The organism is Pseudonocardia nantongensis (genome assembly GCF_046546495.1).
Taxonomy (GTDB): domain Bacteria; phylum Actinomycetota; class Actinomycetes; order Mycobacteriales; family Pseudonocardiaceae; genus Pseudonocardia; species Pseudonocardia nantongensis.
Window position 1 is genome coordinate 167593 of the sequence record NZ_JBKGXT010000002.1, and the last position, 113638, is coordinate 281230.

Annotated in this window: 103 protein-coding genes, 3 tRNA genes, 1 other RNA gene and 3 pseudogenes (2 of these 110 running past the window's edge); 69 read left to right on the forward strand and 41 right to left on the reverse strand. The window is 74.2% G+C overall.

Annotated features, from left to right (window positions below; genetic code table 11):
• Positions 1 to 652, reverse strand: partial view of a DEAD/DEAH box helicase gene (locus ACLFMI_RS02770; protein ID WP_410946104.1) — the 5' end (the start) only. Its footprint begins 1175 nt before the window's first position; only the first 652 of its 1827 coding nucleotides appear in the window; the start codon lies at positions 650 to 652; its stop codon lies off the left edge, out of view.
• A 291-nt stretch (positions 653 to 943) separates the two neighbouring features.
• Between ACLFMI_RS02770 and ACLFMI_RS02775 the strand changes: the two genes are divergently transcribed.
• The gene (locus ACLFMI_RS02775) at positions 944 to 1606 is read left to right on the forward strand and encodes a ferritin-like fold-containing protein (protein WP_410946105.1); all 663 of its coding nucleotides are present in this window, start codon (positions 944 to 946) and stop codon (positions 1604 to 1606) included.
• Positions 1607 to 1693: 87 nt separating this feature from the next.
• Positions 1694 to 1924 carry a DUF3107 domain-containing protein gene (locus tag ACLFMI_RS02780; protein ID WP_410946106.1) on the forward strand — a complete coding sequence of 77 codons (231 nt, stop codon included), beginning with the start codon at positions 1694 to 1696 and terminating at the stop codon, positions 1922 to 1924.
• A 542-nt stretch (positions 1925 to 2466) separates the two neighbouring features.
• Here ACLFMI_RS02780 and ACLFMI_RS02785 read toward each other — a convergent pair.
• Positions 2467 to 2787: a DUF4873 domain-containing protein gene (locus ACLFMI_RS02785; protein ID WP_410946107.1), complete on the reverse strand. Its 321-nt coding sequence runs from the start codon at positions 2785 to 2787 to the stop codon at positions 2467 to 2469.
• Positions 2784 to 3506 (reverse strand): TetR family transcriptional regulator, encoded by a 723-nt coding sequence (locus ACLFMI_RS02790; protein ID WP_410946108.1) that lies wholly within the window; start codon positions 3504 to 3506, stop codon positions 2784 to 2786. The genes ACLFMI_RS02785 and ACLFMI_RS02790 overlap by 4 nt, the downstream gene beginning before the upstream one ends.
• 122 nt (positions 3507 to 3628) lie before the next feature.
• On the opposite strand from ACLFMI_RS02790, the gene ACLFMI_RS02795 reads away from it, so the two are divergent.
• Together ACLFMI_RS02795 and ACLFMI_RS02800 are read left to right on the forward strand one after the other, a co-directional pair.
• Positions 3629 to 4549 (forward strand): AurF N-oxygenase family protein, encoded by a 921-nt coding sequence (locus ACLFMI_RS02795; protein ID WP_410946109.1) that lies wholly within the window; start codon positions 3629 to 3631, stop codon positions 4547 to 4549.
• A gap of 12 nt (positions 4550 to 4561) precedes the next feature.
• Positions 4562 to 5464, forward strand: coding sequence for an alpha/beta fold hydrolase (locus ACLFMI_RS02800; protein WP_410946110.1), 903 nt, complete (start codon positions 4562 to 4564; stop codon positions 5462 to 5464).
• Here ACLFMI_RS02800 and ACLFMI_RS02805 read toward each other — a convergent pair whose 3' ends face one another.
• The 3 genes from ACLFMI_RS02805 to ACLFMI_RS02815 form a co-directional block, all read right to left on the reverse strand.
• Positions 5465 to 6094 (reverse strand): TetR/AcrR family transcriptional regulator, encoded by a 630-nt coding sequence (locus ACLFMI_RS02805; RefSeq protein WP_410946111.1) that lies wholly within the window; start codon positions 6092 to 6094, stop codon positions 5465 to 5467. It abuts the gene before it with no gap.
• A gap of 120 nt (positions 6095 to 6214) precedes the next feature.
• Complete coding sequence (locus tag ACLFMI_RS02810; protein ID WP_410946112.1) at positions 6215 to 8206, reverse strand: P-type ATPase; 1992 nt, start codon at positions 8204 to 8206, stop codon at positions 6215 to 6217.
• A gap of 6 nt (positions 8207 to 8212) precedes the next feature.
• Positions 8213 to 9136: a glycoside hydrolase family protein gene (locus tag ACLFMI_RS02815; protein ID WP_410946113.1), complete on the reverse strand. Its 924-nt coding sequence runs from the start codon at positions 9134 to 9136 to the stop codon at positions 8213 to 8215.
• Between the two features lie 239 nt (positions 9137 to 9375).
• Here ACLFMI_RS02815 and ACLFMI_RS02820 point away from each other — a divergent pair, with 239 nt between their 5' ends.
• The 13 genes and pseudogenes from ACLFMI_RS02820 (at position 9376) to ACLFMI_RS02880 (ending at position 26574) form a co-directional block, all read left to right on the forward strand.
• Positions 9376 to 10359 (forward strand): alpha/beta fold hydrolase, encoded by a 984-nt coding sequence (locus ACLFMI_RS02820; protein ID WP_410946114.1) that lies wholly within the window; start codon positions 9376 to 9378, stop codon positions 10357 to 10359.
• A gap of 70 nt (positions 10360 to 10429) precedes the next feature.
• Entirely contained in the window at positions 10430 to 11602 is a 1173-nt protein-coding gene (gene moeZ, locus ACLFMI_RS02825) for an adenylyltransferase/sulfurtransferase MoeZ (protein WP_410946115.1), read from the forward strand.
• Between the two features lie 263 nt (positions 11603 to 11865).
• A complete protein-coding gene (locus ACLFMI_RS02830) occupies positions 11866 to 14592 on the forward strand; it encodes a hypothetical protein (protein WP_410946116.1) in 2727 nt (908 codons plus the stop codon).
• Positions 14593 to 14726: 134 nt separating this feature from the next.
• The gene (locus ACLFMI_RS02835) at positions 14727 to 15554 is read left to right on the forward strand and encodes a TIGR02569 family protein (protein ID WP_410946117.1); all 828 of its coding nucleotides are present in this window, start codon (positions 14727 to 14729) and stop codon (positions 15552 to 15554) included.
• A gap of 413 nt (positions 15555 to 15967) precedes the next feature.
• Positions 15968 to 17341 carry a nitrate/nitrite transporter gene (locus ACLFMI_RS02840; protein WP_410946118.1) on the forward strand — a complete coding sequence of 458 codons (1374 nt, stop codon included), beginning with the start codon at positions 15968 to 15970 and terminating at the stop codon, positions 17339 to 17341.
• Positions 17341 to 18664 (forward strand): annotated as a pseudogene (locus ACLFMI_RS02845) (molybdopterin oxidoreductase family protein). The gene ACLFMI_RS02840 and the pseudogene ACLFMI_RS02845 overlap by 1 nt, the downstream one beginning before the upstream one ends.
• Positions 18665 to 18668: 4 nt before the next feature.
• Positions 18669 to 19067 carry a hypothetical protein gene (locus tag ACLFMI_RS02850; RefSeq protein ID WP_410946119.1) on the forward strand — a complete coding sequence of 133 codons (399 nt, stop codon included), beginning with the start codon at positions 18669 to 18671 and terminating at the stop codon, positions 19065 to 19067.
• A gap of 224 nt (positions 19068 to 19291) precedes the next feature.
• Positions 19292 to 20794, forward strand: a complete 1503-nt coding sequence (locus ACLFMI_RS02855) for an FAD-dependent oxidoreductase (RefSeq protein ID WP_410946120.1) — start codon at positions 19292 to 19294, stop codon at positions 20792 to 20794.
• Positions 20791 to 23346, forward strand: coding sequence for a nitrite reductase large subunit NirB (gene nirB, locus ACLFMI_RS02860; RefSeq protein ID WP_410946121.1), 2556 nt, complete (start codon positions 20791 to 20793; stop codon positions 23344 to 23346). Before ACLFMI_RS02855 ends, nirB begins: the two co-directional genes overlap by 4 nt.
• A complete protein-coding gene (gene nirD, locus ACLFMI_RS02865) occupies positions 23343 to 23750 on the forward strand; it encodes a nitrite reductase small subunit NirD (RefSeq protein WP_410946122.1) in 408 nt (135 codons plus the stop codon). Before nirB ends, nirD begins: the two co-directional genes overlap by 4 nt.
• Positions 23751 to 23868: 118 nt before the next feature.
• On the forward strand, positions 23869 to 25071 hold the full coding sequence (locus ACLFMI_RS02870; RefSeq protein ID WP_410946299.1) for a uroporphyrinogen-III synthase: 1203 nt from the start codon (positions 23869 to 23871) through the stop codon (positions 25069 to 25071).
• A complete protein-coding gene (locus ACLFMI_RS02875; protein WP_410946123.1) occupies positions 25068 to 25769 on the forward strand; it encodes a sirohydrochlorin chelatase in 702 nt (233 codons plus the stop codon). Before ACLFMI_RS02870 ends, ACLFMI_RS02875 begins: the two co-directional genes overlap by 4 nt.
• 37 nt (positions 25770 to 25806) lie before the next feature.
• Positions 25807 to 26574 (forward strand): putative protein N(5)-glutamine methyltransferase, encoded by a 768-nt coding sequence (locus ACLFMI_RS02880; RefSeq protein WP_410946124.1) that lies wholly within the window; start codon positions 25807 to 25809, stop codon positions 26572 to 26574.
• A gap of 118 nt (positions 26575 to 26692) precedes the next feature.
• Here ACLFMI_RS02880 and ACLFMI_RS02885 read toward each other — a convergent pair whose 3' ends face one another.
• Positions 26693 to 26974: an MGMT family protein gene (locus tag ACLFMI_RS02885; RefSeq protein WP_410946125.1), complete on the reverse strand. Its 282-nt coding sequence runs from the start codon at positions 26972 to 26974 to the stop codon at positions 26693 to 26695.
• A 45-nt stretch (positions 26975 to 27019) separates the two neighbouring features.
• Here ACLFMI_RS02885 and ACLFMI_RS02890 point away from each other — a divergent pair, with 45 nt between their 5' ends.
• Positions 27020 to 30622, forward strand: coding sequence for an ATP-dependent helicase (locus ACLFMI_RS02890; protein ID WP_410946126.1), 3603 nt, complete (start codon positions 27020 to 27022; stop codon positions 30620 to 30622).
• Positions 30623 to 30816: 194 nt separating this feature from the next.
• Here the strand turns inward: ACLFMI_RS02890 and ACLFMI_RS02895 are convergent, their stop codons facing one another.
• Complete coding sequence (locus tag ACLFMI_RS02895; RefSeq protein WP_410946300.1) at positions 30817 to 31656, reverse strand: LLM class F420-dependent oxidoreductase; 840 nt, start codon at positions 31654 to 31656, stop codon at positions 30817 to 30819.
• 102 nt (positions 31657 to 31758) lie between these two features.
• On the opposite strand from ACLFMI_RS02895, the gene serS reads away from it, so the two are divergent.
• The 3 genes from serS (at position 31759) to ACLFMI_RS02910 (ending at position 37739) form a co-directional block, all read left to right on the forward strand.
• Positions 31759 to 33009 carry a serine--tRNA ligase gene (serS, locus tag ACLFMI_RS02900; RefSeq protein WP_410946127.1) on the forward strand — a complete coding sequence of 417 codons (1251 nt, stop codon included), beginning with the start codon at positions 31759 to 31761 and terminating at the stop codon, positions 33007 to 33009.
• Positions 33010 to 33321: 312 nt separating this feature from the next.
• Positions 33322 to 34305: a glycoside hydrolase family 16 protein gene (locus tag ACLFMI_RS02905; protein ID WP_410946128.1), complete on the forward strand. Its 984-nt coding sequence runs from the start codon at positions 33322 to 33324 to the stop codon at positions 34303 to 34305.
• Between the two features lie 32 nt (positions 34306 to 34337).
• Positions 34338 to 37739 (forward strand): ATP-dependent helicase, encoded by a 3402-nt coding sequence (locus ACLFMI_RS02910; RefSeq protein WP_410946129.1) that lies wholly within the window; start codon positions 34338 to 34340, stop codon positions 37737 to 37739.
• 163 nt (positions 37740 to 37902) lie between these two features.
• On the opposite strand, the gene ACLFMI_RS02915 is transcribed toward ACLFMI_RS02910, so the two are convergent.
• From ACLFMI_RS02915 to ACLFMI_RS02940, 6 genes are all read right to left on the reverse strand, one after another.
• Positions 37903 to 39546, reverse strand: coding sequence for a solute symporter family protein (locus ACLFMI_RS02915; protein ID WP_410946130.1), 1644 nt, complete (start codon positions 39544 to 39546; stop codon positions 37903 to 37905).
• The gene (locus tag ACLFMI_RS02920; RefSeq protein ID WP_410946131.1) at positions 39543 to 39896 is read right to left on the reverse strand and encodes a DUF485 domain-containing protein; all 354 of its coding nucleotides are present in this window, start codon (positions 39894 to 39896) and stop codon (positions 39543 to 39545) included. Before ACLFMI_RS02920 ends, ACLFMI_RS02915 begins: the two co-directional genes overlap by 4 nt.
• 181 nt (positions 39897 to 40077) lie before the next feature.
• The gene (locus tag ACLFMI_RS02925; protein ID WP_410946301.1) at positions 40078 to 41712 is read right to left on the reverse strand and encodes a sodium/solute symporter; all 1635 of its coding nucleotides are present in this window, start codon (positions 41710 to 41712) and stop codon (positions 40078 to 40080) included.
• A gap of 35 nt (positions 41713 to 41747) precedes the next feature.
• Positions 41748 to 42161, reverse strand: a complete 414-nt coding sequence (locus ACLFMI_RS02930) for a hypothetical protein (RefSeq protein ID WP_410946132.1) — start codon at positions 42159 to 42161, stop codon at positions 41748 to 41750.
• Complete coding sequence (locus ACLFMI_RS02935; RefSeq protein WP_410946133.1) at positions 42158 to 43081, reverse strand: LytR/AlgR family response regulator transcription factor; 924 nt, start codon at positions 43079 to 43081, stop codon at positions 42158 to 42160. Before ACLFMI_RS02935 ends, ACLFMI_RS02930 begins: the two co-directional genes overlap by 4 nt.
• Positions 43078 to 44211 carry a sensor histidine kinase gene (locus ACLFMI_RS02940; protein ID WP_410946134.1) on the reverse strand — a complete coding sequence of 378 codons (1134 nt, stop codon included), beginning with the start codon at positions 44209 to 44211 and terminating at the stop codon, positions 43078 to 43080. Before ACLFMI_RS02940 ends, ACLFMI_RS02935 begins: the two co-directional genes overlap by 4 nt.
• A gap of 169 nt (positions 44212 to 44380) precedes the next feature.
• Between ACLFMI_RS02940 and ACLFMI_RS02945 the strand changes: the two genes are divergently transcribed.
• From ACLFMI_RS02945 to nudC, 10 genes are all read left to right on the forward strand, one after another.
• A complete protein-coding gene (locus tag ACLFMI_RS02945; RefSeq protein WP_410946302.1) occupies positions 44381 to 45379 on the forward strand; it encodes a potassium channel family protein in 999 nt (332 codons plus the stop codon).
• Between the two features lie 59 nt (positions 45380 to 45438).
• Positions 45439 to 46164, forward strand: coding sequence for a transketolase (locus ACLFMI_RS02950; RefSeq protein WP_410946135.1), 726 nt, complete (start codon positions 45439 to 45441; stop codon positions 46162 to 46164).
• On the forward strand, positions 46164 to 47084 hold the full coding sequence (locus ACLFMI_RS02955; protein ID WP_410946136.1) for a transketolase family protein: 921 nt from the start codon (positions 46164 to 46166) through the stop codon (positions 47082 to 47084). Before ACLFMI_RS02950 ends, ACLFMI_RS02955 begins: the two co-directional genes overlap by 1 nt.
• Positions 47085 to 47094: 10 nt before the next feature.
• Positions 47095 to 47958 carry an exodeoxyribonuclease III gene (locus tag ACLFMI_RS02960; RefSeq protein ID WP_410946137.1) on the forward strand — a complete coding sequence of 288 codons (864 nt, stop codon included), beginning with the start codon at positions 47095 to 47097 and terminating at the stop codon, positions 47956 to 47958.
• A gap of 102 nt (positions 47959 to 48060) precedes the next feature.
• Positions 48061 to 48990, forward strand: coding sequence for a DUF4142 domain-containing protein (locus tag ACLFMI_RS02965; protein WP_410946138.1), 930 nt, complete (start codon positions 48061 to 48063; stop codon positions 48988 to 48990).
• Positions 48987 to 49844, forward strand: a complete 858-nt coding sequence (locus ACLFMI_RS02970) for a class F sortase (protein WP_410946139.1) — start codon at positions 48987 to 48989, stop codon at positions 49842 to 49844. Before ACLFMI_RS02965 ends, ACLFMI_RS02970 begins: the two co-directional genes overlap by 4 nt.
• Before the next feature lie 55 nt (positions 49845 to 49899).
• A complete protein-coding gene (locus ACLFMI_RS02975; RefSeq protein WP_410946303.1) occupies positions 49900 to 51159 on the forward strand; it encodes an aldehyde dehydrogenase family protein in 1260 nt (419 codons plus the stop codon).
• 45 nt (positions 51160 to 51204) lie between these two features.
• Positions 51205 to 52533, forward strand: coding sequence for a M16 family metallopeptidase (locus tag ACLFMI_RS02980; protein WP_410946304.1), 1329 nt, complete (start codon positions 51205 to 51207; stop codon positions 52531 to 52533).
• Positions 52530 to 53939, forward strand: coding sequence for a M16 family metallopeptidase (locus tag ACLFMI_RS02985; RefSeq protein ID WP_410946140.1), 1410 nt, complete (start codon positions 52530 to 52532; stop codon positions 53937 to 53939). The genes ACLFMI_RS02980 and ACLFMI_RS02985 overlap by 4 nt, the downstream gene beginning before the upstream one ends.
• On the forward strand, positions 53936 to 54955 hold the full coding sequence (nudC, locus tag ACLFMI_RS02990; RefSeq protein ID WP_410946141.1) for an NAD(+) diphosphatase: 1020 nt from the start codon (positions 53936 to 53938) through the stop codon (positions 54953 to 54955). The genes ACLFMI_RS02985 and nudC overlap by 4 nt, the downstream gene beginning before the upstream one ends.
• Positions 54956 to 54967: 12 nt before the next feature.
• Here the strand turns inward: nudC and ACLFMI_RS02995 are convergent, their stop codons facing one another.
• Positions 54968 to 55207 carry a mycoredoxin gene (locus ACLFMI_RS02995; RefSeq protein ID WP_410946142.1) on the reverse strand — a complete coding sequence of 80 codons (240 nt, stop codon included), beginning with the start codon at positions 55205 to 55207 and terminating at the stop codon, positions 54968 to 54970.
• Positions 55208 to 55407: 200 nt separating this feature from the next.
• Between ACLFMI_RS02995 and ACLFMI_RS03000 the strand changes: the two genes are divergently transcribed.
• From ACLFMI_RS03000 to ACLFMI_RS03015, 4 genes are all read left to right on the forward strand, one after another.
• Positions 55408 to 57486 (forward strand): ATP-dependent DNA helicase UvrD2, encoded by a 2079-nt coding sequence (locus ACLFMI_RS03000; protein ID WP_410946143.1) that lies wholly within the window; start codon positions 55408 to 55410, stop codon positions 57484 to 57486.
• A 209-nt stretch (positions 57487 to 57695) separates the two neighbouring features.
• The gene (locus ACLFMI_RS03005) at positions 57696 to 57980 is read left to right on the forward strand and encodes a hypothetical protein (RefSeq protein WP_410946144.1); all 285 of its coding nucleotides are present in this window, start codon (positions 57696 to 57698) and stop codon (positions 57978 to 57980) included.
• A gap of 140 nt (positions 57981 to 58120) precedes the next feature.
• Complete coding sequence (locus tag ACLFMI_RS03010; RefSeq protein ID WP_410946145.1) at positions 58121 to 58486, forward strand: WhiB family transcriptional regulator; 366 nt, start codon at positions 58121 to 58123, stop codon at positions 58484 to 58486.
• Positions 58487 to 58533: 47 nt separating this feature from the next.
• Positions 58534 to 58791: a hypothetical protein gene (locus ACLFMI_RS03015; RefSeq protein WP_410946146.1), complete on the forward strand. Its 258-nt coding sequence runs from the start codon at positions 58534 to 58536 to the stop codon at positions 58789 to 58791.
• A 149-nt stretch (positions 58792 to 58940) separates the two neighbouring features.
• Here the strand turns inward: ACLFMI_RS03015 and ACLFMI_RS03020 are convergent, their stop codons facing one another.
• Both ACLFMI_RS03020 and ACLFMI_RS03025 read right to left on the reverse strand, forming a co-directional pair.
• On the reverse strand, positions 58941 to 60269 hold the full coding sequence (locus ACLFMI_RS03020) for an ABC1 kinase family protein (protein WP_410946147.1): 1329 nt from the start codon (positions 60267 to 60269) through the stop codon (positions 58941 to 58943).
• Positions 60270 to 60288: 19 nt separating this feature from the next.
• Complete coding sequence (locus ACLFMI_RS03025; protein WP_410946148.1) at positions 60289 to 61272, reverse strand: hypothetical protein; 984 nt, start codon at positions 61270 to 61272, stop codon at positions 60289 to 60291.
• A 142-nt stretch (positions 61273 to 61414) separates the two neighbouring features.
• Between ACLFMI_RS03025 and ACLFMI_RS03030 the strand changes: the two genes are divergently transcribed.
• Positions 61415 to 62077: a M48 metallopeptidase family protein gene (locus ACLFMI_RS03030; RefSeq protein ID WP_410946149.1), complete on the forward strand. Its 663-nt coding sequence runs from the start codon at positions 61415 to 61417 to the stop codon at positions 62075 to 62077.
• Positions 62078 to 62155: 78 nt separating this feature from the next.
• On the opposite strand, the gene ACLFMI_RS03035 is transcribed toward ACLFMI_RS03030, so the two are convergent.
• Together ACLFMI_RS03035 and ACLFMI_RS03040 are read right to left on the reverse strand one after the other, a co-directional pair.
• A complete protein-coding gene (locus ACLFMI_RS03035) occupies positions 62156 to 63847 on the reverse strand; it encodes a zinc-dependent metalloprotease (RefSeq protein ID WP_410946150.1) in 1692 nt (563 codons plus the stop codon).
• A gap of 85 nt (positions 63848 to 63932) precedes the next feature.
• The gene (locus tag ACLFMI_RS03040) at positions 63933 to 64961 is read right to left on the reverse strand and encodes a YlbL family protein (protein ID WP_410946151.1); all 1029 of its coding nucleotides are present in this window, start codon (positions 64959 to 64961) and stop codon (positions 63933 to 63935) included.
• Positions 64962 to 65187: 226 nt separating this feature from the next.
• Between ACLFMI_RS03040 and ACLFMI_RS03045 the strand changes: the two genes are divergently transcribed.
• The 3 genes from ACLFMI_RS03045 (at position 65188) to ACLFMI_RS03055 (ending at position 68490) form a co-directional block, all read left to right on the forward strand.
• A complete protein-coding gene (locus ACLFMI_RS03045) occupies positions 65188 to 68085 on the forward strand; it encodes a UPF0182 family protein (RefSeq protein ID WP_410946152.1) in 2898 nt (965 codons plus the stop codon).
• Between the two features lie 103 nt (positions 68086 to 68188).
• Positions 68189 to 68265, forward strand: a tRNA-Met gene (locus ACLFMI_RS03050).
• A 148-nt stretch (positions 68266 to 68413) separates the two neighbouring features.
• Positions 68414 to 68490, forward strand: a tRNA-Met gene (locus ACLFMI_RS03055).
• A 68-nt stretch (positions 68491 to 68558) separates the two neighbouring features.
• Here ACLFMI_RS03055 and ACLFMI_RS03060 read toward each other — a convergent pair.
• Entirely contained in the window at positions 68559 to 69161 is a 603-nt protein-coding gene (locus ACLFMI_RS03060) for a class I SAM-dependent methyltransferase (protein ID WP_410946153.1), read from the reverse strand.
• A 33-nt stretch (positions 69162 to 69194) separates the two neighbouring features.
• On the opposite strand from ACLFMI_RS03060, the gene ACLFMI_RS03065 reads away from it, so the two are divergent.
• The gene (locus ACLFMI_RS03065; protein ID WP_410946154.1) at positions 69195 to 69410 is read left to right on the forward strand and encodes an RNA-binding S4 domain-containing protein; all 216 of its coding nucleotides are present in this window, start codon (positions 69195 to 69197) and stop codon (positions 69408 to 69410) included.
• A 199-nt stretch (positions 69411 to 69609) separates the two neighbouring features.
• Here ACLFMI_RS03065 and ACLFMI_RS03070 read toward each other — a convergent pair whose 3' ends face one another.
• Together ACLFMI_RS03070 and ACLFMI_RS03075 are read right to left on the reverse strand one after the other, a co-directional pair.
• The gene (locus ACLFMI_RS03070) at positions 69610 to 71664 is read right to left on the reverse strand and encodes an acyltransferase family protein (protein ID WP_410946155.1); all 2055 of its coding nucleotides are present in this window, start codon (positions 71662 to 71664) and stop codon (positions 69610 to 69612) included.
• Between the two features lie 150 nt (positions 71665 to 71814).
• Entirely contained in the window at positions 71815 to 72654 is an 840-nt protein-coding gene (locus tag ACLFMI_RS03075; RefSeq protein ID WP_410946156.1) for a transglycosylase SLT domain-containing protein, read from the reverse strand.
• Between the two features lie 464 nt (positions 72655 to 73118).
• On the opposite strand from ACLFMI_RS03075, the gene soxR reads away from it, so the two are divergent.
• On the forward strand, positions 73119 to 73589 hold the full coding sequence (gene soxR, locus ACLFMI_RS03080) for a redox-sensitive transcriptional activator SoxR (RefSeq protein ID WP_410946157.1): 471 nt from the start codon (positions 73119 to 73121) through the stop codon (positions 73587 to 73589).
• 51 nt (positions 73590 to 73640) lie between these two features.
• Positions 73641 to 74399, forward strand: coding sequence for a tyrosine-protein phosphatase (locus ACLFMI_RS03085; RefSeq protein ID WP_410946158.1), 759 nt, complete (start codon positions 73641 to 73643; stop codon positions 74397 to 74399).
• Between the two features lie 116 nt (positions 74400 to 74515).
• Here the strand turns inward: ACLFMI_RS03085 and ACLFMI_RS03090 are convergent, their stop codons facing one another.
• Entirely contained in the window at positions 74516 to 74908 is a 393-nt protein-coding gene (locus ACLFMI_RS03090; RefSeq protein WP_410946159.1) for a hypothetical protein, read from the reverse strand.
• Positions 74905 to 75159, reverse strand: a complete 255-nt coding sequence (locus tag ACLFMI_RS03095) for a hypothetical protein (protein WP_410946160.1) — start codon at positions 75157 to 75159, stop codon at positions 74905 to 74907. The genes ACLFMI_RS03090 and ACLFMI_RS03095 overlap by 4 nt, the downstream gene beginning before the upstream one ends.
• A 144-nt stretch (positions 75160 to 75303) precedes the next feature.
• On the opposite strand from ACLFMI_RS03095, the gene ACLFMI_RS03100 reads away from it, so the two are divergent.
• From ACLFMI_RS03100 to ACLFMI_RS03120, 5 genes are all read left to right on the forward strand, one after another.
• Positions 75304 to 76476: an acyl-CoA dehydrogenase family protein gene (locus ACLFMI_RS03100; RefSeq protein ID WP_410946161.1), complete on the forward strand. Its 1173-nt coding sequence runs from the start codon at positions 75304 to 75306 to the stop codon at positions 76474 to 76476.
• A gap of 22 nt (positions 76477 to 76498) precedes the next feature.
• Positions 76499 to 77521, forward strand: coding sequence for an acyl-CoA dehydrogenase family protein (locus ACLFMI_RS03105; RefSeq protein ID WP_410946162.1), 1023 nt, complete (start codon positions 76499 to 76501; stop codon positions 77519 to 77521).
• 111 nt (positions 77522 to 77632) lie between these two features.
• On the forward strand, positions 77633 to 78142 hold the full coding sequence (locus ACLFMI_RS03110; protein ID WP_410946163.1) for a PadR family transcriptional regulator: 510 nt from the start codon (positions 77633 to 77635) through the stop codon (positions 78140 to 78142).
• 47 nt (positions 78143 to 78189) lie between these two features.
• Positions 78190 to 79299, forward strand: a complete 1110-nt coding sequence (gene prfB, locus ACLFMI_RS03115) for a peptide chain release factor 2 (RefSeq protein WP_410946164.1) — start codon at positions 78190 to 78192, stop codon at positions 79297 to 79299.
• Positions 79296 to 80036 (forward strand): LolA-like protein, encoded by a 741-nt coding sequence (locus ACLFMI_RS03120; RefSeq protein WP_410946165.1) that lies wholly within the window; start codon positions 79296 to 79298, stop codon positions 80034 to 80036. Before prfB ends, ACLFMI_RS03120 begins: the two co-directional genes overlap by 4 nt.
• Before the next feature lie 21 nt (positions 80037 to 80057).
• On the opposite strand, the gene ACLFMI_RS03125 is transcribed toward ACLFMI_RS03120, so the two are convergent.
• On the reverse strand, positions 80058 to 81296 hold the full coding sequence (locus ACLFMI_RS03125; RefSeq protein ID WP_410946166.1) for a multidrug effflux MFS transporter: 1239 nt from the start codon (positions 81294 to 81296) through the stop codon (positions 80058 to 80060).
• A gap of 67 nt (positions 81297 to 81363) precedes the next feature.
• On the opposite strand from ACLFMI_RS03125, the gene ACLFMI_RS03130 reads away from it, so the two are divergent.
• The 8 genes from ACLFMI_RS03130 (at position 81364) to ACLFMI_RS03165 (ending at position 87198) form a co-directional block, all read left to right on the forward strand.
• Complete coding sequence (locus tag ACLFMI_RS03130; RefSeq protein WP_410946167.1) at positions 81364 to 81876, forward strand: MarR family winged helix-turn-helix transcriptional regulator; 513 nt, start codon at positions 81364 to 81366, stop codon at positions 81874 to 81876.
• 52 nt (positions 81877 to 81928) lie between these two features.
• The gene (ftsE, locus tag ACLFMI_RS03135; protein WP_410946168.1) at positions 81929 to 82618 is read left to right on the forward strand and encodes a cell division ATP-binding protein FtsE; all 690 of its coding nucleotides are present in this window, start codon (positions 81929 to 81931) and stop codon (positions 82616 to 82618) included.
• Complete coding sequence (gene ftsX, locus ACLFMI_RS03140; RefSeq protein ID WP_410946169.1) at positions 82619 to 83521, forward strand: permease-like cell division protein FtsX; 903 nt, start codon at positions 82619 to 82621, stop codon at positions 83519 to 83521. It begins immediately after the preceding gene.
• Positions 83522 to 83566: 45 nt separating this feature from the next.
• Positions 83567 to 84052: an SsrA-binding protein SmpB gene (smpB, locus tag ACLFMI_RS03145; RefSeq protein WP_410946170.1), complete on the forward strand. Its 486-nt coding sequence runs from the start codon at positions 83567 to 83569 to the stop codon at positions 84050 to 84052.
• A gap of 14 nt (positions 84053 to 84066) precedes the next feature.
• The gene (locus ACLFMI_RS03150) at positions 84067 to 84993 is read left to right on the forward strand and encodes an amidohydrolase family protein (RefSeq protein ID WP_410946171.1); all 927 of its coding nucleotides are present in this window, start codon (positions 84067 to 84069) and stop codon (positions 84991 to 84993) included.
• Positions 84994 to 85129: 136 nt separating this feature from the next.
• Positions 85130 to 86404, forward strand: a complete 1275-nt coding sequence (locus tag ACLFMI_RS03155; RefSeq protein WP_410946172.1) for a saccharopine dehydrogenase family protein — start codon at positions 85130 to 85132, stop codon at positions 86402 to 86404.
• Positions 86405 to 86518: 114 nt separating this feature from the next.
• Positions 86519 to 86910, forward strand: a transfer-messenger RNA (tmRNA) gene (gene ssrA / locus ACLFMI_RS03160).
• Positions 86911 to 87006: 96 nt separating this feature from the next.
• Complete coding sequence (locus ACLFMI_RS03165) at positions 87007 to 87198, forward strand: ferredoxin (protein WP_410946173.1); 192 nt, start codon at positions 87007 to 87009, stop codon at positions 87196 to 87198.
• Between the two features lie 6 nt (positions 87199 to 87204).
• Here ACLFMI_RS03165 and ACLFMI_RS03170 read toward each other — a convergent pair whose 3' ends face one another.
• Positions 87205 to 87933 (reverse strand): VIT1/CCC1 transporter family protein, encoded by a 729-nt coding sequence (locus ACLFMI_RS03170; RefSeq protein ID WP_410946174.1) that lies wholly within the window; start codon positions 87931 to 87933, stop codon positions 87205 to 87207.
• An 89-nt stretch (positions 87934 to 88022) separates the two neighbouring features.
• Between ACLFMI_RS03170 and ACLFMI_RS03175 the strand changes: the two genes are divergently transcribed.
• Together ACLFMI_RS03175 and ACLFMI_RS03180 are read left to right on the forward strand one after the other, a co-directional pair.
• A complete protein-coding gene (locus ACLFMI_RS03175) occupies positions 88023 to 88562 on the forward strand; it encodes a MauE/DoxX family redox-associated membrane protein (protein WP_410946175.1) in 540 nt (179 codons plus the stop codon).
• Positions 88562 to 89299 (forward strand): DsbA family protein, encoded by a 738-nt coding sequence (locus tag ACLFMI_RS03180; RefSeq protein ID WP_410946176.1) that lies wholly within the window; start codon positions 88562 to 88564, stop codon positions 89297 to 89299. The genes ACLFMI_RS03175 and ACLFMI_RS03180 overlap by 1 nt, the downstream gene beginning before the upstream one ends.
• Positions 89300 to 89301: 2 nt before the next feature.
• Here ACLFMI_RS03180 and yczE read toward each other — a convergent pair whose 3' ends face one another.
• Positions 89302 to 89892, reverse strand: coding sequence for a membrane protein YczE (gene yczE, locus ACLFMI_RS03185; protein WP_410946305.1), 591 nt, complete (start codon positions 89890 to 89892; stop codon positions 89302 to 89304).
• Between the two features lie 98 nt (positions 89893 to 89990).
• Here yczE and yczR point away from each other — a divergent pair, with 98 nt between their 5' ends.
• Entirely contained in the window at positions 89991 to 91451 is a 1461-nt protein-coding gene (gene yczR / locus ACLFMI_RS03190; RefSeq protein ID WP_410946177.1) for a MocR-like transcription factor YczR, read from the forward strand.
• A 72-nt stretch (positions 91452 to 91523) separates the two neighbouring features.
• On the opposite strand, the gene ACLFMI_RS03195 is transcribed toward yczR, so the two are convergent.
• Both ACLFMI_RS03195 and ACLFMI_RS03200 read right to left on the reverse strand, forming a co-directional pair.
• Complete coding sequence (locus tag ACLFMI_RS03195; RefSeq protein WP_410946178.1) at positions 91524 to 92990, reverse strand: GntT/GntP/DsdX family permease; 1467 nt, start codon at positions 92988 to 92990, stop codon at positions 91524 to 91526.
• Positions 92987 to 93511 (reverse strand): gluconokinase, encoded by a 525-nt coding sequence (locus ACLFMI_RS03200; protein ID WP_410946179.1) that lies wholly within the window; start codon positions 93509 to 93511, stop codon positions 92987 to 92989. The genes ACLFMI_RS03195 and ACLFMI_RS03200 overlap by 4 nt, the downstream gene beginning before the upstream one ends.
• Before the next feature lie 161 nt (positions 93512 to 93672).
• Here ACLFMI_RS03200 and ACLFMI_RS03205 point away from each other — a divergent pair, with 161 nt between their 5' ends.
• Entirely contained in the window at positions 93673 to 94395 is a 723-nt protein-coding gene (locus tag ACLFMI_RS03205) for a FadR/GntR family transcriptional regulator (protein ID WP_410946180.1), read from the forward strand.
• Between the two features lie 54 nt (positions 94396 to 94449).
• Complete coding sequence (locus ACLFMI_RS03210; protein WP_410946181.1) at positions 94450 to 95283, forward strand: TrmB family transcriptional regulator; 834 nt, start codon at positions 94450 to 94452, stop codon at positions 95281 to 95283.
• Here ACLFMI_RS03210 and ACLFMI_RS03215 read toward each other — a convergent pair.
• Positions 95280 to 97280, reverse strand: coding sequence for a S9 family peptidase (locus ACLFMI_RS03215; protein WP_410946182.1), 2001 nt, complete (start codon positions 97278 to 97280; stop codon positions 95280 to 95282). The two genes, ACLFMI_RS03210 and ACLFMI_RS03215, sit on opposite strands and share 4 nt — an antisense overlap.
• An 87-nt stretch (positions 97281 to 97367) precedes the next feature.
• On the opposite strand from ACLFMI_RS03215, the gene ACLFMI_RS03220 reads away from it, so the two are divergent.
• The 3 genes and pseudogenes from ACLFMI_RS03220 to ACLFMI_RS03230 all read left to right on the forward strand — a co-directional run bounded on the left by ACLFMI_RS03220 (position 97368) and on the right by ACLFMI_RS03230 (position 98210).
• Positions 97368 to 97440: transfer RNA gene (locus ACLFMI_RS03220), tRNA-Ala, on the forward strand.
• 195 nt (positions 97441 to 97635) lie between these two features.
• A pseudogene (locus ACLFMI_RS03225) lies at positions 97636 to 97902 on the forward strand (DUF6247 family protein); the annotation flags it as partial.
• A 44-nt stretch (positions 97903 to 97946) separates the two neighbouring features.
• Positions 97947 to 98210, forward strand: coding sequence for a hypothetical protein (locus ACLFMI_RS03230; RefSeq protein ID WP_410946183.1), 264 nt, complete (start codon positions 97947 to 97949; stop codon positions 98208 to 98210).
• Here the strand turns inward: ACLFMI_RS03230 and ACLFMI_RS03235 are convergent.
• Together ACLFMI_RS03235 and ACLFMI_RS03240 are read right to left on the reverse strand one after the other, a co-directional pair.
• Positions 98185 to 99204 (reverse strand): 2Fe-2S iron-sulfur cluster-binding protein, encoded by a 1020-nt coding sequence (locus ACLFMI_RS03235; protein ID WP_410946184.1) that lies wholly within the window; start codon positions 99202 to 99204, stop codon positions 98185 to 98187. The two genes, ACLFMI_RS03230 and ACLFMI_RS03235, sit on opposite strands and share 26 nt — an antisense overlap.
• 1 nt (position 99205) lies before the next feature.
• The gene (locus ACLFMI_RS03240; RefSeq protein WP_410946185.1) at positions 99206 to 100441 is read right to left on the reverse strand and encodes a cytochrome P450; all 1236 of its coding nucleotides are present in this window, start codon (positions 100439 to 100441) and stop codon (positions 99206 to 99208) included.
• 188 nt (positions 100442 to 100629) lie between these two features.
• Here ACLFMI_RS03240 and ACLFMI_RS03245 point away from each other — a divergent pair, with 188 nt between their 5' ends.
• From ACLFMI_RS03245 to ACLFMI_RS03255, 3 genes are all read left to right on the forward strand, one after another.
• Positions 100630 to 101514 (forward strand): helix-turn-helix transcriptional regulator, encoded by an 885-nt coding sequence (locus ACLFMI_RS03245; protein WP_410946306.1) that lies wholly within the window; start codon positions 100630 to 100632, stop codon positions 101512 to 101514.
• A gap of 504 nt (positions 101515 to 102018) precedes the next feature.
• Positions 102019 to 102552 (forward strand): helix-turn-helix domain-containing protein, encoded by a 534-nt coding sequence (locus ACLFMI_RS03250; protein ID WP_410946186.1) that lies wholly within the window; start codon positions 102019 to 102021, stop codon positions 102550 to 102552.
• A 322-nt stretch (positions 102553 to 102874) separates the two neighbouring features.
• Complete coding sequence (locus ACLFMI_RS03255) at positions 102875 to 103129, forward strand: hypothetical protein (RefSeq protein WP_410946187.1); 255 nt, start codon at positions 102875 to 102877, stop codon at positions 103127 to 103129.
• 222 nt (positions 103130 to 103351) lie between these two features.
• Here ACLFMI_RS03255 and ACLFMI_RS03260 read toward each other — a convergent pair whose 3' ends face one another.
• Together ACLFMI_RS03260 and ACLFMI_RS03265 are read right to left on the reverse strand one after the other, a co-directional pair.
• A complete protein-coding gene (locus tag ACLFMI_RS03260; RefSeq protein WP_410946188.1) occupies positions 103352 to 104035 on the reverse strand; it encodes a hypothetical protein in 684 nt (227 codons plus the stop codon).
• A 126-nt stretch (positions 104036 to 104161) separates the two neighbouring features.
• Positions 104162 to 104713, reverse strand: coding sequence for a hypothetical protein (locus ACLFMI_RS03265; protein WP_410946189.1), 552 nt, complete (start codon positions 104711 to 104713; stop codon positions 104162 to 104164).
• A gap of 102 nt (positions 104714 to 104815) precedes the next feature.
• Between ACLFMI_RS03265 and ACLFMI_RS03270 the strand changes: the two genes are divergently transcribed.
• Positions 104816 to 105460, forward strand: a complete 645-nt coding sequence (locus ACLFMI_RS03270; protein ID WP_410946190.1) for a TetR/AcrR family transcriptional regulator — start codon at positions 104816 to 104818, stop codon at positions 105458 to 105460.
• Between the two features lie 3 nt (positions 105461 to 105463).
• Here ACLFMI_RS03270 and ACLFMI_RS03275 read toward each other — a convergent pair whose 3' ends face one another.
• From ACLFMI_RS03275 to ACLFMI_RS03290, 4 genes and pseudogenes are all read right to left on the reverse strand, one after another.
• Positions 105464 to 105979: an AMP-binding enzyme gene (locus ACLFMI_RS03275; RefSeq protein WP_410946191.1), complete on the reverse strand. Its 516-nt coding sequence runs from the start codon at positions 105977 to 105979 to the stop codon at positions 105464 to 105466.
• A gap of 95 nt (positions 105980 to 106074) precedes the next feature.
• Positions 106075 to 106584, reverse strand: a pseudogene (locus ACLFMI_RS03280) (AMP-binding protein); the annotation flags it as partial.
• A 41-nt stretch (positions 106585 to 106625) separates the two neighbouring features.
• Complete coding sequence (locus tag ACLFMI_RS03285; RefSeq protein WP_410946192.1) at positions 106626 to 107450, reverse strand: RCC1 domain-containing protein; 825 nt, start codon at positions 107448 to 107450, stop codon at positions 106626 to 106628.
• A 156-nt stretch (positions 107451 to 107606) separates the two neighbouring features.
• On the reverse strand, positions 107607 to 108716 hold the full coding sequence (locus ACLFMI_RS03290; RefSeq protein WP_410946193.1) for an adenosylcobinamide amidohydrolase: 1110 nt from the start codon (positions 108714 to 108716) through the stop codon (positions 107607 to 107609).
• On the opposite strand from ACLFMI_RS03290, the gene glnT reads away from it, so the two are divergent.
• Positions 108649 to 110046: a type III glutamate--ammonia ligase gene (glnT, locus tag ACLFMI_RS03295; RefSeq protein WP_410946194.1), complete on the forward strand. Its 1398-nt coding sequence runs from the start codon at positions 108649 to 108651 to the stop codon at positions 110044 to 110046. The two genes, ACLFMI_RS03290 and glnT, sit on opposite strands and share 68 nt — an antisense overlap.
• 34 nt (positions 110047 to 110080) lie before the next feature.
• Entirely contained in the window at positions 110081 to 111235 is a 1155-nt protein-coding gene (locus ACLFMI_RS03300) for an ammonium transporter family protein (protein WP_410946195.1), read from the forward strand.
• Between the two features lie 54 nt (positions 111236 to 111289).
• Here ACLFMI_RS03300 and ACLFMI_RS03305 read toward each other — a convergent pair whose 3' ends face one another.
• The 3 genes in view from ACLFMI_RS03305 to ACLFMI_RS03315 are tightly spaced (each overlapping or abutting the next) and all read right to left on the reverse strand, a layout consistent with a single transcriptional unit that may run on beyond the window.
• On the reverse strand, positions 111290 to 112618 hold the full coding sequence (locus tag ACLFMI_RS03305; protein WP_410946196.1) for an FMN-binding glutamate synthase family protein: 1329 nt from the start codon (positions 112616 to 112618) through the stop codon (positions 111290 to 111292).
• Positions 112618 to 113373, reverse strand: a complete 756-nt coding sequence (locus ACLFMI_RS03310; RefSeq protein ID WP_410946197.1) for a GltB/FmdC/FwdC-like GXGXG domain-containing protein — start codon at positions 113371 to 113373, stop codon at positions 112618 to 112620. Before ACLFMI_RS03310 ends, ACLFMI_RS03305 begins: the two co-directional genes overlap by 1 nt.
• Positions 113361 to 113638, reverse strand: the 3' portion of a protein-coding gene (locus ACLFMI_RS03315; RefSeq protein WP_410946198.1) for a class II glutamine amidotransferase domain-containing protein. Its footprint extends 631 nt past the window's final position; the window shows 278 of its 909 coding nt (coding positions 632–909); its start codon lies beyond the right edge, outside the window; it ends in the stop codon at positions 113361 to 113363. Before ACLFMI_RS03315 ends, ACLFMI_RS03310 begins: the two co-directional genes overlap by 13 nt.

Sequence of the window (113638 nt, forward strand, 5' to 3'; positions counted from 1 at the left end):
GGCCGAGCACCAGGTGCCGCTGCTCGGCGAGGTCGAGCAGCCGGCCCGGGGTGCCGACGATGATGTCGACGCCCTTGCGCAGGGCCTCGAGCTGGGGTTCGTAGGCGCGGCCGCCGTAGATCGCCACGACGCGCACGTCGAGGTTCTTGCCGGCCGCGGCGATGTCCCGGGCGACCTGCACGCACAGCTCGCGGGTGGGTACCACGACCAGGGCCTGCGGGACGTCCTTGGTGCGGTCGGCCGCCTCGCCCTCGGCGGTGGCGGCCGGCTGCTCGCCGGGCGGGGTCAGCCGCTGCAGCATCGGCACGCCGAAGCCGAGCGTCTTGCCCATCCCGGTGCGGGCCTGACCGATGGTGTCCTCGCCGTCCAGCGCCAGGGGAAGCGTGAGCTCCTGGATGGCGAACGTGCGGACGATGTCGTTCTCCGCGAGCGCGGAGACGATCTCGGGGCGGACACCGAGCTCGGCGAAGGTCGGGGGGAGCTTCTCGTCCTCGGCCGGGAGGGGGGAACCGGACGGTGCGTCCGCGGCGGTGATGCCGGTCGCCTCGAATCCGGGATCGGCCTCGGGGGTCTCTGTGTTCTCGTTCGGAACGGACAGGGGGATCGCCTCTCTCCGCGCACAGGAGCCGGGGGCGGGCTCGTCGACCGGCACCGGGTCCGTAGTCCGGACCCGGGCGGGAGAGCCGCCGAGGCGCTGCGCGCACCAAGTCGGGTGCGGGTCCCGGTGAGATGTGGCCGGCCGCGGCGATGGGGGTGTCGCGGCCCGCCCGCCCCGTTGCCCGGATCCCGCGCGGTGGGCGCGTCCGCCTTCACTCCGGCGACGCGCTGACCGCATGGTACCTGGAACCGGTCTCGGGCACGATCCGCGACCGCCCGCGCGCCGCGGTGAGATGCCTCGCGTCGGGCGGGACGCGGGCCCCGTCCATCCGGATAGGGTGGCGGTATGACGACCGACGCCGGCCCCGCGGCCCCCGCTCCGGTGACGGTCGAGCTGCTCGGGGTGCTCGCCTACGGGGAGCTCTCGGCGTTCGACCGGCTCGCCGAGGACGCCCGCGCCGCTCCCACGCTGGCCGGTCGCGCGCAGCTGACGACGATGGCCGCCGCCGAGATCGGGCACCTGCGGCTGATCGAGGACCACCTCGCCGGGTCCGGCGTGGCGGTGGCCGACGCGATGGCCCCGTTCGTCTCGCTGATCGACAGCTATCACGCCTCCACCGCCCCGCGGAGCTGGCTGGAGTCGCTGGTCAAGGCCTACCTCGGGGACGGCCTGGGCGCCGACTTCTACCGCGAGGTGGCCGGCTGGGTGGACCCGGCGACCGGTGACCTGGTGCGCCGGGTGCTGGCCGACACCGGGCACAGCGCGTTCGCCGAGCGGGAGGTCCGCGCGGCCTGCGAGGCGAACCCGCAGCAGCGCGACCGGCTGGCGCTGTGGGGGCGCCGGCTGCTGGGCGAGGCGATCACGCACGCCCAGCGGGTGGTCGCCGAGCGCGACGGCCTGGCCGAGTTCATCGTCCGCGGGTCCGGTGACGCGGGCGGCATCAGCGGGCTCATCAAGACCGTGCAGAGCGCGCACGGCAGGCGGATGAGCCGGCTCGGCCTCTCCTGACCGGCCGCCGACGCCTCGGCCCGGTCTGGACTAGCCTGGCGCCTGCAACACGGCAGTACGCAGGCTTACGGATCGGGAGGTCCACCGGTGAAGGTCAAGATCGGCATCGCGGAGACCCCGCGGGAGCTCGTGGTGTCCAGCGACCGCACGCCGGACGAGGTGGCCCAGCTGGTCAGCGGGGCGATGAAGTCCGACGACGGGCTGCTCGACCTCACCGACGACCAGGGCAACCGCTTCGTCGTCCCGGTCGCGCGCATCTCCTACGTGGAGATCGGCCCGGCGGAGGAGCGCAAGGTCGGGTTCGGCCTGGGCGGCTGAACCGCCACTCGCGTGCCGACGGGTCCGGCTCCCATCGAGGGGCCGGGCCCGTCGTCGTTCGCGGGGTGTCGCGGGGCTGCCGCCCCGCTTGCCGGGCCAGGCCACCCAGGCACTTGGGCGATCAACCTCGGCAGGGGGCTCGGTCCGCATCGGCCCCCGCCGAGCGGGTCGGGTGCCCCGATACGTGCCCCGGCGGCTGTCTCATTCTGAGATGGCTCGTGTGTTGCCCGGACCTCACAGCCGCGATGCACTGGCTCCGCATCCGGCCACTCGATGGTCGACACAACCGGATTCTCGACGAGGGTGGTGGTGGCCGATCTGCCGCACTCGCGAGAAGGCACCGCTGCCACGGTGAAGGCCATCAACGATGCCGGTGGCCCCGCGACCGGGGTGGATGTCGACGTGACGGACGAGAAGTCCGTGGCGTCCGCGGTCGCCACGGCCGTCGAGGTCGGTGGTCATCTGGAGTCTTCGTGGCCAACGCCGGCATCGCCCAGGTCGAGGAGCTGCTCTCCTACGACGCGGCCGACTTTCAGAGGGTTCTAGTCGGTCTCCGGGGGCGGTGGGCCGTCCAGCGGGAACGGCGGGGCGCCCACCCCGGCGAGCCGGAACCGGTCCCACGGGTCGGGCTCGGACAACGTCCCGGTTGCCGCGTGCCCGGGCGTGCGCACCTCGGCCGTGCCGCCACGGGCACCGAGCAGCTCGGTCAGCCGGTGGTTCGTCCGGACCCGGCCGGACCAGCGCAGCCGTCCGTCGAACGGCTCGGTGCGGGCGTCCAGCAGCACTTCGACGGCCAGCTCCTCGCCGGCCACCACCAGGGTCGCGGGCCCCCGGTAGCCCTCGTCGTGCTCGTCCGCGCTCACGGCCGGGGCTCCGGGGCGTCGGTGCCGGTGGCGGCGGCCCCTGCGGGGGTGTGCGGGTCCGGGACCAGCCGCAGGATGTCCGCGTTCGCGGTCGGCGCGTCGATCCCGGCGACGCCAGCGATCCCGCCCCAGATCAGCGCGGACAGGTAGTTGGTGAGCGCCTCCCGGCTCATCGTGCGGCGGTCCAGCCACCACTCGCCGGCCGACTGCACCATCCCGATCAGGCCCTGCGCCCAGGGCTCGGCGCCGCCGGAGTCGCGGCCCTCGGCCCGGAGCCGCTCACCGATCATCGTCGCGAGCAGCGCCCCGATCCGGCCGCGCACATCCTCGACGATCTCCGCGCCGGGCGCCGGCTCGGCCGGGTTGGCCACTACGAACCGGTAGAGCTGCGGCTCGTCCTCGATGCCGTGCAGGAACGCGTCGATCACCGCCGCGACGTGCTCGATCGGCTCGGCTTCGACGGCCAGCACCGGGTAGATCCGCTCCATCAGCATCTCGGCTGCCGCCTCACCGACCGCGCGCTGCAGGTCGGCCCGGTCGGCGAAATGCCGGTAGAGCACCGGCTTGGTGATCCCGGCGGACGCGGCGATCTGCGCGACCGACACCCCGGGGCCGTGCGCGCGGATCGCCTCGATCGCCGCCTCGACCATCTCGGTCCGGCGTTCGGCCCGGCGGCGCTCGCGCGCGTCCGGCTTGACATCCCTCGGGTCCTGGGGCATGTTACCAGTGGTAACTGTTACTGGCGGTAACGGCAAGTGGAAGTGGCGTTCTCCGCCCGTTTCCGACCCGGACCCGTTCGCCTCCTCCGACCGACGACGACCCGAGAGGAACGCGTGACCCGATGAGTGCTCCCACCGCCCGTCGCACCGGCAGCAAGACGAAGGTCGCCGACCGCGAGGACACCGCGGCCCGGTTGCTGCGCAGCTCGGTCGACAAGTCCTACGACCCGTCGATCGACATCGACTGGGACGCCCCGCTCGTCGAGGGCAAGTACGGGATCGTCCCGGAGCGCGTCTCGCTCTACGGGACCGAGCTGTGGGACGGGCTCACCGAGGAGCAGCGGGTCACGCTGTCCGTACACGAGTTCTGCAGTGTCGCCCGGATCGGTCTGTGGTTCGAGATGATCCTCATGCAGATGCTGCTGCGCTACGCCTACGACCGCGATCCGCGCAAGGCGCACATCCAGTACGCGCTGGTGGAGATCGCCGACGAGTGCCGACACTCGATGATGTTCGCCAAGGCCACCGAGCGCTACGGCGTGCCGGACTACGCGCCCGGCCGGCTCACCCACGAGCAGGGCCGGCTGATGAAGACCATCGGCACCGGCCCGGCGATGTTCGCCGGCACCCTCTACGTCGAGGAGATCCTCGACCAGCTGCAGCGCGAGGGGATGCGCGACGAGCGCGTCCAGCCGCTCTCCCGCATGATCAACAAGATCCACGTGACCGAGGAGGCCCGGCACGTGCGCTACGCGCGGGAGGAGCTGCAGCGGATCATGCCGAGGACCAACCGCGCCGAGCGGGCGTGGGCGCGCTACCTGACCGCGCGGATCGCCTTCGTCGTCGCCCGGAACCTGATCAACCCCGAGGTCTACCGCAGCGTCGGGATCGAGCCGAAGGTCGGCCGCGCGGCGGCGCTGGCCAACCCGCACCATCACGAGATGCTGCGCTGGTCGGCCCGCAAGCTGGTGCCGTTCCTCCGCGAGCAGGGCGTCGTCGGGGGGCCGACCGAGGCCCTCTGGAAGCGCGCCCACCTGATCTGAAGGATGGAGTCCATGAGCCGACGGGTCGTCACCCGCGACGGGACCGGGCTGTACGTCCGCGAGTCCGGTCCGCCGACTGCCGGGGTGACCGTGCTGCTGGCACACGGCTGGACCCTGGACGAGCGGTGCTGGGCGCCGGTCGCGGACGTGCTCGGTGCCGGTCCGGGCCGGTTGATGCGGGTGGTCCGCTACGACCACCGCGCCCACGGGCGTTCGGACGACACCCCGGACGCGGACAAGACCCTGGAGAACCTCGCCGACGACATGGCCGAGGTGATCGAGCAGGTCTGCCCGTCCGGCCCGCTGGTGATCGCCGGGCACTCGATGGGCGGGATGACGACGATGGCGCTGGCCGAGCGGCACCCCGAGCTGGTCGCGTCCCGGCTGGCCGGGGTGGCGCTGGTCGCGACGGCCAGCGGCGGGCTCGGCGGGGCCGCGACGCTGGGCATGAGCGGGCGTCCGGCCCGGGCGTTCCTGGTCGGCAAGGACAAGGTGACGGCGAGCCCGTACTGGACCGGGCGGCGATCCGTCACCCGGCATCCGGCCCTGCTCGGGCCGGGGATGCGGGCGTTGCTGCTCGGCCGCAGGCCGGACGCGCTCGCGGTCCGCGCGACCTGCGAGACGATCGGCGACTGCCGCCCGACGACGATCTCCGGCTTCACCCCGACGCTCACCTCGCACGAGCGGGACGCGGCGCTCGCCACGTTCGCCGACCTGCCGGTGGAGGTGCTGGTCGGGACGCGGGACCGGCTGACCCCGCCGCGCTACACCCGCCGGATCCGGGAGCACCTGCCGGACGCCCGGATGACGGTCTTCCCGGACGCCGGGCACATGCTCCCGGTGGAGCGGGTGACCGGGGTGGCCGCCCGCATCGCGTCGCTGGCGCACCGGGCGACGGCGGCCCCGGCGGCGTAGCTACGGCTGCTCGCCGGCCCCCTGCTTCGGGAAGCCGGCGATGCCGCGCCAGGCGAGCGAGGACAGCAGCAGGACCGCCTCGTCCCGGGGTACCTGCTGGTCGGAGTCCAGCCAGAACTGCGCGCCGACCTGGCTGAGGCCGACCAGGCCGACAGCCAGCAGCCGGGCCCGCTCGTGGGTCAGCCCGGCGTCGGTGGTGACGGCGCCGGCGATCGCGTCGATGCACCGGTCCAGCGCGCTCTCGACGACCGCCGCGGCCTCCGGGTCGCCGCGCAGGTCGGACTCGAAGACCAGCCGGTAGGCGCGGCCCTCACCGGCCACGAAGTCGAAGTAGGCGGCGACCGCGGCCTCGACGCGCTCCTTGTTGTCGTCGGTGCGGTCGATCGCTCCGGAGACCCGCTCTACGAGCTCCTCGGCGTAGGTCGTCAGCAGCGCCTGGTACAGCTCCAGCTTCCCGGGGAAGTGCTGGTAGAGCACCGGCTTGCTGACACCGGCCCGCTCGGCGATGTCGTCCATCGCGGCCGCGTGGTAGCCCTGGTCGGCGAACACGTCCCGGGCCGCCAGTAGTAGCTGCGCGCGGCGCGCGCCGCGGGAGAGGCGAGCGCCCCGTGGCGTGGCGGTTCCAGTCATCGCCTACCTTTCACCGGATGTGGGGTCACCCTACCCATAAGTAACCCCGGTTGCCGAGGGATCCGGGGATGCGCCGGACGGGGGATCGGCCTCGCCGTCCGCGGTCCCGTCCGGACGACGTCACCGGCGCGGACCGTGCCCGTCGAGCTCGAGCCGGCAGACCGTACGGGACGGTCGTGCACGGGTCTGCACGGGCGGTCGCACCCGCCACTGTACGACCGCGAGGACGGCGCCGGTCGCCACCAGGGGGACCGCGGCGGCCGCGGGCGCGGGCAGCCCGGCCGCGGCCGCGGCCACCCCGGTCCCGGCGGCGACCAGCGCGGCGCGCAGCCCGGCCGCGGCGGCCCGGCGGGCCCGCCGGGCCAGCGTGAGCGCGGTGGCGACCTCGGCGGGGCCGCCGTGGACGGCGAACCCGCCGGTCCCGTCCTCGAAGGCGGGCCGGCCGTGGACCACCGAGCCCTGGACCACCGAGCCCTGGACCACCGAGCCCTGGACGGCCGGGCCCGGGGCGGCGGTGCTCCCGTCCGGAGGCTCCAGCGCGATCGCCAGGTCCGCACCGGCCAGCGCCCCCGGGTCGTACCGCGGGTCGGCTGCGACGGCCACCGTCCGGCCCCGGACCTGCAGCCCGGCGACGGCCGCCGCCCGGCCCGCCGCGTCCAGACCGGGACGGATCGCGTCCGGATCGGACGGGTCCAGATCCGCGGCCGAACCCAGGGCGCGGGCGGCGGCGTCGTCGTCCGGGGTGAGCAGAGCCGGCTCGGTACCGGCGGCCCGCAGCGCGCCGATCCCGGTCGCCGCCGTGCGGTGCGGGGACCGGCGCACCGCCAGCACCGCCCGGGCCGTCCCGTCCCAGGCGACCGCGACCACCGCGCAGCCCTCCGCCTCGGCCCGCTCGCGGGCCCGGGACACCTCCGGCGGCAGCCCGATGCCGTGCTCGAGCAACCAGGCGGGGGATCCCAGCAGCACGGCGTGCGCGACGACCGTGCCCGCCGCCGGGACCAGCTCCGCGACCAGGCCGGAGACCCCGTGGCCGGGACGCTCGTCCGGTTCGGCGACGTCCGGTGGGCTGCCCCCGGCGTCCCGCAGCGCCGCGTCCAGCGCGCGGGCGACCGGCCCCAGGTCCGATCCGTCCGCGGCGCCCCGGGCCACCGACGCGGCCAGCCGCAGCACCTGCTCCGGGTCGGTGCCCTCGGCCGGGTGCACGGTGAGTGGAGCGGCACCGCCACCGCCACCGGTGAGGACGTCCGGGCCCGCCAGCGCCACCGTGTCCACCCGGTCCACGGTCGCCGGGCCATCCTCCGGAACGGTCCAGCCGACCGGGTCCCACCAGCCGGGCCCTTCCCGGCCGCCGGGCGCCGTGTGGTTGTCGCCCGCCACCGGCAGCGGGAACCCGGCCGCCCCACTGCCCGCCGGCATCGGCATCGGCAACCGGATCGTCTCCCGGCCTGCCCGCCGGGCCGCGCGCACCGCGGCCGGCACGGCCGCCAGCAGCGCGCAGGGGCTCGCCGCCAGTAGCACGGCGATCCCGGCCGGCACCGCCACCGCGGGCGGCTGCCCGATCCCGGTCCGGAAGCCCGCGACGGCCACCGCGACCAGCAGCGCGACCGGACCGAGCCGGCTGCACCAGCGGTCCGCGGCGACCTGCAGTCCGGCGGTGTTCCCGGCGGTGCTCCCGGCTGGGCCCTCGACGCGGCGCGCCGCCGTCCCGACGACGGTCAGTACCGCCGCGACCCCCGGCAGCAGCGCGCCGCCGGTCGGCACGGTGCTCGCTCCGGGCCCCGGGACGGGCGGCGACACCGCTCCCGGGACGGCGGCCGACACCGCGGCCGGCACGGCCACCGAGACCGACCAGGCCAGTGCGGCGAGCGTCCCGGCGGAGGTCAGGAGGTCCGCGGTGAGCATCCCGGCGCCGGCCGCCCGCGCGGCTGCCCGGTGCCCGGCCCACCCGAGGACCAGCACCACCGCCCCCGCCGGCAGTACCGCCAGCAGCGGCACCACCGGCAGCAGCGACGGCGGGAGCCGGCCCGACGCCGTCAGCACCGCCGCGGCCGGCGGCAGGACGACCGCGAGTACCGCGGCGAGGGCCGCGAGCACGAGCGGGGTGCGGCGCACGCCGGATCAGCTCCCCGTGGCCGTCGGCAGGGTGAACTCGCAGGACCGCAGCTCCCCGCCGGAGCGGTAGTCCAGGAACAACCGGTAGCTGCCAGGGGCCGGCACCGACGTCGTGAACGCCACGCCCGGCCCGGCGCGGTCGCCGTCCGCCGCGCCGCTGACCTCCGGCTGTACCGGTACCCGGGCCAGGTCGCCCTGCCGGACCGCGGTCATCGCGCCGAACGCCCCGCCGGTGACCGGCTCCAGGTTCGTCACCGGCACGCCGTCCCGGCTGACCGTGGCGTAGAGCCGGGACTCGCCGCCGGGCAGCAGCACCCCGTCCACGCGGACCTGCTCGTCGCTGGCACCGCACATCCCGGTCCGGTTCTCGGTGGGGAAGGTGAACGCGCCGTACGGGCCGGGGACGTGCAGATCCGTCCCGAGGTCCAGGGCCGGTCCGCCGGTCGGCGTGAAGGCCGCGTAGAGCCGCCACACGCCCTCGCCGGGGAAGGTCATCGGGGCCCGCCAGACGCCGTCCGGGCCGAGGGTGGCGTGCAGCCGGGTGTAGCCGGCGACGTCCCGGCGGATCACCGCGACGTCCAGCACCGACCCGCCGCCGGCCGGCGGGTCGAACCGGGTCACCGGGGTGCCGTCCGAGCCGGTGATGGTGAACGCGACCTCGGTCGGTTCCCGGTACGGCTGGACCACCTGCTGCGGGACCAGGGTGTAGCCGGACGCGGTGCTGAGCACACCGCCGGTGTCGTCCGGGCCGGGCTGCGCCGACCTGGCCGGCAGCACCGGGCCCGCGGAGCCCGGGTCGTCCGCGCCGGCGCCGGGCAGCAGCGGTGCCTGGGTGATCCCGCCCGCGGTCCAGGCGACGGTGAAGACGAGCACGGAGGCCGCGCCGAACGCGGCGATCCGGGTGCCGGCCGATCCCGCGATCCGTCCCATCCGCGCGTCCCTTCCCGTGGGGGTCCGCCCGGTACAACGCGTGGACGCCGGTGTTGTTGCGCTCGGTCGTCGAATGCTGGCTCTGCGTCACACCCGGTGCGGCGCCGGCGAGAGAGGGATCACCCGTGCCGACGCGCCCGCCGCCGGCACGTCATCCTGGTCGGATGTCCGTCGGCACGTCGACCTCCGTTCACCGGCCCGTCACCGGCTCCCCGGAGCGCGGGAGCGGGCCGCGTCCGGTGACGCAGGCGGACCCGAGCACCCTCGGCGTGCCGGCGGAGGACCTGCCGCCGTGGCCCGGCCGCACGATCACCGCCGGCGGCGTGGCCCTGCACGTGCGTGAGACGCCCGGTCCGGCCGACGGGCCCGAGGTCGTGTTCGTGCACGGGCTGTCCGGGTCGGCGACGAACTGGACGGACCTGGCCGCGCTGCTGGCGCCGCGGGCCACCGGCCTGGCGGTGGACCTGCCCGGTTTCGGGCACTCCCGGCCGACCGACGCGCAGGACTACACCCCGGACGGGATGGCCGACGCGCTGCTCTGCTGGCTCGCCGGCCGCGAAGAGCAGCGCAGGCGGAACGACCACGGGCCGAGCCGCCCGGTGCACCTGGTCGGCAACTCGCTCGGCGGGCTGATCGCGATGACGGTGGCGGCCCGGCGTCCCGAGCTGGTCAGCACCCTGACCCTGGTGTCGCCGGCCATGCCGGATCGCCGCCCGGACCCGCGGCGGCTGTCCGACCCGCGGATGGCGCTCGCGATGGTCCCGGTCCTGGGCCGGTCGGCGCGCCGCAGGTTGGCCGCCGAGCCACTGCGGACGCGGGCCGAGCGGATCGTTCGGCTGTGCTTCGCCGACCCCGAGCGCGGTTCCGCCCGGCGGCTCGAGGAGCTGATCGCCGAGCACGCGTACCGGGCCACCCTGCCGTGGGCGGCCACCGCCGACGGCGCCGCCACGCGGGGCCTGCTCGGGTGCTGGGCCGGTCGCTCGGCGTGGACCTGGGCCGCCCGGGTGCGGGTGCCGTCGCTGGTGCTGTGGGGCGGCGCCGACCGGATCGTCACGCCGCGGCTGGCCGGGCGCACGGCGGCCGCGCTGTCCGATTCCCGGCTGCTGGTGCTGCCCGGGACCGGGCACATCGCGCAGGTCGAGCGACCGGTCGAGGTCGCGGGAGCCGTCGCCGGGCTGTGGGACGAAGCGGGGGCGCCGGGGGAAGATGTGCGGGACGGGTGACGTTGCACCGGCCGACACCCGCGAGAGGCGAGAACTGCATCGCCAGAGCAACTTCGGAGGAGTGGACGAGATGGCGCTACCGCCGTTGGTCGAGCCGGCTGCCGAGCTCACCAAGGACGAGGTGGAGCGGTACAGCCGCCACCTCATCATCCCGGACGTCGGGATGGACGGACAGAAGCGGCTGAAGAACGCCAAGATCCTGGTCGTCGGCGCCGGTGGGCTGGGCTCGCCCGCGCTGCTCTACCTGGCCGCCGCGGGAGTGGGGACGCTCGGCATCGTCGAGTTCGACGTCGTCGACGAGTCCAACCTGCAGCGTCAGGTCATCCACGGGCAGTCCGACATCGACCGTCCGAAGGGGGAGTCGGCCCGCGACTCGATCCGCGAGGTCAACCCCTACGTCGAGGTCCGGCTGCACGACGAGCGCCTGACCAGCGAGAACGTGCTGGACGTGTTCGCCGGCTACGACCTGATCCTGGACGGCACCGACAACTTCGCCACCCGGTACCTGGTCAACGACGCGGCGGTGCTGCTCGGCAAGCCCTACGTCTGGGGCTCGATCTTCCGGTTCGAGGGCCAGGCCTCGGTGTTCTGGGAGGACGCGCCGAACGGGCAGGGGCTGAACTACCGCGACCTCTACCCGGAGCCCCCGCCGCCCGGGATGGTCCCGTCCTGCGCCGAGGGTGGCGTGCTGGGCGTGCTCTGCGCGTCGATCGGCTCGATCATGGTGAACGAGGCGGTCAAGCTGGTCACCGGCATCGGCGAGCCGCTGCTCGGCCGGCTGGTGATCTACGACGCGTTGGAGACCACCTGGCGTCAGGTGAAGATCCGCAAGGACCCGGAGACGCCGAAGATCACCGAGCTGATCGACTACGAGGCGTTCTGCGGTGCCGTGCCCCAGGACGCGCAGGACGCGGCCGCCGGGCACACGATCACCGTCGGCGAGCTCAAGGAGATGCTGGACGCCGACAAGGACTTCCAGCTGATCGACGTCCGTGAGCCGCACGAGTACGAGATCGTCAAGATCCCGGGTGCGACGCTGATCCCGAAGGACCGGATCCTGTCCGGCGAGGCGCTCTCGGAGATCTCGCAGGACAAGCCGGTCGTGCTGCACTGCAAGTCCGGCGGGCGGTCCGCGGAGGCGCTCGCCGCGCTGCACAAGGCCGGGTTCGCCGACGCCGTGCACGTCGGTGGCGGGGTGCTGTCCTGGGTCAAGCAGATCGATCCCTCGCAGCCCACCTACTGACCCGCAGCACCGACCCGCGCGAGCCACGACGGCCGCCGCCCCGATCACCGGGACGGCGGCCGCCGTGGGTCACAGGCTGTATACAACGCTCGACCCTTCGAGTGAACCTCACCTGTTGGGCGCCGGAATGATGCCGTTCGGCGAAACGTGGCCACCGGTTGTCGCGACTTGTCGATGCGGTGATCGACGGTCGGTCGCGCGTGGGGAGGCCTTGAGTGGTGGACCAGCCGGTGCGTGTGTGTGCCCTCGAGGGATGCGCGGAGATGATCGAGTCGGTCCCCGGGCGTCCGGAGCGCCGGTACTGCTCCGCCGCGCACCGCGTGGCCGCCCGCCAGGCCCGGCGGGCCGCCGCCCAGCTGGCCGACGACCGCCGGCTCGCCGAGAACCTCCCGTGGCTGCGCGAGCCGGCCGAGCCCGCTTCCGCACCCGCCGCCGTCCCGGAGCCCCCTCCCGCACCGGCGGCCGGGCGGGCACCGTTGCGCCCGTCCGCGCTGCGGGTCCCGCACACGCTGCTGCGGCACCGCCGGGCCGTCGCCCTGGTCGGGGTCACCGCGGTGCTGCTCGGCGGGTACGCGCTGACCGCGGCGTCGACCCGGCCCGAGGTGGCCGGAGTGCCGGAGCCGCAGGAACGCACCGTCGAGCAATGGGCGACGGAAGCGGGGATCGCGCTCGTCGCGCTGGACGAGCAGGTCGATGACCTGGAGCGCACCGAACGGGCCTGGCGGGACGCGCCGGCCGCGCACGGCGCGCGAGCCACTCCGGATGCGGTGCTGCGGCTGCGCCAGCAGCGCGCCACGCTGACCCGGCAGCGGGCGACGCTGCGGTCCCAGCTCGAGGCGTACCGCTCCCGGCAGCGCGTCACCGACGAGCTGGCGCTGGCCGACCAGCAGCTCGCCCAGCTGGACGAGGTGGTGGCGGAGTTGCCGCCACCGTCCGGGCGGACCCGGGACCAGGCTGCCGCCGTCACCGCCGTGCAGGAGCAGCGTGATCTGCGGGCCCGTCGCCGGGACGCGACCGCCGACCAGCTCCGGGTGCTGGACGAGGACATCGAACGGGCCCGGACCGGGGCGCTGCCCGGCGACCCGGAGGGGACGCAGCAGGTGTCCGGGGACGTGCTCGCGCTGGCCCGCGGGGAGCAGCCGCAGGTGCCGGAATCGGCCCCGCTACCGCGGCCACCGGAGGTCCTGCAGGGCGGACGGGAGACCTCGGGGGACCGTCCGCGGGATGAGGTCAGCACCAGCGGTCCGCCCGACCCGCGCGGTCCGCGGGACGAGACGGTGCCGCGTGCCGAGGGGCCGGAGGGTGCGTCCGGACGCGGGCCGGGTGCAGCGACCCCCGCCCCGTCCGGCGCCCCGGTGGCGGAACCGGTGTCCGGGCCGGGTGCGAAGCTCGGCGGGGCGGTCGCGGACGCCGCGGACGGTGTGCACTCACTCGTCGCCGGCGGCGGCGGCGACACCGACAGCAACGGCAACGGCGACGCCGCCGGCAACGGCGACGATGCCCGGCCCGCCGTCGGCCGGTCGCCGGCGCCGCACCCCGTGGGTCCCGGTGCGGGCCCCGGGCCGGCCGCCGGTCCCGCCGAGACCGCCGGTCCGGGGGAGGCGGTCACGGCCTCCGAGAGATCGCGGTCCGCGCGGTCCGGCGCGGAGCCGTCGGCGGGCCGGGACGGTGCCGAGGTGCGCCCGGCCGGGCCACTGGACCGGACCGTCGATGCGGTCCAGGACGGGGCCGGCACGATCGCCGACGGCGTCGGCGACGCGGCGAAGGGCGTCGGTGGAGCCGTGGACCGGCTGACGGGCGGGACCGGCGGGACCGGCGGGACCGGCGATGGTGCCGGGGCGCGGTCCGGGGACCGGAACGAGGGGCCCGGCCGGGCGGGTGCCGGGCGGAACGGTGGCGGCTCGGGTGGCTCTGGTGGCTCCGCTTCCGGCAGTCGCGAGTCCGGTAGCGGCGAGTCCGGCGGTCGTGAGTCGGGCAGCCGCGAGTCCGGCAGCCGCGGTGCCGGGGCCGGCGGGTCGACCGGGCGGGACTCCGGCGCCGACGGGCCGGCCACGGGCGGCCGGGCCCGCACCGCTCTCGGCGTCGCCGGTTCCGTTGGCGCTTCCGCCTCCCAGAGCGGGAACCGTGATCGCCGAGCCGACGGCGAGCCGGACCGCGCCGCATCGGCGACGGCCGGGTCCGGTCCGGCCGACCTGCGCGGTGGCCGGTCGGCGGACCACGGCGGTGACGGTGGCACCCGATCGCGCGGTGACTCGCCGGCGGCCGGGTCCGGGAGCGCGTCCGGCGGCCTGGCCAGTGCGGTCGCGGGCCCGTACGTGACGGCGGCGATGGGCTCCGAGGCCGCTGCGCCGTTGCTGGCGGAGGCCGACCGGCAGGCCCGGGCGGAACTCACCCGGCGCGGCGCCTCGCCGGTGCGGGCGGACCGGGACGGGACGTCCCGGTCCGATACCGGCGGCCGGTCCGGCCAGCGCCCGGTCGCCGGGACCGACCGGGCTTCCGGCGACCGCTCCGGCGAGAAGCCCGGTGGTGGCTCCGGCCGGCCCGACAGGACCCGCGGTGGGAGCGACAGGACCCGCGACGGCGGAAGCGAGGGCGGCGGGTTGGATCGTGGCTCCGGTGTCGGGGCGTCTGCGGCACGCGCATCGGCGAGCGGCTCCGCCGATCGTGGGCGGCGCGCAGCGGCCGGGAACGATGCTCGCTCCCGCGGGTCGGGCAAGGCCTCGGGCATCCGCCGCTCGAACGCCGGCGCCTCCGATGACTCGGCCGGGCGGTCGGGGAGCCGCGGTTCGGCGGTGAGTCGGGGCGGCGGGTCCACGTCGGACTCGGGGAGTCGATCGGAGCGGAACCCGGGTAGCGGTTCCCCTGGCAGCGGCTCGGGCGGGGACAGTTCGGACAAGGGTGGTTCGAAAAGGGACAGCTCGGACAGGGGTGGCTCGGCCGAGCACCGCTCGGGCAGCGGCGGCTCGCACCGCGGCGGTCCGGACTCCTGACCCGACGCGGCCCGGCGGGCAGCACGCGGGCCCGTCCCGCCCGCCCGCTGCTCACCCGGTCGTGCGATCTCGTTGCACGCTCCCCGGGCGTGGCGCGGACCGAACGACCCCGTTACGCGGGTACCGTCCGGCCCGTGACCGCAGCCCGCACGCTCTCCACCGCGCCGGCCGCGAACGCCCTGCCCGAGCACGTTCGCGTCGCCTTCGGCGTTCGCGAGACCGTCCCGCGTCCGGTGGTCTGGGCGGGACAGCGGGCCTGGCAGTGCGGCGAGGTGCTGTTGCGACCGGTCGCCGACCACGTCGTGGCGGCCTGGTCAGCGACCGTCCTGGAGAACCTCGACGTCGACGGCATCCGGTTGGCCCGCCCGGTCCGCTCCAGTGACGGCCGGTGGGTCGTCGGCGGCTGGGCCGCGTCCCGCTACGTGCCCGGATCCCCGGAGCCCCGGCACGACGAGGTTGTCGCCGCGTCGCTGCGGCTGCACGCGGCCACCTCGACGGTGCTGCGCCCGCGCCTGCTCGATGAGCGTGACGACCTGCTGTCCCGCTCCGCCGCCGCCGCGTTCGGCGAGCGGAAGCTGGACCTGCACCCGGAGACCGGCGGGAACCTGTTCAACGAGCTGGCCGCGCACCGGAAGACCGTGCGGCTGACCCCGCAGGTGGTGCACGGCGAGCTGTTCGGCGCCATGCTCTTCGACCCGACCGGTCGCCCGGCCGTACTGGACCTGGTGCCGTTCTGGCGTCCGGCCGAGTGGGCCGCGGCCGTCGTCGTCGTGGACGCCGTCGCCTGGGGTGGCGCCGACGACGAACTGATCGAGCGCTGGTCCGAGCTGCCCGAGTGGCCGCAGGCCCTGCTGCGTGCCGTGCTGTACCGGCTGGCGCTGCACGCTCAGCACCCGGACGCGACGACCGAGTCGCTGGCCGGGATCGAGCGGGTCGCCGGGCTCGTCAGCCGCCGGCTCTGACCTGAACCGGCCGGGGCGCACCCGCGTCGAGCGGCAGTCGTCCGGCCGGGGGCGCCGGATGCGCGGCGCGGAGGCGGAAGTGACTGCTCGAAATTCGCTTACCCGGTCAGCGATTCCGCGTCGGCGACTCTGCGCCGGCGATCCGGCGTCGGCGATCCCGCGCCGGCGCGGAGCTGGGCGCCGGGGCGGGCCGCGTTCACTGCGCGGTGGCCGAAGCCTGCGGTGAACGGCCGTTGACCTGCTCGAGCACTCCGGCCTGACGGACGAGCCTGCTCACGGTCCACTTCTCACGCGACGTCGGCACCGGACGTGAGGGATCTGTTTCCGGCGTGTCACGTGCGGCCACTCCCCGGAAACGGGGGCTCCCTAGCGTCGTCTCCCGACGAGCACGACGACAGTCGGGAGACGCTGGCGTGACCACGAGCGCAGGACCGGCCCGCCGATTCGGCGGGCGCTGGATCGAGTACTGGGACCCGGAGGACGAGGGGTTCTGGCAGAGCACCGGGAAGCGGATCGCGAACCGGAACCTCTGGCAGTCGATCTTCTCCGAGCACATCGGGTTCTCGATCTGGACCATCTGGTCGGTTCTGGTCCTGTTCATGGGGCCGGAGTACGGGTTCGACGCCGCGCAGAAGTTCTTCCTCGTCGCGGTGCCCACGCTGGTCGGGGCGATCCTGCGGCTGCCCTACACGTTCGCCGTCGCCCGCTTCGGTGGTCGCAACTGGACGGTCTTCGGTGCGGCGCTGCTGATCGTCCCGACGCTCCTCGCGATGATCGTGATGGAACCGGGCGTCGGGTACGGCACGTTGCTGGCCGTCGCCGCCGTCGCGGGCGTCGGCGGTGGCAACTTCGCCTCCTCGATGGCGAACATCAACGCGTTCTTCCCGGAACGGAGCAAGGGCTGGGCCCTCGGCCTGAACGCGGGTGGCGGCAACCTCGGCGTCCCGGTCGCGCAGCTGCTCGGCCTGCTGGTCATCGCCACCCTGGGTGCCGGCCAGCCGCGGGTGCTGCTCGCGATCTACCTCCCGTTCGTGGTCGCCTCCTCGGCCCTGGCCTGGAAGCGGATGGACAACATCGCCGCGATGTCGAACGACACCGGCGCGTTCACCGAGGCCTGCCGGGACCGCCAGACCTGGATCATGTCGCTGCTCTACGTCGGGACGTTCGGATCGTTCATCGGGTACTCGTTCGCCTTCGGCCTGGTGCTGCAGAACCAGTTCGACCGCACGCCGCTACAGGCCGCGGCGGTCACCTTCATCGGCCCGCTGATCGGCTCGTTGATCCGTCCCTACGGCGGCCGGCTGGCCGACCGCTTCGGCGGTGCCCGGGTCACCGTGTGGAACTTCGCCGGCATGGCCGTCGCCACCGCCGTCGTCATCCTGGCCTCCGGCGCGCAGTCGCTCGCCGTGTTCACCCTCGGCTTCATCCTGCTGTTCACGCTGTCCGGGATCGGCAACGGTTCGACGTACAAGATGATCCCGGCGATCTTCACCGGCCGGGCCCGGCGCGCGATCGCCGAGGGCGCCGACCGGGAGGCCCAGCTGGCCACCGCGCGCCGGCTGTCCGGCGCGGTGATCGGCATCGCCGGCGCGGTCGGGGCCCTCGGGGGCCTGTTCATCAACCTGGCGTTCCGTCAGTCGTTCCTCGCGGTCGATTCCGGCACGCCCGCGTTCTGGAGCTTCCTGGCGTTCTACGTGGTGTGCATCGGCGTGACCTGGGCGGTCTACCTGCGCCCGCGGTCGATGCCGCTGCGCGACGGCGAGACCGCGGCCCTGGCTCGGATCTGATGGGGCCTGGCCGCACGGCGACCCACTGCCCCTACTGCGCCCTGCAGTGTGGGCAGTGGATCGACCCGTCCGGTGACGTCGACGCCCGCCCGGTGCACGTGCGGAAGGGGGGTCCGGTCGACGCGGGCGGGATGTGTCAGAAGGGCTGGACGTCCGGCGAGCTGCTGGCACATCCGGAACGCCTGCGGACCCCGCTGGTCCGCCGCACCCGCGACGCCGCGTTCACGCCGTCGACCTGGGACGACGCGCTGGGCCGGGTCGCCGCGACGCTGGCGGCGCTGCGGGCCGAGCACGGCCCCGACGCGGTCGCGGTCTTCGGCGCCGGTGGCCTGACGAACGAGAAGGCCTACCTGCTCGGCAAGTTCGCCCGGGTGGCGCTGGGTACCTCGCAGATCGACTACAACGGCCGGTTCTGCATGTCGTCCGCCGCGGCGGCCGGCAACCGGGCGTTCGGGGTGGACCGCGGGATGCCGTTCCCGGTGACCGACCTGGCCGACGCCGAGCTGGTCGTGCTGGCCGGCGCGAACGTCGCCGAGACGATGCCGCCGCTGATGTCGCACCTGGCCTCGGCCCGGCTGGTCGTCGTGGACCCGCGGCGCACGCCGACCGCGGAGCGCGCGCTCGCCTCCGGAGGGCTGCACCTCGCCCCGCGGCCGGGCACCGACCTGGTGCTGGCGCTGGGGATGCTGCACGCCGCCGTCACCGAGGGGTACCTGGACCTCGGCCGGGGGGATCGCCGACTACTCCGGGGTCTCCTACGCCCGGTTGGATGCGGACGAGGCCCTGTACTGGCCCTGCCCGGCCGAGGACCACCCGGGGACGCCGCGGCTGTTCGCGGACCGGTTCGCGCACGCCGACGGGCGGGCCCGGATGGTGCCGGTCGAGCACGTCGAGCCGGACGAGGGCGTCGACGACGAGTTCCCGCTGCGCGCGACGACCGGGCGGGTGCTGGTGCACTACCAGTCCGGCGCGCAGACCCGGCGGGTCGCCGAGCTGGCGTCGGTCGCGCCCGAGGCGTTCGTCGAGGTGCATCCGGACACCGCCGCCCGGCACGGGCTCGCCGAGGGCGACCTGGCCGAGGTGACCTCCCGGCGGGGCACGACGACGGCGCGGGTCCGCTGCGTGCCCTCGCTGCGGCCCGACACGGTGTTCCTGCCGTTCCACTTCGGCGGGGCCGGCGCGGCCAACAACGTCACGAACCCGGCTTTGGACCCGGTGAGCCGGATGCCGGAGTTCAAGGTCGCCGCGGTCCGGCTCGATCCGACGTCACCCGGTCACGCCCGGGAAACTCGTTGGCCGGAGGCCGTGTCAGGGCTACCCTGACAAGATGCCCGAGATTCTCGACCGTGTCCTCGCACTCGACATCACCGCCGACGCGCAGGCCGTCACCGCGGCCGCCGTCGCCGAACTGGATCGCCGCGCCGATGCGGTCGCCGGTGTCCCGCCCGTGCCCGGCACCCCCGAATGGGACGCCGAACAGGGCACCGACGCCCCCGTCCGCCGGGAGACGGCGTGGCGGCTCGCGGCGTTCCGGATCGGCCTGGCCGCCGGGCTCGACCCGCTGCCGAACCTGATCGGGCTGCGCCACATCGGCGTCAGCTGGGAGACGATCGGCCGGGCCGCCGGGACCACCCGGCAGTCCGCGCACGAGCGCTGGGCCGGGCGGGTCTCCGCGGTGCTCGACGGTCGTGACCAGGCTGCGCTCCGCCCCGAGGGCCGTTCCTGACCCGCGAGGCCGCGGGCTCCGGCGGACGCGCACGTAACCTGCGAACGCGCACCCGATCGGGTGCGCGTTCGCAGAACCGGTGCGCGTTTGCGGGACCGGCGGTGGGTGTTTGCGGGCTGGGGCGGGCGCCTCACGGGGAGACCCCGTCGAGAATGAGGACCTCGTAACGCCGGTGTCATCGCAGGTCGTTCCCCCGTAATCCGTCGTTCCTACCGTCGGTGCCCATGAGCAGGCGGGTAGTGGTGATCGGGCACGGCATGGTCGGGGCCCGGTTCGCCGAGGAGATCCGGCGGCGCGACCCCGGCGGCGAGCGGGTGCGGCTGACCGTCCTGGGGGCGGAGCCGCGCCCCGCCTACAACCGGGTGCTGCTTTCCACCGTGCTCGCTGGCGGGCTGCGCCCGGACATGGTCGCGCTCCCGGCGGTCGACGACGTCGACCTGCACCTCGGCGTTGCGGCCACCGGGATCGACCGGTCCGCCCGCGTGGTGCACGCCGACGACGGCACGACCCACCCCTACGACGAGCTCGTGCTCGCCACCGGCTGCCGGGCCTGGCTCCCGCCGATCGACGGTCTGGGCACCGGCGACGCTCCGGCACCCAGGGTGAGCGCGTTCCGCGACCTCGACGACTGTGCGCGCATCCTCGACGGGGCCGCGCCGGGCGCGCGGATCGCCGTCGTCGGCGGCGGCCTGCTCGGCGTCGAGGCCGCCCGCGGGCTGACCGGACGCGGTGTCGCCGTCACGCTCGTCCACCCGCGCACGCACCTGATGGAACGCCAGCTCGATCCCGGAGCCGGCGACGTCCTGGCCGGCGCGCTGCGCGGGCTCGGCGTCGACGTGCGGTGCGGGGTCGAGGCCAAGGCCTGGGACCCCGGCACCGGCCTGGACTGCGACGACGGCACCCGGATCGCCGCGGACACCGTCGTCGTCGCCACCGGGGTCCGCGCGAACACCGCGCTGGCCGCGGACGCGGGGCTCGCCGTCGACCGCGGGATCCTGATCGACGACCGGCTCGCCACCGACGACGGCCGGGTGCACGCGATCGGCGACTGCGCGCAACACTCGGAGGCCGCCGCCGGGCTCGTGCAGTCCGGCTGGGAGCAGGCCGCGGTGCTCGCCGATCTGCTCTCCGGCGCCGACCCGGCCGCCCGCTACCGCGGCACCCGTCCGGTCACCCGGCTGAAGGCGACCGGGATCGACCTCGCCGCGGTCGGGGAGCTCGCCGCGGGCGACGAGCAGCTCCGGGTCTGCGACCCGCGGCGCGGCCGTTACGGCGTCCTGTCGCTGCGCGCGGACCGGATCGTCGGCGCCGTGCTCGTGGGGCTGCCGGACGCCGCCGCGACGATCACCGGTTTCTACGACTCCGGCTCTCCCGCCCCGGACGACCGGCTGGCGCTGTTGCTGGGCCGGGCGCTGCCCGGCGAGCCGGCCACCGCGGTCGAGCCGGGCCGGATGCCCGGCACCACCGTCGTCTGCCGCTGCAACACCGTCACCAAGAACGCGCTGGTCACCGCGTGGCGTGCGGGCGCCACCGACATCGATGCCCTCGCCCGGCGCACCCGCGCCACCACCGGCTGCGGCAGCTGCCGCAGCACCGTCTGCGGGATCCGGGACTGGCTGGAGCGCGCCGACCCCGGAACCGGCCCGCCCGCAACCGAACCGCCCGCTGTCGACCCGCCCGCTGTCGAACCGCCCGCTGTCGAACCGCCACAGGAGGACGCCGCATGAAGGAGCGCACGAGGAGCCGGCTGGTGGTCGTCGGCAACGGCATGGTCGGGCACCGCCTGGTGGCCGCGCTGCGGGACCGGGACACCGCGGGGGACTGGGAGATCACCGTTCTCGGCGCGGAGCCCCGCCGGGCCTACGACCGGGTCGCGCTGTCGTCGTATGTGGACGGCACCTCGGAGGAGGAGCTGCGGCTCGGCGACGAGGTCCTGCGCGGCGACCCGCTGGTCACCTACCACCTGGGCGACGCGGTCACCGGGATCGACCGGGACGCCCGCCGGGTTCGGACCGCCGCGGGCCGCACCGTCGACTACGACGCGCTGGTGCTGGCCACCGGGTCGTACCCGTTCGTCCCGCCGGTACCCGGCCGGGACCTGCCCGGCTGCTACGTCTACCGCACCCTCGACGACCTGGACGAGATCAAGAAGGCGGCGACGGACGCCGTCGCGAGGACCGCGCCCGGACGGCGGTCCGCGGTCGTCGTCGGGGGTGGGCTGCTCGGCCTGGAGGCCGCGCGGGCGATGCGATCGCTCGGCCTGTCCCCGCAGGTCGTCGAGATCGCGCCGCGGCTGATGCCTGCCCAGGTCGACGACGGTGGCGGCGCGCTGCTGCGGCGGCTGGTCACCGAGCAGGGCATCGCGGTGCGCACCGGGATCTCGCTGACCGGGGTCCGCGGGGACCGCGACCGGCTGGTCGCCACGCTGTCCGACGGCGTCGAGCTGGACGCCGACGTCGTGGTCTTCTCCGCCGGCATCCGCGCCGCCGACGGCCTGGCCCGCGGCTGCGGCCTCCCGGTCGGCGAGCGCGGCGGGGTCCTGGTGGACGAGGGCTGCCGCACCCCCGACCGCGGAGTCTGGGCGGTCGGCGAGTGTGCCGCGCTGGAGGGCCGCACCTACGGTCTGGTCGCGCCCGGGTACGCGATGGCCGAGGTCGTCGCGGACCGGCTGCTCGGCGGCCCGGCCCGGATGGCGCCCGAGGAGCTCGACATGTCCACCCAGCTCAAGTTGCTGGGGGTGGACGTCGCCAGCTTCGGTGACGCGCACGCGTCCACCGAGGGCGCGCTGGAGATCGTCGTCAACGACCCGGTCGCGGGCACCTACTCCAAGCTCGTCGTCTCCGACGACGCGTCCACCCTGCTCGGCGGGGTGCTGGTCGGGGACGCCGCGCGGTACGGCTCGTTGCGCCCGCTGGTCGGCTCCCCGCTCCCGGACGACCCGGTCACGCTGATCTCGAAGGGCGGTGCCGAACCGGACGCCGGGTCGCTGCCGGACGCCGCGCAGATCTGCTCCTGCAACGCCGTCACCAAGGGCGACCTGTGTGCCGCGATCGACGGCGGCGCGCACGACGTGCCCGCGCTGAAGGCGTGCACCCGGGCCGGCACCACCTGCGGGTCCTGCGTACCGATGCTGAAGACGCTCCTCGCGCAGCAGGGGGTCGAGGTCTCCACGGCGCTCTGCGAACACTTCGAGCACTCCCGCGCGGAGCTGTTCGAGATCGTCGCGGGCGCCGGGATCACCTCGTTCTCCGCGCTCGTCGCGGCGCACGGCCGGGGCAGTGGTTGCGACATCTGCAAGCCCGTGGTCGCCTCGATCCTGGCGAGCCTGGGCAACGGGCACATCCACGACGGCGAGCAGGCGTCGCTGCAGGACACGAACGATCACTTCCTGGCGAACCTGCAGCGCGACGGCAGCTACTCGGTCGTCCCGCGGATCGCCGGCGGCGAGGTCACCGCCGAGGGGCTGATCGTGATCGGCGAGGTGGCCCGGGACTTCGGCCTCTACACCAAGATCACCGGTGGGCAGCGGATCGACCTGCTCGGCGCCCGCGTCGAGGACCTGCCGGCGATCTGGACGCGGCTGGTCGGGGCCGGGTTCGAGTCCGGGCACGCCTACGGCAAGTCGTTGCGGACCGTGAAGTCCTGCGTCGGGACGAGCTGGTGCCGTTACGGGGTGCAGGACTCGGTGGCCATGGCCGTCGAGCTGGAGCTGCGCTACCGCGGACTGCGCAGCCCGCACAAGCTCAAGTCCGGGGTCAGCGGTTGTGCCCGCGAGTGTGCCGAGGCCCGGTCCAAGGACTTCGGCGTGATCGCCACCGAGCAGGGGTGGAACCTCTACGTCGGCGGCAACGGCGGGTTCACCCCGCGGCACGCCGAGCTGCTGGTCGCCGACGTCGACTCCGCGACGCTGATCCGGACGATCGACCGGTTCCTGATGTTCTACGTCCGCACCGCCGACCGGCTGCAGCGCACCGCGCCGTGGATCGAGGCGATGGAGGGCGGCCTGGACCACCTGCGCGCGGTGATCGTGGACGACGCGTTGGGCATCTGTGCCGAACTGGACGCGGCCGTGGCGCGGCACGTCGAGTCCTACTCCGACGAGTGGGCCGGTGTGCTCGCCGACCCGGCGAAGCTGGAGCGCTTCGTCTCCTTCGTCAACGCCCCCGATGCGCCGGACCCGGGCATCCGGTTCGTGTCCGGGGACGGCCGGAACGTCCCCGCAGCCGGACGCCCGGACGAACCCGTCCTGATCGGAGTACCGGAGGTCTCGCCCCGATGACCGCACAGCCCGCACTGCGCACCTCCGATACCACGTCGGGGGTCGGCCGACGCGGTCCCGCCCGCGTCGACGAGGAACCCGCCGGCTGGCTCGGGGTGTGCCCGCTGGAACGGCTGCTGCCCGGGCGCGGGGCGGCCGCGCTCGTGGGGGACGTCCAGGTGGCCCTGTTCCGGCTCGCCGACGGCGCGTTGCACGCGCTCGGCAACATCGACCCGTTCACCGGTGCGGGCGTCATCTCGCGGGGCCTGGTCGGGGACCGCGACGGCGAGCCGACCGTCGCCTCGCCGATCTACAAGCAGGCGTTCGCGCTGCGCGACGGACGCTGCCTGGACGACGGCGGTGTGAGCCTGCCCGCGTTCGCGGTCCGGGTCGTCGGCGGCCAGGTGCAGGTCGGGCTACGGTGAGGGCCCGACCGCTGCCACCACCGCACGCGACCTACCCGCCGCCGCCCGACGGCTCGAGCCGGCCGGCCGGAGGAACGGAGGACCGGTGACCCGCTCCGCCGCGCGTGACACCGACCCCATGCCGGACGCGCCCGCCGTACCGCCGCTCGCCGGTTTCACCGTCGGGGTCACCGCCGCCCGCCGGGCCGAGGAACTGGCCACGATGCTGGAGCGCCGCGGCGCGTCGATCCAGCACGGCCCGGCGCTGCGGATCGTCGCGCTCGCCGACGACGCCGACCTGGAGCGCCGCACCCGCGACCTGGTCGCCGACCCGCCGGACATCACGATCGCGACGACCGGGATCGGCTACCGCGGCTGGATCGAGGCCGCTGACGGCTGGGGGCTCGGCGAGGGCCTGCTGATCGCGCTCGGCCGCTCCGAGCTGCTGGCCCGCGGCCCGAAGGCGCGCGGGGCGATCCGGGCGTCCGGCCTGGTCGACGCCTGGTCGCCGGAGTCCGAGTCCACCGCCGAGGTGCTGGAGCACCTGCTCGAGCGCGGGGTCGAGGGCCGCCGGATCGCGGTGCAGCTGCACGGCGAGGCGCTGCCGGATGTCGTCGAGGCGCTGGAGATGGCCGGCGCCCAGGTCGTGACGGTGCCGGTGTACCGGTGGGCGCCGCCGACCGACCTCGGACCGCTGGACCGGCTGATCGACGCCACGCTGGCCGGCGGCATCGACGTCATGTCCTTCACCAGCGCCCCCGCCGCGGCCGGGCTGCTGTCCCGGGCCGACGACCGCGGGGTGCGCGACGAGCTGCTGACCGCGCTGCGCGGACCGGTGCTGGCGCTGTGCGTCGGCCCGGTGACGGCGGCGCCGCTGGAGGACCTGGACGTCCCGACCGTGCAGCCGCAGCGCTCCCGGCTCGGCGCGATGGTGCGGACCTGCGAGTCGGTCGTCCCGGACCGGGCCCGGCGGCTGCCGGTCGCCGGGCACGTGCTGGAGCTGCGCGGACACGCCGTCCTGGTCGACGGCCGGTACCGCGCCCTCCCGCCGACGCCGATCGCCCTGCTGCGGGTGCTCGTCCGCCGGCCCGGACGGGTCGTGTCCCGGGCCGAGCTGCTCGCCGCCCAGCCCGGTGGGGCCGAGGACGAGCACGCGGTGGAGAACGCGATCGGCCGGCTGCGGGCCGCGCTCGGCGAGCCCGGGCTGGTGCAGACCGTGGTGCGCCGCGGGTACCGGCTCGCGCTGGAGCCGGGGCAGGACGGGCAGTGCGCCGGAGCTGCGGACACCGCGGACGCTGCGAACACCGTGGACGTCGCCGGGGATGCGGGGAGCGACCGGTGACGGTGCCGATGTTGCTGGTGGCGCACGGATCCCGGTCGGACGCGGCGGACGCTGTGATCCGCGCGCTGGCCGGTGCGGTCGCGGACCGCGGGGTGCCGGTGCAGGTCTGCTACGTCGACGTCCGCGGCCCGTCGGTGGCCGAGGCCGTCACCGCGCTGCGCGACGCCGGGCAGGACGGCACCGTGGTCGTCCCGGCCTTCCTCGCCGCCGGATACCACGTGCGGACCGACCTGCCGGCCCAGCTGGCCGCGGCGGGCGCCGATCCGGCCCGGTTCCGGACGACGTCGGCGATGGGCCCGGACCGGCTGCTGGCCCGCGCCGCGCTGGACCGGCTGCGGACCGCCGGCTACGCCGACGGGGACGCGGTCGTGCTGGCCGCTGCCGGCTCGTCGGACCCGTCCGCGGTCGCCGAGGTGCGCCGGGCCGCCGGGATGCTGTCGACGCTGGCCGGGCGCCGGGTCCGGGTCGGGTTCGCCGCGACCGGGACGCCGTCGGTGTCCGCGCTGGTCGAGGGCCTGCGCGGGGCCGGGGAACGGGTCGCGGTGGCCTCCTGGCTGCTCGCGCCCGGGGTGTTCCAGGATCGGCTGCGCGGGTCCGGTGCCGACGTCGTCGCCGAGCCGCTGGGCGTGCACGACGACGTGCTGGCGGCGCTGCTGGACCGTTACACGGCCGAGGCGTCGTCGGTCCGGGCGGCCTGACGGCCGTCCCGCCGCAGGGCACCGGAAGGATGGCCGGATGACCACGACCGATCCGGCACTGGTGGGGCGGCTGCGTGCTGCGGGCTGCGTGTTCGCCGAGGACGAGGCCGCGTTGCTCGCCGGGGCCGCCGACGGCGCCGTCCGGGACGAGCTCGTGGCCCGCCGGGTCGCGGGGGAGCCGTTGGAGCACCTGCTGGGCTGGGCGTCGTTCGACGGGCACCGGATCGGCGTCACCGCCGGGGTGTTCGTGCCACGGCGGCGCTCCGAGGCGCTGGTGCACGCCGCCGTGGCACTCCTCGACGGGTGGCGGTCCCCGCTGGTGGTCGACCTCTGCTGCGGGTGCGGCGCGCTCGGCGCGGCGATCGCCCGCCGGGTACCGGTCGAGTTGCACGCCGCCGACGTCGACCCGGTCGCGACCGCCTGCGCCGCGGCGAACCTGGCCGGGCTCGGCGCCGTGCACACCGGGGACCTGGCCGACGCCCTGCCGGCCGGGCTGCGCGGGCGGGTCGCGGTGCTCGTCGCCAACACGCCCTACGTGCCCAGCACCGCGATCGCGGACATGCCGCCGGAGGCCCGCGAGCACGAGCCCAGGGCAGCCCTGGACGGCGGCGACGACGGTCTCGACCCCGCCCGCCGGGTCGCCGCCGCCGCGCCGGACCTGCTCGCCCCGGGCGGCACGCTGCTGATCGAGACGAGCACCGCACAGGCCCCGGTGCTGGCGGAGACGTTCGCCGCACACGGCCTGGTCCCGGAGATCGGCACCGACGACACCCGCGACGCCACCTGGGTCACCGGCCGCCGCTGAGAAGCCCGCGCCGGATCGAGTGTGACGAAATCGTCCTGCGGAGGGCGGTTTCGTCACACTCGACGCCTATACCCCGGTCCGAGCGGGCCGCTTTGCTCTGCACACCTCCACGCAGCGCTCAGCGGCGGCGGTGCTCGCGGGGCAGCCGGCCGTCGACCATCAGGACGCCCTCGGCGCGCAACCGCGCGGCCTGCTCGTGGGCGATGTGCGGGGCGGCGGTGCCGTCGGCGCGCAGCACCCGGTGCCAGGGCAGGTCGTGGCCGTCCTCGGCGAGGATCTTGCCGACCAGCCGTGCCGAGCGCAGCCCGGCGAGGTCGGCGACCTCGCCGTAGCTGAGCGTCTGTCCCGGCGGGATCGCGGTGACGACCGCGCGCACCCGCTCGAGGGTCTCCTCGTCCATTCCCCGGATCCTTCCGTCGTCGGTGGGGCGTGGTCGAATCGGTACGTGACGACGCCCCGCAGCGCCCCCGAGGTCGCCGCCCCACGCCTGGTGCGGGCGACCGGCGGCGCGGCGCGCGGCCCGCGGGAGTGGACCGGGGCCGCCGCGCGGGTGCTGGAGCACGCGCGCGGGCCGCTGCGGGTGCTCGGCGGGCCGGGGACCGGGAAGACCAGTCTGCTGCTCGACGCCGTCGTCCGCCGGGTCCGTGGTGGCGCGCCGCCCGGATCGGTGCTGCTGCTGGTGGGGTCCCGGCGCGCGGCGGAGGAGCTGCGCGGCCGGCTCACGGCGCTGCTGACCGCGGGCGGTGGCGACCTCGCCGGGGACTTCGGCGCCCGCACCACCCGCGAGCTGCTGGTGCGGACCGTGCACTCGTACGCGTTCGGTGTGCTGCGGCTGCACGCGGCGCGGCACGAGGATCCGCCGCCGCGGCTGCTGGCGTCCGCCGAGCAGGACGTCGTGGTCCGCGAGCTGCTCGCCGGGGAGATCGAGAGCTGGAACGACAGCGTCCCCGGGTCCGGCTGGCCGGACCGGCTCGACCCGGCGCTCGGGTTGCCCGGGTTCGCCGCCGAGCTTCGCGAGCTGCTGCTGCGGGCGGCCGAACGCGGGCTGGGCCCGGACGAGCTGGACGCCCTCGGCCGGGCGCACGGGCGGGACGAGTGGATCGCCGCAGCCCGGTTCTTCAGGACCTACGAGGAGGTCACGCTGCTGCGCGGGGCCGCGGGGCGCGGGGCGCCGCAGGCGACCGCGCCCGCACTGGACTCCGCCGAGCTGGTCGCCGCCGCGCTCGACGCGCTGGCCGCGGACCCGGGCCTGCGCGACCAGGAGCGGCAGCGGGTGCGGCACCTGCTCGTCGACGACGCCCAGGACCTCGACCCGCAGCAGATGGAGCTGGTCGCCGCGCTCGCCGCGGACGCCGGGTCGACGCTGCTCGCCGGGGACCCCGACCAGGCGGTGCTGACGTTCCGCGGGGCCGACCCGCAGGGGCTCTCCGCGATCGACGCCCCGACCGAGCTGCTGGGGGTCGACCACCGGCAGACCGCCGCCGTCCGGACGGCCGGGTTGCGGCTGGCACGCAAGCTGCCCGGCGCCGCTGCCACCCGCGACCGGCACGGACCCGCCGGCGCGGACCCGGAGGACCCGGCCGAGACGGACACGGGCGGCGCGGACTCAGCTGGCGCGGACCCGGCCGGCGCGGATCGCGAGCCGCCCGCCCCCGGCACCGCCGACGTCGGCGCGGCGGCCGCGGCGGATCCGGGCGCGCCGGCGACGACACCCCCGACGACGACACCCCCGACGTCCACGCCCCCGGCGGGCGCCGGGGCCGGGGAGGCGGTGCAGGTACGGGTCTTCGGCTCCCCGTCCGGGGAGGCCGCGTGGATCGCCGACCGGCTCCGCCGGGCACACCTGGTCGACGGCGTCCCGTGGTCGGAGATGGCCGTGCTGTCCCGGTCGGCCCGCCGTGCCCTGCCCGCGCTGCGCCGGGCGCTCGCGGCCGCCGGGGTGCCGCTGGTCGCCCCGCCGGACGAGGTGCCGCTGCCGCGCCAGCCCGCCGTCGTCCCGCTGCTCCTGGTGCTGCGGGCGGCCTCGCGGCCGTCCTCGATCGACGCCGATCTGGCCGGTTCGCTGCTCACGTCCCCGCTCGGCGGCGGCGACCCGATGCGGATGCGGCGACTGCGCCGTGGCCTGCTGCGGATGCACGCCGCGGCCGGGAACGACGTGCCCCGGTCCGTCCTGCAGAGTCCTGCCGAGGACGAACCGGACCCGGGTGCGCCCGATCCGGCCGTCGCGAGCAGCGACCCGCTGCTGGTCTCGATGCTGCGCGACGCCGTCGCCGGTCGCCCCGACCCGTTGGCGATGCTGTCCCCGGCCGAGGCCGCCCCGATGCGGGACGTCGGCCGGCTGCTCGCCGAGGCGGCCCGCGCGATCGCCGACGGCGACCCGGTCGAGGAGATCCTCTGGCGGGTGTGGCGGCGCACCGGGTTGGCGAAGCGGTGGAGCGAGGCCAGCGCCCGCGGCGGGCCCGGTGGGGCGGCCGCCGACCGGGACCTCGACGCCGTCCTCGCCCTGTTCGACGCCGCCGCCCGCTACACCGACCGGCTGCCCGGGGCGGACGTCGGCGGGTTCCTCGAATATCTCACCGACCAGCAGCTCCCGGGCGAGACCCTGGCCCCGCAGGCGCCGCGCGGCGGTGCCGTCGAGCTGCTCACCGCGCACGGCGCCCGGGGCCGCGAGTGGCGGGTGGTCGCCGTTCCCGGTGTCCAGGAGGGGGCGTGGCCGGACGTGCGGCTGCGCGGCAGCCTGCTCGGCCACGAGCAGCTTGTGGACCTGGTCGCCGGCGTCGCCGAGCCGGGCTCTGCGGTGTCGCGGACCGCGCCGCTGCTGGCTGAGGAACGGCGGCTGTTCTACGTCGCGTGCACCCGCGCCCGGGAGACATTGCTGGTCAGCGCGGTACAGGCGGAGGACGAGCAGCCCTCGCGCTTCCTCGACGAGCTCGACCCGCGCCCGGCCGACGCCGCCGAGGCCCGGCCCGTGCACAAGCCCGAGCGGTCGCTGGTGATGGCCGAGCTGGTCGGCGAGCTGCGCCGCGTCGTCACAGCGCCGGACGGCGGCGACCCCGTCCGCGTCGCCCGCCGCGAGCGGGCCGCGACCCAGCTCGCCCGGTTGGCCGCGGACGGCGTCCCCGGCGCGCACCCGGACGACTGGTACGGCCTGCCCGAGGTCTCCGACACCGCGCCGCTACGCGCCGACGGGGAGCTCGTGCCGATCTCGCCGTCGGACGTCGAGACGATCGCCGGCTGCCCGCTGCGCTGGGTGCTGACCCGGCACGGTGGCGACGAGACCGGGGCACTGTCCGCGGTCACCGGAACCCTGGTGCACGCGCTGGTGCAGGCCCGCGCGTCCGGGGCGGATCCGGTGGAGCTGGAGGAGGCGCTGCGCTCGGCGTGGCGCCGCCTCGACGCCGGCGCGCCCTGGTTCTCCCGCCGCGAGCTGGACCGGGTGCGGGACATGCTCGCCGCGTTCGACGACTGGGTCCGGCGCAGTCGCGCCGAGGGACTGGAGCTGGTCGGTGTCGAGCAGCCGGTGCAGCTGGACCTGGACGGCGACCCGCCGCCCGACGAGCCCGTGGCCGTCACCGGCGAGCCGGGGCCGCCTGCCGACGAGCCCGCGCCGTCCGGGCGGCGGGTCCGGCTGCGCGGGCGGGTGGACCGCCTGGAACGCGACGACGAGGGGCGGCCGGTCGTCGTCGACGTCAAGACCGGCAAGACCGCGACGTCGGCCCGTGCCACCGCCGAGCACCACCAGCTCGCCGTCTACCAGCTCGCGGCGGCGTTGGGGGCGTTCGACTCGGTCGCCGGGGCGGAGGCCGGCCCGGGCGGCGCACGGCTGCTGTTCCTGGCCGACCGGAAGGCAGGCGGCGAGGCCAAGGAGCCCCGCCAGCAGCCGCTGCGGCCGGAGGAGATGGGGCACTGGCGGGACGTGCTGATGCAGTGCGCCGAGGACTCGGCCGGCGCGGCGTTCGTGGCCCGCGCGGGCCCGGACTGCGACCGCTGCCCGGTCCGGAGCAGCTGCCCGGCCGTCGAGACGGGCCGCACGGTGGTGGACGGTTGAGAGGGCGGCGCCGCACCTCGTTCCCGCGTGCCCCGCACCCCGTCACCTCGCGACGCACCCGTCGCGACGGGTGCGCCGGACGGTGAAGGGGTGCGCCGCGCGGTAACAGGGTGCGGCGTCCGGGAACGGCCTGCGAGGCCGACCTACGGCGAGAAGCGTGCGCCCGCGAGGGGCGAGCGGTGTCGGGACGCGGGTCAGGTCAGACCGAGGGCGGTGGAGAGCCGGCGCAGATCGGGCTCCGGGTCCCGCATCCCGGCGGTGATCACCTGCGCACACACGTGGTCGGCGCCGGCGGCGAGGTGCGCGTCGAGCCGGGCCGCGACCTGCTCCGGGGTGCCGTGCGCGACCAGGGCGTCGATCAGGGCGTCGCTGCCGCCGTCGTCCATGTCGGCGGTGGCCCAGCCGAGCCGGGCCAGGTTGTTCCGGTAGTTCACCAGGCCCAGGTACGGTTTGCGCACCGCCGGCCGGCCCAGCGCGCGGGCGGCGTCCGGATCGGTGTCCAGGACGACCTTGTGCTCCGGCGCCAGCAGCACCCCGGCGCCGAGCCGCTCGCGGGCGGACACGGTGTGGTCCGGTGTGGTCAGGTAGGGATGCGCGCCCGCGCTGCGGTCCTTCGCCAGGTCCAGCACCTTCGGCCCGAGCGCGGCGAGCGCCCGGCCGGCCACCGGGACGCCCAGCGCGTCGAGGCGGTCCAGGTACTCGACGATCGTCGCGTACGGGCGGGTGTAGTCGCTGGTGGCCTCCGGGTGCCCGACGCCGACGCCGAGCAGGAAGCGGTCCGGGTGCTTCGCCGCGATCCGGTGGTACGACGAGGCGATCTCGTCGGCCGGGGTGGACCACATGTTCACGATGCCGGTCGCGACGACCAGCGAGTCGGTCGCGTCGAGCATGTCCTCGGCGAGCCGGAGGTCGCCCGAGGGGGAGCCGCCGATCCACACCGTCCCGAAGCCCAGGGACTCGATCTCCTTCGCGAGATCGGGGCCGAGCCCCGTCTCGTGCCGCCAGATGCCGTACCGGCCCATCGTGATGTCCATGTCCGGGACTACCACCGCGCGGGCGCGATCATTCCCGGTTCTACGATGACGGCTCCCACCGCGGAGCGATCCGCGGCGTCGTCGCGAGAGGCTGGACGTGCAGTGATCGACCTGAAGGCGGCCCGACAGGATCCGGACCGGTTCCGAGCGGCGCTGGCCCGCCGTGGGGCTGCCGAGGACTTCGACGCCCTGCTCGAGGTCGACGGCCGCTGGCGCGAGCTGACCGACCGGGTCGGGACGATGCGCGCCGCCCAGAAGCAGCGCCCCAAGGGCCGCCCGACCCCGGAGCAGGTCGAGCAGTTCAAGAAGGAGAAGGAGGAGCTGCGGACGGCCGAGGAGGACCTCGCCGGCGCCGACGTCGAGCGCACCGCGCTGCTCGCCCGGATCCCGAACCTGCCCGACCCGACCGCTGCCGACGGCATGGCCGAGGAGGACGCGGTCACCGTCCGGACCTGGGGCGAGCCGCCGTCGTTCACGTTCGAGCCGCGCGACCACCTGGATCTGGCCTCGTCGACGGGCCGGGTGGACATGTTCCGCGGCGCCCGGATGGCCGGCTCCCGGTTCGCCTACCGGTTCGGTGACGTCGCCATGCTGGAGATGTCGCTGTTCCGGTTCGTGATGGACCGGCTGGTCGGCGAGGGCTTCGTGCCCGTGCTCGGCCCGGTGCTGTCCAACGAGAAGACCATGTACGGCACCGGTTTCCTGCCGACCGAGGAGTCGAACCTCTACCAGCTGGAGCGCGACGGCCTGTACCTGACCGGGACGTCCGAGGTCGCGCTGGCCGGGATCCACATGGACGAGATCGTCGAGCTCGACGAGCTGCCGTCGCGCTACGTCGCCTTCTCGACGAACTTCCGGCGCGAGGCGGGCGCCGCCGGCAAGGACACCAAGGGCATGTTCCGGGTCCACCAGTTCGACAAGGTCGAGATGTTCGTCTACTGCCTGCCCGAGCACTCCCGGGAGATCCACGAGCAGCTCCTCGCCCACGAGGAGGGCATCGTGCAGGCGCTCGGGCTGCCGTACCGGGTGCAGAACATCCCGGTCGGCGACCTCGGCAACCCCGCCGCCAAGAAGTACGACATCGAGGCCTGGTTCCCGGCGCAGCAGCGCTACCGGGAGATCACCTCCTGCTCGAACACCACCGACTACCAGGCGCGCCGGCTCGGCATCCGGTTCCGCCGCGAGCGCGAGGGCCCCACCGAGAACGTGCACACGCTCAACGGCACCGGGGCCACCGCCCGCGCGATGCTCGCGATCATGGAGAACTTCCAGGACGAGCGCGGTACCGTCGCCGTCCCCGAGGTGCTGCAGGCGCACGGCGCGCCCGTGACCATCGGGACGCCGCCCGCCTGATCGCCGCCCGCCTGATCGTCGCCCGCACGGTGCAGTGTGCCGGGGGAACCGGGCGACGGGAGTGACGGCCGCGACGTCTCGGACGGGCAACCCGGCGGCACACGGGACGTCTTCCCGTACGTGGACGGATCGGGGCGCGGTGTGCCCGGGCACAGGCCCGGCGAGCTACCCGTGATCCCCCGGGCACGCCACCGGGCCGGACCTCCGTCCGCCGCTCCGGCCGGTGAGCCGTACCGCGCCGAGATGCAGCGCAGGGCGAATTGTGGATCTCCACGGACCCCTGAGCTGCATCTCGACGGGGAAACGGTCCGGATGGCGCGCGCGCCCGGCACCCGCGTCTACCCGATGCCGCCGCCACGCGGCGCGACGGCGCCGGGCCGTCCGTTTCCGTCGGCGGGGCGTGCGCCGGACCTCGACCCGCGCGCGCCCCGCGGCACCGAACGTGACCGGCGGCAGCGCGGCACGCCGACCGGCCTCCGGCACCGCGTCGCGCACGGCGCCGGTGCGATGGCGCTGGTGCTCGTCGCCCTCGCGGGCCTGATCTGGACCGTGCTGGTCCCGCCGGACGCCGGGCCGGGCGGGCAGGCGGCGTCCGCGCTGGACAACCAGCTCCCGCCGCCGCCACCTCCGCCACCGCCCGTGCAGTGGGTGCCGACCGCAGGCGACGAGTTCGACGCCGGCCGCGTCGACCGGTCCACCTGGACCGTCTACAACTCGCCGGGCGGGTTCGGCCACGGCCTGCGCCGGCCGTCCGCGGTCACCCAGGACGACGGCCTGCTCACCATCACCGCGCGCCCGCGGTCGGCCGGCGGTGGCGTCTCGGGCGGGATGGCGATGCACTCCGGTCAGCTCCACGGGCGCTGGGAGTTCCGGGCCCGCACCGACCCCGGCACCGGGTTCAGCCCGGCGATCCTGCTGTGGCCCGACTCCGAGCGGTTCCCGGACGACGGCGAGCTGGACATGATGGAGGTCCCGTCGGGCGACCGGCAGGCCGCCACCGCGTTCGTGCACCACGGCGCCGAGAACCACATCCTGTCCACCGAGACCCCGGGCGACTTCACCGGCTGGCACACCTTCGCGCTGGAGTGGCTGCCGGACCGGATCACCTGGTACGTCGACGGCGTCCAGAAGTGGGAGGTCACCGACCCCCGCGCGATCCCCACGACGCCGATGCACCTGTGCATCCAGCTCGACCAGGGGCCCGCCGAGAAATGGATCCCCGGCCCGGACGCGGGCACCCCCGACGAGGTGCGCCTGCAGGTCGACTGGGCCCGCCAGTACGCGCCCGCCGGCTGAGACCGTCGGTGGCCCGCGGTACAACACGGGGCATGGATCCGACTCCGGGCGAGATCGCCGTCGCGCTCGGCCTGCACCCGCCGACCGAGGAGCAGGCCGCGGTGATCGCCGCCCCGGCCGGGCCCGCACTCGTCGTCGCCGGGGCCGGGGCGGGAAAGACCGAGACGATGGCGGCCCGCGTCGTCTGGCTGGTCGCGACCGGACGGGTGCTGCCCGAGCAGGTCCTCGGCCTCACCTTCACCCGCAAGGCCGCCCAGCAGCTCGGCACCCGGGTGCGGTCCCGGCTGCGCCGGCTCGCGGGCTCCCGGCTGCTCGACGATCTGGACCCCACCGGGTCCCGCAGGGCGCACCTGCTGGCCGGCGAACCGACCGTCGCCACCTACCACGCCTACGCCGGGCGGCTGGTCGGCGAGCACGCCCTGCGGCTGCCGGTCGAACCGGCGAACCGGCTGCTCAGCCCCACCGCGACCTGGCAGCTGGCGCACCGGGTCGTCTCCACCTGGGCGGCCGACCTGGAGATCGACCGGGTGCCGGCGACCGTCACCGAGTACCTGCTGGCCCTGGCCGGCGAGCTGGGCGAGCACCTGGTCGAGGCGGCCGACGTCGAGCGGCTGACGGAGCGGGTGCTGCCGGTGCTCGAGCACGCGCCGCCCGGCAAGCGGCAGCGCGCCGAACCGGCGGCCGGCTACAAGGCCCGGATCGCCGGCCAGCGGATGCGCCTGGAGCTGCTCCCGCTGATCGCCGAGTTCGCCCGCCGCAAGCAGGCCGAGCAGGCGATGGACTTCGCCGACCAGATGGCGCTCGCGGCCCGGGTCGCCGAGGCCGACCCGCAGGTCGGCCGGATCGAGCGCGACCAGTACCGGGCCGTGCTGCTCGACGAGTACCAGGACACCGGGCACGCCCAGCGGGTGCTGCTGCGCGCCCTCTACGGCGTCCCGCCGGGCGCCGCCCCGGAGCCCCCCGGCAGCGACGGCACGGGGGAGCACCGGTCGGTCACCGCGGTCGGTGACCCGTGCCAGTCCATCTACGGCTGGCGCGGCGCCAGCGCCGGGAACCTGACCCGGTTCCGCACCGACTTCCCGGCCGCCGGTGGCGACCCCGCCCCGGTACACGGCCTGCTCACCAGCTTCCGCAACCCGGCCGAGGTGCTGGTGCTGGCCAACCGGGTGTCCGAGCCGCTCCGCAGCGCGCCGGGCACTGTCCGGGTCGGCGAGCTGCGCCCGCTGGAGACCGCCGGCCCCGGGGACGTCCGGGCCGCCCTGCTGGCCGACGTCGGCGCCGAGATCGACTGGGTCGCCGACGGGGTCGCCGAGCGCTGGCACCGGATCCTGGACGAGCGCGGCGCCCCACCGACGGCCGCGGTGCTGGTCCGGCGGCGCGGCGACATGGACGCGCTGGCCGCCGCGCTGCGCGACCGGGGCGTGCCGGTCGAGGTGGTCGGTCTCGGCGGCCTGCTGTCCACCCCGGAGGTCCGCGACCTGGTCTCGGCGCTGCGGGTGGTGACCGACCCGCTCGCCGGGCCGGCCGCGGTCCGGCTGCTCACCGGCCCCCGCTGGCGGCTCGGAATCGCCGACCTCGCCGCGCTGTGGGCCCGCGCCCGCGAGCTCGTCCCGGCCCGCCCGGCGCGCCCGGGCCCGCTGTCCGCGGCCGAGCTGGCGCTCGGCGCGCTGCCCGGTGAGCAGGCCGAGCAGGCCGGCCTGGTCGACGCCCTGGACGATCCGGGCGACCCGGAGCGCTACTCGCGGGCCGGCTTCGACCGGATCCGGCGGCTCGGCCGCGAGCTCGCCCAGCTGCGGCACCGGGCGTCGGCGCCGCTGACCGACCTGGTCGCCGACGTCGAGCGCACCCTGCTGCTCGATGTCGAGACCGTGTCCCGGCCGGGCACCACCGGCCGCGCGCACCTGGACGCGTTCGCCGACGTCGTCGCGGAGTTCGCCGCCGGGGCCGAGGTGGGGTCGGTGTCCTCGCTGCTGGACTACCTGGACACCGCCGAGCGCGCCGAGAACGGGCTGGCCCAGCCCGAGATCGACGTCTCGCCCCACCAGGTGCAGATCCTCACCGTGCACGCGGCCAAGGGGCTGGAGTGGGAGATCGTCGCCGTCCCGCACCTGGTGTCGCAGGTGTTCCCGGGCCGGAAGATGTCCGGCAGCTGGCTCAAGGACCCGTCCGACCTGCCGGTCCCGCTGCGTGGCGACGCCGACGACCTGCCCGGGCTCGACCTGCCGCCGCCGGGGGCGGACCGCAAGCAGGTGGAGGCCGCGCTCGACGAGCACGACGCCGCCCTCGACGACCGCCGCCTCGCCGAGGAGCGCCGGCTGTTCTACGTCGCGCTCACCCGCTCCGAGCACACCCTGCTCGCCTCCGGGCACCGCTGGCCGGCGGCGGGGGAGCGGCCCAAGGAACCGAGCGCGTTCCTCGCCGAGCTGGCCGAGGTGCTGGAGGGACCCGGCGGGTCCGAGGTCGGGGAGCTGGAGCACTGGGCACCGCCGCCGGAGGCCGACACCGCTAACCCGAACCTCGGCGTCGAGCGGACGGCGCAGTGGCCACCGGAGCCCTTCGGCAGCCGCGCCCCGGACGTGGCGGCCGGGGCCGACCTGGTGCGGGCCGCGCTCCGGGCCCGGACCCCGCGCAAGCCCGCCAAGCGCAGGCGCCGGCAGACCGCGGACCAGCTGACGCTGATGGACCTGCCCGCCCCCGAGCCGGACGAGGCCGCACCGGCAGCCGAGGCGGACGCCGCCGGGGACCGGGGCGGCGAGGGCGACCCGGAGGGCTGGGCCGCCGACGTCGACGTGCTGCTGGCCGAACGGGCCGCGGCGGCCGAGCGGCCGGCGGTGGCGCTGCCCGGGCGGCTGTCGGTGAGCCGGCTGGTCGAACTGGCCGACGACCCGGACGCGCTGGCCGTCCGGCTGCGCCGCCCGGTGCCGCTGCCGCCGAACCCGCACGCCCGCCGGGGCACCGCGTTCCACGCCTGGCTGGAGCAGCGGTTCGGCGCCGAGCGCCTGCTCGACCTGGACGAGCTGCCCGGGGCCGCGGACGACGGCGCCGCCCCGGACGACGAGCTGGCCGAGCTGCAGGAGGCGTTCCTGGCCTCGGAGTGGGCGGACCGGATGCCGGTCGACGTCGAGGTGTCGTTCGAGACGGTGCTGGCCGGGGTCGCGGTGCGCGGCCGGATGGACGCGGTGTTCGCCGATGCGGACGGGGGCTGGACCGTCGTCGACTGGAAGACCGGTGCCGTGCCCGCCGCGGACCGCGAGCACGCCGTCGGGGTCCAGCTGGCCGCGTACCGGCTGGCCTGGGCGGCGCTGCAGGGGGTGGCACCGGACCGGGTGCGGGCCGCGTTCCACTACGTCCGCGACGGCGTCACCCTGCGCCCGGCCGACCTGCTCGACGCCGAGCGGCTGCACGCCCTGGTCGCCGGGGTCCCGGCCGCCTGACCCGGCCGCCTGACCCGGCCGACCGAGCCGAGCCGACCGACCGGTAGGCCGACCCGACCGACCCGGCCGCTCCGGAGCGCCGCCGCGCCGCACCCGGACACGACGCGAGCCCGCGGCCCCCGGTGGTCGGGGAACGCGGGCTCGCGGGTCGTGCGCGCAGGTGCTAGTGCGACTCCGCCTTGGCGATGTGGGCACCGGTCAGCGACCGGACCTCCATCTCGGCGTACTTGCTGCCGTCGTGCCGCTTCTGGCCGACGTAGGTACCGATGACACCCAGCAGGAACGACGCCGGGATGGACACCAGTCCCGGGTTCGACAGCGGGAACAGCGCGAAGTCGGCGTTCGAGAAGATCGACGGCGTGGACGCCGTCTCCGGGTTCCCGGACACCACCGGCGAGAAGATGATCAAGATCACGACGACCGCGAGGCCGCCGTAGATCGAGAACAGCGCGCCCGTGGTGTTGAACCGCTTCCAGAACAGCGAGTAGAGGATCGTCGGCAGGTTCGCCGAGGCCGCCACCGCGAACGCCAGCGCCACCAGGAATGCCACGTTCTGGTTGCGGGCCAGGATACCGCCGACGATCGCGATCACGCCGATCGTCACCGCGGTCCGCCGGGCCACCCGTACCTCCGTCGCCTGCACGTCGGAGACCTGGCCGCGCCTGATCACGTTGATGTACACGTCATGCGCGAAGGACGCGGACGCGGTGATCGTCAGGCCGGCGACCACCGCCAGGATCGTCGCGAACGCGACCGCCGAGATGATGCCCAGCAGCACCGGGCCGCCGAGCTCGAAGGCCAGCAGCGGGGCCGCCGAGTTGACCGAGCCGGGCGAGTTCTGGATCGTCTCCGGCCCCACCAGTGCACCGGCGGCGTAGCCGATGACCAGGGTGAACAGGTAGAACAGGCCGATCAGCCAGATCGCCCACTCGACCGACCTCCTGGCCTCCTTGGCCGTCGGCACGGTGTAGAAGCGCATCAGCACGTGCGGCAGGCCCGCGGTACCGAGCACCAGGGCAAGCCCCAGCGAGATGAAGTCGATCTTCGACGTGAAGGACGTGCCGTACTTCAGGCCCGGTGAGAGCAGGCCCGCGCCGTCCTCCGGGTTGGCCTGGACCGCGGCACCGAGCAGGGCCGAGAAGTTGAATCCGAACAGCGCCAGCGCCCAGATCGTCATGATCAGGACCCCGGCGATGAGCAGCACCGCCTTGATCATCTGGACCCAGGTGGTGCCCCGCATGCCGCCGATCAGCACGTAGGTGATCATCACGGCACCCACGATCGCGATCACGACGCCCTGCGCGAACCCGCCGGACACACCCAGCAGCAGCGACACGAGCGCACCGGCACCGGCCATCTGGGCCAGCAGGTAGAAGAACGAGACCGCCAGCGTCGAGGTGGCGGCGGCCGCGCGGACCGGGCGCTGACGCATCCGGAACGCCAGCACGTCACCCATCGTGAACCGGCCGGTGTTCCGCAGCAGCTCCGCGACCAGCAGCAACGCCACCAGCCATGCGACGAGGAAGCCGATCGAGTAGAGGAACCCGTCGTAGCCGGTGACCGCGATGGCGCCCGCGATGCCCAGGAACGACGCCGCGGACAGGTAGTCACCCGCGATCGCGAAACCGTTCTGGGTACCGGAGAAGCCGCCGCCCGCCGTGTAGAAGTCGGAGGCCGTCTTCTTGGCGTGCCGGCTGTTGACGTAGAAGACGATCCCCAGCGTGCCGATCACGAACACCAGGAAGATCGCGATGTTCAGGACCGGGTTGCTGCCCGCGGTCGCCTGGGCCAGGACGGTGTGACTCACTTCGCCCCCTCGATCTCGTCACGGATCTTCGACGACAGCGGGTCGAGCCTGCGGTCCGCGAAGCGGACGTAGGCCACCGTGATCGCGAACGTGGACACGAACTGCAGCAGGCCGAGGATCAGGCCCAGGTTGATGTTGCCCAGTACCGGGATGGCCATGAAGTCGGGCGCGAAGCTGGCCAGCACCACGTAGAGCAGGTACCAGACCAGGAACCCCACGGTGACGGGGAAGACGAACCCGCGCAGTCGCTTGCGCAGGTCCTGGAAGTCGGGACTCGCCTGCACGGCGGCCCAGTCGGGGGTACCCGGTGGCGGGTCCCCCGTGCCGTTCTCGGACTCGGTGGTACTCACGCATGCCTCCTTGCATCTCCCGCGCGCGATCTCGGGGGTGCGCCCAGGAAAGTTCCTCACAGCCGCATGCGGAAGCCCACACACGGTCTCGATTCGGACACTGAGGCGAGTGGCCGACGATCGGTGGGTCGATCGCCTCAGAAAACGACCGACGGTCTTGACACCGGCCGGACGGGCCTACTCACTTCTCGCGGTCCGCCAGATGTAGCCGGAGCATCGTATCCTCCGCCCACGACGGAACGTGATCACCCAGTGACACGAGGACCATGACCACGAAGGCCAGCGGCACCGACCAGAGGGCCGGTCGGGCGAGCAGCATGCCCGCCGTTCCGCTTAGTCCGGTCACGGCGGCCAGTCCCATCGCACCGGCCGAGAAGACCAGTCCGGCGACCATCCCGGCGTACGCGCCGCGCGCCGTCAAGCCCTTCCACCACAGTCCGAGTACCAGCAGCGGGCAGAACGTGGAGGCCGCCACGGTGAACGCCGAGGTCACGGCGGCGCTCACGTCCACCCGGACCATCAACAGCGCCGCCGGGATGACGACCGCCGAGGCGGCCAGCGCGGTGAGCCGCAGCCGGCGCAGCCCGGAGGGCATGAGGTCGTGCGCGAGCGCGCCCGAGAGCGCCAGCAGCAGGCCCAGCGACGTGGCCAGGAACGCGGCGAACGCGCCCGCGGTGAGCAGTGCCGTCAGGGTCGCGGCCGTGCTGCCGCCGGTGATCCGGCCGGGCAGCGTGACGATCGCGGTGTCGGTGCCCTGGGACAGGTACAGCTCCGGCGTGAGGACCGTGCCCAGCAGCCCGTAGACGATCGGGAACAGGTAGAACGTCCCGAGCATCGCCACCGTGATCGCCGCGGTGCGCCGGGCCGCTCGGCCGTCCGGGCTGGTGTGGAAGCGGACGATGACGTGCGGCAGCCCCATCGTCCCGAGCGCGGTCGCGACCAGCAGCGACCAGGTCGCGAGCAGCGGCGCCCCCTCTCCGGAGCCCAGCAGCGGCAGCGCCCAGTCCTCCCCGCCGGGCACCGGCAGCGACGCCCGGTCCCCACCGAGCTCGGGTACCGGCGCCCCCTCCGGGAACGTCCACACCTGATCGGCGTACGCGGCGTGCGGTCCGGGCGTGAGCCGCACCGGCGGCCCGCCGTCGATGACGACGGTGGTCGGCTCGGTCAGCACCAGGTCGGTGTCCAGCCGGAAGTCGACGGGCGTCTCCCGGGTGAAGGTCGTGAACTCGGCGGGGGCTGCCATCTCCGCGCGCAGCGCCGGCCCGGCCAGCAGCAGCAGCCAGATCGCCGGCCCGGCGAACAGCACCAGCTTGAGCGCGAACTGGAACGCCTGGACGTAGGTGGCGGCACGCATCCCGCCCAGTGCCAGCGTGACGCCGACGGCGAGCGCGGACACCACGACGCCCACCCAGTAGTCCACACCGGACACCAGGGTGAGCAGCTGACCGGCCGCGACGATCTGCGGCACCAGGTACATCATGGCGATCACCACGACCACCACCGCGCAGAACCGGCGCAGCGAGCGCGACCCGAGCCGGGCCTCGGCGAACCCGGGGACGGTCAGCGCCCCGGTGCGCCGCATCGGCGCGGCGACCAGCGTGAGCATCAGCAGGTAGCCCGCGGTGAACCCGACCGGATACCAGAACGCGCCGGTACCCTCCTTGATCACCAGACCGGCGATGCCGAGGAACGACGCCGCCGAGAGGTACTCGCCGGAGACCGCGGCCGCGTTGAGCATCGGCGAGGTCCGCCGGGACGCGACCAGGAAGTCCGATGTGGTCCGCATCGCGGCCACGCCGCGGACCCCGACCAGCATCGTGACCAGGAGCAGCGTGACGACCGCGGCTCCGGTCACCGGGCGCGGCCCTCGCCGTCCGGCTCGGCGTCCCCGCCCTCCGGGGCGCCGGGGGCCGGCCCGGCGTCGCGCTCGGCCCGCTCGGCGCGGCGCAGGTGCCACCAGGCCAGCCCGGCCAGCAGCGGGTAGGGCAGCAGCGCGACCGCGATCCAGGTCAGGGGCAGCCCGGACAGCCGTACCGCGCCCGGCTCGGGGACCAGCGACAGCAGCGCAGGCAGCCCGAACAGCAGCACCGCGCCGCAGGTCAGGGTCACCGTGGCCCGGCGCAGCTGGACCCGCCGCGCCGCCCGGGCGGCGGCGGTGCGGGCCGGGTCGAGCGTCCCGTCCGGCGATGCCCGGGGACTCACCGGGCGGGCCCGAGCCCCGGGCTCCGGCGGGGCGGACACCGCGACCCGGCGCGGGCGGTTCACCGCGCTCCCCGCTCGCCGTCGCGCAGGTGTCCGATCCCGGAGACGCCGTCCGCGGTGCCGGAACCGGCCGCCCCGGCACCGGTGACCCGGTGGGCCGGCGGGGAGTCGTCCGCGGGGCCCAGCGCCCCGGAGGTCGCCGCGGCCAGTAGCTGTTCGCGCAGCTCGCGGGCGTGCCGCCGGCTCACCGGGACGTCCCCCGCGTCGGTGTGCGCCAGCAGGCCGCCACCGGCGTCGCTGCGCAGCTCCAGCACGCCGGGCAGGAACAGCAGGAAGCTGCGGTGCACCCGGACGAACCGGTGGGCCGCCCAGTGCTCCTCCAGCCGGGACAGCGGGATCCGCACCAGCGGGGAACCGGACGGGGTGTGCAGCCGCACGTAGTCGCCATGGGCCTCGGCGAACCGGACGTCCTCGCGGCGGACGTAGCGGGTACGCCCGGCCAGCTCCACCGGCAGCACGGCCAGCTCGTCCACCCGGGGCAGGGCACTGTGCGCGTCCGGGCCCTCGTCCGCCGGCTCCGCGGTCGGGGCGGGGGCGGACGCCGAGCGCCCGGCCCGGGCCCGGTGGACCCGCGCGAGCGCGGCGGCGAGCCGGTCGGTGCCCACCGGTTTGAGCAGGTAGTCGACCGCGCCCAGGCCGTACGCGGCGACCGCGTGTTCCTCGAAGGCGGTCACGAACACGATCTCCGGGGGATGCGCCATCGCGGCCAGCACGCCGCCCAGCTCCAGCCCGTCCATCCCGGGCATCGTGATGTCCAGGAACACCGCGTCGAACGCACCGCCGGGGATCGATCGCAGCGCCTCGACCGCATCCCCGGCCCGAGCCACCTCGGCGACGTCCGGGGCGTCGGCGAGCAGCGCGCAGATCTCGTCCAGGGCCGGCGCGACGTCGTCGACGGCCAGCACCCGCAGGCTCTCGTTCACGGGAGCACTCCGGGGGCGAACCGCGGGACCCGCAGCACGATCCGGGTGCCGGCGTCCGGGGCGGTCTCGATCACCAGGCCGTGCCCGGGCCCGTAGACCGCACGCAGCCGGCGGTCCACGTTCACCAGCGCCAGCCCCGAGCCCTCGGCGGTCCCGGCCAGCACGTCCCGGGCGTGCTCCGGGCTCATCCCCGGCCCGTCGTCCTCCACCGCGACGACGCACTCGTCGCCCTCGGCCTCGCCGCTGACCTGGACCAGCCCGCCGCCGGAGGAGCGCTCGACGCCGTGCTGCACGGCGTTCTCCACCAGCGGTTGCAGGGCCAGCACCGGGATCGCCACCGGCAGCACCTCGGGGGCCACCCGCACCTGCACCCGCAACCGGTCGCCGAGCACCGCGCGGGCCAGCGTCAGGTACGCCTCCACCGAGCGGAACTCGCCGGCCAGCGTGGTGTAGTCGCCGCGGGCGGCCAGCGAGTGCCGGATGAACTCGGCGAAGGTCTCCAGCAGGTCGCGGGCGCGCGCCGGGTCGGAGCGCACGAACGACGCGATCGTGGTCAGGGCGTTGTAGACGAAGTGCGGGGAGATCTGCGCGCGCAACGCCCGCAGCCGGGAGAGCTCGGCCTGCGCCGCACCGGTCTCCAGCCGGGCCCGCTCCAGGGCGTCGGCGACGAACCCGGCGGCGCGCCGGGCGGCCGGCACTCCCACCTCGCCGGCCAGCACCAGGACCCCGGCCTCGCCGGGGTCCTCTGCGCCGTCCGGACCGGCCGGCAACGGCAGCGCGACCAGCCCGGCACCGCTCACCCGGCGGCCACCGGACCGGGCTCGTCCGGCCAGCGCGGTCCCGGCCTCGCGCTCGGCGCCCCACCAGGTCGCGGGCTCGCCGGGGGGCAGCAGCCCGGCGCCGGACGCGCCGCACAGCCCGGCCAGCCGGCGCATCGCCTCGACGGCGGCCGGGGACCCGGCCGGCTCGCGCAGCCCGGCCGCGATCGCGACACCGGTGTCGAGCACGTCGGTCGGGTCCGGGTGCACGGTCGCGGCACCGTCGGGCCGGCGGCGTCCCGGGAGGCGGGGCCGCAACCCGCCGAGCCCGGCCGTGCGCGGGCCGCGCTCCGGGTCGCCTGGCACTGCCATCCCGCCAGGATAGGACGCCCCCGCCCCGCCGGCCGCCTGCGGCCGATCACGGGCGCCCGGGCCCCGACGAGTGCCGTGCCGATCGGCCCTCGACGGGGACTAACCTGCCCGCGTGATCGGCTCCTCCCGGCTCGCCTCCCTCGACCCGCAGGTCGCGGGAGCGCTACGGATGCCCGACACCCGGTCGAGCCCGGTCCGCTCCCTGGTCACCCGGCTCCTGGTCGCCCTGGCCGCGCTCGGCGCCACGACCCTGATCGTGTACTTCGGGCGGGACGGCTACCTGGACAACAACGGCGTCGGGCCGATCTCGCTGCTGGACGCGCTCTACTACGCGACGGTGTCGCTGTCCACGACCGGCTACGGCGACATCGTGCCGGTCGGCCCGACCGCGCGGGCCGTCAACATCGCGGTGATCACCCCATTGCGGGTGCTGTTCCTGATCGTCCTCGTCGGCACGACGGTGGAGCTGCTGACCGAGCGCTCCCGCCAGTCGTTCCGGATCCAGCGCTGGAGGTCGCGCGTGCGCGAGCACACGGTCGTCGTCGGCTACGGCACCAAGGGCCGGGCCGCGGTGGAGACGCTGCTCGGGGAGGGGGTGGAGCCCGAGAAGATCGTCGTGGTGGACACCGACCGGGCCCGGCTCGACGTCGCGTCCGGGCTGGGGCTGGTGACCGTCTCCGGCAACGCGACCCGCTCGGCGGTGCTGCGGATCGCGGGGGTGCAGCTGGCGACGACGCTGGTGGTGGCCCTGGACCGGGACGACACCGCGGTGCTGGTCACCCTGACCGCCCGCGAGCTGTCCAGGTCGATCTCGATCGTGGCCGCGGTCCGCGAGACCGAGAACGTGCACCTGCTGCGCCAGTCCGGGGCCAGCTCGGTGATCGTCTCGGACGAGACGGCCGGGCGGCTGCTGGGCGTCGCGACCCGGTCCCCGGCGGTCGTCGAGGTGGTGGAGGACCTGCTCACCCCGGACGCCGGGTTCGCCATCAGCCAGCGCCAGGTGGAGCCCGCCGAGGTCGGCGGATCGCCGCGGCACCTGCCCGACATCGTGCTGGGTGTGGTCCGGGACGAGCACCTCCACCGGGTCGACGCGCCGGCGGTGGACGCGCTGGAGCGCGGTGACCAGTTGCTCTACGTGCGGAAGGCGACCCCACCGGGCGACGACTGAGGGGATCTCCGGGCAGATCCCTTGACCTGAAGTCGGCTACAGGTCGCACGGTCGTCCCCATGACGACGACCACCACCTCCCCCGGCGATCTCGCCGGACTGCTGACCCGGATGACCGGCGACGAGAAGCACGAGCCCGCGGCGACGTCCACCCTGGACGTCATCCGGGTGTTGTACGAGCGTGTCCTGCGGGTCGACCCGGCCCGTCCGGACGACCCGGACCGCGACCGGTTCCTGCTCTCCAAGGGGCACGGGCCGATGGCCTACTACGCCGTGCTGGCCGCGCACGGCTTCCTCGACCCCGTGTCCCTGGACCGGATGGCCGAGTTCGACTCGCGGCTCGGACACCACCCGGACCGCACCCTGCTGCCCGGGGTGGAGATCTCCTCCGGCTCCCTCGGACACGGCCTCGGCCTCGCGGTCGGGACCGCGCTGGGGCTGCGCCTGTCCGGCCGAGTGGAGCGCACGCGGAACGAGCATCAGCGCCGCTCGGCCCGCACCGTGGTGCTCGTCGGCGACGCCGAGCTGGACGAGGGGTCCAACGCCGAGGCGATCCAGTACGCCGGCCGGGCCGGGCTGGACGGGCTGACCGCCGTCGTGATCGACAACGCGTCGGCCTCGCACGGCTGGCCGGGCGGGATCGCCGCGCGGTTCGCCGTCGAGGGGTGGGTGACCACAGACGTCGACGGTCACGACCGGGGGGCCCTGTTCCGCGCGTTCCGCACCCCGCACGATGGCCGGCCGCTGGCCGTCGTCGCGCACGTCGAACCGGAGGAGATCCACTGATGACCGCCTTTGCTCTGCGTACCGGTACGCAGCGGTCCCTCGACCAGCGGGAACGCTTCTACGACCTGCTGCCCGAGCTCGTCGCCGCCGATCCACGGGTGGTGGTGTTGCTGGCCGACATCGGCGCCGGGTACCTCGACGTGCCTCCGGAGGTCGCCGACCGGATCGTCAACGTCGGGATCCGCGAGCAGCTGCTGGTCTCCGCGGCCGGCGGGCTGGCGCTGAGCGGGATGCGGCCGCTGGTGCACACCTTCGCGCCGTTCCTCCTGGAGCGGCCCTACGAGCAGCTCAAGCTGGACCTCGGCCACCAGGGCGCCGGCGCGGTGCTGGTCTCGGCCGGCGGCTCCTACGACATGCCGACCGCAGGCGAGACGCACTCCGGCTCCCGGGACGTCCCGCTGCTGGACACCGTGGCGGGCTGGACGGTGCACGTCCCCGGGAACGCCGACGAGGCCGAGGCGCTGATCCGCGCCGTGCTCCCCGGCGACGACCGGGTCTACGTGCGGCTCGGCGCCGCGTCCAACGCGGTGGCGCAGCCCGTCGGCGGGGGCATGACGGTGCTGCGCCGGGGGAGCCGGGGCACCGTCGTCGCGGTGGGGCCGACCGCCGACCGGACCCTGGCTGCGGTCGCGGACCTCGATGTCACGGTGCTCTACGCGGCCACCGTGCGGCCGTTCGACGGGGCGACCCTGCGCGCCACGCTCACCGAGCCCGACGTCGTGCTCGTCGAGCCGTACCTGGCCGGCGCCTCGACCCGGTTCGCGGCCGATGCGCTGTCCGGGATCCGGCACCGGGTGCTCGGGCTGGGCGTCGGGACCGCGGAGCTGCGCCGCTACGGCACCGTCGCCGACCACGACGCCGCGCACGGCCTGGACGTCGCGGGCATCCGCCGGTCGGTGGCCGGGTTCCTGGGGTCGTAGGGTCGCGGGCGTGCGCCTGGCCACCTGGAACGTGAACTCGGCGAAGTCCCGGCTGCCCCGGTTGCTGCCCTGGCTGGACGAGCGGTCCCCGGACGTCGTCTGCCTGCAGGAGACCAAGCTGTCCGACGACGACTTCCACGCCGCGCTCGGCGAGCCGCTCGCCGAGCGCGGCTACGCCGTGGCCCACCACGGGCAGGGCCGCTGGAACGGGGTGGCGCTGCTGTCCCGGGCCGGGCTGGACGAGGTCGTCCGGGGGCTGCCGGACGAGCCGGTCTTCACCGACGGCGGGCTTACCGGACCGGACGCCCGGGCGATCACGGCGACCTGCGGCGGGTTGCGGGTCACCTCGGTGTACGTGCCGAACGGGCGCGAGCCGTCCGATCCGCACTACGCCTACAAGCTGCGCTGGCTCGCCGCGCTGCGCGACCTGGTCGCGGCGGGCGACCCGGCGTCGGCGGTGGTGGCAGGGGACGTGAACATCGCCCCGACCGACGACGACGTCTGGGACCGCCCGGCGTTCGACGGCGCGACCCACGTGACCCCGGACGAGCGGGCGGCGCTGGCCGCGCTGCGCGAGGCCGGCCTGGCCGACGTGCTGCGTGACCGGTGGCCGGACGAGCGGGTGTTCAGCTACTGGGACTACCGGGCCGGCCGGTTCCACCAGGACCAGGGGATGCGGATCGACCTGATCCTCGCGGGGGCCGGTCCGGCCGGTCGCCGTGCCGCCGTGTGGGTGGACCGCAAGGCCCGGAAGGGCAAGAACCCGAGCGACCACGCTCCGGTGCTGCTCGACCTGGACACCGCCCCGGACGGCGACGCCGGACCGGTCGTCCCGCCGCCGTCCGCGCCGGCACCGCTGGTCCGGGGCAGGTAGCCGCTCGGCGCCCCGGAACGACCCATGGTGTGGTTCCGCTTGCAACATTTGCGGTAGCGCTGCTACCCACCGGGCGTGGACCGCAACTCACGGGGGAAGACCATGACTGACACCAACCGTCGGCTCACGCGCACCGTGGGCGCCGGGGTCGCCGCGATCGCGCTCGTCGGGCTCACCGCGTGCGGGGGTGAGACGCCGTCGATGCCGAACATGCCCGAGATTCCCGGGGTGGGTGACCCGCAGCAGGCGTTCGGTGACGCGCACCAGAAGGCGCTGGGTCTGGCCGCGCTCGGCGGTGCCGGCATGGAGCAGGGCGTCGGCCAGCAGGTCAAGGACCTCGCCCCGCAGGTGCAGGGCGAGGGGCAGCAGCTCGACCAGCAGCTGCGCGGCCTGGCGTCGGGCATCGGCGTCTCGCTGCCGGACCAGGTCTCCCCGGAGGTCCAGTCCCAGGTCGACGACCTCAAGGCGCGCTCCGGCGAGGAGTTCGACCAGGGCTGGCTGCAGGCCGCCCAGACCCAGGTCACGGAGCTGAACGACCAGGCCCAGGGGCTGCTCAACGTGCCCGGCCTGCCGCCGGAGCAGCTCGAGCAGGCCCGCGCGCAGGTGAGCAACCTCGGAGAGCTGAAGACCAAGCTGGACGAGGCCGCCGCCGCGGGCGGCGCCGCCACCCCGGGTGGCGAGCCCGGCGAGGGCGGTGCCGCCGACGGCGGTCAGGGCGGCGAGGCCGGTGGTCAGACCGGTCAGGACGGCGCGGCCGGCGGCCAGGACGGCGCGGGTGACGGCGGCCAGGCGGCCGGTCCGGACGGCTCCGGTTCCGAGGGCTCGGGCTCGGCGGGCTCGGGCTCTGAGGGTTCGGGCTCCGAGGATTCGGGCTCGGAGGGCGCGGGCCAGAACGGCTCCGGCAACGCGGTGGACGCCGGTACCGGCGGCCAGGCCGCGTCGTCCGACGCCGTGCTGCCGATCGCGCTCGGCGGGGCCGGTGTGCTGCTGCTCGGTGCCGGCCTGATCCGGCTGCGCCGCTCGCGCGCGTGAGGACACGGCACCGGTACCGCCGGGAGGCCGTCCGCGGAGCGTTGTCGCTGATGCTCCTGGGCGTCCTCCTGCTCGGTGCCGGTGCCGTGCTCGCCACCGGTGACGGGCCCCGCCTCGTCGCCGAGGACCTCGGCACGGTTCCCGCCCCGGCGGGGCCTGCCGATCCGGGCCCCGCCGGCCTCGCCGGTGGGGCCCCGTCGCGTGCGGTGCCGGCGTCGCGGGTGCTACCCGTGCTGGCCCCTCCGGAGGTCGCCCCGGCACCCGGCGCGGACGCCCCTGGGGCGTCGCCCCGGATCACCGGGCCGGCCCCGCCGGCCCCGCAACAGCCCTGGACGGTCTCGCCGATCTACCCGGCCCCCGAGGAACCGGACACCGCGGAACCGGACCCCGCCGCCCGGCCGGGACCGGTCGTCCCGGCCGTCCTGGAACTGCCGGGCCGCGGCGTCACCGCACCCGTCGAGTCGGTCGGCACCGGCCCCGGCGGCGGCATGGTGATCCCGGAGCAGGTGCGCACCGTCGGCTGGTGGGCACCGGGCGTGCTCCCCGGTGGCACCGCCGGCAGCGCGGTGATCGCCGGGCACGTCGACTCGGCCACCCAGGGCCTCGGCGTGCTGGCGGTGCTGCCGCAGCTGGTCGCGGGTGAGCCGGTCGTCGTCCGCGGGCCGGACGGGCGCGCCGCGACCTACCGGGTCGCCGCCCGCCGCGAGTACGGCAAGCAGGACCTGCCCCAAGAGGTCTTCCGCCGGGACGGCGACCCGCAGCTCGTCCTGATCACCTGCGGCGGGGTCTTCGACCCGGTCGCCGGCAGCTACGAGTCCAACATCGTCGTCTACGCCGTCCCGGACCCGGCCTGATCCGCGCGAGCGCTTACCCTGACCTGCTGTGAGCACCAGCACCGGAACCCCCGCCGTGACCGATTCCGCGCAGACCGGTGAGGCCCCGGAGTTCGCCGCCGTCCGCGAAGCCGCCCAGCGGGCCAGGGCCGCGGCCCCGGCCGTCCGCGCCGCCGGCGAGGGCGCCGTCGACGACGCGCTGCGTGCGGCCGTCGCCCGGATCCGGGACCGGGCGCCGGAGCTGCTCGAGATCAACGCCGCCGAGGTCGAGGCCGCCGGGCGGAGCGGGATGGCCGCGGGCCTGCTGGACCGGCTGACCCTCGACGAGGAGCGCCTGGCCGACATCGCCATGCAGCTCGAGGTGCTGGCCGCGACGCCGGAGCCGGCGACCGAGTGGCCGGTCCGGACCCTGGAGACCGGGGAGCGGGTGTTCGAGCGGCGGATCCCGGTCGGCGTGATCGGTGCGGTGTTCGAGGCCCGCCCGAACGTCACCGTCGACGTCGCCTCCCAGGTGCTCAAGGCCCGCAGCGCCGCCGTGCTGCGCACCGGCGCGGCCGCGCTGCGCACTGCCACCGCGCTGGTCGAACAGGTGCTCCGGCCCGCGCTGACCGAGGCCGGGCTGCCCGCCGAGGCGGTGCAGCTGGTCCCGCTGCCCGGGCACGCCGGTGCCGAGGCGCTGGTCGGGTTGCCGGATCTGGTGCCGCTGGTCGTCGTCCGCGGGTCCGGGGAGGTCACCCGCAAGCTGTCGGTGCTCGGGGCGACCGCGGGCACCCGGGTGCTCGCGCACGCCGACGGCGGCGGCGTGCTCTACCTGGACGCCTCGGCGGACCCGGCCGAGGTCACCCGGCTGGTCGCCGACTCGACCGACCGGCTCGGCGTGTGCAACCGGCTGAACCTGCTGCTCGTGGACCGTCCCGCCTACGACGCGCTGCTCCCGGTCGTCCGGTCTACACTGGACGAGCGCGGGATCGGGCTGTCCGAGCCGCCGCACGGCCACCGGCTCGGACACGAGTGGGCGCTGGACTCCGGTGCCGAGGCCCACGTGACCGTCGCGGCCGTCGACGGCCCGGTCGACGCCGCGGACACCGCCGCCCGGGAGACCTCGGGCCTGGCGGCCACGATCTGCGCCGCCGACGGGGCCGCCGCGGACGCCTTCATCGACCGCTACACCGGCACCGGGGTGTTCTGGAACGCCACCTCGCGGCTGCTCGACGGCTACAAGCTGCTCGGCCTGCCGGAGACCGGGATCAACGTCGACCACACGCCCGGCCCGCGCGGCCCGGTCACCTACCGCGACCTGGGTCTGCGCCAGTTCGTGGTGCTGCCCCCGGCCTGATCACACAGCCGGTCGGGGCCGGGGGATAGCCTCGCCGGTGTGTCCGTGACCGACGCCCCGACCCCAGCCCTCGAACTGCACCGGGCGACGCTGCCGAACGGGCTGCGCGTACTCGTCGTGCCCGACCCGGCCACCCCGGTGGTCGGGGTCGCGGTGCACGTCGACGTGGGTTTCCGATCCGAGCCGGAGGGCCGGACCGGGTTCGCGCACCTGTTCGAGCACCTGATGTTCCAGGGCAGCGAGAGCCTGGAGAAGCTGGAGCACTTCCGCCAGGTGCAGGCCGCGGGCGGTGTCTTCAACGGCTCCACCCACCAGGACTACACCGACTACTTCCAGGTGCTGCCCGGCGCCGCCCTGGAACGGGCGCTGTTCCTGGAGGCCGACCGGCTGCGCGCCCCGAAACTGACCAGGGAGAACCTGCGCAACCAGGTCGACGTGGTGAAGGAGGAGATCCGGCTCAACGTCCACAACCGCCCCTACGGCGGGTTCCCGTGGATCCTGCTGCCGCCGGTCCTCTACGACACCTTCCCGAACGCGCACAACGGTTACGGCGACTTCTCCGAGCTGGAGCAGGCGGGTCTGGACGACGCCGCCGCGTTCTTCGACACCTTCTACGCGCCGGGAAACGCGCTGGTCACCGTGCACGGTGACCTGGGCGAGCACGGCGTCGACGGCACGCTGGCGCTGGTCGAGCGGCACTTCGGCGACATCCCGGCCCGGCCGGTGCCGCATCGCCCGTCGTTCGCCGAGCCGGTGCCCGGTACCGAGCGCCGGCAGGCGGTGCCGGACCCGCACGCCCCGCTGCCCGCGCTCGCGGTCGGGTACCGGGTGCCGGACCCGACCACGGAGCCGGACGGCTACCTCGCGCACGCGATGCTCGCCTCGGTGCTCGGTGACGGCGAGGCCGCCCGGCTGCAGCGCCGGCTGGTGCACGCCGACGGCCTGGTCACCGACGTGGCCGCGGCCAACGGCCTGATGGGCGGCCCGCTCGACGCCCGGGACCCGGACACCTTCACGATCACCGCGGTGCACCCCGCGGAGGTCTCCGCGGACCGCGTGCTGGCCGCCGTCGACGAGGAGCTGGACCGGCTCGCCGCGCACGGACCCACCGCCGACGAGCTGGAGCGCCAGGCCGCCCGCTGGGCGGCCGCCCTGCACCGGGAGGACGACCGGCTGATGTCACGGATGCTGGGCCTCGGTGCCCGGGAGCTGCTCTACGGCCGCGCCGAGCTGGCCCTCGACCTGCCGTCCCGGCTGGCCGCGCTGCGCCCGCCGGACGTCGCCGCGGCTGCCGCCCGGCTGCGTTCGGCCGGGCGCGCGGTGCTCGCCGTCGAGCCGTCCGGCCCGGAGACCGCCCAGGAGGGAGCCGCGTGAGCGCCGTTCGCACCCATCGCAGCGCCGAGGAGATCGGCCGGACCGCGACCGGTCCACGGCCGCTGCCCGCGCTCGGAAGGACCCGGGAGGTGCCGCTGCCCGACGTCGTCACCGAGACCCTGCCCAACGGCCTGACCGTGCTGGCCGCGCGCCGCCCCGGCATCCCGATGGTGGAGGTGGTGCTGCGGATCCCGGTCGCGGCGCCCTCGGCGGTCGCGGACCCGGCCTGGACGGCCGGGACGGAGGTGCTGGCCGAGACCCTGCTGACCGGCACCGGCTCCCGGGACCGGGTCGGTATCGACGACGAGCTGGCCGCGGTCGGCGGCGAGCTCGGTGTCGGCGTGGATCCGGAGTGGTTGGTCGCAGGCGGCTCCGCGCTGGCGTCCGGACTGCCGACGGTGCTCGACGTGCTGGCCGACGTGCTCACCGGCGCCACCCACCCGGACGCCGAGGTGGACCGCGAACGGGCCCGGCTCGCCGAGCGGATCGCCGTGGCCCGCGCCCAGCCGCGCACGGTCGCGCGCGAGGCGTTGCAGCGCAAGCGGTTCGGTGACCACCCGATCGTCTCCGAGATGCCGCTCGCGGATGCCGTGTCCGCGGTGACCCCTCAGCGGGTGCGTGCCCTGCACACCGACGCCGTGGTGCCCGATGGTGCCCGGCTGGTGCTGGTCGGTGACATCGATCCGGAGGCCGCGATCGCCGAGGTGGCGCGCCGGCTGGCGGGGTGGACCGGCACGCACCGGGCGCGGGAGCTGTCCGCGCCACCGGCGCCCGTGGCCGGGGACCTGGAGCTGGTGCACCGGCCCGGTTCGGTGCAGTCCCAGCTGCGGCTCACCGCTCCCGGCCTGGATCGCACGCACCCCCGCTACACCGCGCTGCAGGTCGCGAACCTGGTCTTCGGCGGCTACTTCTCCTCGCGCTGGATGGAGAACGTGCGTGAGGACAAGGGCTACACCTACGGCGCGCACTCCGGGCAGGAGTTCGTGCCCGGCGGTGCGGTGCTCGGCCTGGACACCGACGTCGCAGGCGACGTCACCGCCGCGGCGCTGCTGGAGACCCGCTACGAGCTGGGCCGGATGGTGGCCGTGCCCCCGACCGAGCAGGAGGTCGAGTCCGCCCGCCGGTACGCGATCGGCTCGTTGCTGACCTCGCTGGACAGCCAGTCCGCCCTGGCCGGGACGCTGTCCGTGCTGGACGGCGCCGGGCTGGACGTCGAGTGGTTGCGGGAGCGGCCGGCCCGGTTGGAGGCGGTCACCGCCGACGAGGTCGCCGCGGCCGCGGCGGAGTTCTTCGCGCCGCCCCGCTTCACCGGGGTCGTCGTGGGGGACGCGGAGGTGATCGGGGCGCGGCTGGCGGCGCTGGGCGGGGTCACCCGCGGACCGGAGACAGGGGAGGCGGGCCGGTGAGCCCAGGGGATTTCCGGCTGGTCGAGCAGCCGGTGCTGTCGCGCAACGCGCTGGACCGGGACGAGGCGCTGCGGCTGGACCCGGAGTACGTGCGCGACTCGTGGCCGAAGGCCCGGGTGCTCGTCGTGGACGAGGCGGGCCGGACGCCGGTGGACTGGCAGGTCCGGCCCGGCGGGGCGTTCCGCGAGACCGACGCCGCGGCCTGGGACGCCGCTGCCGGCCGGGACGGCCAGGTCCGCACCCGGGCCGGCACCGACCTGGCGCCTGAGCCGCCCGCCGAGGCGGTGCTGCTCGGGGAGGCCGGGGGTGTCCCGTACTGGGCGGTGCGCGGCGGCCCGGCGTGGATCGCCGCCGACGACCCGGGCGAGTGGGCCGACCTGCGGGCCGCGGGCGCGTTCCTGGACCCGCTCGGGGCCGGCCTGCTCACCGGGGCCGTCGCCACCCTGAACTGGCACGACCGGGCCCGGTTCTGCGCGGTCGACGGCACCCGCACCCGCCCGCACAACGCCGGCTGGGCCCGGGTCTGCGAGAACGGGCACGAGGAGTACCCGCGCACCGACCCGGCGGTCATCTGCCTGGTGCACGACGGCGCGGACCGCGTGCTGCTCGCCCGCCAGCCGGCGTGGCCGGTCGGCCGCTACTCGGTGCTGGCCGGGTTCGTCGAGTCCGGCGAGTCCCTGGAGGCCTGCGTGCACCGCGAGATCGGCGAGGAGGTCGGGCTCGACGTCACCGACGTCGGCTACCTCGGCAGCCAGGCGTGGCCGTTCCCGCGGTCGCTGATGGTCGGCTTCCACGCGGTCGGCGACCCGGAACAGCCGCTGCGCCCGGCCGACGGCGAGATCGCCGACGCGTTGTGGATCACCCGGTCGCAGCTGCGGGCCGCGCTGGCCCGCGGGGACTGGGGTGCGCGGGAGGATCGCGACGCGCACGAGGGGACCGACCCGGTCGTCATGCTGCCGGGGCGGGTCTCCATCGCGCGGACCATGCTGGACTCCTGGGCCGCCCAGGGGGATTGAGCGGCCCGCGCCTCACACACCGAGGCGCTGCGTGACCTCGGAGAAGCTCGGGTTGGTCGCCGTGGACTCGTCCGGGAAGACGACGGTCGGCACCGTCCGGTTGCCGCCGTTGGCCTGCTCGACGAACGCCACGGCGTCCGGCTCGCGCTCGATGTCGACCTCGCGGTAGGCGACCCCCGCCTCGTCGAGCTGGAGCTTCAGCCGCCGGCAGAAGCCGCACCAGCTGGTCGTGTACATCGTCAGATCGGCCATACCCGGCACAACGACGCCCGGGCTCCGGATCTTCCCGCGGGCGTGAACCGGTGCGGACACCCCCGCGCGGCCGGCGGCGCGGGGAGCGGCGCCGACGGCGAGGAAGGCCCGGGCCGGCCGGGGTCGTCGGGGGCGGGTGTCAGGATGGGGTCGTGCCGTCCCGAACCACCGCTCCCGGTCCTGTCCCCGCGACCCGGGGCGTGCCGGGACCGGGGGGCCCCACGGGCGCGGACGGCCTGGATCCCGAGCAGCGCGCCGCCGTCACCGCGCCGCGCGGGCCGGTCTGCGTGCTCGCGGGGGCCGGCACCGGCAAGACCCGCACGATCACCCGCCGGATCGCGCACCTGGTGGGGCAGGGCCACGTCGTCGCCGGGCAGGTCCTGGCCGTCACCTTCACCGCACGGGCCGCAGGCGAGCTGCGGACCCGGTTGAAGGCCCTCGACGCCCCGGGAGTGCAGGCCCGCACCTTCCACGCCGCCGCGCTGCGCCAGCTCCGCTACTTCTGGCCGCAGGTGGTCGGCGGTCAGCCGTGGCCACTGGTCGAGGGCAAGCTCCGGATCGTCGGACAGGCCGCCGCCCGCGCGAAGGCCGGCACCGACTCGGACGCGTTGCGCGATCTCGCCAACGAGATCGAGTGGGCCAAGTCGTCGCTGGTCGCGCCGGCCGACTACGCCGCCGAGGCGGCCCGGCGCAAGCGGGACACCCCGGGCCCGGCCGAGCAGGTCTCGCGGGTCTACGCCGGCTACGAGGAGCTCAAGAACGCCGCCGAGGTCCTCGACTTCGACGACCTGTTGCTGCACACGGCGGTCGCGCTGGAGGAGCACCGCGGCGTCGGCGAGGAGTTCCGCTCCCGGTACCGCTGCTTCGTCGTCGACGAGTACCAGGACGTCACGCCGCTGCAGCAGCGGCTGCTCGACGCCTGGCTCGGCGACCGGGACGATCTCACCGTCGTCGGGGACGCGAACCAGACGATCTACACCTTCGCCGGTGCGTCCCCGCGGCACCTGCTGGACTTCCCGCGCCGCTTCCCGGACGCGACCGTCGTCCGGCTGCAGCGCGACTACCGCTCCACCCCGCAGATCGTCTCGGCCGCGAACCAGCTGATCTCCTCGGCCCGCAACCGGCCCGCCGGCTCCCGGCTGCAGCTGGTCGGGCAGCTCCCGCCCGGACCGGATCCGGACTTCTCCGAGCACGACGACGAGCCCGCCGAGGCCGCCGCCGTCGCCGGCCGGATCCTCACCCTGCTGAAGGACGGGACGGAGCCCAGCGAGATCGCGGTGCTGTTCCGGATCAACGCCCAGTCCGAGGCCTTCGAGCAGGCCCTGTCCGACGCCGGCGTGCCCTACCAGGTGCGCGGCGGGGAGCGGTTCTTCGCCCGCCCGGAGATCCGGCGGGCGATGGTCGCGCTGCGCGCCGCCGCGCCGGACCAGCGACCCGGCACCGACCTCGTCGACGTGACCCGTGCCGTGCTCGGCGCCCGGGCCGGGCTGACCGACGAGCCGCCGAAGGGCGCCACCCTGCGTGCGGCGTGGGAGTCGCTGCTGGCGCTGGTCGGGGTGGCCGAGGAGCTGGCCGCCGTCGAGCCGGGTGCGGACCTGGCCCGGCTGTGTACCGAGCTGGACACCCGCGCCGACTCCGCACAGGCCCCGGTCGTGCAGGGCGTCACGCTGGCGTCGCTGCACGCGGCGAAGGGCCTGGAGTGGGACGCGGTGTTCCTGGTCGGCCTGGCCGACGGGACGCTGCCGATCGGCCACGCCGGGGACGACGAGGCCGCGATCGAGGAGGAGCGCCGGCTGTTCTACGTCGGCGTCACCCGGGCCCGCCGGGTGCTGTCGATGTCCTGGTCGCTGGCCCGGGCGGCCGGGCGCGGGCCGAAGCGCCGCCGGTCCCGCTTCCTGCACGGTCTGATCCCGGACTCGCACCCGGCCTCCCGGGTGACCGGTGAGCGGCGGCCGGGCGGCGCGCGCCCGCGTTGCCGGGTGTGCGGCACTCCGCTGTTCGGCGGGACCGCGACCAAGCTCATGCGGTGCGACGACTGTCCGTCCGATGTGGATCTGGAGTTGCTGGACCGGCTCAAGCAGTGGCGGGCCGGCGAGGCGAAGCGCCAGGACGTCCCGGCGTTCGTGGTGCTCACCGACGCCACCCTGACCGCGCTGGCGGAGCAGCGCCCGGCCGACCCGTCGGCACTCGTCGGCATCCCGGGGATCGGCGCGGCCAAGTTGGACCGCTACGGCGACGACGTGCTGCGGCTGCTCGCCGAGCACGCCGCCGAGCACTGAGGGCGGTCGAGGGCCGGAGCGGCGGTACCGCGCCGGGAGACCTCACTTTCGGTCCGGCCCGGACGAACTTCCGGGGAGAGTTCCGATAAATCGGTTGCCGCGGTGTGCGCTGCACTTCTAGTGTCATCGGCACCGCGTGGAGCAGCCGCTCCCGCACCCGCATGCCCCAGGTGGGAGACCGCCGGGCGCACGAGGAGGAGGTGACCCCCGTGAACAGCACCACGCTGCTCCGGACCGTCGGCACCGCCCTGCCGTGCGCTCCCGTCACGGTGCTCCCGCACGCCGTCGCCCACGCGACGCTGCCGGTGACCTACGCCGGCATCCCGACGGTTCGCGACGAGCGGTTCCGTCCGGCCGGCGCGGCGACCCGTAGCGGGGGACAGGTGTCCCGTCCGGCGGACCGGAGCGCCGCGATCTCCATGATCACCGGCCCGATCTTCGATGACCACAAGTGCACAGGTGCGTCCGTTCCCGGGCGCCGAGGGGGTACCTGACCCTCAGCGCTCGCGCCGAGTCCCATCGGGGCCGCGGAACCCACGCACACGGGTTCCACGGCCCCGATTTTTTTGTCCAGATGAAGTTCGATCGAGGAGGTTCGATCGTGTACGTGCGATCCGCTCCGTGTGACGGCGGAGTGATCACCAGTGAGTGCGGGGGCGGCACCGCGTCGCCGTCCGCTCCCGACGAGGAGCTGTCCGGGCTGCTCCGGGCGGCCCCGGCCGACCGGACCGGGTCCGCGCTGCCCTGCCGGAACGGCGATGCGGACCTCTGGTTCGCCGAGTCGCCGGCGGAGCTGGAGCAGGCCAAGTCGCTCTGCGGCAGCTGCCCGGTGCGGGACGCCTGCCTGGCCGGCGCCCTGTCCCGCGAGGAGCCCTGGGGGGTGTGGGGCGGCGAGATCTTCGAGCGCGGCCGGGTGATCCCGCGCAAGCGTCCGAGAGGCCGTCCCCGCAAGACCGACCTGGAGCGCGACCGGGCCTACGCCCTGGCCGCCGGCCACTAGTCCCGACCCGCCCGCCCCGCAACGACCACCGAAGGAGAACGACCGAGATGACCGACCTCGTGACCGCGCCCGTGGCGCGCCCCGCCCGTCCCCGCCCGTCCGGCGAGCAGCAGCTCGCCCACCGCACTCAGGAGACCGCGATGACACTCATCCAGGAAGCACTGGCGAGATCCCATCAGCACGAGGCGCAACGGAGGGCGGCCGAGCATCGGCTGGCCCGGCGGGCGACCGCCGGCCGTGGCTGGGTTCGGCTCGCGTCCTGGGCCACCGCCCGGGCCGAGCGGGCCCGCGCCCGCGCGTCCTGACCGCCCACGCACGATCGGTGCCCCGTCCGGAGCTCTCCGGGCGGGGCACCGACGCGGTGCCCGGCCCCGCGTCGGGAGGTACATGAGCGCTGCCCGCCGGCTTCGGGACGACCGTGACGCACCGCTCGACGACGGAACCACGGGGCCGGTCAGCCCGTGGGCGCGTCCGACTCGAACATCTCCGGCTGCCACTCGGCGACGATCTCGCGCAGCCGCACCCGGGCGTCGAGCTGGCAGAGGATGCCCAGCGTGCCCATCGTCACCCGGTGCACCAGCAGGAACTTCGGCGGCAGGTTCAGCGACCGGCCGATCGAGGCCTCCGGGTTGCGCAGGTCGCCGACCCGCTCGGCCTGGGCCTGGATCCACCGGCGGGTGAAGCGGAACTCCTCGGTCTCGAGCGGCTCGGTGAACGGCGCCAGGTAGGAGATGATCTGTTCCGGGTCGATCCGGGTGCCGTCGACGACGAAGCCGGCGGCGCGCATCAGGGCCATCAGGTCGCCACCGCGGCGCTCCAGCGACAGCTTGGTCATCGTGACCAGCTCGGCCGGCATGCCGTCGGGGAGCCGGGCGACGGCGCCGAAGTCCAGCACCAGCAACCGGCCGTCGTCGAGGATGCCGAAGTTGCCGGGGTGCGGGTCGGCGTGCAGCAGCTGGGCCCGGTCCGGTGCCGAGTAGTGGAAGCGAGCCAGCCGTTCGCCGGCGTGGTCGCGCTCGTCGCGGGTGCCGTCCCGGATGATCGACGCCAGCGGGCGGCCCTGGACCCACTCGGTGACGACGGCCTTCGGCGCGGACGCGACCACCCGGGGGATCTTCACTTCCGGGTCGCCCTCGTAGACCGCGGCGAACTCGCGCTGGTAGGTGGCCTCGTCCCGGTAGTCGAGTTCCTCCTCCATCCGGTCGCGCAGCTCCGCGACCAGTGGCCTGACCTCCATCCCGGGGACCAGCGGCTGCAGGATCCGGCTCATCCGCCCGAGCTGGCGCAGGTCCGAGCGCAGGGCCTCCTCGGCGCCGGGGTACTGCACCTTGACCGCGACCTCCCGACCGTCCTGCCAGACGGCGCGGTGCACCTGCCCGATCGACGCCGAGGCCGCCGGCGTCTCGTCGAACTCGGTGAACCGGGCCTTCCAGGACCGCCCGAACTGCTGGGTCAGCATGAAGTCGACGTCGGTCATCGGCATCGGCGGCGCGGCCGACTGCAGCTGGGTCAACGCCTCCCGGTACGGCTCGGCGAACTCGTCCGGGACGGCCGCCTCGAACACGCTCAGTGCCTGGCCGAACTTCATCGCGCCGCCCTTGAGCTCGCCGAGCACGGCGAACAGCTGCTCGGCGCTCTTGGCGGCGAGCTGGGCCGAGATCTCGTCCCGGTCGCCGCCGGTGAGCCGGCGCCCGAACCCGGCGGCAGCGCGTCCGGCCACACCGAGCGGGATGCCCGCGAGCTTGGCGGTACGCGAGGCGGTCCGGCGGGGAATGTCGGTCACCCCCCGATTGTCCACCCGATCACCGGAGCTCCGCACGGCGTGTCCGACCGGTGTGGGTCCCGGTCGCGGCGGGCCTCGGCGCCCCGCACCGGCAGGCCGGGTGGACCGTCCAGGTGCGCACCGTGATCGCTGCGGTGTGCGGGTCCAGCTCCAGCAACGCCCCCAGCGAGGCCGGTGCGGGGTCCCCGCGGGCCGGTCCCTCCAGCGCCGCGAGCGCCTGCCCGACGGCCAGCCCTGCGGTCGCGGTGACCGTGTGCGGGGCGGCGGTCGGGGGGTGCGTCGCGAGCTGGGCGGCGATCAGCGGCCAGCCCGGGTCCCGGTCGGTGCGGGTGCGCTCCACACACCGCAGGCAGGGACTGCGGCCGGGCAGCACCAGCGGCCCGACGACGCCGCGACCGTCGCGCAGCGTGACCGGCAGGTGTTCGACGACGTCGCCGGGCTCCGGCGCGGCCGCCGCCCCGGTGAGCAGCACCAGGTCCGGCGACGCCGAGCCGGGCGGCCCCGTGCGGGTGTCCGGGCACTCGGCGGCGAGCAGCCGGGCGAGCGCGGGACCGCGGTCCCGGCCGGCGTCGCGGCGGGGGAGCCCGGCGGCCACGTCGTCGGACCCGGCGGTCCCGGTGACCCGCGGGTACACCAGCCCGACCCCCGCCCGGGCCAGCCCGAGCGCCACCGCGACGGCGAGCGGGCCGTCGCCGCGCACGACGACCAGCGACGACGACCGGGCCCGCCGGCCGGCGTCCGGATCGGTCAGCAGCCCGTCCGTGCGCAGTGCGACGAGCAGCCCGGCGGCCGGACCGCGCGGACCTGCGAGGTCGAGCAGGGTCGCCACCGGGCACGGCCCGGACATCAGCCGGTCCAGCATCGCGAGGAGGCCGGGGGACAGGCCGTCGAGCACCCGGGCCCGGTCCGGCCCGGTACCGACCTGGCAGGAACCCGGGCCGCGGGACAGGACCAGGTGGTGCGGTGCGAGAGCCAGCCGCTCCGGGAGCCGGGGATCGGTCACCGGCCCAGCCTCGCCCCGGTCGGCGGGGCGGCGGGTGCGGTCGGTGGGCGTCGTTCGCAGTCGCACACGGGCTCCGGCCGGAGCCCCGGGCGGTGGGCGCGGACCCGCGCGTCCGCGGACCGGCGGGCCGTACCCTGGAGCCATGGCGAGCCCCCCGGTCGAGGTCCGACGCAGCGCCCGCCGGCGGCGGATGGTCAGCGCGCGACGCGAGGGCGATCGGGTGGTGGTGTTCATCCCGGGCTGGATGAGCGCCGAGCAGGAACGCGACTGGGTCGCCGAGATGGTCAAGCGGATCGAGGCCAGCGAGGCCCGCCGGCGGTCCCCGGGCCGTCGTGGTGACGAGGCCCTGCTGCGCCGCGGGCGCGAGCTCTCGAAGCGCTGGCTGGAGGGCCGTGCGGACCCGGTGTCGGTCCGCTGGGTGCCGACGATGCGCACCCGGTGGGCGTCCTGCACCCCCGACGACGGCACCGTCCGGATCAGCGAGCGGTTGCGGGACGCCCCGGGCTGGGTCGTCGACTATGTGCTGGTGCACGAGCTGGCGCACCTGCTGTCCGCCGCGCACGACGAGACCTTCTGGAACTGGGTGTACCGCTACCCGCGCACCGACCGGGCGATCGGTTACCTGGAGGGGCTGAACGCGGCCGCGGCATTGGGGATCGTCGGGGTGGACGGCGACCCGGACACCGAGGACGACCTCACCGACGAGATTCCGGGGGCCGACGGTGCGAACGCACCCGGGCTCGCGGACGCGGACGTCGTCCCGGTGATCCCGGACAGCCGGGTGGCCGGCGCCGGCGGGCACTGACCGGTACCGGGGCCGCACCGGCCGGTGCCGCGCGAGGCTGGGCCCGGCCGCGTGCAGGCAGGGCCCCGGCGGCGCGCGTCAGCGGTCCTTCGGGCCCTCGTCGTCCGGCTTCGCCGACCCGTCGGAGTCGGACCCGCCGGAGCCGGACTCGCCGGAGTCGGCTTCACCGGGGTCGGAATCGCCGGAGCCGGACCCCGCCGTCGGGGTGCTCCCGGCCCCGGTGCCCGAACCGGTGCCACCCGAACCGGGGCCGTCCGACGTCTCGCTCTTCGACCCGGTACCGGTCGGCTCGTCGCCCGTGCCGGCGTCGGCGGCCATCTGCTGCTCCAGCGCGGCGATCGGGTCGTCGGGCACCGGTCCGCTGCCGCCGCGCACGAACGCGGCCGGGTCCTCCAGGTCGTCCGCGGAGGGGATGAGGTCGGGGTGCGCCCAGACCGCGTCCCGGCCCGAGATCCCCTTCTGCTCGCCGAGCAGCTTCCACAGCTCCGCCGCGGCCCGCAGCCGGCGTGGCCGCAGCTCCAGCCCGACGATCGTCGCGAACGCCTGCTCGGCCGGCCCGCCGGAGGCCCGGCGGCGACGCATCGTCTCCCGCAGCGCGTCGGCCCCGGGCAGCCGCTCGGCCAGCGCCTCGGCGACGACCGCGTCCACCCAGCCCTCGATCAGCGCGAGCAGCGTCTCCAGCCGGGCCAGCGCCGCCTTCTGCTCCGGGGTGTCCTCCGGCTCGAACATCCCCGAGGACATGGCCTCCTGGATCGACTCCGGGTTCGACGGGTCGATCCCGCGGGCCAGCTCCTCGATCCGGGAGGTGTCCACGGTGATCCCGCGGGCGTAGTCCTCGACGGCACCGAGCAGCCGCTCCCGCAGCCAGTGCACGTGGGTGAACAGCCGCTGGTGCGCCGCCTCGCGGGCGGCCAGGAACAGCGTCACCTCGCCGGCCGGGCGGTCCAGCCCCTCGGTGAACCGGGAGATCGCCTCCGGCAGCAGCGCCGTCGTCCGCTCCGGGCCGACCGGGATGCCGAGGTCGGTGGAGGTCAGCACCTCGCTGCCGAGCTGGGCCAGGCCCTGGCCGAGCTGGCTGCCGAATGCCATCCCGCCCATCTGGCCGAGCATCCCCAGCATCGGACCGGCCGCGTTGCGGACCTCGTCGGGCAGGCCGTCGACCCACGCCGACGACAGCCGCCGGGCCACCGGGTCGCACAGCCGCTTCCAGGTCGGCATCCCCGCGCGCACCCAGTCGCTGGGTGTCCACGCCGTCACCTCGCCGCCCGCGGCCGGGAACTCGGTCGCAGGGTCCAGCCACAGCTCGGCCAGCCGGACGGCCTCGGTGACGGCGGTGCGCTGCTCGTCGGTCAGCGACGACGTCGTCTGGGACAGCTGCTGGGTGGCCAGCTGCGCGGCGAGGTCGTAGTTGACCGGCCCGTCGTCGCCGGAGCCGGTGCCGGCCTGGCTGAGCATCTGGCCGAGCTGGGACAGCATCTGGCCGAGCTGGCTCATGTCGAAGTTGCCGCCGGCGCCGCCCGGCATCCCGGGCATGCCCGGGAACCCACCCATGCCGGGGACGCCGAAACCGGCCCCGCCGGACCCGCCGGCCGGGTCGTTGCCCCCGGCGGGTGCCGGCGAGCCGATGCCGAACGGGTCCGGCGGGCCCTGGTCGTCGCCGCCGGAACCGCCACCCTTCCCGTCACCGGGCTTGCCGCCGTCGTCGTCCTTTCCGCGGTCGTCGCCGCGGTCGCGGTCGGCGGGTCCGAAGCCGAACGGGATGTCGCTCATGCGTCCCACCGTACGCGGGGCCCCCGGTCGGCGTCCGCACCCGAGCCGCTGGTCGGGCGGTGTTCGCCGAGGACGATCGCCGGCGCTAGCCGCAGGCCTCCGGCCTCCCGCCGGCGTCCAGGGTCTGCAGCGCGCCGACCGCCTCGTCGAGCGTTCCGACCCGCACCAGCTGCAGCCCGTCCACGCCCTCCCGCGCCGCCTCCGCGCAGTTGTCGGCCGGCACCAGGAACGTCGTCGCGCCGACCTCGGCGGCCTTCAGCATCTTGAACCGGATACCGCTGATCGGGCCGACTCGGCCCTCGGCGTCGATGGTCCCGGTACCGGCGACGAACCGGCCGCCGGTGAGCGGGCCCGGGGTGAGCTTGTCGACCAGCGCGAGGCTGAACATGAGGCCGGCGGACGGACCACCGACGTCGGCCAGGTTGATCGAGAGCTGCTGGCCGTCGGCCGGGGAGGTGGCCGGGGTGATCCCGAGGAACGCCCGCGCGGGGTCCCCCGGATGCGCGGCCGGGATCACGGTGACCTGGCGCGGCGCGGCGTCCCCGCGCACGGTGGTCAGGGTCAGCGGCTCGCCGGGCCGGGCGGTGCCCAGGGCGTCGAGCAGGTCCTGGACCGAGGTGACCGGACGGCCCGCGACGGCGCGGATCTCGTCGCCGGCGGCCAGCACGCCGTCGGAGGCCGACCCGGGCGTCAGCGTGCCGACCGTCACCCTGGTCGGGAGCCGCAGGTGGTTCAGCGCGGCCGCCTCGGCGTCGGCGACGGAGCCGTCGAACTCCCGCTGGTTCTCGGCGCTGACCTGGTCGGTGCTGCGTCCCGGCGGGTACAGCGTCGACCGCGGCGCGAGCCGGTGGTCGCCCGAGGCCCACATGCCCAGCGCGCGCAGCGGGGTGATCCCGTCGGTGACGCCGACGGTGGTCATGTTCAGGTGCCCGGTCGTCGGGTAGGTGGGCAGGCCCTGGGTGGACACCACCGGAGCGCCGTCGGCATCGCCGAGCGTGTCGACCGTCGGCCCGGGGCCGAGCGCCACCACCGGTGCCGGGACCACCGATCCGACCACGGTGAGGGCGAGCAGCACCAGCAGCGCCGTCAGCCACGTCGATGATCGAACACCCACCCGGCGCACCCTACGGTCGGTCCGGCCGGCCGCGGCGAGCGGGCGGGACGGGGCCGGCGGGCGCGTCCGGAGTGTCCATTTCGTGCCGACATCCCCGAACACGCCGGGAGTCAACCGGGAACTTACGGCGTCGCCGTAGAGTTACGCTCGGGAGACCCGTGCCGTCGCTCCCCGCCGGCCGACTCTCCGATGTCGTACCCGAGCTTGGAGCGTGCCCGTGTCGTCCATGCGGCCCCCCGTCGGAGCGCCGTCGCTGACCCGTCGTACCCGGATCCTGCTGGTCGCCGCGGGCGTCCTCGTGGTGCTCCTGCTCGGCGGATCGCGGCTGCTGAACTTCTACGTCGACTACCTGTGGTTCGGTGAGGTCGGGTTCCGGGGCGTGCAGCTCACCCGGCTGTTCACCCAGGTCGTGCTGTTCGGCGTCGTCGGGCTGGTGGTCGGCGGTCTGGTCGCGCTGACCCTGTGGTTGGCCTACCGGTACCGCCCGGTGTTCGTGCCGGTGTCGGGTCCCGAGGACCCGGTCGCCCGCTACCGGACGACGATCATCCAGCGGCTGCGGCTGTTCGCCGTCGGCGTGCCGGTGGCGATCGGCCTGGTCGCGGGCCTGGCCGCACCGGCCCAGTGGCAGACCGTGCAGATGTTCCTGCACGGCACGCCGTTCGGGCAGGTCGACCCGGAGTTCGGCAACGACATCTCGTTCTACGCCTTCACCCTGCCGTTCCTGCGGATGGTGCTGAACTGGCTGTTCGTCGCCGTGGCGATCTGCTTCGTGCTGGCACTGATCACGCACTACGTGTTCGGCGGGATCCGGCTGACCGGCCGCTCCGGGTTCGTCTCCACCGCCGCGCGTGCCCAGCTCGCCGTGCTGGCCGGGGTGTTCGTGCTGTTCAAGGCGGTCGCCTACTGGTTCGACCGGTACGACCTGCTCTGGTCCGACCGGAACTCACAGACGTTCTTCGGTGCCACCTACACCGACCTGAACGCGGTGCTGCCGGCCAAGCTGATCCTGCTGATCATCGCGGTGATCTGCGCGCTGGCGTTCTTCGTCGCCGCGTTCCGGCAGAACCTGCAGATCCCGGCCGTCGCCGTGGTGATGCTGGTGATCTCGTCGATCCTGGTCGGCACCGCGTTCCCGCTGGTGCTCCAGCAGTTCGTGGTCGCCCCGAACGCGAACGAGCGGGAGGCGCCCTCGATCGAGCGCAACATCGCGGCCACCCGGGACGCCTTCGGGATCACCCCGGACAAGGTCAACATCATTCCGTACTCGGGGGAGTCGGAGGCGACACCGGCCCAGGTCCGGGCGGACACCGACACCATCCCGAACATCCGGCTGCTCGACCCGGGCAAGCTCAACAAGACCTTCACCCAGCTCCAGCAGCGGCGGAACTTCTACGGCTTCGCGCCGAACCTGGACATCGACCGGTACACGATCGACGGCAACACCCAGGACTACATCGTCGCGGCCCGCGAGATGGACGCCAACGCCCTGGTCGGCAACCAGCAGGACTGGATCAACCGGCACCTCGTCTACACGCACGGCAACGGCTTCGTCGCCGCGCCGGCGAACCAGGTCAACGCGGCGCTGGAGGACACCGGTGGCCAGGGCGGGCTGCCGAGGTTCACCGTCTCGGACACCCAGACCCAGGGCACGATCGACGTCGAGCAGCCGCGGATCTACTACGGCGAGCTGCTGGACAACCAGTACTCGATCGTCGGTGCCGAGCCCGGGACCGCGCCGCGCGAGTACGACTCGGACGAGGCGCAGTTCACCTACGACGGGGCCGGTGGCGTGCCGATCGGCGGGATCTTCAACCGGGCGGCGTTCGCGCTGGCCTACGGCGAGCGGAACATCCTGTTCAACAGCTCGATCAACGACGCGTCGAAGATCATGTACGTGCGGAACCCGCGGGACCGGGTGCAGGCCGTGGCCCCGTGGCTGACGCTGGACAGCGACCCGTACCCGGCGGTCGTCGACGGCCGGGTCAAGTGGATCGTCGACGGCTACACCACGCTGCAGAACTACCCGTACTCCGAGCGCGTGCAGCTGGGCGACGCCACCGCGGACTCCCGGCTCGGTGCCAACAACCAGCAGCAGCCCAACGACACGGTCGGCTACCTGCGCAACTCGGTGAAGGCCACGGTCGACGCCTACGACGGCACCGTGAAGCTGCACGCCTTCGACGAGTCCGACCCGGTGCTGCAGACCTGGCAGAAGGCCTTCCCGGGCACCGTCGAGCCGCGCTCGTCGATCAGCCCGGACCTGGAGCGGCACTTCCGCTACCCGGAGGACCAGTTCAAGGTCCAGCGGGAGCTGCTGACCCGCTACCACGTGGACAACCCGGGCGAGTTCTTCTCGACGGTGTCGTTCTGGGACGTCCCGTCGGACCCGACCGTGCAGGGAGCCGGCCCGCAGGATGCGCAGCCGCCGTACTACCTGTACTCCGGAGTGCCCGGCCAGGACGGCGCGTCCTTCCAGCTCACCAGCGCCCTGGTGAGCCTGCGACGGCAGTTCCTGGCGTCCTACGTCTCGGCCAGCTCGGATCCGGGTACCTACGGGCAGTTCACCGTGCTCGAGCTGCCGAACGAGACGCAGACGCTCGGCCCGCAGCAGGTGCAGGCCCAGTTCCTCGGCTCGCCCGAGGTGTCGCAGGAGCTGAACCTGCTCCGGCAGAACCAGACCACGATCGACTACGGCAACCTGCTCACCCTCCCGGTGGCCGGCGGGCTGCTCTACGTCGAGCCGGTCTACATCGAGCGGGCCGGGCAGGAGTCGTCCTACCCGCAGCTGGCCCGGGTGCTGGTGAGCTACAACGGGCGGGTCGGTTACGACGCCAGCCTCTCGACGGCGCTGGACCAGGTCTTCGGGGCCGGGGCCGGTGCGGCGGCGGGCGGCAACGCCCCGGCGGCGGGACAGCAGCCCGCGGCGCCGCAGGCGCCGCCGCAGAACGGGCAGGCGCAGCAGCCGGCCGCGCCGAACGCCGCGCAGTCGGCCGCGGCCCAGCAGATCCAGCAGGCGCTGGCCCAGCTCAAGGCGGCCCAGCAGTCCGGCGACTTCGCCGCGCAGGGCGAGGCGCTGGCGGAGCTCGACCGGGCGGTGAACGCCTTCCAGAGCTCCGGCGGCTGATCGCCGCAGGTCACGCCGGGCCGGTACCCCCGTCGCAGGGGTGCCGGCCCGGCGTGTACCGTTGGTGGCACAACACAGACGGAGCCCACGCGGTTCCGTACGGCGCGGGGTGGAGCAGTTCGGTAGCTCGCTGGGCTCATAACCCAGAGGTCGCAGGTTCGAATCCTGCCCCCGCTACCACCACGAAGGCCCCGGGACACTGTCCCGGGGCCTTCGCCGTGTGCGGGCCGGCCGACCGGTTCAGGTAGGGGCCCCGGGTGCGAGGGCCGTCCGGGCACGGGGTACGCTGGTAACACAACACAGACGGAGCCCACGCGGTTCCGTACGGCGCGGGGTGGAGCAGTTCGGTAGCTCGCTGGGCTCATAACCCAGAGGTCGCAGGTTCGAATCCTGCCCCCGCTACCACCACGAAGGCCCCGGGACACTGTCCCGGGGCCTTCGTCGCGTCCGGGAGCACCGGCTGCTCGGGCCGGTCAGGAGCGGGGCGGGGACACCTCCAGCACCCGGTAGCCCTTCTCCGAGGCCAGGCGCTCGGTCGGCCACCCCGCGCCGGCCAGCCAGCGCTGCAGCGAGTCCGAGCCCAGGTTCTTCGCCACCACCAGGTAGGCCCGGCCGTCGGGCTGCAGCCGGGGCAGCCAGTGCAGCAGCAACGCGTGCAGCGCGGGCTTGCCGGAGCGGATCGGCGGGTTCGAGTAGATGCCGGCGAAGGTGAGGTCGTCCGGTACCTCGTCGGGGTGGCAGGCCGTCACGTTCCCCAGCCCGGCCGTCGCCGCGTTGTCGCGGGTCAGGCCGAGGCCGCGCGAGTTGAGGTCCACCGCCCAGATCGGCAGCCGGCGGCGCCGAGCGGCCAGGGTCAGCGCGATCGGGCCGTAGCCGCAGCCGACGTCCAGCAGCGGGCCGCGCGCCGGGGGCATCGGGGCCGTGTCGAGCAGCACCTTCGTGCCGCGGTCCACCCGGCCGTTCGAGAACACCCCGGAGTCGGTGGCCAGCGTCAGCTGCACACCGCCGGTGTGCAGCCGCACGCTGCCCGGCCGGCTGGGCGCGGACGGGTCGGCGGTGAAGTAGTGGTCCCCCACGCCGGGCGATCCTACGGCGCGCAGAATGAGCCCATGAGCGCCCCACAGGACGTGCCGATCTCCGACGAGCCGATCCGGATCGGCCAGTTCCTCAAGCTCGCCGACCTCGCCGAGGACGGCGTGCACGCCCGGGAGCTGCTGGAGGCCGGCCTGGTCACGGTGAACGGCGACGTCGAGCACCGGCGCGGCGCGCAGCTGCGGCGCGGTGACGTGGTCGCGGTGGACGGCACCGAGGCGCGCCCGGCCTGAACGAAGACGATCCCTCATCGACGCCGTTGACCATGACGACGGGTGCCGGACGCCTCAATCGCCGGGCGCCTCAGCCACCGAGGGACGCGGCCAGCGCTGATGCTGGTTCGGTACGCGAAGGGCACGTGCGGGCTGCCCGGGGGCTCCCCACAGCGCTCACGCACCTCCACGGGATTCAGCCGGCGCGCAGGGCCGGCGGTCACTGCCAGCCGAGCTCGTCCTGGAAGTGCCGGGCGAACATCGGGGCGAGCGTCTCGGCGTAGGTCGCGGTCAGGTGGTTGTCGTCCATGTAGACGAGTACGTTGCCCACCTCGCTCGGGCAGAGTTCCGGGCCGCAGATGCCGTCGGCGACGTCCAGGAAGGACACGTTCGGCGGCAGGTCCGGGGCCATCGTGTACGGGGGGATGCTCGGGTACACGTCCTCGCGGACCAGTCCGCAGGCCTCCGAGTCCCGGCCCTCCCGGGCCACGCAGTCCGGCATGTCGAACGGCGGGCGGGGGTTGTCCCGCACCGCGACGACCGGGATGCCGGCGTCGTGCATCCGCCACCACGCCTGCACGAAGCCCTCAGGAGTCTGCTCGAGCTGCCCGGGGCGCACGTCGCGGGAGGCCAGGGTCAGCAGGGCGTCCGGCTGCATCTCGGCGAGCTCGTCGGCCACCTGGGCGTTCCACTCCGCGCAGCCGACGTCGTCGGGGGCGCTCTCGGAGGCGGTGGAGAACGGGCAGGCACCGCGGTACATGCCGATGATCTCCCAGTTGTGCTCCTGGGCGACCGGCATCAGCGAGGCCACGTACTGCTGGGCGTGCGAGTCCCCGACCACCGCGATCCGCTTCGCCGGCGGCTCCGGTCCCGGCGCCGGTGTGGTGCAGACGTTGTCGATGGCGGGTCGCTCCGGGGACGGGCCGCAGAGCCACGTCCCGCGGTGGTAGCTCCAGTCGTCGCCGGCCTGCACCAGCGAGGGCGCCAGCTCCGCCTCGGTCGCGCTCGCGAGGTCGAACGTCGGGTCCAGCGCGCCCGCGCCGGGGTGGGTCGCCGAGCCGGCCTCCACCTGCACCGACGACCGGGCGGCGGTGAGCCCGTACCAGGATCCGGCGCCGAGGAGCACCACCAGGGCCAGGATCCCGCCGGTGCGCAGCGCGCGCCGGGTGTCGAGGGCCTGCAGCGGCTGCTCGACGAACCGGTGCGTCGCGAACGCGAGCACGAACGACGCGCCGATCACCGCGGCGCCGGCACCGACGCCGAGCCGCTCCTCGCCCGTGACGATCAGCGTCAGCACCAGGACCGGCCAGTGCCACAGGTAGAGCGGGAAGCTGACGTCGCCGATCCGGCGCAGCACCGGCCCGGACAGCAGGCGGTCGGCGCCCCACCGGTGCCCGCTCTGCCCGGCCACCAGCACCATCGCCGCGGCGACCGTCGGCCAGAGCGCGGCCCAGCCCGGGAAGGCCCGGTCGACCTGCAGCAGCAGGCCGCAGGACACCAGCGCGAACACCCCGCCCCAGCCGAGCGCGGCCCGGAACCCGGACGTCAGCTCCGGCCGGGCTTCGATCCGGGACAGCCACAGGGCGAGCAGGCCGCCGAGCGCGAACTCCCACACCCGGGGCAGCGAGTGGAAGTAGGCCAGCGGCTGGTTCACCACGGTCAGGTACACCGAGTACGCCAGCGAGGCCCCGCCGACGGCGAGCAGCGTCCCGGTCAGCCGCCGGTGCAGGTTCGCGCCGTCCCGGCGGGCGGCGATCGCCACGCCGGCCACCAGCAGCGGCCACACGAGGTAGAACTGCCCCTGGATGGACAGCGACCAGAAGTGCTGGACGATGCTCGCCGCGTCGTCCCGGGCGGCGTAGTCCACCGCGTTGTTCGCGAGCTCCCAGTTCTGCAGGAACAGCAGCGACGCGACCGTCTCCCGGATGGTCGGCCCCCACCGGCTCTCCGGCAGCAGCAGCGCCCCCGCGACGACGCCCGCGGCGAGCACCACGGTGATCGCCGGGAGCAGCCGGGACAGCTGCCGGGTCCAGGTGGCGCGCAGGTCGATCCCGCCCCGGGCCGCGGCCCGGTACAGGCCGCCGGTGATCAGGAAGCCGGTGATCACGAAGAAGACGTCGACGCCACCGGAGACCCGCCCCACCCACACGTGGTAGACGACGACCAGGAGCACCGCGAGGGCACGCAGCCCCTGCAGCTCGGGCCGGAACCGGGTGCGGGTCGCTCCCGGCGCCGTGCCGGTGCGGGACTGCGGTGCTCCACCGGTGGACGTCACGAGCCGGGGCTCCTCTCGACGGGAAGGTGAAGCCGGGTTCACCCAACTGACCCCGCCGCGACGACGACGGCGGCCGGCAGGAGGCTCCTGCCGGCCGCCGTGACGGTCGTCGCGGACCCGCCGTCGCGGCGGGCGAGCGGGGTTGCCCGGTCAGTATCCCAGGTAGCCGCCGGCGGAGCTGCTCCGCCCACCGGCCGACAGCGTCTCGAGGCCGTAGCGGTCGATCATGTAGCGGACGCCGGCGGTGATGTTCGCGACCGGGTCGGTGACCGAGCGGTCGGCGAAGTCGGGGTGCACGTAGGCGTCGAACGTCGACGGGATGACCTGCATCAGGCCCTCCGACGGGTTGCCCGCCGAGGCGTTGGAGTCCCAGTCGTTGATGGCGTCCGGGTCGCCGTTGGACTCCTTCATGATGATCGTCTTCAGGCCACTCGCATAGGACTGCGGCAGGCCCATGTGGTCCAGGGCCTCGGCGACCCAGCCGTCCACACCGCCCTGCGAGATCAGCGCGTCCAGCCGGGCGCGCTCGGCCTCCTCCTTCGCCGCGGCCTCGGCGGCCTCGCGGTGCTGCTCGGCGATCTTCGCGGCGATCTCGCGGGCCTTGCCCATCGACGCGAGGTCGGAGGCCTCGGCCGGTGCGGCGGCCTGCAGCGCGCCGTTCGCGGTCCCGGAGGACTCGAACGAGACCGGGCTGAAGTAGCCCGACGGGTTGCCGTCGGTGGCCGGCACGGCCGACGGGATGGTCGCGCTGTGCGCGGCCAGCGTCGTCGCGGTGGTCTCCTCGGGCGCGGCGTCGGCCGCGGTCGCCGTCCCGTCCATCGTGGTCGGGACGACCGCGGCGAACGCGCCGGAGGCGAGCACGCCGAACGCGGCCCCGGTGGCCGCGGTGGCGGTGCCGGCCCGGCGGGCGGCGCCGATGCTCGTTCCGCTAGCGCTGCTCTCGGTATGCCGCGGGCCGGCCGGCGCGGGGGAGCGGACGACGGTGTGCACGGCGTGGGCCGTGGGTACTCCGTGCGCAGCGGTCCTCGCTGCGGGAGCGGGCGCCACGGGTCGGGGGAACACGTGACGACCACCGGGGGAGCGGTGTCCTGACAAGGGAACGCCCTTTCGCGATCACGGACGGCTCCGCGCACGAGCGGCCGGGTCGGGGGTCCCGGGCGAGCCGGTCGGGGAGGTCCGGCTCCAGCCCGCTCATGATCGGGCCGTGATGACTGGAAGGACCATAGATCGGTGGTGCGGCCGGGTCCAGCGAGGAGGGGGTCGGTCGGCGTGCCCGAAGGACCGTTCACCGAGTACTGGATCTTGTTGTCCCACCCCAAGCAACCTGGCAGGCGGCAGATCAGAGACGACGGACGGTAGTCGTCGCAGGTAGCGGGCTCGCGGTGAGCGGCGAAATACTCAAGCTGACTTCACCGTTCGAACCGGGTGCGAGACCGGCGAAGTGGGAGCGGGGCATGGAGTCGAGTGATCTGCTGACCATCGGGGAGATCGTCACGCGGAGCGGGTTCCCGCATTCGGCGCTGCGGTACTACGAGCGCGAGGGCCTGATCACCGCGACCCGGACGAGCGGCGGGCAGCGGCGCTACCGGCGCAGCGTGCTGCGCCGGCTGGCGTTCGTGCGGGCGGCCCGGTCGATCGGGATCGGGCTCGACGAGGTGCGGTCCGCCCTGGACTCGCTGCCCGCGGAGCGGACGCCGACCCGCGCGGACTGGGCGCGGCTGTCCCGTTCCTGGCGGGGTCGTCTCGACGAGCAGATCGACGCCCTCGTCGCGCTGCGCGACGGCCTGGACGGCTGCATCGGCTGCGGCTGCCTGTCGATGACCACCTGCCGGCTGGTCAACCCGGAGGACTCCGTGGCGGTGCAGGGCGACGGTGCGCGGGTCCTGCCGGCCGCGCTGCGCAGGTCGCCTGCGCACGGCCGGTGAGCCCGGTCGCGGACCGCCCCGTGGTCCGCGCGCACTGCTTAGGGTGGGGATGTGACCGATCTGGTGCCGGACCGCTGGTTGACCTTCGACGGCCTCGCCAACGCCCGTGACGTCGGCGGCCTGCCACTGACCGGCGGCGGCCGGGTCCGGCCGGGGGTGCTGCTGCGCACCGAGTCGCTGGAGGGGCTGACCCCGGGGGACGTGGCCCGGCTGACCGGCGACCTCGGCGTCGTGCAGGTGCTGGACCTGCGCAAGGACGAGGAGCTGCTGGTCCACGGAGCCGGCGCGCTGCACGCGGCCGGCGTCACGGTGCACCGGCTGAGCTTCATCCCGGAGTCCGGCCGGGGGCTGCCGGAGATCGACGGCGACACCGACCCGATGGTCGCGCACTACCTCGCCTACCTCGGTGACCGCTCGGACAACGTGGTCGACGGCGTCCGCCGGATCGCCGCCCTGGACGACGGCGCGACCGTCGTGCACTGCGCGGCCGGCAAGGACCGGACCGGCGTGCTGGTGGCGCTCGCGCTCTCCGCCGCGGGCGTCCCGCGGGACGAGGTGGTCGCCGACTACGCGCTGTCCGCGAGCAGGATCGAGGCGCTGTTCCGCCGCTGGACCACCGCCTCCGGGGATCCGATGCCCGCGGCCGAGGAGGTCGACCGGCACCGCCCGCGCGCCAAGGTGATGGACGCCTTCCTGGGCCTGCTCGACGAGCGCTACGACGGCCCGGTCGGCTGGCTGCGCGAGCACGGGCTCACCGACGACGAGCTGGCCCGGCTCCGTTCCCGGCTGCGCGACGAGGACGCCTTCTGAGCACGAGATCGCCACGATCGTGACCGAAACGCCGCCCAGCGACGCTCTCGTCACGATCCCGCCGATCACCGGCGGCGGCACGGGTGCGACCTGCAGCCGCATTTCAGGTCAGGCAGTCAGGGCAGCTCTTCTATCGGCACGGCCGGGTCCAGCTTGCGCAGGGTCCCCGGATCCCCGGTGACGGCGGGCCAGCCGCGCCGCCGGGCGGTGGTCACCACCTGACCGGTGACGATGTCGTCGAGCCCCTGGGAGGCGAGCAGCAGCCCGGCCTCCTGGGCGCCGGCCGGGGACAGCTCGTGGATCACGGTGTTGGGTAGGCCCAGCAGCACCTGCAGCGCGGCATGGTGCTCGGCCTCGACCATCGACCAGGCCCGGCCGAGCGCGGCGCTGGGGATCGCCAGCACGATGTTCTCCTCGACCGCCGCCCAGACCAGTGCGCGCATGTAGACCGGGCGGCCGGTCGCGAAGGCGGCGAGTGCCGAGGCGTCGAGGACGCGTCCACCGATCATCGCGCGGCTGCGCCGGCGGCCACGGGCGGGGCCGGGCGCAACGAGCGCCGTGCCGCGTCCAGCTCGTCGGCGGGTGGTGGGCCCCCGTACAGACTGGCCAGGGTGGCCAGGGAACGGTCCCGGTCCTGCCGGGACTGGACGGCCTCCGCCACGTAGGCGGACAGGCTCGTCGCTGATCCGCGGGACACCGCGTCCCGCGCCTCCGCCACCAGCTCGGCCGGCAGCGTGACCGTCACCCGCTCGCTGCGCATACCGGAATGCTACTCCCCGCATACCGGCCCTGCCACGCAGCCGCGCCGGGTAGGCAGGTTACTCGCGGGTATGCAAGGCTGCGGCAGGGCGAGGAACCGCGGCCGACGCGGGACGATCGACGCGACCAGAGGAACGGTGCACGGATGGACCTGACCTTCACCCCGGCCGAGGAGGAGTTCCGCAGCGAGCTGCGCTCCTGGCTCTCGGCCCACATCCCCGACGAGTGGACCCGCCCCGGCTTCTGGGAGTCCCTCGACGACACCGAGAGCTTCCGGATGCGCCGGGACTGGGAGCGCGACAAGGCCGAGGCCGGGTTCGCCGGCATCGAGTGGCCGACCGAGTTCGGCGGCCGCGGCGGCACGCCGGGCATGAAGGCCATCTACGACCAGGAGATGGTCCGCGCGCACGCACCGCGCACGGTGAACCCGCTGGGCCTGACCTTCCTCGCGCCGACCGTGATGGCGATCGGCTCCGACGCGCAGCGCAAGGAGATCATCGGCCCGATGCTGCGCAACGAGGTGATCTGGTGCCAGGGCTTCTCCGAGCCCGGCGCCGGCTCCGACCTCGCGGCGCTGAGCACGAAGGGCGTCCGGGACGGCGACGACTTCGTCGTCAACGGGCAGAAGGTGTGGACCACCAACGCGGTGCACGGCGACAAGATCTTCACCCTGGTCCGCACCGAGGCAGGCTCGGAGCGCCACCGCGGCATCAGCATGCTGCTGATCGACATGAACCAGCCGGGCGTCACGGCGCGCCCGCTGCGCCAGATGAGCGGTGCCAGCGAGTTCGGCGAGGTCTTCTTCGACGACGCCCGGGTCCCGGCCACCGACTGCCTCGGCGAGATCGGCGACGGCTGGCGGACGGCGATGCTGCTGCTCTCGTTCGAGCGCGGCGCGTCCGGCATCTCGCAGTACACCGAGTTCCGCCGGCAGTACGACGAGATCGCCGCCGTCGCGCGCCGGCTCGGCCGCGACACCGACCCGGTGATCCGCAACAAGCTCGCCAGGGTGCTCACCGAGCTGGAGTGCCTGAGGCTGCACTCGATGCACGTGCTCACCCGGGTCGAGCAGGGGCACGACCTCGGGTCCGAGTCGTCGATGACCAAGCTGCAGTGGTCGGAGGCGTTCCAGGACCTCTGGGAGGTCTACGACGACGTCCTCGGCGAGCACGCCACGCTCGACGCGCTGCCGGACGGGACCGACCTGCGGTCGTTGCACGCGCAGGCCATGTGGTCCCGCTCGGTGACCATCTGGGGCGGCTCGTCCCAGGTCCAGCGCAACATCACCGCCGAGCGCGTGCTCGGCCTGCCTCGCTGACCACGCCCACGAGGAGCGTCAGATGTTTTTCGCACTCACCGACGACCAGCGCGAGTTCGACAAGGCGGTTCGCGAGTACCTGGCCGAACGGTTCGACCTGGCGGCCGTGCGGGCGGTCGTCGAGGACACCACGTCGGACGGCAACCCGGCGTCGCTGTGGACGGCGGCCGGCGAGCAGGGCTGGCCGGCCGTCATGATCCCGGAGGAGCACGACGGGCTGGGACTCGGCCTGGTCGAGGCCCAGGTGATCGCCAGGGCGCTCGGCGCCGGGGTCGCGCCCGGGCCGTGGCGGGGCACCGTGCTGGCCGCCGAGGCCCTCCGGCTGGCCGGCTCCGACGCCCAGCGCGCGGCCTGGCTGCCGAAGCTCGCCGCGGGTGCGGCGGTCGGCGCGGCCACCCAGCAGGGCTCGGTCGCCGACGGCCTGCCGGCCGTGGAGTACGGCGCGATCGCCGACGTCGTGGTGGCACCGGCCGAGGACGGTGTTCCCGGGTTGTCGCTGGTCACCGGCGTGACGGCGACCCCGGTCGGCAGCTACGACGGCAGCACCCGGCTGGCCACGCTCTCCGGCGGCACCGCCGAGGCGTTGCCGGGCGCGACCGTCGAGGTGGTGCGGCAGCTGGCCGACCGGGCCACCGTGCTGGTCGCCGCGGACCTGGTCGGCATCGCCAGGGAGGCGGTGAACCGCACCGTCGCCTACGACCGGGACCGCGAGCAGTTCGGGGTGCCGGTCGGGTCCTTCCAGGCGATCAAGCACGCACTGGCCGACCTGCACGTCGGCGTGACGATGACCGAGCACGCGGCGCTGTACGCGGCGTACGCGGTGCAGGCCGAGCTGGACGGGGCCGAGCTCGCCGTCGCCGTGGCGAAGGCCAAGGCGAGCGACGTCGCGCTGCAGGCGACCGCCGCGATGATCCAGTACCACGGCGGGATCGGCTACACCTGGGAGCACGAGGCGCACCTCTTCTACAAGCGCGCCAAGCGGCTCGCCGGCCAGTACGGCGACGTCGACACGCAGCGGGAGCGGATCGCGGCGCTGACCGTCTGATCCGGCCGTCCGGACCGATGGGCTCGCCGCGGGAGTCCATCGTGCACCCGCCGACCTGATCGGGTGCACGGTGGACTCGCGGGCCCGGCCCGGACGTGGGACCGTTCCACGATGGCCCCCGTCGCGCCCGTCAACGCCACTGCCGCCGCGCTGCTCGGTCTGTTGCACGGCGGACCCATGACGGGTGGGCAGCTGGTCGCGGTGGCCGGGGAGCGCTTCGGACTGTTCTTCTCGGTCACCCGTAGCCAGGTGTACCGCGAGCTGCCGGTGCTGACCGAGGGGGGGCTGCTCCGGCTCGGCAAGCAGGGCCCGCGGGCGTCGCAGCAGTACGTGATCACCGCGAGCGGCAAGCGGGCGTTCCGCAGCTGGCTGACCGCCGGTGGTGAGGCCGACGCGGTCCGCAGCCCGATGGTGCTGCGGCTGCTGCAGGCCGGCCGGCTGACCGTGAAGCAGCGCACCGAGTTGCTCCGCTCGGCCCGGGAGGCCTACACCGAGCGGCTGGCCGAGGCCCGCGCCGCCGCGAAGGCCACCGACGACCCGTACGGCCGCCCGGTGGCCGACTTCGCCGTCGCGCACACCCGAGCGATGATCAAGTTAATCGACTCGGTGCCCGCGGACTGAGCGCCCGCGGCCCGGGCGGTCCGCTCACCCGCGTACCCTCGTGCGGCGTGACTCCCGACGTCCAGGCCGACCTGAATGACCTCGACACCACCCTGTCCAACATCGAGGCCGTCGCGGACGTGCCCCGGCTGCGCCAGGAGATCGAGGAACTCTCCGAGCAGGCGGGACGACCGGACCTCTGGGACGACGTCGAGGCGGCCCAGAAGATCACCAGTCGGCTCGCGTACGCCCAGGGAGACCTGCGCAGGCTCGACGACCTGCGCCGCCGGCTCGACGACCTCCCGGTGCTCTACGAGCTCGCCGCGGACGAGGACGACTCGGTCGCCGTCGCCGACGCCGACGCCGACCGCGCGAAGCTGCGCAGCGAGGTCGCCTCGCTGGAGGTCCGCACCCTGCTGTCGGGCGAGTACGACGAGCGCGAGGCGCTGGTGACCATCCGCGCCGAGGCCGGCGGGATCGACGCGGCCGACTTCGCCGAGATGCTGCTGCGGATGTACCTGCGCTGGGCCGAGCGGCACGGCTACGGCACCGACGTCTACGACACGTCCTACGCCGAGGAGGCCGGGATCAAGTCGGCCACCTTCGCGGTGCACGCGCCGTACGCCTTCGGCACGCTCTCGGTCGAGGCGGGCACGCACCGGCTGGTGCGCATCTCGCCGTTCGACAACCAGGGGCGGCGGCAGACCTCGTTCGCCGGGGTCGAGGTGGCGCCGGTGGTCGAGTCGACCGACCACATCGAGATCGACGAGAAGGATCTGCGGGTCGACGTGTTCCGCGCGTCCGGGCCGGGTGGCCAGGGCGTCAACACCACCGACTCGGCGGTCCGGCTCACCCACGTCCCGACCGGCATCGTGGTGGCCTGTCAGAACGAGCGCTCGCAGCTGCAGAACAAGGCGGCCGCGATGACGGTGCTGCAGGCCAAGCTGCTGGAGCGGCGGCACCGGGAGGAGCGCGAGCTCATGGACTCCTTCAAGGACTCCGGCTCGTCCTGGGGCAACCAGATGCGCAACTACGTCCTGCACCCGTACCAGCTGGTGAAGGACCTGCGCACCGAGCACGAGGCGGGGAACCCGTCGCAGGTGCTCGACGGCGAGATCGACGACTTCATCGAGGCCGGCATCCGCTGGCGCCGGCAGCAGGCCGACGGGACCGCGTGACCCGGGTGCGCCGCGGCGGTGCGGCCGCCGTCCTGCTGACCTGCCTGCTGGTGCTCGCGGCCTGCACCGGGGCGCCGTCCGGTGACGGGCCCGCCGCGCCGGCCCCGCCGGAGCCCCGCGACGTCGTCGCGTCGGCCGCCCGGTCGCTGGCCGACGCCGGCAGCGCCCGGGTCGAGCTGAGCGTCGGCGCCGCGACCGGCGCGGTGCAGGCGTCCGGGCCGATGCGCTTCACGCCGTTCGCCACGGACCTGACGGTCGCGTTCGGGACCCGCGGGGCCCAGGTCCGCGCCGTCGACGACGGCGTCTGGTTCCGGCTGGCCGGTGCCCCGGGCTGGCAGTCGCTATCGCCCGGGATGGTCCCGGTCGGAGCGGTCGGCGGCGCGCTGCAGGCGGTCCGCGGCCTGACCGACGTGACCGAGCGGGGAGGCGAGGACGTGGGCGGGGCCCCGGCGACGGTCTACGGCGGCACGGTCGATCTGGCCGCCGCGCGCGCCGGTGCCGACCCGGCCACCGCGGGCCGGCTGGCGCAGCTGTCCGGGCTGGTCTCGCCGACCCCGCGGTTCACCGCCTGGATCGGGGCGCCGGACGCCCCGGAGGCCGACCGCGGGCGGTTGCTGCGGCTGAGCCTGGAGCCCGCGCCCCCGGGGACGGCGCCGCAGCCGGCCCCGGCGCCGGGCGCGGTCACGATCGGGTTCGCCGAGCCGGGCCTCCCGGTCGAGGTGAGCCCCCCGGCCTGACGCCGGGCCTCCCGGTGCGGGTCAGTGCGGCGTGGCGCGCGGTCCGCGGGTCAGGGCGGCCAGCGCCAGCGCCGACACCGACACGGCCACGAGCATCACCACCGCCATCGCCACCGGGTCCGCACCGGCCAGCGGGGAGACGACCGCGCCCAGCCCGAACTGGGTGGCGCCCAGCAGCGCGGAGCCGGTCCCGGCCCGGTCCCGGACCTCGCCGGTCGCCAGCGCCGCGCCGTTGCCCATCACGAACCCCAGCGTGGTGAGGATCGCGAAGAGCAGCACCAGGACCGGCCACCGGGCGGCGCCGAGGAGCGTCACGGCGGTCAGCGCGGCGCAGAGCACGACCAGCAGCCCGACCGCGGTGACCAGCATCCGTCGCGGTGCGATCCGCGAGGCCAGCCGGCCGCTCACGATGTTCGCCAGGGTCAGCCCGGCCGCGTTCGCGCCGAAGGCCAGCGCGTACTGGGTGGGCGAGAGACCGAGCGTCTGCTGCAGGACGAACGGCGAGCCGGAGATGTAGGCGAACATCATCGCGAACGCGGCGGCGAACGCGAGCAGGTAGCCGACGAAGCGCGGGCGGCGCAGCAGGGTGCCCATGTCGGTGAACGTCCGGCGCAGCCCGCCGGTGGTGCGGGCGTCGGTGTCCAGGGTCTCGCCCACCGCGACGCTGGAGGCGACCAGCATCAGCAGCGCGAGCGCGGCCAGCACGACGAAGATGCCCCGCCAGCCGACCAGTCCGCCGATCGCGCTGCCGATCATCGGCGCCAGCACCGGGGCGATGCCGTTGATCGCCATCATCACCGAGAACAGCCGGACCGTACGCACGCCGGTGGTCCGGTCGGAGATCATCGCGCGGCTGAGGACGACGCCGGCCGCGCCGCCGAAGCCCTGCAGGAAGCGGGCCACCACCAGCACCGCGATCGACGGCGCGAGCGCGCTCGCGACGCTGGCCAGCAGCAACAGCACGGTGCCGGCCAGCACCAGCCGGCGTCGACCGAACGCGTCCGACAGCGGGCCGATGACCAGCTGACCGGTCGCCAGGCCGACCAGGAACGCGGTGAGCGTGAGCTGTGCCCCGGACGCCGGTGCGCCCAGCTCGGCCGCGACCTGCGGCAGTACCGGCAGGTACATGTCGGTCGCCAGCGGGGCCACCGCGGTGAGCAGCGCGAGCACGCAGATCCAGACGCCGTCCGGTACCCGGCGGCCGGAACGGGTCACCGGTGCGTTCGGTGCCGGGGTCGTGACGTTCGTCGGGCCGGGCATTCCGCTCCTCGGGTTCGCTACAGGTAGTTATGAAAGTAGATATAATCCATTGGGTAATCTAGCGTCTGTGACCGATCTCCACGCCGCGGCCGATCTCGGTGCCGCCCGCGACGAGCGGACCGACGTCTGGCCCGAGCTGGCGTCGGCCGTGCACGAGCTGTCCCGCGTGCTGCGCAGCGTCGGTGAGCGCGGCGCCGGGCTGGACGCGATCACCGGTTCCGAGGTCGAGGTCCTCCGCTGCGTGTCGGCCCGTCCCGGCAGCACGGTGTCCGCGGTGTCCCGGGCACTCGGCCTGCAGCCCAGCAACGTCAGCACCACGGTCCGCTCGCTGATCGGGCGCGACCTGCTCGAGCGCAGGTCCGATCCGGCGGACGGCCGGCGTGCCCTGCTGCACCCGACCGCGCGGGCGCGCCGGCACCGCACGCTGCTCGACGCCGCGTGGTCGCAGGGCGTCGAGCGGGCGCTCACCGAGCTGCCCGGGGGCGACGCCGAGGCGTTGCGGGCCGCGGTGCCCGCGCTGGCCCGGCTCGCCGGCGCGCTCGAGGGCCGGCGCGACCTCGGAGCGCACCCGCCGGGCTGACGGGCGTGTCGTCACGGGTTGTGTACTCCGAGCGGCGGTACCGTCCCGCTCCGTGATCGAGCTGCAGGACGTCACCAAGCGGTACCCGGCGTCCGGACGCCCGGCGCTGGACCGGATCTCGGCGACCGTGGAGCGCGGCGAGTTCGTGTTCCTCATCGGGCCCTCCGGCTCCGGCAAGTCGACCCTGCTGCGGCTGCTGCTGCGCGAGGACGGCCCGACCTCCGGCACGATCCGGGTGGACGGCCTGGACGTGGCGAAGCTGCCCCGGCGCAAGGTGCCGCGGCTGCGGCAGCGGATCGGCTGCGTGTTCCAGGACTTCCGGCTGCTGCCCAAGCGCAGCGTGGCCGGCAACGTCGCGTTCGCGCTCGAGGTGCTCGGCCGCCGCCCGTCCGAGATCCGGGTCGCGGTGCCCGAGCTGCTGGAGCTGGTCGGGTTGCAGGGCAAGGCCGAGCGGATGCCGCACGAGCTCTCCGGCGGCGAGCAGCAACGGGTGGCGATCGCCAGGGCGTCGGTGAACCGGCCGCCACTGCTGCTGGCCGACGAGCCGACCGGCAACCTCGATCCGGAGACGAGCCGGGAGATCATGCAGCTGCTGGAGCGGATCAACCGTGGTGGCACCACGGTGCTGATGGCCACCCACGAGTACACCATCGTCGACGCGATGCGCCGCCGGGTGATCGAGCTGGCCGACGGCGTGGTGCTGCGCGACGAGGCCCGCGCGGTGTACGGGGCGGGCCGGTAGATGCGCGCCGGACTGCTCACCCGCGAGGTCTCGGGCGGCCTGCGCCGGAACGTGACGATGACCGTCGCGATGGTGCTCACCACCGCGGTCACCCTGATGACGGTCGGCGCCGGGTTACTGGTGATCCGCACGATCGACGACATCTCGGCGCTCTACACCGACCGGCTCGAGATCCAGGTCGCGCTGTCGGCGGAGGTGTCGAGCGCGGACCCGGACTGTTCCGGGCCCGCCTGCTCCCGGCTGCGCAGCGTCCTGGTGTCCACCCCGGGCGTCGGTGAGGTGACCTACGAGTCGCAGGCCGCGGCGTACGCCCGGTTCCAGGAGCTGTTCGCAGGCCAGTCGGTCGCCGACGTCGCCCGGCCGCAGTCGCTGCCCGCGACGCTACGGGTCACCCTCACCGACCAGCAGGCCGGACCGGCCGCAGTGCGTGCCGCCGTCGAGGGCGACCCCGGGATCCGGGGGGTGATCGACCAGCGGGACGTCGTCGGGACGCTGTTCGACTTCCTCGGCGGGGTGCGGGACGTGGCGTTCGCGCTGGCCGTCGTGCAGGCGCTCGCCGCCGTCCTGCTGATCTCGAACACGGTGCAGGTGTCGGCCTTCACCCGGCGCACCGAGGTCGGCGTGATGCGGCTGGTCGGCGCGACCCGGTGGACCACCCAGCTGCCGTTCCTGGTGGAGGCCGCGGTCGCCGGGATGATCGGCGGGACGCTGGCCGGGATCGGTCTGGTCGCGGCCAAGTACGTCGTCGTCGACGACCTGCTGTCGGCCATCGGGACCGCCGGGGTGATCCCGCCGGTGCGGCTCACCGACGTGCTGGCGGTGTCGGTGCTGCTGATCCCGGTGGGCGGGGTCGTCGCCGGCGTCACCGGGTACGTGACGCTGCGGGCGTACGTGAAGGTCTGAGCGCGGCGCCGGATACCGGTGGCGCGTCGCGGGTAGGCTGACGGGGTGAAGGAACAGGGCCGGAAGGTGATCGCGCAGAACCGCCGGGCCCGGCACGACTACTCGATCCTGGACGTCTACGAGTCCGGGGTCGCGCTGAGGGGGACCGAGGTCAAGAGCCTCCGTCTGGGCCGGGCGTCGATGGCGGACGCGTTCGCCACGATCGACGACGGCGAGATCTTCCTGCGCGGGCTGCACATCCCCGAGTACGTGCGCGGGAGCTGGACCAACCACGAGCCGCGGCGGACCCGCAAGCTGCTGCTGCACCGCGAGGAGATCGACCGGCTGATGGGCAAGACCCGCGAGGGCGGGCTGACCCTGGTCCCGCTGTCGCTGTACTTCAGCGACGGCAAGGTCAAGTGCGAGATCGCGCTGGCGCGCGGCAAGAAGGACTACGACAAGCGCCGGGACCTGGCCAAGAAGGACGCCCAGCGGGAGATGGCCCGTGCCGTCGGTCGCGCCGCAAAGGGCCGCGCCCGCAGCCTGCGCTGAGGTGTCCGCCTAGGGTGGGCGGCGTGGATCTTCCCGAGCCACCCGCCGACGACGCCGACGTGCCCCGCTGGACCGCCGATCTGGGCCTGCCCGGCCTGGTGGATGTGCACGTGCACTTCCTGCCGGAACGGATGCTGCACAAGGTCTGGGCCTACTTCGACCGGGCCGAGGAGCACTACGGCATGCCCTGGCCGGTGCAGTACAAGCTGCCCGAACAGGAGCGGTACGCGCAGCTGGAGCGTCTCGGCGTGCTCCGGTTCGCCCCGCTGACCTACCCGCACAAGCCGGGGATGGGGGAGTGGCTGACCGGGTGGGCCGGCGAGTTCGCCGACACCTACCCGCGTGCGGTCCGGACCGCCACGCTGTTCCCGGAGCCGGAGGTGACCGACTACCTCGGCCGGGCCGTCGCCGACGGCGCCCGGATGGTCAAGGTGCACGTCCAGGTCGGCGGTTTCGACCCGCGCGACCCGAAGCTGCGCGACGCCTGGGGGCTGCTGGCCGACGCCGGCGTCCCGGTCGTCGTGCACTGCGGTGACGGCCCGATCCGCGGTGCGCACACCGGCCTGGGGATCTTCGCCGAGGTGCTCGAGGCGCACCCGGGCCTGCGGATCGTGCTCGCGCACGCCGGCATGCCGGACTTCACCGGCGCGCTGGAGCTGCTCGAACGGTTCCCGAACCTGGTGCTCGACACCACGATGGTCGGCACCGCGTTCAGCGAGCGGATCGCACCGCTGCCCCGGGACTGGCCGGCCCGCCTCGCGGAGTTCCCCGGCCGGGTCGTGCTGGGCACCGACTTCCCGAACATCCCCTACCCCTACGCCGAGCAGCTGGCCGCGATCCACGACTGGGCCGCCGCCGAACCCCGCCTGGGGCACGGCTTCCTGCGCTCGGTGCTCTACGACGCCCCCGCCGAACTGCTGGGCGTGCACCCCACCCCCTGAACCGCCCCTCCCGCCGCCACCCCGCCTCGCCGATCCCCGCCGAGATGCAGCTCAGCGGGAATTGTGGATCTTTCAGCCCCGCTGAGCTGCATCTCGGCGGGAGCCGGCCGGTTCGATTCGTATCGAGGAGAGTCCCGTGGTGAACCCGCAGCACGATTCGACCGGCGGCGCCGGGCCGTCCGAGCCGGTGAACGAGCCGGTGGACATCGCGCTCTACGGCGCGACCGGCTTCGTCGGTGCGCTGACCGCCGCCTACCTCGCCGAGCACGCGCCGCCCGGGGTGACGATCGCGCTCGCCGGCCGCTCCGAGGCGAAGCTCGCCGCCACCCGGGCGAGCCTGCCGGCCGCCGCGCGGGACTGGCCGCTGATCGTCGCCGACTCCGGGGACCCGGCCGCCACGGACCGGCTCGCACAGGCCGCGCGCGTGGTCGTCACCACGGTCGGCCCGTACGCCCGGCACGGCCGCAACCTCGTCGCGTCCTGCGCGCGGGCCGGGACGCACTACGCCGACCTGACCGGCGAGGTGCTGTTCGTGCGGGACAGCATCGACCGCTGCCACGGCGTGGCGGAGTCCACCGGGGCGCGGATCGTGCACTCCTGCGGGTACGACTCGGTGCCCTCGGACCTGGGGGTGTGGCTCGCGCACGCGGCCGCCTCGGCCGACGACGCCGGCGGGCTCACCGAGGTCCGCACCCTCGCCTCGCTGCGCGGCGGGGTCAGCGGCGGCACCGTCGACTCGCTGCGCGGGCAGCTCGACGCGGTGCGCGCCGACCGGTCGCTGCGCCGGCTGGCCGCCGACCCGCACGCGCTGAGCCCGGACCGGGCGGCCGAGCCGACGCCGTCGCAACCCGCCGACGCGGCCGCGCCCGGCCGCGCGCGGGACGGCCGGTGGACCGCGCCGTTCGTGATGGCCTCCCACAACACCCGGATCGTGCGCCGCAGCAACGCGCTGCTCGGGCACGCCTACGGTCGTGGCCTGCGCTACGGCGAGCTGCAGAACTGCGGCCGCGGCCCGCTGGGGGCGGTGACCGCGGCAGGGGTGACGGCGGGACTCGGCGCGCTGCTCGGGGCGTTCGCCCTGACCCCGCTGCGGCCGCTGCTCGACCGGGTGCTGCCGGCGCCGGGCACCGGGCCGTCCGAACGGACCCGGGAGCGCGGCTGGTTCCGGATGGACACCGACGCCCGGACCGGGCGCGGTGCCCGCTACCGGGTGCAGGTGTCGGGACCCGGGGACCCCGGGTACGCGGCGACCGCGGTGATGCTCGGCGAGAGCGGCCTCGCGCTGGCGCTCGGCGGGGCGTCGCTGCCCGACCGGGCCGGGGTGCTCACCCCGGCGACGGCGATGGGTGACGTGCTGGTGGAGCGGCTGCGCGCCGCCGGTCAGACGCTCTCCGCCGAACGGATCGGATGACGCGCCCGGGAACCGGAATGATCCGGCGGTCCCGGGGCGTTATGCTGACGTGTCCGTGCGGGTGGCCGAGCATGTGGGCGGCCGCACGGGGAACCAGGTGGACGACACCGACCAGGGGGTGAACGGTTTCGACTCCGATCGTTGATCGAGGTGAAGCGTGCCGAGGAAGGCGACGATGATCTCGTTAACCATGCGTCGCAAAAAAATAAGTGCCGACAACAGTCGCACTGCCCCGGCTCAGGCTCAGAGCGCCTTCGCGCTCGCTGCCTGATCCAGTAAGGGGCTGTCGGACCGGAGGCGTCCCCGCTCCGGATCCCGGCATCGTCTAGGGGACTCACCCTGCGGGTCGGCCGCGGAGCCGCAGGGGACATCCAACAGCGGCTGGGATCGTCACACCGGCTCGTTCGCGTGACCGGTGGATCCGAGTAGAGACAGAGCGGACTGCGCACGGAGAAGCCCTCGTGAACCGACGGAGGACCCGGGTTCGATTCCCGGCACCTCCACCGAACGGCCTGCGGCCCCGTCCCGGACTTCCGGGGCGGGGCCGCTCGTCGTTGGTGCCGGGGACGGCGGACCGGGCCGGGTGCTGGCATCCTGTCGGCATGCGCGTGACCGTGGACAAGGACCTCTGCATCGGCGCGGGGCAGTGCGTCGTCACCGCCCCCGACGTCTTCGACCAGGACGACGACGGCATCGTCGAGCTGCTCACCGACGATCCCGCCGAGAGCGACCGGGACGCGGTCAAGGAGGCCGAGCACGTCTGCCCGGCCCGGGTGATCGCCGTCGCGGACTGACCGCGCTCAGGCGACGCCGACCCCGATCAGCATCCCGACGAGGTAGGTGGCGCCGGCCGCGATCGCTCCGAACGCGAGCTGGCGCACCGCCGCACCCCACCACGTCCGGGTGGTGAACCGCGAGGTCAGCGCGCCCGCGACGAGCAGCCCCGCCCCGCCGACCGCCAGGCCGAGGGGCAGCGACCCGAACCCGAGCAGGAACGTGAGCAGCGGCAGCAGGCCGCCGACCGCGAACGCCGCGAACGACGAGGTGGCCGCCACCCACGGCGAGGGCTGGTCGTCCAGGCTGACGCCGATCTCCTGGCTCAGGTGCACCCGCAGCGCCAGGTCCGGGTCCGCGTGCATCTCCCGGGCCACCGCGTCGGCGGTCGGCCCGGACAGGCCCATCGCCCGGAAGCGCCGGCTCAGCTCGACCTGCTCGGCCCGCGGGTGGACCGCCAGCTCGCGCCGCTCCACCGCCGCCTCGGCCGCCACGGCGTCGTTCTGGGTGCCGACCGAGGCGAACTCGCCCAGCGCCATCGAGAACGCCCCCGCGACGACGCCGGCCAGCCCGGTCAGCACGATCATGTCCCGGCCCGCCCCGCCACCACCGACGCCTGCGACCAGCGCGATCGTAGTGACCAGGCCGTCCATCGCGCCGAACGTCGCCGCCCGCAGCCAGCCGCCGGACACGTCGCGGTGCACGTGGTCGTGCCGGTGCGCCGCCAGCTCGGCGTCCAGCTCCGGATCCTCCATGGACGGAGACGATAGGGCCGCGGGGCCCCGGTGCGGTGCACGACGACGGCGCCGGTCACCCGGCCGGAGCGGGCACTAGGCTCGCCGGCGTGACCACCGCCCGGGTGCTGGACGTGACCGGCACCGTCGTGCGGCTCGGGCTCGCGGCCGTCTGGCTGGTGTCCGGGTCGCTCAAGATCACCGACCCGATCGGGTCGGCGATCGCGGTGGGCGCCTACGACGTGCTGCCCGGCGAGGCCGTCGGGCTGGTGGCGACCGTGCTGCCGTTGCTGGAGCTGGCCCTGGGTGTGCTGCTGCTGGCGGGTATCGGCACCCGGCTCGCGGGGCTGGTGAGCGCGGTCCTGCTGGCCGGTTTCGTGTCCGGGCTCCTCCAGGCGTGGGCGCGCGGGCTGTCGATCGACTGCGGCTGCTTCGGCGGCGGCGGGCCGGTCGCACCCGGACAGGAGCGGTACGGCGGCACGCTGCTGCGCGATCTGGGCTTCCTGGCCCTCGCCCTGTGGCTGTCGGTGCGCCCGCGCACACTGCTGGCGGTGGATCGGATCTGGGACCCCGCGCCGGCGGGCGGTCCCGGCACGGGCGATCGGACGAGTGGCCGGCGGGCGCCGGCCGGTGCGGAGGGGGACCGGTGATGGCACCGAGCGAGCGAGAGCGCAGGCAGGCGTCCCAGGCCCGGCTGCAGGCGGCGGGCATCACCCCGCCACAGCGCGGCGGCGCCGGCCGCGGGCTGGCGATCGGCGCGGTCGTCCTGGTCGTCGCGCTGGCGGCGGGGCTCTACGTGTTCTGGCAGAACCGCTCGGCCGGGATCGAACCCACCTACCCGGTGACCCGCAACGGCACCGTCGTCGCCGCCGGGAACCCGGCCGCCGGAGTCACCGTGGACATCTACGAGGACTACCTCTGCCCGGGCTGCAAGGAGGTCGAGCGGTACTACGGCGACGAGATCACCACCGCGCTCAACGAGGGCAAGGCCAAGGTCAACTACCACACGGTCGCGATCCTGGACGACGCCACGACCCCGCCCGGCTACTCGACGCTGGCCGGGAACGCGGCGCTCTGCGCGGTCGACGCCGGAATCTGGCCGCGGTTCCACGCCCGGCTCTACGCCGAGCAGCCCGCCGAGGGTGCGGCCGGCAGGACCGCGCAGGAGCTGACCGCGGTCGGCACCGAGCTCGGCGCGACCGGTGACTTCGCCGGCTGCGTGAACCGCAACGCCGAGGCGGCGGCCATCACCGACGCCACCGAGGCCGCGGCGGCCGACCCGATCGTCGCGCCGGGGGGCCGGTTCAGCACGCCGTCCGTCCTGCTGAACGGCGCCAAGATCGACGTCCAGGACACCGACTGGCTGAGCCGGGCCGTCGGGGGCTGACCTCAGCCCGGCACGCGCACGGTGAACCGGGGCAGGAACCACTGGATCAGCGGCCCGACGCCCAGCGCGTAGGCCACCGTCACGACGCCGAAGGTGCCGCCGAGCAGCCAGCCGGTGAGCACCACCGTCACCTCGATCGCGGTGCGGACCAGACGCACCGACCGGCCGGTCCGGGCGGCCAGCCCGGTCATCAACCCGTCCCGCGGCCCGGGCCCGAGTCCGACGCCGACGTAGGCCGCGGTCGCGGCGGCGTTCAGCACGATCCCGGCGACGGCGAGCCCGATCCGGGCGGCGAGCCCGTCCACCGGCGGGATGAGCGCCAGCCAGGCGTCCACCGTCAGCGCGATCACCACGACGTTCGCCACCGTCCCGATCCCCGGCCGCTCGCGCAGCGGGATCCAGGCCAGCAGCACGACCACGCCGACCAGCACCGTCGCCGCCCCGATCGGCAGGCCGGTCCGCAGCGACAGGCCTTGGTGCAGGACGTCCCACGGCATCGCGCCCAGCCCGCTGCGCAGCATCAGCGCCATCGAGCAGGAGTAGGCGGCCAGACCCAGCACCAGCTGGGTCAGCCGTCGCGTGCGGCGGGGCATCCGCAGCGTCCACCGGGTCGTCCCGTCGATCGTCACGAAATGGCATGCTTCCCGGTGCAGTGGCTCGATGTCATCGGTCCAATCGATGGGAAGTGGCCATGGATCCGCGCAAGCTCGGGGAACTGCTCGGCGACGTCCGGGACGCCTGTGGCCCGGCCTACCGCGCCCTGGCGGACGGCGTGCGGGTGCTCGTCGCGGACGGCCGGCTGCCATCGGGCACCCGGTTGCCGGCCGAGCGGTCGCTGGCCGGGGTGCTCGGCGTCAGCCGGATCACCGTCACGCACGCCTACCGGGAGCTGCGCGCGAACGGCTGGGCCGACGCCCGGCAGGGCTCCGGCACCTGGGTCCGGTTCCCGGATCTCCCGGACGGCGCCTCGGGCGCCGACGGGGCCTGGGTGCCCGGCCCGGCCCGTCCCGGCGTCATCGACCTGGCGCACGCCGCGCCGGCCGCGCCGGACGCGATGCCACAGCTGGTGCGCCGTGCCGTCGAGCGGCTCGACGCCGAGCTCGCCTCCCACGGCTACGGCCCGGACGGGTTGCCCGCGCTGCGGGAGCGGATCGCGGCCCGCTTCACCGCCCGCGGGCTGCCCACCGAGCCGGACCGGATCGTGGTGACCGGCGGGGCGCTGCACGCGATCGGCACCGCCCTCGGGACGCTGGCCGGCGCCGGTGACCGGGTTCTCGTCGAGCACCCGACCTACCCGAGCGCGCTGGACGTGATCACCGACGCCGGGGCCCGCGTCGTCCCGGTCGCGCTGGACCGGGACGCCCCGGAGGCCGCGCTGCCCCGCGCGGCCCGGCAGACCGCGGCCCGGGCCGCGTACCTGATGGCGGACTTCCAGAACCCGACCGGCGCGCTGCTTGACGACGACGCCCGGGCCCGGCTGCTGCACCGGCTGGCCCGCCAGGACGTCGTCGCCGTGGTCGACGAGACGTTCGCCGAGCTGGACCTGCGCACCGGGGCCGTACCGGCGCTGCCGTGCGCCGCGCACGCCCCGCGCGAGGAGGACGCCGTCACCGTCGGCGGACTGAGCAAGGTCGCCTGGGGAGGGCTGCGCCTGGGCTGGGTCCGGGCGGCGGCCGAACCCGCGGCGCGGATGCGGCGGCGGCTGGCCCGGGCCCAGGTCGCCCCGCCGGTACTGGAGCAGCTGATCGGGGTCGAGGTGCTGGACGCCCTCGACGTGATCCGGGCCGAGCGGGCACGGCGGCTGCGGGACCGCCGGGACGCGCTGGTCGGGCTGCTCGCCGACGCGTTCCCGGGCTGGCGGGTCGTCCCGCCCGAGGGCGGCGTGGTCCTGTGGTGCGACCTCGGTGCACCGGTGTCGTCGGCGCTCGCGGCGGCCGCGCCCCGGCACGGGCTGGCCCTCGCGCCCGGCTCGCGGTTCGGCCACGGCCGGGCCTTCGACGACCGGTTGCGGCTGCCCTTCACCCACCCCGAACCGGTGCTGGCCGAGGCGGTCCGCCGGCTCCGCCGGGTCGCGGACGAGGTCGGCGACCCCGCACGCGACGGCGCCGGCGCGGCCTCTGCGGACGGGCACCGCGCCGGGGTGGTGGTCTGAAGGGGGATCGTCGTCCGGGTGTCGATCCGTGCCATCGGTGGCATCGATCGACACCGGGCCTGCGATCACCGGCTACAGGACCAGGTCCAGCAGCAGCACCAGCACCAGGCCGGACACCGAGATCACCGTCTCCATGATCGACCAGGTCCGGATGTTCTGCCCGACGGTGAGCCCGAAGTACTCCTTGACCAGCCAGAATCCGGCGTCGTTGACGTGCGAGAAGAACAGCGAACCGGCGCCGATGGCGAGCACCAGCAGCGAGGTCTGGGCTGGGTCCAGGGTCGGCAGCAGCGGTACCAGGATGCCTGCCGCGGTGACCGTGGCGACCGTCGCCGAGCCCGTCGCCAGCCGGATCGCGACGGCGACCAGCCAGCCCAGCAGCAGCGCGGAGATCCCGGCGCCGGTGGCCCAGCCGGCGATCAGGTCGCCGATGCCGGTGTCGACCAGCGTCTGTTTGAAGCCACCACCGGCCGCGACGATCAGCACGATCCCCGCGATCGGTGGCAGCGACGACTCGACCGTCGCCATGACCGCCCGGCGGCCCATCCCGGACCCGGCGCCGAGGGTGAACACCGCGACCAGCACCGACAGCAGCAGCGCGACCAGCGGTGTGCCGACGAAGTCGAGCGCCGAGCGCACCGGGTTGCCCTCGGCCGCGACGACGTCGCCGACCGCCTTGCCCATCATCAGCACGACCGGCAGCAGGACGGTGGCCAGCGTGATCCCGAACCCGGGCCGCCGGACCGGACCGTCCGGGTCCCGGGTGTCGGTGTCCGCGGCGTCGCTGTCCGGGCCGGAGTCACCGGTCGGCGTGCCGGTGGCGCCCGCGGCGATCCTCGACTCGAACAGGGCGGGTGGCGCGACGTCCACCCAGCGCGCCGCGAGCTTCGCGAACAGCGGCCCGGACAGCGCGATCACCGGGATCGCCACGAGCACGCCGAGCAGCAGCGTGATGCCCAGGTCGGCGTTCAGCACGCCGATCGCGGCCAGCGGGCCGGGGTGCGGCGGGACCAGCCCGTGCATCGCGGACAGCCCGGCCAGCGCCGGGATCCCGATCGCGACCACCGACATCCGCGCGCGGCGGGCGACCAGGAAGATCACCGGCATCAGGATGACCAGGCCGATCTCGAAGAACATCGGCAGCCCGATCAGCGCGCCGACCAGCGCCATCGCCCACGGCAGCGACCGCGGCCCGGACCGGGCGATGATCGTGTCGACGATCCGGTCCGCGCCGCCGGTGTCGGCGAGCAGCTTGCCGAACATCGCCCCGAGTGCGATCAGCGTGCCGACGTCGGCGGCGGTGTCGCCGAAGCCCTCGGAGAAGGCGTCGACGGCGTCGTCCATCGGCATCCCGGCGACCGCGGCGACCAGCAGCGAGCCGATCGTCAGCGCCAGGAACGGGTGCAGCGAGAACTGCGTGATCAGCACGACCAGCGCGGCGATACCGACCAGCGCGGCGGTGAGCAGGCGGCCTCCGGAGGCGACCGGGGCGGCCTGCTCGGCGGCCAGGACCAGGGCGGGGGAGGTGAACGGGCTCATGCGGGGCCCTCCGCCCGGGCCACGACCGCTGCGCCCTGCGCGACCAGGTCGTCGACGGCGCCCGCCAGGTCCAGCGTGCCGCCGGTCTCGTCGGGGCCCAGCGGTTCGAGTGTGTCGAGCTGGGAGTCCAGCAGCTCCAGCGGCATGAAGTGGCCCTGCCGGTGACCCATCCGCCCGGCGAGCACCGCGCGGTCCCCGGCCAGGTGCAGGAACAGCGTGCGCGGTGCGTGGCGGCGCAGCCGGTCCCGGTAGCTGCGGCGCAGCGCGGAGCAGGCGACGACCAGGCCGGTGCCCGCGTGCCGGGCCAGCTCGGCGCCGACCGCGTCCAGCCAGGGCCACCGGTCGTCGTCGGTCAGCGGGACGCCGGCGTGCATCTTGGCGACGTTGGCGGCGGGGTGCAGGTCGTCGGCGTCGGTGAAGCCGACCCCGAGACGGGTGGCGAGGGCGGCGCCGACGGTGGACTTGCCGGAGCCGGACACCCCCATCACGACGACCAGGGGCGGGGCGGGTTGCTGCGTCACTGCATCGGCTCCCTCGGGGGTGGCGGCTCCGGCACGCGGGCCGGGTACCCGGCCGCAGGCCCGTTCAGCCTGCGCGATAAGTACTACGTATTCAAGGCCGGACCGATTCAGATATGTGGATACGCACTGCGGGTAGGCATTCGTGTGCCAGGATCGCCCCGGTGGCGACAGACCGGGCGGGTGCGGCGGGCGGGTTGCACGCCGACGTCCTCGACCGGCTCGGTGCGCTCGTCGCCGGTGGTGAGCTGGATCCCGGGCAGGTGCTGCGTGCCGACGAGCTGGGCGAGCGGTTCGGGGTGTCCCGGACCGTCGTCCGGGAGGCAGTGCGGGTGCTCGAGTCGATGGGCCTGGTGCAGAGCCGGCGCCGGGTCGGGGTGACGGTCGCGCCGCGCGAGCGGTGGAACGTGCACGACCCGCGGGTGATCCGCTGGCGGCTGGACGGCCCGGACCGGGACGACCAGCTGCGGTCGCTGTCCGAGCTGCGGCACGGCGTCGAGCCGGTGGCCGCCGCGCTGGCCGCGGCCCGGGCCACCCCCGAACAGTGCGGCGATCTCGTCGGGGCCGTGCTGGACATGACCGTGCACGGCCGTTCCGGGGACCTGGAGGCATACCTGGCGGCCGACGTCCGGTTCCACCGGACGCTGCTGGCCGCGTCCGGCAACGAGATGCTCGCCGCGCTGGACGGGGTGGTGGCCGAGGTGCTGGCCGGCCGGACCCGGCACCATCTGATGCCCGCCCGGCCGGAGCCGCTCGCGATCCGGCGCCACGGTGACGTCGCCGACGCGGTGCGCGCCGGCGACGCGGCGGCGGCCGAGTCGGCCATGCGCGAGATCCTCGCCGAGGCGGCCGCCGCGATGCGGGCGGGTGCCGGGCCGGCGTCCTGAGTGATCCGGGGTACCCGAGCCGAGGGACCGCCGAACGAGTGAGAGGATCTCGCAATGCCGCAGCAGCGCGTCGTCGAGGAGCTCCGCAACCTCGGCATGTCGGGCTACGAGGCGAAGGCCTACGTGGCGCTGGTCGCCGCCGGTGAACCGGTGAACGGGTACGAGGTCGCCAAGCGGTCCGGGGTGCCCCGCAGCACCGTCTACGAGACGCTCGGGAAGCTGGTCGGGCGGGGCGCGGCCTACGAGGTGCGCGCCGACGACGACGGCGTCGGGTACGTGCCGCTGCCGCCGGAGGCGCTGCTGGATCGGATGCGCCGGGACTTCGACTCCTCGGTCGCGACGCTGGAGGCCGACCTGCCCGGGCTGGCCTCGCCCGAGCAGGTGCGGATGGTGCACTCGCTGAACGAGCGCGCGGCCCTGGTCGACCGGGCCCGGGACGTCGTCGTCGGGGCGACGGCGGAGCTGTTCGTGTCCGGCTGGCCGGACGACCTGGCCGGGCTCAAGCCGGCCGTCCGGGACGCGGAGCAGACCGGCGTGCAGGTCGCCACCGTCGTGTTCGGCCGCGACGCCGACCCGGTCGGCTGGACCACCGAGCACCGTTACTCCAGCCCGGAGACCGTCGAGGCGAACCTCGGCCGCCGGCTGCTCGTCGTCGCCGCGGACCGGACGAAGGCGGTGATCGGCGGGCTGGCCGGGGACCGGACCTGGGGCCTCTACACCGACGATCCGGCCGCCGTGCTGCTGGCCGTGGACTACGTGCGGCACGACATCGCGATGCACCGGGTCGCCGACCACTACGCCGATCGGGGCTTCGCCGAGTTCTGGGGCAACGACCCGGGCATCGAGCGGCTACGCGACCTCCCCGACCCACCGGGGCCACGCAGCTAACCCGGCGGCAGCTCGTCCGGGCGGTCGCCGCCGAGGTGCCGGCCGAAGAAGTCCAGGATGATCTGTGCCCGGCGGATTCGGTTGCGCGGCGCGCCGGACCGGGACATGTCGTGGCCCTCGCCGGGGAAGCGCCAGTACTCGACGGGCTTGCCGAGCATCCGCAGCGCCACGAACAGCGCGTCGGCCTGCTCCGGCGGGCAGCGCAGGTCGTCCTCGGAGTGCAGCAGCAGCATCGGGACGCCGATGTCGCGAACGTGGGTCGCCGGCGACATCGCCCGCCACCGCTGCGGGTCGTCGAGGTGGGTCACGCCGAACTGCCAGTGGAACAGCCCCGCCGAGTCGGAGTGCCACTCGTTCGACTCCAGGTTGTTCACCGCGCGCTCGCTGCACGCCGCGACGAACCGGTCGGCGTGCCGTGCGGCCAGCCAGCTCGCCAGGTACCCGCCGTAGGAACCGCCGAGCACGCCGACCCGCGTCCGGTCCAGCTGCGGGTACGTGGCGAGCGCGCCGTCCAGGGCGGCCAGGACGTCGGCGGCGTCGATCCCGCCCCAGCCGGTGCCGGGCGCGACCTCGGCCTCGGGCGCCCGGATCGACCGTGCCCAGGCCTGGGTGAAGCCGGTCGAGCCGTGCGGGTTGCACCAGACGACCGCGTACCCGGCCGCCGCCCACATCCGGAACTCGTCGAACCAGGCGGACGGGTACTGGGTCATCGGGCCGCCGTGCACCGAGAGCAGCACCGGCAGCGGGCCGTCGCCGCCGCGGCCCTCCGGCAGCAGCACCCAGGTGTCGACGTCGCCGTCCCCGGCCGGGGAGGGGACGGCGAGGTAGCCGGGCGGCGGCGCGGGCACCGCCGCGTGGAAGGCGTCGGCCAGCCCGGTGAGGCGGACCGGCTCGCCGTCCGGGTCGAGCACGTGCAGCTCGGCGATCCGGGTCGGGTCGCCCAGCAGCACCGCGGTGGTGCCCGCGGCGCGGTCGAACGCGGCGACCGCCCGGGCCCCGCCCAGCAGCCGCTGCGGGCGGTCGCCGTCGGCGGTCCCGCACCGGTACAGGTGCACCCCGCCCCGGTCCTCGACGGTGAAGAGCAACGACTCGCCGTCCCACACCGGGGCCCGGGCGGCCGGGAACGGGCGGCACTGACGGTCCAGCGAGACCGCGACCCGGCGCTCCTGCCCGGTCGCGACGTCGACGACCGTCGGGTACCCGTGTGCCGGGGTGGCCACGTGCTCGTCGGCGGACAGCGTGGCGATCCGGGTGCCGTCCGGGGAGTAGGCGGGGAAGCCGTGCTCGGCGCCCGACGTGGTGAGCGGCCGGGGATCCGGATCGGGGGCGTCCACGTCGACGAGGTGGATGCCGGGCAGGCAGCGCAGGTCCCAGTCCGGTCCCCGGGCGGCCGCGACGGCCAGCGTGCGCCCGTCCGGCGACCAGGCCGGATTGGCGTGCTCGTACGGGCCGCCCGCGACGATCCGCGGGGTGCCGGCCCCGGCCGCGTCCACGACGAACACGCTCGCCGGCCGGTCGATGATCCAGCCCTCGCCGTCGAGGCGGGAGAACAGCCGGTCGATCCGGCGCGGGCCGCGGGCGCGGTCGTCGTCGCCCTCGGCCCAGCGCGCGGTGCGCTCCCGGGAGACGAACGCGATCCGGGTCCCGTCCGGCGACCAGGCCGGCTCGGTGATCGTCTCCGGGCGCTCGCACAGCACCACCGGCTCGCCCGGTCCACCGACCGGCAGCACCCGCAATGCCGACCCGCCGCCGTCCCGGCCGGTCACGACCGCCAGCCGGACGCCGTCCGGGGACCAGACGGGGGAGGCGTCGCCGTGCTCGGACCCGGTCAGCTGCCGCGGTGGGCTGCTCCCGTCGGCCGCGACGAGCCAGACCGACGTGCGGTAGCAGTCCTGTTCGAGGTCCACCCGGCGGAGGGTGAAGGCGATCCGGCTGCCGTCCGGGGAGACCGCGGGGGAGCCGAGGGTGATCAGTCGTCCGATGTCGCGGGGCTGCATCCGCCGCACGCTAGGGGCGCGGCGCGGGAGGGGCACCCCCCTTCTCCGTGGCCGTCAGCGGCCCGTGTACTGTTCCTCGTGTCGCAAGGGGCTGTGGCGCAGCTGGTAGCGCACTTGACTGGCAGTCAAGGGGTCAGGGGTTCGAATCCCCTCAGCTCCACCCATTCTGACCAGGCACGTTGGTCCTTTTCTGTCCACTCCCGATAGTTGTCGTGGTGGGAGTGTTGCATCAGGTGGCAGGGAACCTGCTGGTCAGCGGGGGTGCAGCGTGGTGCGAGCTGCACATGCTGTGATCGAGATGTGCGGTTGTCGCTGTGCCGTACCTGTCGCACGCGGGTTGGCCCATGGTTGGTGGATGACCGCCGAGGCATTCTCGGACGGCGCTGCGGTGCCGGCGCTCGCGCCGGACGCGACGCCCGAGGCGATCCGGGACGCGCTTGTCGGCGAGGAGCGCGCGGAGTTCGAACGTCGCTACCGCTCGGTGCTGGTCGAGGCCGCTGACAGCCTCGACCTCACCGGTGTGCTTGATGTCCCGCGCGCCTATCACCGCATCGCCGTACAGACCCAGCATCGCGGAGCGCACGTTCACCAGCGGCTGCTGGACAAGGCCCGGTCGATCACGACGGGAGCGGCACAATCCGGACGCTGTGTCGGTGGAGGCCCATCGTGGCTGGCTCAATCGCCGGCTCGACTTCTGACGTGTATCGGATTATCCCCGACGACGTGGTCGACGGTCAGCTCGATTACCTGCCGCGACAGGCGCTGCTCGGCTATGTGGACGTCCTTGCAGCTCTGGAGGTCGCGCCTGACGGAGGACGTCCCTACAACGACGCGATCCCCGAAGGACCCATGCGGCAGGTCGACGCGGTCGCTCCAGAAGAGTGTGCAACTGACCGGCGCCATGTCAGGATGCCGCGTCGGCCGGTGTGAACTTCTCGCGGTGGATCATGCGCGGGGCCATGCGCCGTCGCTTGAACGCCTTCACACCCGCCTCCACCATCGCCGGCGGCCCGCACAGCCACCCCGACCATCCCCGGGCCGACGCGACGTCGTCGACGAAGTGGGTGGTGGGGAACCCGGTGCGGTGCTCCCTGCCGTCGGGCGGTGGCTCGTGCGAGAGCACCGGGACGAAGCGGAACCGGCGGTGGGCGTCGGCGAGCTCGGTCAGCAGGTCGAGGGCGTAGAGATCGGACGCACCACGGACGCCGTGGTAGAGCAGCACCTCCCGCTGTGGGTCGCGGGCCAGCACCGTCCGGACCAGTCCGAGCAACGGGGCGAGCCCGGTGCCGCCGCCGATGAGCACCATCGGTCCGCCGTCGTCCTCGGTGGGGAGGACGAAGTCGCCGAGCGGGCCGGTGATCTCGACCCGGTCCCCGGGGGTCAGGCCGTCGAAGATCCATCCCTCGGTGGCGACCCCGCTCGGGACGAGACGCACGTGCAGTTCCAGGGCCTTGTCCTCGTCGGCGGTGTTGGCCAGCGAGTACTGCCGTCGCTCGCCGGTGCCGGGTACGACGAGCTCCACGTACTGGCCCGGGTCGAAGGCGAGCGGCTCGGGGAGGTCCAGGCGCAGGCGCAGCGTGTCGCGGGCGATCTCCTCGAGGTCCAGGACGGTGGCGACGAGGTCACGCAGCGGGTGCGTGGTCCTGCCGTCCGCCGCCCCGGTGCTCTCGACGACCGTGTCCGAGCGGAGCCGGGCCTGGCAGGCCAGTGCGAGGCCGTCGGCACGCTCGTCGTCGGTCAGGGTGTCGGCGGGGGAGTCGTGATGGTCGACCTCACCGCTGACCACCCGCAGCTTGCAGGTGCCGCAGGTGCCCTGGTTGCAGGAGTTCGGCATCCAGACCCCGGCGCGGAGGAAAGCGTCCAGGATCGGCTGCTCCTCCCCGCAGGGCACGGCCCGGCCGCCGACGGTCGCGGTGAAGCCCATCTCAGACCTCCCAGGTGACGTTCAGGCTGGTCGGTCCGCGGAAGCCCCAGCCCCAGAACTCGGACTCGGCGGAGGTGTCGCGCTCGAGGACCGGGATGGTCTCGAACAGCTCCTCCAGGGCGATCCGCATGACGTGGTTGGCGTAGTAGATGCCGGCGCAGGCGTGGTTCCCGGCGCCGAAGGCCAGGTGCGGCAGCGGCGGGCGGTGCAGGTCGAACCGGGTCGGTGCCGCGTAGACGTCGCTGTCGTGGTTGGCCGCGCCGTAGGAGAGGATCACCGGGGTGCCGCCCGGCAGGTCGACGCCCGCGACGGTGACCGGCCCGGTCGAGATGCGGGCGGTGGCCGACCAGATCGGCGAGGTCCAGCGCATGCCCTCGGAGATCGCCCGCGGGATCAGGGCCGGGTCGTCGACGACCTGCTCCATCTGGTCCGGTTCGCCGAACAGGCCGACCAGCGTCGACGCCATCCCGTGGCCGGGCTCCTGCATGGCTCCGAGCAGGTAGACGTAGATCGTCGGGTAGATGTAGCTGCGCTCGCGCGTCTGCCCCGGGGGCATGCCGTCGTGCAGCCAGCGTGAGATCGCGCTGCCGTCGGGCTCGACGATCCACTTGTCGATCAGGGGGTCGACGGCGGCCTGGATCTCGGCCTTGGCCTGGTCGCCCTCGTCGAAGCCCGCGGGGTTGGCGAACTCGCCGTTCTCGGTCATGGCCGCGTTGGTGAAGGAGCGGCTGAGCTTGGCGAACCAGTCTCGGAGCGTGTCCGATTCGACGTCGCGCAGCCCGAGCAGGTCTCCCAGCGAGCGCACGCTGACCGGCTCGCAGTACTGGGAGACGAGCTCGGCGCGCCCGTCGTCCTCGAACTGTTCGAGGTAGCGGCGGGCGATGGGGCGGACCAGGTCGTCGACGTAGCGGTCGACCTCGACCGGCTGCAGGGCGGGTTCGACCATGCCCCGCAGGTCGGCGTGGACGTCGCCGTTCACACCGATGATCGCCGGGTGGCCGAAGGTGCGGCCGCCGGCCGGGGTGATGACGGCCTCGAAGTCGGGGCTGGTCGCGATCTCGCGGCAGATCTCCGCGGTGGAGGCGACGTAGGACCCGAGGACCGGGACGTAGGCCAACGGTGCCTCGGCTCGTAGGCGCTCGTAGGCCTTGTACGGGTTGCGCTCCAGCTCCGTCATCGTGATGTCGTCGATCCAGGACAGGTCCGGCGTGGTGGTGTTCTCGCTCATCGTCGTCATCGACGCGGCCTCCTCGTTGTTCGGGTTGGCGAGAAGGTAGGTCGCGTGGACGGGGCGGACTACGCGGTCTGCGCGGCGGCGGTACGGATTGCGCGAGAGACCTGGAGCACAGCCGGGTCGGTTACGATCGAGGTGTGCCCGCACGGCGTAGTGCGCCGCCCCGTGACTGGGACCGGGTCTCGCAGTCGGTGGCGGATGCGTACTTTCCCCATGAGCTGACGGTTCCCGCTGGTCGACGGGAACCGCGTCTGACGTTGCAGACGCTCGACCTCGGCCCGGTTCTGATCGGGTACGTGGGCTGGGGCGCCGATGTCCAGGTGGAGTGCGACTATCCCTCCGCCCACGAGGTGAACATGCCGTTGACCGGCCATCTGGTGAGCCGGGGAAGGCATGGCACCGTGACCTCGGTGAACGGTCAGGCGAGCGTGTTCCGGGCGGACACGCCGTCGCTGATCAGCCACTGGGACGCCACCTGCACGGTGCTGGGGGTGAAGTTCGACCGTGGCTGGCTCGACCGTGAGGCGGAGCGGATCCTGGCGCTGGAACCGGTCCGTGCCGCCGCGGTGCTGCCTGAACAGCTCGGGGTGGATGGGGGCCTCGGCAGGGACTGGCGAAGGCTGGTCGGTGGGCTCGCCGGGCAGTTGCACGGACCGCAGTTCTTCGCCGATCAGCCCGTTGTACGTGAGCAGCTCGCCGGGGCGGTGGCGGCCGGTTTCCTGCTGGCGAGCTGCCCGGACCGCGGAACGGGTCCGGTGCCGCGCCCGCGCGCGGTCGGACGGGTGCTCGACGCGATCCGCGACGACCCGGCTCGGGCGTGGACCGCCGCGGACATGGCGAGCTTGGCCGGGACCAGCGTGCGCCGCATGCAGGAGGGTTTCCGGGAGTGGGCGGGCTGCTCGCCGACCGAGCACCTCGTCGGTGTCCGGCTGCAACGTGCCCGCGCGGACATCGAGGGCGACACCGGGCTCTCGGTCAGCGAGGTCGCCGCCCGGTGGGGATTCTCGAGCGCGAGTCGGTTCGCAGCGGCGTACCGCCGGCGTTACGGCTGCTCCCCGTCCGAGACGCGCCGCTGAGTGTGGGATCTCGGCGGCAAGACCGCCGGTCTCCTTGGTCGATCGCTCCACGTGGTGCCGATCGTGGTGCGAACCGCTGTCGCGTGATGCGGGCGGTGCGGCTGATGTGGCCCCGGGACCGAGCTGTTGTTGCTGGTCGCAGCCGTAGGTGACGCCGACGAAGTTCCTGGCAGTCAAGGGGTCAGGGGTTCGAATCCCCTCAGCTCCACCCACTTTGACCAGGCACTTTCGTGCTTTCGGTCCGCAGTCGACAGTCGCTGTCGTGCGGGATGTACTCGATGGGTGTTGGATCTGCGCTGCTCAGGGAGCTTTCGGCGTAGTGCGAGTTGCGCATCCTGTGATCGGCGCTCGGTTCTGGTCACCGGAGCGGCACTGTTGCCCGGATGTCGGCGGGCGGCCGAGGGCAGTCGGTCCGCATGTTGGTCGAGATCCCGTCGAGTGGAACCTGGAGGGTGTGTTCTGGAGTCCCCTCGGTCGAACTCGGCGTGCAGATCTCCTTACACGGTGGACGTCAGCGCGACTTCGCTTTCGATTTTTTCGATTGGTGGTAGCCTGGCATCGGTGGAAGGGGGCGCCATGGCGACTCTGTACGACCGGACGGTGCTGCCGCCAGACGAGCCTGAGCAGCTGCAGCGCATGGTGGAGGCGATGCGGGCAGCAGAAGGTCCGGCAACGTTGCTCGGCCCCGGTGGTGCTAGCTGGGAGCTTCCGCCGGAGGCGTACCGAGTACTGAGGGAGGTGCTGGAGGCGATGGCCGATGGGCTCGCGATCACGGTGATGCCGCAGCACACCCGTCTGACCACGCAGGAGGCTGCCGACATGCTCGGCATCTCGCGACCGACGTTGGTCAGGCTGCTCGGGGACGGTGAGATCCCGTACGAGCAGCGCGGTCGGCACCGGCGTGTGTTGCTCACCGACGTCCTGGACTATCAGCAGCGAGCGCGCGTCGAGCAGAGGAAGCAGCTCGACGACCTGGTGACCGAAGCCGCGGAGCACGACCTGTACACGTCCACCGCAACACCGCGGCCCACTCGATAATCGACGATCACGGTGGCGTTCCCGGCCCTGCTCGACACCTGCGTGCTGTTCCCGCAGTACCTCGCCGACACCCTGCTCACCCAGGCGGCGGCGAGGACGTTCCGCCCCCTGTGGTCCCGCGGGATCCTGGACGAGCTGGGCCGGGCGCTCGACCGCGACACGAGGATGACGCCCGAGCAGATCGCACACCGGCTCGACCGGATGCGCACCGCGTTCCCGGACGCGGAGGTATCGGGTTACGAGCACCTCATCGACGGAATGACGTGCGACGAGAAGGACCGCCACGTCCTCCGCGGCCGTCCGCGCGAACGCCGAAGTCCTGGTGACGGCCAACCTCAAGGACTTCCCGAAGCACGCGGTCAAGTTGTTCGACCTGAGCGTGGTCAGCCCCGACGACTTCCTGCTCGACCAGCTCGACCTCTACCCGGCTCCGGTGTTGCACTGCCTCGAGCAGCAGGCAAACCGGTATGTCTTGATCCACGGGCCCAGCACCGTCGGCGAGTTGTGCACGGCGCTCGACCGCGCCGGAGTGCCGAAGTTCGCTGCGGAGGTCCGCCGCAACGTACGACGTAGCTGACAGACCGGGCCATCGACGTCGGTTGCACAGCACTGCTGCCGATCCTTCCGCGACCTAGGATGGTCGACCTCCGTGGTGTCGTGCATGGTGCGAACCGCCGTCGCGTGGTGCGGCCGGTGCGGCAGATGAGACCGCCGGGCCGAACTGTTATTACTGCTCACGGCCCTGCTGGGCTCCGAATCCCCCTCAGCTCCACCCATTGCCAGAGCGGTTCTCCTGCCCTTACCACGGTCGTCGCCCGCCGGGTGGGCGATAGCGAGGCCTACGGGTCGAACGCGCGGGCGGCGCACACTCGCGCGTGAGGGTCAGCAGCGACATGTAGGCACATCGGTCGAGCTGACGCCGAGCGTCGAGCCAGGACACGAACTGGCGCAGGACCAGGCCCGCGAGCCGCTGCTCGTCTCCGGCCAGCCGGTGGAGGAACGGGACCATAGCGACCACGACACCGTCGACATCGAGCAGGTCGGAGAGCCCTACCCCGCCGTGCTCGCGCCGCAGCCGGCGACCGGTGACCTCGTCGAGGACGCACGGGCCGTCGGCATCGATGCTCTCGCGGAACTCCTCGATCACGTTGCAATCCCGAGCCAGGGTGCGCGCGGTGACGGTGCGCTCGCGGTACACGAGGAACGCGTCGAGGAGCTGGCCGGCGGTCGGTGTCATGGTGGGATGGTCGCGCCGACCACCGACAGTTCGGCTTGACCACCCTCCCCGGCAGATGTCGACGAGCCCGGGTCGCGCGGCGAGTGTCTCGGCGGAGGAGAGCTTCGTCGTCGTGCCGTCCATCATCCGTACGAACGCGCGGGTCGGGAGCAGGCCCACGAGCGGAAAGCTGACCGCGGCTTCGATCGGGACGCGGACGTGGCGGGTGCGGCTATCCGCGCGCCAGTCGGCGAACGTGTTGACCATGCACAGCGAGGCGATCCGCGCCGGGTGGTCGGGAGCCGTCCCGAAGCCCGCTGGGCCATGACCCGGCTACCGATGTCTGCGCCAGGTCGGACAACTGGCGCGCGATGCGACGCGGTTACCGGCCGATCATGCGTTCGTCGTCTGCCCCGTGGCGGGCTCGGCGCGACGCGCACTCCACCAGCCGAAGCCGAGCAGGACGGCGCCCGGTAGCACGCCGGCGACCAGGGCGATCGCCGGCTCTCCCGCGCCGGTGGCCGCCAGGACCAAGCCGACGACGCCGCACCCGGTGATCACACCGCCGAGCCCGTGGAAGAACCGCTGTCCGAAGACGACGGCGAGGGCGAAGAAGTGCGTGCCGACCACCAGCGAGACCCAGGCGACCCCGGCTTCGGGGGCGTCGAGCGGGCCGCTGAGCAGGCGCGCACCGCCGAACAGCGCCACGAACTCGACGGCCACCACGAACCAGTACGCGCGACCGAACACCCGGCCCTGCTGTCCGCCGCGGTGTCGGGGTCGCAGACCGGAACGGAAGACCGCGACGAGCACCGCGATGGAGGCGATCGCGGCCAGCACGCGACACGTCAGAGTCCACGGTGTCGGGAGCGGTCCGGAGTTGACGAGCACGTAGATCAGCCCGAACACCGCGGCGATCACCGATCCGATCCGCTGGCCTGGCATCGGCGCTCCCGTTCGAGTGGTGGCGCAGCTCAGTCCTGGCTGCTCGACCGAAGCTAGCACGAGTCGATATAGTTGACTATATCGAATTTGGGAGGTCCGACAGTGGGTACTTCCGACGACACCCCAGACCGTGGCGCGAGCCGGCCGTACCGTTCCCGTGTCCGGGAGGAACGCGCCGCCGAGACCCGGCGGCGGATCGCCATGGCCGCGCGCGAGCTGTTCGCCGCGCACGGCTTCGGGGCCACGACCGTCGCGCGGATCGCGGAGCGGGCCGGCGTGGCGGCGCCGACCGTGTACGCCACCTTCGGCTCCAAGGGTGCGATCGTGCGGGCCCTGTTGACACAGATGGAACGCGACGCCGACGCCGCCGCCTGGGCGCGACGCGTCGCGGAGGAGACGAACCCGCACCAGAAGCTGGCCGCCTTTGCGCGATGGACGACCGTGCTGCTCTCCTCGAGCAAGACGACCATCCAGGCAGTCCACGGCGCCGCAGGGGACCCCGCGATCACCGAGCTACGCGACGAAGGCAACCGGAATCGCCGCGAAGGCCTTCGCTCCGTGATCGCTTCACTGGCGCAGGCCCACGCTCTGCGCCCCGGACTCGGCGAACAACGCGCGCTCGACCGCGCCTGGATTCTGACCGGCGTCGAGCCCTACCTCGGTGCCACCGAGGGCTGCGGCTGGTCCGACCAGGAGTACGAGGAGTGGCTCACCGCGCTTCTCCAGGAGCAGCTGCTCGACCCATGAAACTCAGATCGCGTCCCCGGACGGGTCGCGGTGTGCGGCCTCGACCCAGCGGCGCTCCGCGTCGGACCGCGCCGTGTCGTCCGCGGCGGCGACGGCCCGCGGCCTCTTGAAGTCGGCGAGCAGGCGCGCGCAGTCGGCCTCGATCCGGGCGAGCTCGGCTGACGCGCCGTCTACGACCTGCACGAAGGCCACCGGTGCCTCGTCCAGCTTCGGGTCGGGCCTGCCCACGACACCGACTTCGACGACCCCGGGCACGGCCGCGATGACGCGCTCGATCTCGGCGGCCGAGACGTTCTCCGCGCCGACCTTGAGCATGTCCTTCGCGCGGCTGTCGGAGCTCAGGTGCCCATCCGGGTGCGGGGTGACCAGGTCGCCCGTGGCGAACCAGCCGTCGTCGTCGAAGGATTCGGCGGTGGCGTCGGGCCGGTTGAGGTACTCGGCGAACATCGACGGGCCGCGGGCCTCCTCGGACGAGCAGCTCCCCGGTCTCCTCCGGGTCCACCGGCGTTCCGTCCGCACGGATCACCGTGATGCCGTAGCTCGGCGAGGGCCGGCCCATCGACAGCGGTCGGTTGGGCAGGAACGCGTCGCCGACGACGGGGACGTGCGCCCCACAGCGCGTTGGCGTGCGTCCAGACGACGCCCTTCGGCCGCGACGTCGTGCCCGAGGTGTACTGCACGCTGCACGCGGCGAGCGGGTCGGCGGGCCGCGCCGGTTGCTCGTCCGGGTCGGAACGCAGGGCCGCGAACGGCTCGGCGTCGGTGTCGGCCGGGACCCCGCTGTCGTGATCGACGGAGACCAGGAACCGCAGCGTCGGCGCCGCCGTGCCGACCAGCCCGGTGAACCGGGGCTGGGTGATCGCGGCGACCGCGCCGCGTGCAGGGCCACCACGGTGGCCAGGACGACCCGGTCCGGCTCGCGCCGGACGGACCCACGGAGGTCCAGGTGTCGCTCGTCGGCACCCAGCAGGACTCGTCCCGTCGCGCCGGAGCGTGTCGAACGACTCGCGTCCGCCGCGGTCGATCCCGACCAGGCCGACCAGGGCCTCCCGCACGTCCGGCAGCCCGGCCATCCATGCCGGCGGGTCCCGGAACACCCCGTCCGCCCCGCTCACCACCCTCATCGGCTCCTGAGGGCCCCGTTCTGTGGGCGATCAGGCACCTGTCAGCAGGACCGGGTGCCGCGGTACTTGGGGCTCGATCGGTCCCGTCGGCTGCTCGCGATCCCGTGCCATCCCTGGACGTCGCACTGACCGTCGGCGTTGTTCCCAGCGGAGACGACGCTGCCGTCCGTGCCGACGCCGAGGGTGTGGGTGGAACCCGCCGCGACCGCGGTGATGTCACGCCAGTCCCGGACGTCGCACTGTCCGTACCGGTGGTCACCGGCGGCGAGAACCCGGCCGTCCTCGCGGAGCGCGACCGTGTGATGGCTGCCCGCGGCCACGGCCACCACGTCTCGCCACCCTTCGACATCGCAGCCGCTCGGGCCGGCCGGTCCGGTCGCGATCACGGTGCCGTCGGTCCTGAGGCCGACGGTGTGCAGGGAGCCGGCGGTCACCGTGACGAGTCCTCGCCACTGGCCGACGCCGCACTGGCCGCGATGATCGATTCCGGTGGCGACCGCCGTGCCGTCGGCTCGCACACCGACGGAATGCCAATCGCCGCACGCGACGGCGATCACCTCACCCCACCCCGTCACCGAGCACTGGCCTTCGGCGTTCCTCCCGGTGGCCAGCACGGTGCCGTCCGCGTGGATCCCCAGGGTTCGACGCCAACCGGCGGCGATCGCGGTGACGTTGCGCCACTGCGCGGTCTCGCACTGGCCGTCGCCGTTCCAGCCGGTGGCGATCACGGTTCCGTCGGATCGGAGCCCGACCGTGTGCGACCGTCCCGTATTGCGTGCCGCGTGCACGTTCCCTGCCGCGACGGCGCCGACGTCGGTCCAGGCGAGGACGTCACACTCGCCGGCCCGGCCGTTCCCCTCGGCCACGGTCGTTCCATCCGTCCGGCAGCCGACGGAGTGCCGCCGACCGGCTGCGAGCACGGCCATGTGTGTCCTCCCGGGTTCGTGCGTACCACCGACGCCGGCCGAGTGGGGGGCGCGGTGCCCGCGGGTCTCAGCCGGCCGGCGGGGACGACGTCGTGCTCACGTCGATTCGGCGAGGGCGGCGCGCTCCTGGCGCAGGCCGGTCGCCACCGCGGCGTGTGCCGCCGCCGCGAGCGCCTGTCCCACCGGGGAGCGGCTGCCCAGGTAGCGGGTCGGCTCGTCGTCCGCGGCGAGGATGGGGCACAGCAGTGTCACGGTGTCGGTGCAGGTGCCCGTCCCGGCGATTCCCGCATCCAGGAACGCTTGCGTCTTGGCCTCGGTCACCGTGATGACGCCATTGACCAGTGCGTCCGGGGTGACCGGACGGTCGAGCCAGGCCACCGCGTTGACCGTTCCGGCGCGGCAGCGCTCGATGACCCGAGCGTCGCGGACAGCGGGCCAGAGGGCCGCGTGGGGACCGACCCCTGTGGTCACGCACATCGTCACCCCGGGCCGGGCGACGGTCACGGCCGCGTGGACGTCGACCGCGGTGAGCAATCCGATCCCGGAGTCCGGGGTGAGCCCCACCGTCGTGGCGAGCTGGGCGAGGTAGTCGGCCGGCCGGTCGTCGTCGAAGTCGCTCGCTACGGTCGCGTTCAGGACCCAACGGCTGGTTCCGATCCCGCCGCCGAGCACTCCGTTCGACAGGCACCGCCACGCGCGGTCGGCCTCCCACCGCAGAACGGGCCGGTCTCCGACACGGTGTAGCGAACTGGTCCAGCCGGGCGGTCTCGGAGACGTGCGCACCTGCTGGATCTTGCCAGGCCGCCGCAGGCGGGCAGCCACCGTCGTGGCGGTTCGAGCGGCTCCGGCTTTCCTGGTCGAGGCGCACCGCAGCGACCGGGTGGCGATGAGCAGCCTGCCGGCGAGCAGCAGCCGGCCGGGGTCCTCTGCGCCGCCGAGCGTACGGACGGGACGCGTGATCCTTGACACGTGCATCGGTGGCTGGCTAGCGTCCTGTAATGGTCTGCAGTTAGGCCCAATAAGGTTCGTAGCTAGGTCCAATGGAGTGCTGGGCTCGACCTGTCGCGGTCGTCGTGGTCGCCGACCGTGGGCCGGCGGTCGCCCGGGTGCCGCTTCGATCTGATCAGGGGAGCCAACCGTGGTCGAGAAGGCAGAGTCGATCGACGACGTCCGACGCATCATCGAAGACAACGACATCGAGTTCATCTTCGCCTCGTTCGGTGAGGTGCGGGGCAAATCCAACGCGAAGCTGGTTCCGGCCTCGCAGGTCGACGACCTGTTCAGTGAGGGCGTCGGTTTCGCGGGATTCGCCGCGGGGGAGATCGGCCAGGGACCGCACAGCCCGGACATCGAGCTGGTTCCGGACCCGGCGTCCTTCCGTGTCGTCCCGTGGCAGCCGGGGCTCGCCCACGTGATCGGTGACGCCCGGGTCGAGGGCGATGCCTGGCCCTACTGTCCCCGGCACATCCTGCGTCAGCAGGTGGAGCGGGCGAGGGGGCTCGGCCTCGATTTCCGGATCGGTTTCGAGGCGGAGTTCATGCTGGTGGATCGGGACGAGAGTGGCCGGCTCGTCATCGCCGACAGGCAGGACAACTGGCCGAAGCCCTGCTACGACGTCAAGGGCCTCACCCGGCAGTACGATTTCGTGACCCAGCTCTCCCGCTACGTGAGCGAGTTGGGCTGGGAGAACTACGCGGTCGACCACGAGGACGGGAACGGTCAGTTCGAGTGCAACGTCACGTTCGCGGACGCCCTCGAAACGGCGGACCGGGCCGTGTTCTTCCGCTACATGGTGGAGACCGTCGCCCAGCAGCACGGGATGCTTGCGACGTTCATGCCGAAGCCTTTCACGGACAATACCGGTAACGGGTTCCACTACACGATGAGTCTGTGGGACCGGGAGACCGAGACCAACCTCTTCGCGGATCCCAACGATTCTCGTGGCCTGGGGCTCTCCGAGCTCGGCTACCGGTTCGCGGCCGGCATCCTCGATCACGCCCGTGGCTATGCCGCGCTGGTCGCACCCACGGTGAACAGCTACAAGCGGTTGAAGGCCGGTACGGATGCGGTCCGGACCTGGGTGCCGGTGTCGATGACCTACGGCGGGAACAACCGGACCCAGATGCTGCGGGTGGCACGTCAGGGTGCGATCGAGGATCGTACGCCGGACTTCTCCGGCAGCCCGTACCTCGGTTTCGCGGCGGCTCTGGCCGCCGGCTTGGACGGCATCGAGCGTCGTCTCGAGATCGGTGAACCGAACACCGCGAACCTCTACGAGTTCAGCCCCGGCCAGCTGCGCCGGCAGGGCTTGGGGGTCCTGCCGAACAGCCTCATCGAGGCGGTGCACTACCTGGAGAAGGACGACGTCTTCAGGGAGGCCTTCGGCAAGGTGCCGACGGACGGACCGGACGGAAGTCCCGGTGGCGGTTTCGAGGATTTCGTCGACTACTACGCACGTCTCAAGCAGGACGAGTTCCATGCCATCAACGACGTCGTGACCGCACACGAGGTCGATCGCTACCTGCAGTTCCCATGACCGACCGGTGACGAGGTCGACGGAGGACAGAACAATGGTGTTCGTTCGTGCAGTCGTTGTCGGCGCAGGCGCGGTCCTGCTCATGATGCTCGGTGTGGGAGTGGCCTTCGCTGCGGAGGAGGGCAGTCAGGAGGCCGCCCTGTTCCAGTTCCACCGCGGCCAGGACGTCCTGTTGATGCTGATGCTCGTGGCCTTCCTGATGCTGTTCATCCGCCGCTACGAATGGGGGGTGTGCCTCGCGACACTGCTGGTTCTCTCGGTGAGCTGGCCGCTGTACCTCATCGGGTACACGGAGGTGCTGGGGAACCCGCTCGACATCGAGGCGGTGATCCTCGGGGCATTCGCCTCGATCACCCTCGTCCTCGCGATCGGGGTGTTCCTGGGGCACATATCGACGATCCACTTCCTGCTGGCCGGGGTGTTGTTCGTCCCTGCCTACATGGTGAACGAGTGGTTCATCTTCGAGTTCCTCGACGGGGTCCTCGATTCCGGCGGTTCGATCCTGGTGCACATGTTCGCCGCCTACTGGGGTTGGGGCGTGATCCTCGGGCTGCGCAACAAGGCGGTCGTCGGGGAACCGATGCACACCAGCACCCACAGCGTGTCGTTCGTGTGGCTGGCGAGCATGCTCCTGTTCGTACTCTGGCCCTCGTTCGTCACCGCGTTGCTGCCGCCCGATCAGGTCATTCCTGGGATGATCAACACCTACCTGGCGCTGATGGCGTCGACGCTGTCGGCCTATGTGCTGATGTACGTGCTGCGGCGCAAGATCGACCCACTCGCGTACACGTACGCGATCCTGGCCGGCGGCGTGGCGATCGGCGCGACGGTCGACCTGGCCTCGCCCTGGCAGGCCTGGGTGATCGGCGCGATCGGCGGCGTGGTGTCGACGTTGTCGTTCCTCTACCTGAACGACTGGCTGGTCCGTAAGACCGGCGTCCTCGACACGATGGGGGTCCACAACCTGCACGGCACGCCGGGCGTGTTCGGTGCGCTGGCGGCGATCGTGGTCGCCGGCGCTCCGCCGGCCCAGTGGGCGGCGATCGCCGGCACCTTCGTCATCGCCATGATCACCGGTGTCATCACGGGGCTGGTCCTGCGACTCTTCCCGCGGCCGGCCGCGATGCTCGACGACGCCGAGGCGCTCGACATCGAGGAGACGCGGGCGGCCGAGGCCGCCGACCGGTAGCCGGGCACGTCACCGCGGGGCGGCCACCATCCGGGGTGGCCGCCCCGCGGGGCGTCAGAACCCGGGCGTCCGCCCGGGGATCCAGTCGGTCCCCGCCAGGGGCACCCGAGCCATCGCCGATGCCTCGATCGTCAGGGCCACGAGATCCTCCGGCTCGAGGTGCTGCAGGTGGCTCTTCCCGCAGGCGCGGGCGATGGTCTGGGCCTCGAGCGTGAGGACCCGCAGGTAGTTCGCGATCCGTCGGCCGCCCTCGACGGGATCGAGACGCGCCGACAGCTCCGGGTCCTGCGTGGTGATCCCGGCCGGGTCCCGGCCCTCCTGGTAGTCGTCGTAGTAGCCGGCGGCGGAGCCGATCTTCTCGTACTCGGCGGCGTACCGGGGGTGGTTGTCGCCCAGCGCGACCAGCGCCCCCGTCCCGATCGCGACGGCGTCGGCGCCGAGCGCCATCGCCTTGGCGACGTCGGCGCCGGTCCGGACCCCGCCGGAGACGATCAGCTGGATCCTGCGGTGCATGCCGAGCTCGGACAGCGCCTGCACGGCCTGCGGGATCGCGGCGAGGGTCGGGATGCCGACGTTCTCGATGAACACCTCCTGGGTGGCCGCCGTCCCGCCCTGCATCCCGTCCACGACGATGACGTCCGCACCCGCCGCGACGGCGAGCTTGACGTCGTAGTAGGTGCGGGTCGCGCCGACCTTGATGTAGATCGGCTTCTGCCAGTCCGTGATCTCGCGGAGCTCGATGATCTTGATGGCGAGGTCGTCGGGCCCGGTCCAGTCCGGGTGCCGGCAGGCGCTGCGCTGGTCGATCCCGGCCGGCAGCGTGCGCATCTCGGCGACCCGCTCGGAGATCTTCTGGCCGAGCAGCATGCCGCCGCCACCGGGCTTGGCGCCCTGCCCGAGGACGACCTCGATGGCGTCGGCCGCGCGCAGGTGGTCGGGGTTCATCCCGTAGCGGCTGGGCAGGATCTGATAGACGAGCGTCTTCGAGTGCCCGCGCTCCTCCTCGGTCATCCCTCCGTCCCCGGTGGTGGTGGAGGTGCCGACCTCGCTGGCGCCGCGGCCGAGGGACTCCTTGGCCTGCGCGGACAGCGCCCCGAAGCTCATGCCCGCGATCGTCACGGGGGTGGCCAGGTGCAGTGGCTGGTGTGCGTGCCGGTCGCCGAGTACGACGTCGGTGTCGCAGCGCTCCCGGTAGCCTTCCAGCGGGTACCGGGACATCGACGCCCCGAGGAAGAGGAGGTCGTCGAAGTGGGGGACGGCCCGCTTGGCTCCCCAGCCGCGGATGTCGTAGACGCCGGTCTCCGCCGCGTGCTGGATGCCGGCGATCGTCGCCCGGTCGAACGTCGCGGACTCGCGCAGTCCCCGGTCGGCAGGTGAGGTCATCAGTAGCTCCCCGCGTGCTCGCTGGTGAAGTGGTAGAGCGTGCGCGCCGATCCGTACCGGCGGAACTCGCCGAGCGCCCCGGTGTCCTCGACGATGTCGGTCATCCCGGCTGCGGTGAGCAGCTCGACCAGCTCGACGCGGTGCTCGTCGCGCAGCTCCTTCTCGACGCAGTCGGCGCCGAGCTCGCCGACCTTCCCGCGGACGTAGATCCGGGCCTCGTAGATCGAGTCCCCGAGCCCGTCAGCGGCGTCCCCGCAGACGACGAGACGTCCGGCCTGGGCCATGAACGCACTCATCGAGCCCACGTCGCCCCCGACCACGATGTCCACGCCCTTCATCGAGATGCCGCACCGCATCGAGGTCTTGCCCTCCACGACGAGCAGACCGCCGCGCGCCGTGGCCCCGGCCGACTGCGAGGCGTCGCCCCGCACCCGGATCGTGCCGGACATCATGTTCTCCCCGAGTCCGGGACCTGCCATACCGTCCACCACGATCCGGCCGCGCTGGTTCATCCCGCCGCAGTAGTAGCCGACGTCGCCCTCGACGTGGACGTCGATGTCGTCATCGATGCCGACGGCGACCGCGTGCGCGCCCCGCGGTGACTGCACGCGGTAGCGTCGCGCGGTCGGCGAGTGCAGCTCGGCGTTGAGCTCGCGCACCGACGACGAGGCGAGGTCGACGACATGGGCCTCTCCGTCGAGCGTCGTGGTCCTGCCGTCGGCGCCCGCCTCCGGGCTCCTCCTCAGCGCTGCCATGCGTACACCTTCCCCGGCTCGGGCTCGAAGATCGTGGCCTCGGACAGCCCGGGCAGCACGGCCAACGACCGGAACTCCGATGCCATCGCCACCCAGCGCAGGTGGTCGGCCACGATCGCGGGCTTGCAGGCGATCTCGTCGCGGACCACGGCGAACCCGTCGGCCGTGGTGACCAGGAGCGTGTAGAAGCCGTCGAACGCCTCGCCGAGCCGGTGCAGCGCCTTCTCCAGATCGGCCTTTTCCAGGCCGTCACCGTCGGCGAGGC

Excerpts from the sequence above, each read along its gene's own strand:
- ACLFMI_RS02775 (WP_410946105.1), top strand. The coding sequence starts at position 944 with ATGACGACCGACGCCGGCCCCGCGGCCCCCGCTCCGGTGACGGTCGAG.
- ACLFMI_RS02790 (WP_410946108.1), bottom strand. The coding sequence starts at position 3,506 with ATGCCCCAGGACCCGAGGGATGTCAAGCCGGACGCGCGCGAGCGCCGC.
- ACLFMI_RS02795 (WP_410946109.1), top strand. The coding sequence starts at position 3,629 with ATGAGTGCTCCCACCGCCCGTCGCACCGGCAGCAAGACGAAGGTCGCC.
- ACLFMI_RS02800 (WP_410946110.1), top strand. The coding sequence starts at position 4,562 with ATGAGCCGACGGGTCGTCACCCGCGACGGGACCGGGCTGTACGTCCGC.
- ACLFMI_RS02805 (WP_410946111.1), bottom strand. The coding sequence starts at position 6,094 with ATGACTGGAACCGCCACGCCACGGGGCGCTCGCCTCTCCCGCGGCGCG.
- ACLFMI_RS02815 (WP_410946113.1), bottom strand. The coding sequence starts at position 9,136 with ATGGGACGGATCGCGGGATCGGCCGGCACCCGGATCGCCGCGTTCGGC.
- moeZ (WP_410946115.1), top strand. The coding sequence starts at position 10,430 with ATGGCGCTACCGCCGTTGGTCGAGCCGGCTGCCGAGCTCACCAAGGAC.
- ACLFMI_RS02830 (WP_410946116.1), top strand. The coding sequence starts at position 11,866 with ATGATCGAGTCGGTCCCCGGGCGTCCGGAGCGCCGGTACTGCTCCGCC.
- ACLFMI_RS02850 (WP_410946119.1), top strand. The coding sequence starts at position 18,669 with ATGCCCGAGATTCTCGACCGTGTCCTCGCACTCGACATCACCGCCGAC.
- ACLFMI_RS02855 (WP_410946120.1), top strand. The coding sequence starts at position 19,292 with ATGAGCAGGCGGGTAGTGGTGATCGGGCACGGCATGGTCGGGGCCCGG.
- nirB (WP_410946121.1), top strand. The coding sequence starts at position 20,791 with ATGAAGGAGCGCACGAGGAGCCGGCTGGTGGTCGTCGGCAACGGCATG.
- nirD (WP_410946122.1), top strand. The coding sequence starts at position 23,343 with ATGACCGCACAGCCCGCACTGCGCACCTCCGATACCACGTCGGGGGTC.
- ACLFMI_RS02870 (WP_410946299.1), top strand. The coding sequence starts at position 23,869 with ATGCCGGACGCGCCCGCCGTACCGCCGCTCGCCGGTTTCACCGTCGGG.
- ACLFMI_RS02880 (WP_410946124.1), top strand. The coding sequence starts at position 25,807 with ATGACCACGACCGATCCGGCACTGGTGGGGCGGCTGCGTGCTGCGGGC.
- ACLFMI_RS02885 (WP_410946125.1), bottom strand. The coding sequence starts at position 26,974 with ATGGACGAGGAGACCCTCGAGCGGGTGCGCGCGGTCGTCACCGCGATC.
- ACLFMI_RS02895 (WP_410946300.1), bottom strand. The coding sequence starts at position 31,656 with ATGGACATCACGATGGGCCGGTACGGCATCTGGCGGCACGAGACGGGG.
- ACLFMI_RS02905 (WP_410946128.1), top strand. The coding sequence starts at position 33,322 with ATGGCGCGCGCGCCCGGCACCCGCGTCTACCCGATGCCGCCGCCACGC.
- ACLFMI_RS02910 (WP_410946129.1), top strand. The coding sequence starts at position 34,338 with ATGGATCCGACTCCGGGCGAGATCGCCGTCGCGCTCGGCCTGCACCCG.
- ACLFMI_RS02925 (WP_410946301.1), bottom strand. The coding sequence starts at position 41,712 with ATGCTGGTCGGGGTCCGCGGCGTGGCCGCGATGCGGACCACATCGGAC.
- ACLFMI_RS02940 (WP_410946134.1), bottom strand. The coding sequence starts at position 44,211 with ATGGCAGTGCCAGGCGACCCGGAGCGCGGCCCGCGCACGGCCGGGCTC.
- ACLFMI_RS02945 (WP_410946302.1), top strand. The coding sequence starts at position 44,381 with ATGCCCGACACCCGGTCGAGCCCGGTCCGCTCCCTGGTCACCCGGCTC.
- ACLFMI_RS02950 (WP_410946135.1), top strand. The coding sequence starts at position 45,439 with ATGACGACGACCACCACCTCCCCCGGCGATCTCGCCGGACTGCTGACC.
- ACLFMI_RS02955 (WP_410946136.1), top strand. The coding sequence starts at position 46,164 with ATGACCGCCTTTGCTCTGCGTACCGGTACGCAGCGGTCCCTCGACCAG.
- ACLFMI_RS02965 (WP_410946138.1), top strand. The coding sequence starts at position 48,061 with ATGACTGACACCAACCGTCGGCTCACGCGCACCGTGGGCGCCGGGGTC.
- ACLFMI_RS02995 (WP_410946142.1), bottom strand. The coding sequence starts at position 55,207 with ATGGCCGATCTGACGATGTACACGACCAGCTGGTGCGGCTTCTGCCGG.
- ACLFMI_RS03015 (WP_410946146.1), top strand. The coding sequence starts at position 58,534 with ATGACCGACCTCGTGACCGCGCCCGTGGCGCGCCCCGCCCGTCCCCGC.
- ACLFMI_RS03030 (WP_410946149.1), top strand. The coding sequence starts at position 61,415 with ATGGCGAGCCCCCCGGTCGAGGTCCGACGCAGCGCCCGCCGGCGGCGG.
- ACLFMI_RS03035 (WP_410946150.1), bottom strand. The coding sequence starts at position 63,847 with ATGAGCGACATCCCGTTCGGCTTCGGACCCGCCGACCGCGACCGCGGC.
- ACLFMI_RS03045 (WP_410946152.1), top strand. The coding sequence starts at position 65,188 with ATGCGGCCCCCCGTCGGAGCGCCGTCGCTGACCCGTCGTACCCGGATC.
- ACLFMI_RS03065 (WP_410946154.1), top strand. The coding sequence starts at position 69,195 with ATGAGCGCCCCACAGGACGTGCCGATCTCCGACGAGCCGATCCGGATC.
- soxR (WP_410946157.1), top strand. The coding sequence starts at position 73,119 with ATGGAGTCGAGTGATCTGCTGACCATCGGGGAGATCGTCACGCGGAGC.
- ACLFMI_RS03090 (WP_410946159.1), bottom strand. The coding sequence starts at position 74,908 with ATGATCGGTGGACGCGTCCTCGACGCCTCGGCACTCGCCGCCTTCGCG.
- ACLFMI_RS03095 (WP_410946160.1), bottom strand. The coding sequence starts at position 75,159 with ATGCGCAGCGAGCGGGTGACGGTCACGCTGCCGGCCGAGCTGGTGGCG.
- ACLFMI_RS03100 (WP_410946161.1), top strand. The coding sequence starts at position 75,304 with ATGGACCTGACCTTCACCCCGGCCGAGGAGGAGTTCCGCAGCGAGCTG.
- ACLFMI_RS03105 (WP_410946162.1), top strand. The coding sequence starts at position 76,499 with ATGTTTTTCGCACTCACCGACGACCAGCGCGAGTTCGACAAGGCGGTT.
- ACLFMI_RS03110 (WP_410946163.1), top strand. The coding sequence starts at position 77,633 with ATGGCCCCCGTCGCGCCCGTCAACGCCACTGCCGCCGCGCTGCTCGGT.
- ACLFMI_RS03125 (WP_410946166.1), bottom strand. The coding sequence starts at position 81,296 with ATGCCCGGCCCGACGAACGTCACGACCCCGGCACCGAACGCACCGGTG.
- ftsX (WP_410946169.1), top strand. The coding sequence starts at position 82,619 with ATGCGCGCCGGACTGCTCACCCGCGAGGTCTCGGGCGGCCTGCGCCGG.
- ACLFMI_RS03165 (WP_410946173.1), top strand. The coding sequence starts at position 87,007 with ATGCGCGTGACCGTGGACAAGGACCTCTGCATCGGCGCGGGGCAGTGC.
- ACLFMI_RS03170 (WP_410946174.1), bottom strand. The coding sequence starts at position 87,933 with ATGGAGGATCCGGAGCTGGACGCCGAGCTGGCGGCGCACCGGCACGAC.
- ACLFMI_RS03180 (WP_410946176.1), top strand. The coding sequence starts at position 88,562 with ATGGCACCGAGCGAGCGAGAGCGCAGGCAGGCGTCCCAGGCCCGGCTG.
- yczE (WP_410946305.1), bottom strand. The coding sequence starts at position 89,892 with ATGCCCCGCCGCACGCGACGGCTGACCCAGCTGGTGCTGGGTCTGGCC.
- yczR (WP_410946177.1), top strand. The coding sequence starts at position 89,991 with ATGGATCCGCGCAAGCTCGGGGAACTGCTCGGCGACGTCCGGGACGCC.
- ACLFMI_RS03195 (WP_410946178.1), bottom strand. The coding sequence starts at position 92,990 with ATGAGCCCGTTCACCTCCCCCGCCCTGGTCCTGGCCGCCGAGCAGGCC.
- ACLFMI_RS03210 (WP_410946181.1), top strand. The coding sequence starts at position 94,450 with ATGCCGCAGCAGCGCGTCGTCGAGGAGCTCCGCAACCTCGGCATGTCG.
- ACLFMI_RS03215 (WP_410946182.1), bottom strand. The coding sequence starts at position 97,280 with ATGCAGCCCCGCGACATCGGACGACTGATCACCCTCGGCTCCCCCGCG.
- ACLFMI_RS03235 (WP_410946184.1), bottom strand. The coding sequence starts at position 99,204 with ATGGGCTTCACCGCGACCGTCGGCGGCCGGGCCGTGCCCTGCGGGGAG.
- ACLFMI_RS03240 (WP_410946185.1), bottom strand. The coding sequence starts at position 100,441 with ATGACGACGATGAGCGAGAACACCACCACGCCGGACCTGTCCTGGATC.
- ACLFMI_RS03260 (WP_410946188.1), bottom strand. The coding sequence starts at position 104,035 with ATGGTCAACACGTTCGCCGACTGGCGCGCGGATAGCCGCACCCGCCAC.
- ACLFMI_RS03265 (WP_410946189.1), bottom strand. The coding sequence starts at position 104,713 with ATGCCAGGCCAGCGGATCGGATCGGTGATCGCCGCGGTGTTCGGGCTG.
- ACLFMI_RS03290 (WP_410946193.1), bottom strand. The coding sequence starts at position 108,716 with ATGAACTCGATGTCGTTGTCTTCGATGATGCGTCGGACGTCGTCGATC.
- ACLFMI_RS03300 (WP_410946195.1), top strand. The coding sequence starts at position 110,081 with ATGGTGTTCGTTCGTGCAGTCGTTGTCGGCGCAGGCGCGGTCCTGCTC.
- ACLFMI_RS03305 (WP_410946196.1), bottom strand. The coding sequence starts at position 112,618 with ATGACCTCACCTGCCGACCGGGGACTGCGCGAGTCCGCGACGTTCGAC.
- ACLFMI_RS03310 (WP_410946197.1), bottom strand. The coding sequence starts at position 113,373 with ATGGCAGCGCTGAGGAGGAGCCCGGAGGCGGGCGCCGACGGCAGGACC.